This is a genomic window from Prevotella herbatica (assembly GCF_017347605.1).
Taxonomy (GTDB): domain Bacteria; phylum Bacteroidota; class Bacteroidia; order Bacteroidales; family Bacteroidaceae; genus Prevotella; species Prevotella herbatica.
On record NZ_AP024484.1, the window covers coordinates 1120172 to 1202500 of the forward strand.

An 82329-nucleotide genomic window follows, 5' to 3' on the forward strand; every position below is an offset into this window, starting at 1 on the left:
TGTTTTGGACGAGACTTTGTGTGCATTCTCAGTCCAGAACCTCCAGCAAAAATTACAGCAATATTCATAGTCTTATTTATTATTAATCATGAAAAACAATTTCTACTTTATGTCTGTCTCGCTTGTCATGAGGTGGCAGCTCCATATAGTTTCCGTATGCGATGCGACAGAGTTCCTCTGGATCAGCAGGTCCCTCAAAAGTATGTCCCTCAAAGATAATGTCTTTATGCGGTATCATGATGCGCTTTGGATTGCGCTCATAGAACCACGCTCCATAAGAATGCATATACAAATCGGGATTTCCAAAGATGTGACCTATCACCCGGAACAGAGGAAACACTGCATAATGCAGGACATTATATCCAGCTTGTGCCAGACGAGGGTATCTTCCAGCTAAGTCAAAGTTGACTACGCATGAAAGTTTGGCAGCAAAATGCTGGAGCCAAGGTATCATATAACCCTCGTAAGGAAATATATCAATATGCAATCCACGATACTTTTGAATATTATGTGAGCGGCTTTCTCTCTCACTTTGAGCATCACTGCTTAGATGTTCACTTTTAAGGTCACGCAGGCATGCCCATTCTTTATAATGACCAGGATCGGTTTCATTATTCTGCAGCACATACTGCGGATGCGGATGCTCGATGAGATATCTGCACAATCTGTTGTAATCAGAATAGCTCACTACAACATCTATATCATCATCCCAAGGAATAAAGCCGCCATGACGCAATGCTCCAAGCACATTTCCACCATCAATGCGACACGGTATGCCTATGCTTTTGCAGACATCCTGCAAATAGATAAGCATATCAAGCATACGCAGCTGACCACGGCGAAGAACCGAACCATCAGGGTTATATTCCTGACGCAGAGTTTCCTGCGTCTCTCCTGTATTGAATACCTTCATCATTTTTTTATTAATGTTTTCAAGACTGTCGATATATCTTTAGCGCAATTGTCAAGATTATAGACCTTCTCTGCCAATTCTCTTCCACGACGCCCCATATCGGATGCTACGTCTGGATTTTCAGCAATAAAATTCACCGCTCTCTCCCATCCAACCATATCACCTGGAGCTACGGTTATTCCACAATGTTCATGGTCAATATCCATTGGCATCTGCAAATTCTTTGTACAAATAAGAGGAATGCCAAGTGCCAAAGCCTCAACAACAGTAGTAAGACCGACTGTATAATTTGTGGGGAAACAACATATCACCACACATTGTGACTTGTTGACCAGTTTACTCATTTCAGCATGAGCTAAACCTCCGATCAAATGAATATTTATATTATCATGAACCTCCATGTCGGCAAACATGCGTTCATAGTTTGTGCCAAGATATTCTCTGCATGAATATATATCAAGAGGCGCAGACGTGTGATTGAAAGCACCTATCAACGTAGGCATATCGCGCATTTCCTTTCCTGTTGAAATAAATCCGGAACGTGAACTCTTATCAAAGTTTTTTAATAGCGCATCATAGTATTTCAAATCAGCGCCCCATCTTACAACATGCATGCGTTCACGCTTTGCCTTTACAGAATGTAAAGAGTCTTGTATGATTTTATCTGAAAAGAAAAACATCTGATCAATGCCCTTATAAAATAATCGGGCAATCATTTCACGAAAAAAACTTTTTGCTTTTACCACTGGCTGATGATGCCACACGCAAACAGGATGGCGGAAGAGACCAAAAGCCCTAAGAAAAATGATAATCTCAAGTCCACGGAATGTAGTAGCATAGATGGCATCATAATGCTCATGGCAAGTAAGGATTTTAAAAGCTGTATGCAATGAAAGTTTCCAACGCTGTTTAGGTCGTATTGGCTGATGCATGACAACATCTATTCCCTCATTGCGAAGATGGGTAGCACCATAGAGGAAATGCCCAGGGAACGTTCCATTATGCCATTGTTGGTAAACATTACGTATGTCTATTGTATGATAATAGTATACTTTCATTCAGATTTTATTTGCAAAAATAATGTTTTTTCTTTGATTATCCACCTTTTAATACTAAATTTGCATATACAATCTTGATTATATCACGATAAAAGGTTGTTATTCACAATGAAGACATTAAAAGAGAAAACTGCCACAGGTATATTATGGGGAGCGATGAATAATGGTAGCATGCAGGTTCTGGGTGCGCTATTTGGTATTATAACAGCTCGTCTTCTTTCACCAAAAGACTATGCACTAGTTGGCATGCTTGCTATATTTCCAGCCGTAGCTGGAGCAATACAGGAGAGTGGCTTCACCTCGGCACTGGTAAATATGAAAAAGACAGAAGACAATGATTATAATTCTGTGTTCTGGTTTTCATTACTTATGGGAACATTATTATACATCATACTATTCTTTTGTTCTCCGCTTATTTCATTTTACTACAAGCAACCAGAAATTGTGGCACTCTCAAGGGTGTCTTTCATAACGATACCCTTATCAGCAATAGGAATTGTTCCGCAGGCTTATCTATTCAAGAGTCTGAAGGTGAAGGAAGCTACGATGATTCGTATTCAGGCACTGATAGCATCAGGAATTGTAGGAATAACTATGGCTATTAACGGTATGGCTTATTGGAGTATTGTATGGCAGCAGATTATATATGTACTGATAACAAGCCTTGGAAAGTTTATGTATATACCTTGGCGTCCATCAATACATATTGACTTCAAACCAGTAAGAAAGATGTTTGGATTCAGTTGCAAGATAATGTTTACATCTATCATAAACACTGTAAGCAACAACATTCTGATCGTTATATTCGGAAGATTGTTTCCTGTTCAGGCTGTAGGTAATTTCTCACAAGCTAACAGTTGGAACAACAAAGCTTATTCTTTAGTTTCAGGAACGGTGGCACAAGTGGCACAACCTGTATTCTCATCCATAGACGATGACAAGGAAAGACTACGCAACGTGTTTCGCAAAATGGTTAGATTCACAGCATTCCTTTCATTTCCTGTAATGTTCGGGCTTGCCATAATCTCGCAAGAATTCATTATTTTGGCGATAGGAAGTAAATGGGCAGAAAGTGTATTCCTACTTCAGATTCTATGTATCAGCGGAGCTTTTCTACCATTACACGGGACGTTTCAAAACCTGATAATAAGTAAGGGACGCTCTGATTTATATCTTTGGGGAAACATAGGTTTGCTATTGAGCTCAATCGTTTTGATTGTTGCTCTAGCCAAACTAGGCATTGTGATAATGATTGCGGGCTACTCTATTCTTAATATCGGTTGGGTAGTCGTATGGCAATACTATGCACACAAACTTATCGGTCTGAAATATATAGACACGCTGAAGGATATATTTCCATTCTTTATTTCAGCACTAGCAGTAATGTCGATAACATATTTCATTGCGTCATTTGTTGACAGTATGGCATTAAGACTGATCATCAAAATGATATTGTCAGTCTTGATATATTTCACTGTAATGAAACTTGCCAAAGTAAAGATGCTAGATGAATGTATGAACTACATATTTCATCGCAACAAATAGAAAGTTTCGGATTGCTTCTAGAACTTAGGAATCTTGTCAAAAGGTGTAGTGAGATAACTAACCAAGAGACTTGTATTCCACAACAGAAGGTATAGAGTAATGCATGAGCAAACGATGCGTAATATTATTCTATGCCTGTTATCAGAAAGGTGCATCAATGTAGCGAATGCCAGTGGGATGATAAATATCCAATCAGCCGACATTATATAAACTTCGGTAATGCCGAAACCTAATACCAGATGAAGTATGATATCTATCGCAAACCAAGCCATGCACATGCGCAATAACTTGACATTGCGGCCACGCCATAGAGAGAAGGCAAACATGGCTACGATTATCGCCTCAACCGCATAGTTAAACCAATGATTATATTTAACAAACATAGGACGCGTAAAAGACAAATCCTCCAACAAATGCCCCTGATGTAATTGTATTGATTCACCAAATAGATTTTCTACAATTGTCTCTACACGAGGAGTCGTGGCATCAGTCAAATTGAGTAAAGGTGCATCACTCAATGGTCTGCCTGTATGCTCTCGTATCCATTTATCTCTAATAGCATTATGCTTAGCAACCTCATCACCATTTTTCTCTTTATTGCTCTTTTCTATCTTATGTATTACTTGCTTCTGTGGAAGTTCAAACACATTGTATTGAAACCAATACACACCCAATAGTAATACAAGCGGGAGGAATACGGTTAAGGCTATTGATTTAGGACGTAGATATTTCTTGCCGTTAACGAACAAAGCCGCAAGCAATGTCTTTGCACCATTTGTCAATGTAACTCCACTTGTAACAAAAAACAACACAGCTATCTGCCACAGTTTAAAATTTGTTTTATTCTTTATTTTCAGTCCTGCTATATATAAAGTCATTGTAAGCAGAAAAAGAGAAATAACGAAGTGATCAGGTACTATCATTGCAACCATAACATGAGCGATACTCAAAAACATAGCTGTAAACATGAAAGCGTCGAACTTGCGAAGTTCTAACATCTGCCTAAAGATTCTATACATAAACAGTACAGAATATATTGAACAAAAAAGGAGTAATAACGCCATGATATAAACGGCGAAATTAGATCCAAACAGCCACATCATACCATGATTCAACAAATATAGTGGATATAATATTGATAGGAACAGAGGATGGCGGGTAGTTTCAAAATGTATGCGAAGATTTGAAAGCATGATATACGACCAGCAATCATAACCTGACATACGAAAGTTCTTGGAAAATATAGACCAATAACCAAGAGTTCCCCCTTTAGTAAAGATATCAGGATAATTGGATATAAGCATCCAATTTAAACATAATAAAAACAATAATGTAAGTAGTGCTATCCAACGCTCCTCTTTATGTATTTTAAATATATTCATCAATTTAATGTTTATCTATTGCAACAATAGATTATGAAATTGCACTATTGATTATAATCTCAATATACTTTCCTTTCCTAACAAGTAGCAAGTCCTAGTCTTATCTAAAATCCACGCCATAATGAAACTTCCTGATATAGCAATGACTATCGTAACAATTGCCAACAACCAACCAGACGCATCAAAAGCCAACCACGGTTTATAGAATTTGGCTGCCATAGTGAATACAGGATGGAATATATATATTGGGAATGTATTCATTCCTATCAAAATGACATATTTATTGACCTTCTTATCCTTGATGTAACCGTAAAGCCATGAAGAAAAAGAGATGAAGCAATAAACCATTACGATTACAGTGACCAGTCCCCAATCATAAAAGGATTTATCGAATACCAATATGCAGAACGGAATCAATGATAGTGGTGACTTATAAAATACCTTATCAAAATCACAATCGGTCTGTCTAAGCAAAACACCGATGAAATAAAACGAACTTATCTTTAATGATTGCAAAGGAGTGAACAATGATAACAGAAGCAATGATGTTCCAAAAACTATCAAGCGCTCTATCTTATACTCCCTACGTAATGGAATTGCGAAACATACATAATACAGCAGTCCACAAATCAACATCGTATGAAGAAACCAATACGGCCCAATAGATGTTACCAACACCTTATCAAGAATAACGCTTACAGACAATTCATGTATGCCATCACGTACTGGCATATAATAAGAAACAACAGAATAAGCAACAGTCATCACGACATAAGGAACAAGTATGCCAAGATAATAAATTGAGAACTTACGTAAGCTTTTATTGATGTTGACTAGATAACCCGTGATGAGCAGGAAAGTAGGCATCATGAATGAAAGTATGGCAGCTTTTAATTGCGGGTGCAAGGTGGTAAAAGGAACTATATGTACCAATATCACCAACAATATCAATATTGCCCTTGTATAATTTATATCGTCATTTCTTTTCATACACCATTATAGTATTGTGAGGTATTCCACTATTAGCGCCGTATTGTAAATAAGCAAGTATGCAGCAAGACAACATATCATAGAACGAAGTGCCACTAGTTTTTTGCCATCCAGATTCTTTGCAAGGCATGCTATTACAATCGTTATAACAAAAGCCCAATGAGGGCTCATGATATAAATCTCGTTTATGCCAAAGCCAAGCCCTAAATGCAGTAGCATATCAAATGCCATAAAGGATACTGCCAGCCACATAAACTTATTTTTTCTTCCAAAGAACAAGCCTAATGCAAAAAGTAGCACGATGATACCCTCAACAACATAATTAAATATCCACCTATAATGCACGATAACAGGTCGCCCTTTAAGCGTATCACCCAAAAGGTTGTCTTGATGCAACTGTATTGATTCACCAAACAGGTTTTCAACAAAAGTCATTCCACGAGGCGTAGAAATATCTGTCCAGCTAATAAAAGTACCATTACCTATAGGTTTACCTTGATGAGAGACTTCTGGGTTCAAGCTTTGCTTGCGCAAGGTTTCAGCCTCTTGTTTCTTCAATATACGATCTACCCCAGACGCAATCTTAGCTTGATCTTTTTCACTTGTCGTGTCTTTATACATTTCATATACCTTGTGCTTATTTTTTGCTTTCTGTTTTTCAAGAGCAATTTGACGAGCCTTAAAATGTGGAAATTCAAAGATATGATATTCAACACGTACAAATCCCCATATCATAACAGAAGGAAATATAACACCAAGAATTATATTTTTTGGATGCCAAAAGCGTTTACCATTAACAAACCATGTTGCCAAAAATGTTTTCACACCATTATTTAATGACACACCAGCTGTAAAGAAAAACAAAATCAAGCTTTGCAATCTTGTCATTGACAATTGCTTTTTCATTTTCAAACCACTAATATACAATGTTACTATGAGCATAAACATAGATAACAGAAAATGATCAGGTACCATTGTTGCTAACATAACGTAAGCAAACGAAAATGTGAACATCGTAAAAAGTAAAGAATCAATTTTTTTCAGTTCTATCACTTCACGAAATATCCTATAAAGGAATATAAAGGAATAGCATGCAAAAAACACATAAATTGCAGCAATAACAAACTGTACATAATTATGTCCCGTCAACAACATCAATCCATGATTTATCTGATAAGGAATATACATGAAGAAAGCCAAAAATGGATGACGGAATATATTATAGGAAGTTGTCCATTTTGAAACAGCTTCATAAGTAAGCGGATCGAATCCTGATATATTAAATATTTTCAGAAAAAGCCTACGATAATTATCACTTAAAAGAGAAAATTTATCATAGTACTTTATTATAACTAATGCGTTGAGAACAAGAGTATATAGAAGGATTACTAAAGCCAAGCCACGTTCTTCTTTTTTTATTTTGAAGATATTTATCATATAAAATATTTTTTTGCAAATTTAATCAAAATATATGAAATACAAAGCCCTCATCAATTCAAAATGTCTTTTTACTTCTTTTTGTGAGGAAATAACGCACCAAGATAAAATTAACTGGTACGCATACGCAAAACATAGGGATAGGCGCATAAGCTTTAGGAACACCTATATATATAAACAGAAGCAACATTACTGTCTGCAATAGATAGTTTACGACATGACTCAAAGCAAATCCAATTCCACGTTTAGCATTAGCCTTTACCTTAAAAGTATAATGCGTACTAGCAAAGAAATTGAATATAAAACTTATTATATATCCAACAGTATTTGCTATTCCTGGAGACATAAATAAAAGCATAATAAGATACACGCCGTATTGTAACAATGCGGCAATAACACCGACGATTCCAAATCTCAGAATCTCGCCTATCCTTTCACGCTTATCAGTGTCTAAACGGTTTGAAATGTGTTTCATCTGCATAATCAAGCATTTCCTTATCGCCACGGCTATCGCCATAAGCTATTATATAATAATGTGAACGGGGCTCAGTCAATACCTGTTTTATTCGTCTCACTTTTTCAATGCCATAGCAATTGGGGCTAATGAAACGTCCAGTAAGGATTCCATCTATCACCTCAATCTGGGTACCCAACACCTTAGCGAACTTAAAAAATGGCTGTACCCAATTATCGATGCTTGCACTTACTACATATACTTTTATGCCTTGAGTCATAGCAGTTTCCATCTCTTTCACAGCCTCTGGGCGAAGAAGATAACGACAATCTATAGCAAACTTACGACATTGCGAATTGAAAGATTCTAATTTCATCCCTGCGAAAAAATAGCTGAACACATGCTGCTTGACCTTCCAATTTGGATATAGACCAAATTTCATAAATACTAATAAAGGACTATAAAGTAAGAAGCCTAATAGGAACCTGACCTTCCCGCATGAATAAAGTATAAATTCAAGCAACGTATCCTTGGTAGTTAACGTACCGTCGAAATCAAAAAACAAGATTTTTTCTTTCATCGCTTAAATACATATATAATTATCATGAAAGAAACCAACCAAGCAAAGACAACCAATTGAGTAAAATGATCTTTCAATATAATCTTTGTAGGATCACCGCTTTCCTCATCTACTACGGCCAATTGAATATAGCGCAGCAACCCTAGAAGAACAAACACACTTGTAAGATAAAGATAATCTGTATGGAAATTTTCAATAACATCAGGACTTACAGTGTACATAATATAGCATACTAATGTAACCGAAGCCGTTATCGTGATAGCCTGATTGATAAATGTAAGATTGTATCTTATAGTATTGTGACGTGGTGCTTCACCAGTCTCCTCCATTCTCAAAACATCATCACGTCGCTTTGCAAAACTCATAAACAAAGTTATCAGGAATGTCATTAGGACAATCCATTTGCTGAGTACTATGTCTGAAGCAAAGCCGCCAGCAAACAGGCGTAATACGAAACCGAAAGCCACAATACAGACATCAACAATTGCATATCGCTTTAATCTGACACAATAGGCCAGATTCAGTAACCAATAGAAAAGGATAACTCCACCTGTCTCTAAATTATTTTCAGGCAAAAAGACGATACATCCCATAGAAAGCAGAATCATCAAGACCATAAGAATGTATGCCCGTAATATAGACACGGAACCAGAAGCGACAGGACGATGACATTTCGCAGGATGACGTCTGTCATCATCCACATCATGGATATCATTATAACAATATATAGACGACGCAGCAAAACTATAAGCCAGAAAGGCTATAGCACCAGCGATGAGAGACTTTAAATTAAATAGCTCTCCACCAAAAAACAAAGGCACCATCACGAAGAAATTCTTTATCCATTGCTTCGGACGGATTAGTTTCAAATATGCTTTGATGTCCATATATATTTTTCTATAAAATTAGATATATAATTCACTATCTTACTCAGCACCCACGATAATGGCATCGTTATTAGTATACATATAATGAAAGTTGTCCAATAACCATATGTATTTGGAATATAGTCTAGCACGAAGTGTATATGTATAAGATAGCATTCCAAACTTAACGCACCAACAAACTTAAAAATAGAGTTAAACCATTTTGGTGTTCTACGGAACACTCTATTCAGTAGAAGTATTGTACTTATTGTGAGTGGAATATACAACATTCTCTCTACATAAAGAGGAAAACGATTGTGAAGATTCTGCTCCAGGAATATACTTGCAGAAAGAGTCATTACGAATACTATTAATATCATCCAAATACTAGCTCCATCCATTTTATCCTTTCTACGTACAGCGTCTCCCATATTTATTCCGATAAAGAATATAGGAACACGACTCCAGAAAATCTCTATATGCCCCACCGCGTTATGAATAGGGGTAACATACTGCACAAGTATGCACCACGATATCATCACGACAGGAAGCCAGCGATAAACAGGATGACGACGTATAAGCTCCATATATGGTGGTGCAAACAAATATAGCATCATCATTGCCGGAATATACCAGAATGTGAGTTCGTTATGCAACCAGAAATCCCAATTTATTGTAATGTCACCAACAAGGTCAATCCAGGCATGCAGACTACCACCATGGAAATGTGGGATGTAATATAGGCAGGAAATAATAAGCCAAGCAGGATAAATTCGAAGATAGCGACGTTTGAAAAAGCGCTTTAATGATGGATGCTTTATCCATGAGAACCACAAACCGATTCCACTGAGAAAAAGGAACATGTCTACACCGATGTTTCCTATGCGTCGTAAACCAAAAAACATGTTGCTGCGTGGAAGAGCAACATGAAACAGGAAGATGAAAATCATTGCTATTCCCATCAATTCCCCACGATAACGCGAGATGTTAGCGAGTTCAATATTCTTTATCTTCATTTCAATGGTATTCGCTTTATTAACTCATTAAACAGCCAAGCCAAACAAATGCTAGTAATTATATATAGAAGAAATCCTGCATAGTAATCACCATTTTTACTTATAGGAATAAATATCTTGCGAGTTATTGGATGACAGACAAACAATGCAGCACTGATGCTCCCCATCCAAACCAATAATGACTTAATTGAGTTAAAACCTTTGCCATTCAAAAGCTTTACCAAACCTATGCTCGCTGTACAAACGAATGCCGGGACAAATGTCCAACCAAGGAAACTGCAACTAAGTACACAGACAAGTAATGATGACACCACAAACATTGAAGCATATGCATACATAGTCATTTTGTGACCATACCTAGCATAGAGAACACCTAATCCAAAAGGTAACATGCCACCCATGAAATTATATCTGTAACGATTAAGAGCTTCTCCTTCTGCATCAAAGAACAACTGTCCAAATACACATGCTGCCATAAGCACAATAACAAATATGCTATTACGACGACACAACAACAACTTGTAAACAATATACAATTGCAGCATTAATCCGAAAAACCAATATGGACCAGGCCAAATAACATCATCTGGCTTTGGCAGAACATTGTTGAACATGCCAATCATCGCCACTATATCAATGAACTTATAATTATGTGCTCCCGGAGTAATCAGATCGAGCATAGTGAAAGCCACGAAACCAATAATCATCATCTTGAATAGTTTCATATAATGGCGCTTTATGAAACTAAACGTTGATGGAACTTTTGCATCTTTTTTCTCATACTTCATGACAAGTCCATATGCACTGAGAAACAAGAATACTGGCACGCCATAATGTCCTAAGAATGAAAGGATATGCATTGGCAACAGACTATCAGGAGTACAAATAGAAGAAACCATCCCATTTACGTTATCCTGAAAATATTGATATTCGTTCTCCTTGACCACAGGGCTTAACCAATGGCAATAATTGTGCAGGACTATACCTATAATAGCCAATCCGCGCATAGCATTACAATCCGTACGACTTAATAATTGTTCGTTCATTTTTTCTTCTTATTCTTTAAATAAGCATCACGCAATTTGTCATAATCGGTAGTGCCTTTCAGTATTCGCGGGCGCATTTCATCATATTTACTACTAAGAATATTATACTCTTCGTGATAGTTTTTAGATGCAATTCCAGCAAGATACAGAAGCATGTCTGGCAATGCATCTGTCATGAATCTACGCTTTCTTGCCTGAACAATTTCCTTGAATATCTCTGGATGAGTATGGGCATATTTCGGAGAACAATATATCCAGAATGGAATTTCAAACTCATAATGGGCCAATGGCCAATCAATAGAGGCAGAATGATTTCGACAGATAAACCCACGATTATCCTCATAACATTCTTCACCATGATCAGGCATATAGATGACTATCGCATCCTGATTCTCAAAACGTTTACAAATCTGATCTACTATAGAGTCGTTATATTGTACCGCATTATCGTAATAGCTTAATACCTTGCGTTGTTTGGGCGTAAGTTCAGGACGCTTGTCCTCATAACTACTAGCAAAGAATTTAAACTGGCTACGTGGACAACGTGTACGATAATTTACATGCTGACCTATAAGATGAAATATTGTAAGATTATGTCCGTTTGGTTTTATCTTTCCATCCTTCACGAAATTATCATAATCTTTAAGCAAATCCTCGTCAAAAACATGCAGTTTATCATTGCGAATATCAAACTGCGCCTTACTTAATGCAGGATTATTCAAGAAGAAGCCTCCACTGAAATCGTAAACAGCGGCCCTTGCCTGTGGCAAGAATTGATTTGTAAGGAAAGAAACATTGTATCCAGCTTTTCTAAATAATTCAGGAAATAAAGGATAATCACACCATTCGCCCTTCTCGCCAATCACATGCATTGAAAATACATTCTTAAAAACAAAACTTGTCAAGTTCCAAGGTACAACTACATCTGTAAAAGGAACGAGAAGTCCACTTTTCTCACGCTTTATCTGTCGTGGGGTAGTTGGCATAAAATATCCGTACTGTTGCGAATGCCGCTTTCCGTAGCTCTCACCAATTATAAGAACTATATTTGGAGAACGATAAGAACAGCTATCAACTTCTACACTTTTAGCTGAAGCTACAAGTTTATCAACTTGTTTTGAAGCGAGAGAGTTGGCATACATGCTGAATATAAGTCTATATATAGGAATATACAAAACCGCATGATCATTTTCAGTCAACGTATGTTCAATATCACCCACACTAGTTCCTGACATCAATTTCCATGTTGCTATTTTATTTTGAGCAGAACTGAAACCTCCCCACAAAAAAAGTAACACAGATAAAAGTCCTGCATAAGGTGTATATCTGTCATTCCATTTAAGATTTGGCAATTTAAATCTCTTCATCTTTGGCAGATAAGCCACAAAAACATTAACAACTATCAAAAGTAATATCCATCCGACATTACTGAATATCAAATCGGGAGAAACTAAAGTAGAAAGAAATTCTCCAGCCTCACGACCATCAGTTTCTCCAACAAGCATTAATATAGAAGGATTCAGAGTGGAATCAAAATTCACAAAACAATACACATCTACTAATGCCACAACATAAAGCAGCACGTACAAAGTCATTTTGACCCATCTACGTATTTTCACCGGAATAACTAATAGAATTGCGCATAGTAGGAAAAGGTCAAAAAACAATTCCAAATACAAGTTTTCATATATTTCCGCATTCTTTGTGTCTGGCAACGTAGTCCAAGCACATAAACTTCCAAGCAGATACATAAATATAAAAAACAACGCATTGGCTTTTATCGGGCTGAACATCTTACGTAAAATAGTGCCCAATATTCCTAATATCTTCATCAAATACTAATTTTTGTGCAAAGATACTGCAAACGAGTGGAAAAGCAAAATAAAACGTGTTTTAATTTGTCTAACCAAGTGCCGTGTATATATTTACAGCGTGCTAAATGACAAAACGGCAAAAGAGCTAATTGATAATTACCCCATATACACTCCAGCTATTGCTATTTTATTTGGTGATTAAGTAAGTTAACACCAAAAGAAGAAACATACTTGTGATAGATAATTTAATGAAAGAAAAACATAAAAAATATTCGAGAGCCTTCCATTATTGCGGAAAAGCTCCCGAATTTTATTGAATTATAATTATCTTATAATTCATATAGATCATCTTCCTATAATGACAGCTAATTTAGCTAAAAATGAGATATCAAATATAAGAAAACGTATTCATATTTCAATTATACCACACATCAGTAGAAATTATTTGAACTTGTGTGGGTCCTTTATCATTTTCCTCATCACGAGTGTAAACTTTAAGGATCTGCTCTTGTAGCGCCTTGTTAGTTTTCATGATCATTCAATTTAATTAATCAATGCGATATTACATCTTACCGCAAATATAATAATAATTATAGTTGCTGTCAAGAGCTATAATAATAATAAGCTATTTTTTTAGCATTAATTGTATCATTTTCAACATTACATCATTAATTATAAATATTGTATGCAATGATTAACTACTTTTTAAATTCTATCAGATTCATCCTAGACTTTAAGCTATATGTTCGTCATATAAAGTTAAACAGGCCTTCATTTGTGAATATATACGCATCCTAAATTAAACAAAAAAACTAGATTAAAATTTTACTTTACGAGCATAATAAATAAAATAATCAACTAAAGAATGCAAATAATGAAAGCAGTTACTATATACTTAATGGAATATATAATTATTTACACTTATCTATTTTTTACGAACTAGTAATACTTTCAAAACTTAATCACTTAGAAATAACAATCGATATAATAAGTATGCACTACCTCAACTAACAATATTATAATTAATAAACCATATTCTAATATAAGTAGAGACGTATTTAAAATAGAATTAAGATCATCTTATTGTCGGTATTTGAAACTCAGTGGGAAAAGTTTGTTGCTTTCCACTTACGAACACAGATAAATTAAGATTGATAACACCTCGTGATAAACGATGATCAGCTAAAACAAGAGCCGTGTAACGAATACCTGTTCCTGGAAGTATCTTTTCTATGTGTATACTAGGAGATATTTTGATATGATTATTTCCTGTCGTTTCAATAACTTTTGGCTGAACATCAACGAGAGTTTCAGAACTATGATTCATCACTTCAAAAATTATCTTACTAAGTTCACCCCTTTGTATTTTTCCATCCATATTATCGTCTATAAAACGAGCATTACGTATTTCAATAACAGGCTGATATGTTATTCCAGGACTTGGGGTTGAGGTTTCTTTGCTAACAGGAAGCCTAGTACTATTATTTGTAGTATAATCTGAGCTATTAAAATCATAAATCCTGTCATCACCAGAATTACTCTCATCAACAATGTTGTCTTGATATTGCGGTTGCACACTATATGTTTGCTCCAGCGCAACGGGCGCCCCAACATCACGGCAACGTGCATTATCAACTCGCTGATCAGCAGCATTACCAACAACAGCACCAACGACTGCTCCACCAGCCATACCAACAATAGTTCCTATATCTGAACCTCGTGGTCCATTAGCGATACCTCCTATGGCACTTCCAAGTATTGAACCTAGATTAGAACCGATAAAAGCACCATCTCCAGTATAAGTCCCGCAGCTACCAAGTATCAAAGCTATGGCAGCAAACATAATCATTGTCTTTCTCATAATATTGCTTTGATAATAATATGGCGAAGATACGATAAAATAGACTTATAAAAAAGGATTTTTACCTAAATCTATATGGGGAAATCCCTAAAAATAAAAAAAGCGCAATGTAAAAACATTGCGCTTCTCTCGTATGTGAAGTATAATCGTTTAAATTACTCTGCTTTTGGAGCTTCCTCTGTCTCAGCAACAGGAGTCTCAACAGGAGCTTCAGCCTTTGTTGGCTTACGGCTACGGCGAGTCTTCTTAACTGCTGCCTTTGGTGTCTTTGCCATGTTCTCATCGAAATCTACGAGCTCAATGAAAGCAATGTCAGCAGCATCACCCTGACGTGTTCCCAATTTAATTACGCGGGTATAACCACCAGGACGATTAGCCACCTTAGCTGCAACCTCTCCGAAGAGTTCTTTAATAGCGAACTTATTCTGAAGATAACGGAAAACCACACGACGTGAGTTTGTTGTATCTTCTTTTGAGCGTGTGATTAACGGCTCAACATACTTCTTCAAGGCCTTTGCCTTTGCAAGTGTCGTAGTGATTCTTTTGTGCATTATCAAAGATATAGCCATATTTGCTAACATGGCATCACGATGAGATGCAGTACGACCTAGGTGGTTGAATTTTTTATTATGTCTCATTTTTGTTTTTTCTATTAGAGGACAGGTGATTGATTAATCCTTGTCCAGTTTATACTTTGAAATGTCGGTTCCAAATGACAGATTCAGACTTTCCAGCAAATCATCAAGCTCAGAAAGCGATTTCTTACCAAAGTTACGGAACTTAAGAAGGTCAGTTTTATTGAACTGAACCAAGTCACCAAGAGTCTCCACATCAGCAGCTTTCAAACAGTTAAGTGCACGAACACTAAGGTTCATGTCGACCAACTTAGTCTTTAGCAACTGGCGCATGTGTAGAATTTCCTCATCAAACTCCTGATTGCCTTCCTGATCTGGAGATTCCAATGTAATCTTTTCATCAGAGAATAACATGAAGTGATAAATAAGTATCTTGGCAGCTTCCTTAAGAGCATCCTTCGGCTGAATAGAACCGTCCGTAGTAACTTCAATAACCAATTTGTCATAGTCGGTCTTTTGCTCGACACGATATGGCTCAACTGAATATTTTACGTTGCGGATAGGGGTGTAAATAGAATCGATTGGAATAACGTTGACATCAGTGCAGAACTCACGATTTTCATCAGCAGGAATATAACCCCTACCTTTGTTAATAGTAAGATCAATCTGCATCATGGCTTTGGCATCCAAATGACAAATCACCAAATCAGGGTTTAACACTTCAAATCCAGTCAAATACTTACCAATATCACCTGCCTTGAATTCCGTAGAATTCTCAACAGTGATACTAACTTTCTCATTCTCGAATTCTTCTACTACTTGCTTGAATCTTACTTGCTTCAAATTCAAGATAATGTTGGTCACATCTTCCTTTACACCAGGTACTGAAGAAAACTCATGCTCAACACCCGAAATACGGATTGTGTTGATGGCATAACCCTCCAGAGATGAAAGGAGAATGCGGCGCAAAGCGTTACCTACGGTAACACCAAAGCCAGGCTCAAGAGGACGAAATTCGAACTTGCCGAACTTGTCATTAGCCTCCAACATTACAACTTTATCAGGTTTTTGAAATGCTAATATCGCCATTAATTCAATGATTTATTTAGAGTACAACTCAACGATTAATTGTTCCTTTATATTCTCAGGGATGTCTGCACGCTCTGGCTTATGCAAGAACTTTCCACTCTTGGTATTCTCGTCCCACTCCATCCAAGGATACTTGCTATGATTGAAACCAGCTAGAGCAGCTTCAACAACTTCAAGAGACTTAGATTTTTCACGGAGAGCAACGATCATTCCTGGCTTTACTGAGAAAGATGGAATATTCACTACAGTTCCATCTACAGTGATATGCTTGTGACCAACCAACTGACGGGCTGCTGCACGTGTAGGAGCAATACCAAGACGGAAGACAACATTATCAAGACGGCACTCAAGGCTCTGAAGAAGAACCTCACCAGTGATACCGTCAGACTTTGCAGCCTTAGTAAACATATTACGGAACTGACGCTCTAGTACACCATAAGTGTACTTAGCTTTCTGCTTCTCTGCCAACATGACACCGTACTCAGATACTTTTCTGCGACGGTTGTTGCCATGCTGTCCAGGAGGGAAGTTTCTCTTGGACAAAACTTTGTCTGCGCCGAATATTGGTTCACCAAATCGACGTGCAATTTTAGATTTCGGACCTATATATCTTGCCATAATATAAAAATATGTGCGTTAATTTTTAAAAATATTATACCTTACGACGCTTTGGAGGACGGCAACCATTATGTGGTAATGGTGTAACGTCTACAATCTCTGTAACCTGTATTCCTGATGCGTTTACCGCACGGATAGCAGACTCGCGACCGTTACCGGGACCTTTAACGTATGCCTTAACCTTACGAAGACCAAGTTCAAACGCTACCTTAGCACAATCCTCACCTGCCATCTGTGCAGCATAAGGAGTATTCTTCTTAGAACCACGGAAACCCATCTTACCAGCTGAAGACCATGAAATGATCTGACCTTCACTGTTAGCAAGAGATACTATAATATTATTAAAAGAACTATGAACATGAAGCTGACCTATTGCGTCAACCTTTACGTTTCTTTTTTTAGATGTTGCTTTTGTCTTTGCCATAATTAATTTCCTTTAAAATTACTTAGTAGCCTTCTTTTTATTAGCAACAGTCTTCTTCTTACCCTTGCGAGTACGAGCGTTGTTCTTAGTACTCTGACCACGAACAGGAAGACCATTACGATGTCTAACTCCACGATAGCAACCAATATCCATCAGTCGCTTGATATTCATTTGGATTTCTGAACGAAGTTCACCTTCTACTTTGAACCCAGCGCCGATAATTTCACGGATTTTGGCTGCCTGATCGTCAGTCCATTCGCTGACCTTCAGGTCGCGGCTAACGCCGGCCTTATCCAATATCTTTGCTGAACTACTTCGACCTACACCATAGATATAAGTCAATGCGATTTCGCCACGCTTATTCTGGGGCAAATCTACTCCAACAATTCTTATTGCCATTTTAAATTGAATAAAAAAATTTAATAATTTGAATTTAATTCTCGCTAAAGAACGTGCAAAGTTAGAAATAAAATTTCATTTAAATCAACTTTTACGATACTTTAACATTAACCCTGACGCAATTTAAACTTAGGGTTTTTCTTGTTGATAACGAACAGACGACCTTTACGACGAACGATCTTACAGTCTGCTGTACGCTTCTTTAATGATGCTCTTGTTTTCATATCTTTATGTATGATGAATTATTTGTATCTGAAAACGATTCTGCCTTTTGTCAAATCATAAGGACTCATCTCTACCTTCACCTTATCACCAGGAAGGATTTTAATGTAATGCATACGCATTTTACCAGAGATGTGAGCTATAATCTGAACTCCATTTTCAAGTTCTACACGAAACATTGCATTAGAAAGATTCTCCACAATTGTTCCATCCTGCTCTATAGCGGATTGTTTTGCCATATAATTATTCTACTTAATGATTCTCAATTTCTTCAAACGTTGATAAAATCTCAGCCTTACCTTTACGTATTGCTATAGTATGCTCAAAATGAGCTGCTGGTTTACGATCCCTAGTTATTATACTCCATTTATCAGGAAGCATCCATATCTTGCGATCGCCCATAGTAATCATCGGTTCAATAGCTATGCACATCCCTGCCTTTAGCATTACTCCATTTCCCTTTGAACCGTAGTTCGGGACCTGGGGTGCTTCATGCATTTCCTTACCAATGCCATGACCGGTTAATTCTCGGACAACTCCATAACCGCATTCTTCACAATATTCCTGTACAGCCGCACCTATATCACCAACGTGCTTACCTGCCACAGCCTGTTCTATCCCTAGATACAAAGATTTTTTAGTAACTTCCAGAAGTTTACTTACTTCAGATGAGATTTCGCCAACAGCAAACGTATAGCAAGAATCTCCATTGTATCCGTCTAAAAGCGTGCCACAATCTATTGATATAATGTCTCCGTCTTTTAGAACGACCTTATCGCTTGGTATACCATGAACAACAATGTCGTTAACAGAAGTACAGATTGAAGCTGGATAAGGCTCTCCAAATGGATTGGGAAAGTTCTTAAAGGTAGGTGTTGCACCATGATCCCTTATAAACTCATCCGCAATCTTATCCAATTGGAGAGTCGTGACACCAGGCTTAATATTTCTACCCAATTCTGCCAAAGTAGCACCGACAAGTCGGTTTGCTCGACGCATTAGGTCTATTTCATCTTCAGTCTTCAGAAATATTTTCATTTCCAAGAACCTGATTAATATGCTGAAACGCCACCGTTGTTACGTGTGTGTCCGGAATTCAGAAGTCCGTCATAGTGACGCATCATCAAATGACTCTCTATTTGTTGGAGCGTATCAATAACAACACCAACAAGAATCAGAAGGGATGTACCACCAAAGAACTGTGAAAAAGCCTGCTGAACATCAAGAAGACCAGCAAGAGCAGGCATAACAGCGATAAACGCAATAAACAAAGAACCAGGCAAAGTTATACGAGACATTATGGTGTCAATATACTCAGCCGTATCCTTTCCTGGTTTTATACCAGGGATAAATCCATTATTACGTTTCATGTCCTCAGCCATCTGAGTTGGATTCAATGTAATTGCAGTATAAAAATACGTGAACGCTATAATCAATATAACATAAACGGCATTATACAGTGGACTGTGATTATCCATCAATGAACGAACAACCCATGAGGCATTCTCACTCTGATATTTAACTATAGCCAAAGGAATGAACATCAAAGCCTGAGCAAAGATGATAGGCATCACATTAGCAGCAAATAGCTTCAATGGAATGTACTGACGAGCACCACCATACTGCTTGTTTCCAACAAGACGTTTGGCATACTGTACAGGTATCTTGCGAGTTCCCTGCACCAAAAGAATTGATGCACAAACTACTGCATAGAGAATAAGAATCTCAGCAATAAACATCACAAGTCCACCACCAGATATGGCAGTAAATCGTGAGCTTACCTCCTGGACGAATGCTTGAGGCAAACGTGCCATTATACCGATCATAATGATCAATGAGATTCCATTTCCGACACCCTTATCAGTAATGCGCTCACCAAGCCAAAGGATGAACATACTACCTGCTGCCAAGATGATAGTTGCGGGAATAATAAAGATAGTCCAAGAGATGCCGCTAGCCAATGCTTGACTAGCTTGCACCTTTAGGTTCATTAAGTATGCAGGTGCCTGAAAAACCAATATAGCTATTGTGAGCAGACGAGTATACCAATTTATCTTTTTATGACCGCTCTCACCTTCGCGCTGCATCTTTTGGAAATAAGGCACAGCGACAGCAAGGAGCTGCATAACGATAGAAGCTGAGATGTAGGGCATAATTCCAAGTGCGAAGATTGACGCATTAGAAAATGCACCACCAGAGAACATGTCCAACAGCGACATTAGACCGCCCGCAGTTTGCGACTGAAGAGTTGCTAACTTAGCCGGGTTGATACCTGGAAGTACAACGAACGACCCGAAACGATATATTGCCGTGAAGAGAATGGTTATAAGGAGACGCTGACGCAAATCCTCAACCTTCCAACAGTTCTTTAGTGTCTCAAAAAACTTTTTCATTTACTTAGATTATAGTTGCGTTACCACCTACTGCCTTAATAGCTTCTTCGGCAGTCTTAGAGAATGCATTTGCTTCAACTTCTAGTTTAGCTTTCAACTCACCATTACCAAGTACCTTTACAAGGTGCTTGCCGTTAGTAAGACCTGCTTCTTTAAGTTCCGCAATGCCAATCTTTGTGAGGTTCTTTTCCTCTGCGATTTTCTGTAGAACAGAAAGGTTTACTGCGAAATATTCTTTATGGTTGATATTCTTGAAACCAGCCTTAGGAATACGGCGCTGAAGAGGCATCTGACCACCTTCAAAACCAATCTTTCTCTTATAACCAGAACGAGATTTAGCACCCTTATTACCACGTGTAGAGGTACCACCCAGTCCAGAACCCGTACCACGACCAATACGACGACGTGTATGTGTAGAGCCCTCAGCTGGTGTTAAATTATTTAATTTCATAATCGACTCGATATTAAAAGATTAATTATTCAACTACGTTAACCAGGTGATGAACCTTGCGGATCATACCACGGATACTAGGAACGTCCTCAACTTCAACAACCTGAGAGATCTTATGAAGACCCAGGGCAAGAAGTGTGCGCTTCTGATCAACTGGATAACCGATTTTACTCTTTATCTGCTTGATTTTTATTGTTGCCATTGTTTACTTCTCCTATTAACCGTTAAATACTTTATCCATACTAATGCCACGATTGCCTGCTATTGTATAAGCATCACGCATCTGTGACAAAGCGGCGATTGTTGCCTTCACTAGGTTGTGAGGGTTAGATGAACCTTTAGACTTTGCGATAACATCAGTAACACCAACACTCTCAAGAACAGCACGCATGGCACCACCAGCCTTTAGACCAGTACCAGCGGCAGCTGGCTTCAAAAGAACCTGAGCGCCACCAAACGAAACCTCTATTTCATGAGGAACAGTACCCTTGAGTACAGGAACCTTCACAAGATTTTTCTTAGCTGCCTCTACACCCTTAGCTATAGCAGCAGTAACTTCACCAGCCTTACCTAAGCCCCAGCCGATAACTCCCTTACCATCACCTACAACGACGATAGCAGAGAATGTGAATGTACGACCACCTTTTGTAACCTTAGTTACACGGTTGATAGCAACCAAACGATCTTTCAGTTCTGAGTCACTATTTACTTTTACTTTATTCATTGCCATAATCGTTTAGAATTTTAATCCTCCCTCTCTAGCAGCGTCAGCAAGAGCTTGAACGCGGCCATGATAGAGATAGCCATTACGGTCGAAAACTACAGACTCAACACCAGCGGCCTTTGCTTTTTCAGCAACAATCTCACCAACTTTCTTAGCTTGGTCAACCTTAGCCAATTTTTCTAGACCAAGAGATGAAGCTGCAACAAGTGTCTTACCTGTCAAATCATTAATTACCTGAGCGTATATCTGCTTGTTAGAGCGGAAAACACTAAGACGTGGACGCTCAGCTGTTCCGTTTACACTCTTACGAATGCGGAACTTTATCTTAATTCGTCTTTCTACTTTCTTTGTTGTCATAATCGTAAAATCAATTAAAATTACTTAGCTGCAGCTGTCTTACCAGACTTTCTGCGAATAACCTCACCCTGGAACAGGATACCCTTTCCCTTGTAAGGTTCAGGCATACGGAAAGAACGAATTTTTGCACAAATAAGACCCAACAATTGCTTGTCAGTAGACTCAAGTGTAAGAATTGGATTCTGGTTTCTTTCAGACTTAGTCTCAACCTTAACCTCACTAGGAAGTTCCATAAAGATAGGGTGTGTATAACCAAGTGAAAATTCAATGACATTACCCTGATTTGACACACGGTAACCTACACCTACAAGTTCCAAAACTTTCTTATAACCTTCACTTACACCAATAACCATATTGTTAACCAATGAGCGGTAGAGACCATGAAAAGCCTGCTTCTGCTTAACGTTAACTGGACTATTCTCATCAACTGAGAATGTAATAGTACCTTCATTGTTATCTACAATAATTGAAGGGTCTATCTTCTGTGTAAGTTCTCCCTTAGGACCTTTAACTGTAATAACGTCGGTTTTCTTATCAAAACTAACAGTAACACCTGCAGGGATACTAATTGGCAATTTACCTATTCTTGACATATAAAATCCTCCAATTAATAAATATAACAAAGGACCTCACCACCGATCTTAAGATCAGCAGCTTCCTTGTTAGTCATTACACCTTTAGATGTAGATAATATTGCAATACCTAATCCGTTAATTACTCTCGGCATGTCTTTATAACCGGTATACTGACGCAAACCTGGTGTAGACACGCGCTTCAAACTCTTGATTGCGCTCTGCTTTGTTGAAGGGTCGTATTTTAAAGCGACCTTGATTGAACCTTGAGGACCTTCCTCGATGAACTTGTAGTTCAAGATGTAACCTTTTTCAAAAAGGATCTTTGTAATCTCTTTTTTCAAGTTAGATGCAGGAACCTCAACAACACGATGATGAGCCATAATTGCATTTCTGAGCCTTGTCAGATAATCTGCTATTGGATCTGTCATAAAATATAAATGTTTAATTAATCGGGATATCCCGACAATATTAAAAAAAATTCAGATGAATCATGAAAAAGTGCTAGTGAAAAGGCCTATGCCAAAGCATTAATCCTTATCACTAATCACAAGAACATTATCATTACCAACTAGCCTTCTTAACTCCAGGAATTAAACCAGAAGACGCCATTTCACGAAACTGAATACGAGAAAGACCGAACTGGCGGATATATCCTTTAGGACGACCTGTAATCTTGCAACGGTTGTGAAGACGAATTGGATTTGAATTCTTAGGGAGTCCCTGTAACTTACGAGCTGCCTCATAAGCTTCTCCAGGATCCTCAGAAGTAGCGATAATCTTTTTAAGAGCTGCACGCTTTTCAGCGAAACGAGCAACTAGCTTTGCACGCTTAACTTCGCGAGCTTTCATTGATTCTTTTGCCATATTCCTTAATCGTTTTTAACGTTCTTGAATGGAAGACCGAAAGCCTTAAGAAGAGCATAACCTTCTTCATCAGTATTAGCTGATGTTACAAAAGTAATGTTCATACCCTGGATACGGTCAATCTCATCGATATTTATCTCAGGAAAGATAATCTGCTCTGTGATACCTAAAGTGTAGTTACCACGACCATCAAACTTGCTTTCAATACCCTTGAAGTCACGGATACGTGGAAGAGAAACGCGTATGAGCTTCTCTAGGAATTCATACATGCGTTGACCACGAAGAGTAACCATGACACCGATAGGCATTTTCTTACGGAGTTTGAAGTTAGCGATATCCTTCTTAGAATATGTAGCTACAGCCTTCTGACCTGTAATAGCAGTGATCTCATTAACCGCTACATCGACAATTTTCTTGTCCTGTGTAGCGTCACCAAGACCTTGATTGATAACAATCTTCTTCAAAACAGGGATCTGCATTGTTGAAGAATAGTTAAACTGCTTTTGAAGTTCAGGAGCGATAGACTCCTTGTATACGTTCTTTAACTGTGCTGTATCCATTACTTGATTTCCTCCCCTGACTTTTTAGCGATGCGAATCACATTCTTGCCATCATGCTTGATAGCAACACGAGTAGCTTTGCCACTCTTTGGATCGATCAGACTGAGATTTGAAATATTAATTGAAGCCTCTTGCTTAATAATACCTCCTTGAGGATTCTTAGCAGAAGGCTTAGTGCTCTTAGACACGAGGTTTACCCCCTCAACAATAGCACGGTTCTTTTCAACCAACACCTTGAGCACCTTACCAGTCTTGCCCTTGTCACCACCGGCAAGAACAACTACTGTGTCGTCTTTCTTTATATGTAACTTACTCATTACTTACTTGTTTTATGATTAATTAAAGAACCTCAGGTGCCAAAGATACAACTTTCATGTTTACTGCACGAAGTTCGCGAGCTACAGGACCGAAGATACGGCTACCGCGGAGCTCACCTGCATTATTGAGCAATACACATGCGTTATCATCGAAACGGATATAAGAACCATCAGCACGACGAATTTCCTTCTTTGTGCGTACGATCAAAGCCTTTGATACTGCACCTTTTTTCAAATCGCTAGAAGGTATGACGTTTTGTACAGCAACTACTATAACGTCACCAACACTAGCATAACGACGACCGGTACCACCGAGAACACGGATGCATTTAGCCTCACGTGCGCCGCTGTTATCACATACTGTAAGTTTTGATTCTGCCTGTATCATAATTACTTAGCTTTTTCTACAATTTGTACTAATCTCCATCTCTTTGTCTTAGATAGAGGACGAGTTTCCATAATCTGCACTGTATCACCTACATTTGCTTCATTTTTCTCGTCATGAGCATGGTACTTTTTTGTCTTCTGGACAAATTTACCATAAATAGGGTGCTTCTCTTTGAACTTAGAGGCAATAACAATGGTTTTATCCATTTTGTTGCTGACAACAACACCCTGTCTTACTTTTCTTAAATTTCTTGTTTCCATCTGGACCATTATTATTTATTAAGTTCTCTCTGACGAAGTTCTGTTTCTATACGTGCGATGTCGCGACGAGCAACCTTAATCTGTGATGGATTCTCAAGAGGAGCTATTGAATGGTTCAACTTCATTTGATTGAGTTTTGCCTTTGATGTCTCCAACTTTTCTGCCAATCCCTTGACATCAAGTTCTTTTAATTCTTTAATCTTCATAGTTTAAGCGTTTTTATCGAAATCACGTCTAACAACAAACTTTGTCTTGACAGGAAGCTTCTGAGCAGCAAGGCGAAGCGCCTCTTTAGCAATATCAAAAGAAACTCCCTCTACTTCAAAGAGGATACGTCCCGGTGTTACTGGTGCAACCCATCCAGCAGGATCTCCCTTACCTTTACCCATACGGACATCAGCAGGTTTACGAGTGATTGGTTTATCAGGGAAGATTCTTATCCAAACCTGTCCCTGACGATTCATATAGCGGTTTACAGCTACACGAGCTGCCTCTATCTGACGACTATTAATCCACTTTGGCTCAAGAGTCTTGATACCAAACGAACCAAAAGCCAATTGTGTACCTCTGTGCGCGTTACCTTTATTACCGCGACCATCTTGAGGTCTTCTATATTTTACTCTTTTTGGCTGTAACATGATAGCTTCTACTTTTAACGGTTATTGTTTCTCTTACGATTACCGCCACGACCATTACGGCCACCATTAGAACGGCCACCATTTTGCTTCTCCTGAGTAAAGTTAGGTGTTAAGTCACGCTTGCCATAAATTTCTCCACGGCAAATCCAAACCTTAATACCCAGAAGACCAACCTTAGTGAGGGCTTCTGCCTGACAGTAATCGATGTCTGCGCGGAAAGTATGCAATGGGGTACGACCCTCCTTGAACATTTCCTTACGAGCCATTTCAGCTCCGTTCAGACGACCTGTAATTTGAACCTTTATACCTTCTGCTCCTGCACGCATTGTATTTTGAACAGCCATTTTAATTGCACGACGGTAAGAGATTTTACCTTCAACCTGACGTGCTATGCTATTACCAACAATGTTTGCATCTAGCTCTGGTCTCTTAACTTCAAAGATGTTAATTTGGATATCCTTATTATAGAGTTTCTTCAACTCTTCCTTAAGTTTATCAACATCCTGACCACCTTTACCAATGACGATACCCGGACGGGCTGTACAAATAGTGATGGTGACGAGTTTCAGTGTACGCTCAATGACAATGCGAGAAACGCTAGCCTTAGCTAGGCGCTCATTAAGATACTTACGGATTTTACGATCCTCAACGAGGTTATCTCCGAAGTTCTTGCCACCAAACCAATTTGAATCCCAACCACGGATAATACCAAGTCGGTTGCTTATTGGATTAACTTTCTGTCCCATTCTATTTATTATTTTCGTCGTTAGTTTTGGCTTCTACAAACAAGGTGACGTGATTAGAACGCTTACGGATTCTAAAACCACGACCCTGTGGTGCAGGTCTCATACGTTTCATAGTAACACCTCCGTCAACGAAGACCTTACTAATATATAGTTCACCATCTTCAGCCTTACGGTCATTTTTATTCTCCCAGTTAGCAATTGCTGAGCGCAGCAGCTTCTCAACGTCTGCAGCAGCCTGCTTCTTAGAGAACTTAAGTACTCCGAGAGCGCGGTTAACTTCCATACCACGAATCATGTCTACTACGTAGCGCATTTTACGTGGAGAAGAAGGAACGCCTTTGAGCTTAGCGAAGTACAAATTTTTGCGAGCTTCCTTTAATTTTTCAGCTGCGATATGTTTTCTTGCTCCCATTATTTATTCTAATTTGTTAAATGGTTTAAACCCGCTTACTTCCTATTATTACCAGAGTGTCCGCCGAAACGACGTGTAGGAGCAAACTCACCGAGCTTGTGACCTACCATGTTCTCAGTAATGTAAACAGGGATAAATTTGTTTCCGTTATGAACTGCAACAGTGTGTCCCACAAAATCAGGGGAAATCATTGATGCTCTAGCCCATGTTTTAACAACACTCGCCTTACCGCTCTCGTTCATAGCGAGAACTTTCTTTTCAAGTGATACGTTTATGTATGGACCTTTTTTTAATGAACGACTCATAATTTACTCTTTATTTTTTGTTAGCTCTTTCGATAATATACTTGCTAGAAAGCTTCTTAGGTGCACGAGTCTTAAGACCCTTTGCGTAAAGACCCTTACGAGAACGTGGATGACCACCGCTCTGACGACCTTCACCACCACCCATAGGGTGATCAACAGGGTTCATAACAACACCACGGTTATGTGGGCGACGACCTAACCAACGAGAGCGACCAGCCTTACCAGACTGTTCCAATGCGTGGTCAGAATTACCAACACTACCAATAGTAGCTTTACAAGCACTCAAAATCTGGCGTGTTTCACCAGAAGGGAGCTTAATAACACAATAACTGCCCTCACGAGAAGTCAACTGAGCAAAATTACCAGCCGAACGAACTAGCAATGCACCCTGTCCTGGACGTAATTCAATATTATGAATTACTGTACCGACAGGAATGTTAGCAAGAGGAAGAGCATTACCAATCTCTGGAGCAGCATCTGCACCAGACATCAGAGTAGTACCTACCTGCAGTCCATTAGGAGCAATAATGTAACGTTTTTCACCATCTGCATAATAAAGAAGAGCAATACGAGCTGATCTATTTGGATCATACTCTATTGTCTTAACTACAGCTGGAACACCATCTTTCTCACGTTTAAAGTCTACAAGACGAAACTTCTGCTTATGGCCACCACCAACATAGCGAACGGTCATCTTACCAGTGTTGTTTCGACCACCAGTAGAACGTTTGCCGTAAACGAGAGACTTCTCTGGCACGGATGCAGTAATATCCTCGAACGTGCCAATAACTTTGTGTCTTTGTCCCGGTGTAACCGGGTTTAATTTACGTACTGCCATTTTTTATTTAAATATTGCTGTAAAAATCAATTGTATCGCCATCCTTTACAGTGACGATTGCTTTTTTGAACGCATTCTTCTGACCCTTAACGAGTCCTGCCTTTGTAAAGCGGCTAGAACGCTTTCCGGCGTAACGAAGAGTGTTCACATCTACTACTGTAACATTATACAGACCCTCGACCTCTTTCTTAATTTGGAGTTTATTAGCCTCAGGGCGAACGATGAAGCCATAACGGCTAGCGTTCTTCTCCGTGATATTGGTCTGCTTTTCAGTAACCAATGGTTTTATAATAAATGCCATATTCTAATTCTCCTTTTTTACTTTGTTAAGATACCGTCAATAGCCTTTAGAGAGCTTTCTGTTATAACCAAGACATCAGCATTCAAAACTTTATACGAATTGAGCGTTGAAGCAGTCATTACATTAGCACGCTTCAAGTTACGAGCAGACAAATATACGTTTTTATTAACTTCTGGCAAAACAACAAGTGCCTTCTTGTCTTCAACTTTAAGATTTTTAGCAAAATTTACAAAATCTTTAGTTTTCGGAGCCTCAAAGTTGAAGTCTTCGACAACAACAATAGCACTTTCCTGAGCCTTATATGAGAGCGCAGACTTACGAGCAAGAACTTTTACTTTCTTGTTCAATTTAAAGTCATAATTACGTGGCTTAGGGCCGAAAACACGACCACCACCAACTAAAATTGGTGAGTTAATATCACCACGACGAGCACCACCGCCACCTTTCTGGCGACCAAGTTTGCGAGTAGAACCACTTATTTCACTTCTTTCCTTAGATTTTGCAGTACCCTGACGCTGTTGTGCAAGATATTGTTTTACATCAAGATAAAGAACGTGATCGTTAGGTTCAATTCCGAAGATAGCCTCATTAAGAGTTACCTTTCTTCCGGTCTCCTGACCATTTATATTTAAAACGCTAACTTCCATTACTTATTGATTAAAACGGTTGAACCATTACATCCAGCAACAGAACCCTTTACAAGAAGAAGGTTATGCTCTGGAATTATCTTTAACACCTGGAGATTCTGAGTAGTAACACGGTCACCACCCATTTGACCACCCATGCGCATGCCCTTAAACACCTTTGCAGGATAAGAACAAGCACCAATAGATCCCGGTTTACGAGCGCGGTCATCCTGACCGTGAGTACTTTGGCCTACACCAGCAAAACCGTGGCGCTTAACAACACCCTGGAAACCTTTACCTTTAGAGGTTCCAACGATGTCTACAAACTTAGCATCAGCGAAAAGTTCAACAGTAATAGTATCGCCGAGGTTATGTTCCTCGTCAAACTTGAACTCGGCCAAGTGCTTCTTTGGTGTTGTGTCAGCTTTCTTAAAGGTTCCCATCATTGGCTTAGAAGTACGACTCTCCTTAGCTTCTCCGTAACCTAATTGAACAGCTTTGTAACCATCTTTTTCTTCAGATTTGATTTGGGTTACAACACAAGGACCAGCTTCGATAACAGTGCACGGTACATTCTTACCGTCGGCGCTGAAAACGGATGTCATTCCGATTTTTTTTCCAATTAATCCTGGCATTTCAATAAAAATTTAAAAGATTAATACTAAACTTAATAAAATTAGACCTTAATTTCAACTTCTACACCTGATGGCAAGTCTAGTTTCATCAAGGCATCAACAGTTTTTGCTGTAGAACTATAGATATCAATAAGACGCTTGAAATCTGAGAGCTGGAATTGCTCACGAGCTTTCTTATTAACGAAAGTACTACGGTTTACTGTGTAGATACGCTTGTGGGTTGGCAATGGAATAGGACCGCTAACAATAGCGCCCGTAGCCTTTACAGCCTTCACAATCTTTTCAGCTGACTTATCAACCAACATGTGATCATAAGACTTCAGCTTAATTCTAATTTTCTGACTCATTGTTTAATTTAATTATAAATGTATAAATAAAGAAGTAAGGGAATCATCGCTTAAGAGTCATTCGCTAAGCAACTCTCCCCTGACTTTAATATTCTTTACAGTAGTTCTGAGTGTCCATGAACTTCCTCAAGGACAGACTTAGCTATTGTTGTAGATACAGGTGAGTGATGATCGTACTCCATTGAAGAAGTAGCACGACCTGAAGTGATAGTACGCAAAGCTGTTACATAACCGAACATTTCAGCCAATGGAACCATAGCCTTAACGATACGTGCACCACTACGAGCCTCTTCCATACCCTGAACGAGACCACGACGCTTATTCAAGTCACCAATAACATCACCCATGTTCTCTTCAGGAGTAACAACCTCTACCTTCATAATTGGTTCCATTAGAACAGGACCAGCCTTAGGGCAAAGAACTTTGAATGCCTGATGAGCAACTAGTTCGAAAGACAACTGATCAGAGTCAACTGGGTGGAAGCTACCATCAGAAAGAGTAACCTTAAGACCAGTCATTGGGAAACCACCAAGAACACCATTAGACAAACAATCAGCAAATCCTTTCTGTACAGATGGTATGAATTCCTTAGGAACATTACCTCCCTTTACAGCATTAACGAATTGCAAATCGCCTTCCTTATAATCCTCGTCCTTAGGACCAATAGTAACATCGATACAAGCGAACTTACCACGACCACCAGACTGCTTCTTATAAGTTTCACGGCTTTGGGCTGTGCGAGTAATAGCTTCCTTATAATTAACCTGTGGCTTACCCTGATTACATTCAACCTTGAACTCACGCTTAAGACGGTCAATAATGATATCAAGGTGAAGTTCACCCATACCAGAAATGATAGTCTGACCGCTCTGCTCATCAGTACGAACAGTAAATGTTGGGTCCTCTTCTGCAAGTTTAGCAAGACCAGTATCCATCTTAGCAACGTCAGCCTGGCTCTTTGGTTCAACAGCAACAGAGATAACTGTATCAGGGAATGTCATTGACTCAAGAACTATAGGATGATCCTCATCGCAAAGAGTATCACCAGTACGAATATCCTTGAAACCTACACCTGCGCCGATATCACCAGCGTCAATAGACTCCATTGGAATTTCCTGCTTTGAGTTCATCTGGAACAAACGACTGATACGCTCACGCTTACCAGAACGAGGATTGTATACATATGAACCTGCAGCAATTTTACCTGAATATACACGGAAGAAAACTAGACGTCCCATGAATGGATCGGTAGCAATCTTAAACGCAAGAGCTGATGTTGGAGCATCCTCTGTTGGTTTACGACCCTCTTCTTCTTCTGTATCAGGGTTTGTACCGATAATAGCTTCTGTGTCAAGTGGAGAAGGCAAAAATGCACAAATATAATCAAGAAGTGGCTGTACACCCTTGTTCTTATATGAAGAACCAAGAAGCATAGGAGTAAGCTCCATTGAGATGGTGCCCTTACGGATAGCAGCAATCAACTTATCTGCAGGAACTTCTTTACCATCAAGGTAAAGTTCCATAACATCATCATCAAAATTAGCTGCATTCTCTATCATCTTGTCGTGCCATTCGGTAGCCTCGTCAACAAGTTCTGCAGGTATTTCTTCTACATCATACTCTGCACCCATTGTCTCGTCATGCCAAAGAATAGCCTTCATGGTGATAAGATCTACAACACCTTTGAAGTTCTCTTCAGCACCGATAGGAATCTGAATTGGGCAAGGGTTTGCACCAAGAACAGTCTTCATCTGGCGAACTGTTTCATAGAAATCAGCACCAGAACGGTCCATCTTATTAACATAACCGATACGAGGAACGTTGTATTTGTCAGCCTGACGCCAAACAGTCTCTGACTGAGGTTGAACACCATCAGCAGCAGAATATGTAGCAACAGCACCATCAAGTACACGAAGAGAACGTTCTACCTCAGCGGTAAAGTCAACGTGTCCCGGAGTATCAATCAAGTTAATCTTGTATGAGTTATTTTCGTAATTCCAGTTACAAGTGGTAGCCGCAGAAGTAATAGTTATACCACGCTCCTGCTCCTGAGCCATCCAGTCCATTGTAGCCGCACCATCATGAACTTCACCAATTTTATGAGTTTTACCAGTGTAAAACAAGATACGTTCAGACGTTGTTGTCTTACCCGCATCAATGTGAGCCATAATACCGATGTTACGAGTTAAATGTAAATCGCGATTTGCCATTTTCTTTTTACCTTTATATGATTAGAATCTGAAATGAGCGAATGCACGGTTAGCTTCAGCCATACGGTGCATATCTTCCTTACGCTTAAATGCGCCACCCTGATTGTTATAAGCGTCCATAATTTCAGCAGCCAATTTCTCAGCCATTGACTTACCACCACGCTTACGTGCAAACTGGATTAGGTTCTTCATTGAAATACTTTCCTTACGGTCTTGGCGTATTTCTGTTGGTACCTGGAATGTAGCACCACCAATACGGCGGCTTTTTACCTCAACCTGAGGAGTGATGTTATCAAGAGCCTGCTTCCATATTTCAAGAGCTGGCTTCTCTTCTTTTGCCATCTTATCCTTTACTGTATCAAGAGCCTTGTAAAAGATTTCATAAGATGTATTCTTTTTACCATCATACATCAAATGATTAACGAACTTTGAGACCTTTTGGTCATTGTAAACTGGATCCGGAAGGATCACACGTTTCTTTGGTTTTGCTTTTCTCATTTTGTTTGAAAAATAAATTCTGCATGGGGCTGTTTCTTAGTGTTCTTCAATGCTCGCTCCCGAGCATTTACTCAACCTGTTATTAACAATATCTCCAGCAAAACGGATAAAAATTTCTTTAATTTCAGAATTACTTCTTAGCTGCCTTTGGACGCTTAGCACCATACTTAGAACGACGCTGAGTACGATTAGCAACACCTGCAGTATCAAGAGTACCACGAACGATGTGATAACGTACACCAGGAAGGTCCTTTACACGACCACCACGTACAAGAACGATTGAGTGCTCCTGAAGGTTGTGTCCTTCTCCTGGAATGTAAGAGTTTACTTCCTTCTGGTTTGTCAAACGTACACGTGCAACCTTACGCATTGCTGAATTAGGCTTCTTAGGTGTTGTGGTGTAAACACGAACACAAACACCGCGGCGCTGAGGACAGTTGTCCAAAGCCGGTGACTTGCTCTTGTCAACAATCACCTTTCTGCCTTTTCTTACTAACTGTGAAATAGTAGGCATAATTTTACTTTTTTAATTTATATATTTATTTTATTATTGTCATTCAACATAGAACTAGGCATTGAAACATGCCCATTTCGGGCTGCAAAGGTACGAACAAAACTTTGAATTACCTAATTATAAAGAATGCGAAAAGTCTATATCTTGTCAAAATTAGCAAGATATAGACTTTATTAACATTTATTTTAAAAACGATATTAATCTATGACTCTTTTTTAGGTAAATCAAAGGGAGCTATAATACCTGATTGTTGTTCTGGTATAACAATTTTACCAAATTGCTGCTCATACTTATACACATTTTCCTGCAAGGCCTGAAGCAAACGCTTAGCATGCTCCGGAGCCATTATTACACGAGAGTTTATCTCTGGTTTAGGGAGTCCCGGCAATATACTAGCAAAGTCAAGAATAAAGTCTGAGCTTGAATGTGTTATAAGCGCTAAATTAGCATAAACACCCTTTGCTATTTCTGGTTTTAATTCGATTTGTAGTCCTTGATTCTGATTTTTATTATCTTCCATAACTATTACTAATCTAAAGGTTTATTATATATATACAAAGGTACGTAAAAACTTTCGCACACACAAGAAAACAAACAAAATAATTAAATACTTATTGGCAATAGTATAATACTAATTATAGTTTATGGAATGATATTTTTTGCTTGAGTATTTATATTCCTCATCAAATGTGTATACTAAAAATTAACTCTAGTGTCAACTTAAAACGATTAGCTTCTAGTGTAGCAAGTGACAAAATAGATATTGGGAGCCTAGATTTCTCTATAACAATTTAATTTTTGTACAGTTTGGCTGTCTTACCAGCGTTTTTTGTATTGTTTAGCTACGAAGCTACGGCATCTCTCGCAAAGCCTATAAACAGAGGGGTTAACGAGAGATCGCTAGCCCAATTTAGCTGCGATGAGCTACGTTTTAGCTACGTTGTGTATTTCTGTATATAATGTACGCGCGCACATGCGCACACTCAGGAGTTTTAAAACATAAGTGTCGAAGTGACAACATTGTGAATATCAATATATTATCAACCTAATTGACTGATATAAGGTGACGGTGAAATATCAAATTTTGCATGCGTTTCTATATAGAAACGCATTGCGTTTTACGTTATTTCACCTTCCAACACATCGTAAAACGCAATGCAATATAACGCAAAACGCATCGTAAAACATCGTAAAACGCAACGACAAACTTTGTGAAGTTCACGTGCAATGCAAAATAAGGAAAATCTTTGTCTAGATTTCATCGGCGAATAACCAACACTTAATTCGGTTCGAAAAGAAGTCTAACAAATTGATGTTGAACGAATAGAGACTTCGACACTTGTTTTTCAGAAAAGTCCAGAGTGTGCGTGCGCGCGCGTATTAGAGTCTGTGTAGTACCAGTAATTGAAACTTTGGCTAACAGCTCAAACTTGATTTCATTGCATGGATAAAAATCTTGAAGTATCTTTGCCGAGAATTCAGCGGAATTCGGCAGAACATTTAAACAAGCTTGAAAATCCTGCTTTCGTTTACTGAATCTATGTAAATATCCTCAGTTTCTCAGATACAGCTAACGGTTCTTTGACAATTTCACTCATAGAATACATTTCATTCTTAAAAAGGCACAAGTTGACGTAGCTAGAACGTAGCTTAACGTAGTTGAATCCAGCAAGCTACGTTTCGTTACTCCCAATGTTTACAAGCTTTGCGAGACATGCCGTAGCTTCGTAGCTAAACAACACAAAAAACGCTGGTAAGACAGCCAAACTGTACAAAATTCAAATCTATGCACTTGGATATATATTGTTACGAATTGATATAAACCCAATACAGACTCATTGCATGTTTTTTTTGCGGAACAGTAATAACCTTATATAATAAAAAAGAGTAGGCAACAAGAAATGCTGCCTACTCTATTATAATAATGTATATCGTTATTATTCTGTAACAACTCCGTGTTCAGCGAAGTCAAGAACATTTTTACGATTAGCTTGCATACGCTCATACTCTTCTTTTGAACCGACAACAAGTTTATCCCATTGGCGAAGTCCAGTACCTGCTGGTATTAAATGTCCACAAATAACATTTTCTTTCATACCTTCAAGCTTATCCTGCTTACCACGAATTGCAGCCTCATTAAGAACCTTAGTTGTTTCCTGGAAAGAAGCAGCACTCATAAAGCTCTTAGTAGCAAGAGCGGCACGAGTAATACCCTGCAGAATCTGAGTAGATGTTGCAGGAACAGCATCACGCACCTGAACGAGTTTGAGATCGCGGCGTTTCAGAGAAGAGTTCTCGTCACGCAACTTACGTGCAGTAACAATCTGACCTGGTTTCATAATATCAGAATCACCAGCATCTGTGATAACTTTCTTACCCCAAATACGATCATTCTCTTCTGCGAAATCCAATTTATCAACCAATTCCTGCTCCAAGAATGTTGTGTCACCTGGATCATCTATACGAACCTTACGCATCATCTGGCGAACGATAATTTCAAAGTGCTTATCATTAATCTTAACACCTTGTAGACGATAAACGTCCTGAACCTCATTCACGATATATTCCTGCACTGAAGTAGGACCCTTAATTGCAAGGATATCACCAGGAGTGGTAACACCATCAGAAAGAGGTGTGCCAGCACGAACAGCATCATGTTCCTGAACAAGAATCTGCTTAGACAATGATACTAGATATTTCTTTTGATCACCAGTCTTTGAAGTTACGATAATCTCGCGGTTACCTCTCTTAACCTTACCCATTGTTACTTCACCATCAATTTCAGAAACGACAGCTGGGTTAGAAGGATTACGAGCCTCGAACAACTCTGTTACACGAGGCAGACCACCAGTGATATCACCAGCACCACCTACTGCACGTGGAATCTTAACGATAGTCTCACCAGTATTAACTGTTGCACCATCTTCAATAACAACGTGACCACCAACAGGGAAGTTATATGTTCCAACAACATTACCAGCAGCATCAAGAATATCACATGTAGGAACCTTTGAACGGTCCTTAGAATCTGTAATAATCTTTTCTGTCAAACCGGTTGTATCGTCGGTTTCAGCATGGAAGGTTATACCTTCGATGACGTCATTGAATCTCAACGTACCTGCATACTCAGTAACGATGACGGCATTAAATGGATCCCATTTTGCAATTAGATCACCCTTCTTTACCAAGTCACCCTGACCGAAATAAAGTGAAGAACCGTAAGGAACATTAAGAGTACTAAGTACTATATTTGTATTTGGATCGATGAAACGAATTTCAGCAAGACGGCTTACAACCATTTTGCAATCCTTATCGTCCTCGTTCTTGAATGGAACAGTACGAATTTCATCAAATTCTACTTTACAATCATTCTTTGCCACAATACTTGCATTTGCTGCTGCGTTACCAGCAACACCACCAGCGTGGAAAGTACGAAGTGTAAGCTGTGTACCAGGTTCACCGATAGCCTGAGCAGCGATAACGCCGACAGCCTCACCTAACTGAACCATTCTTGCAGTAGCAAGGTTACGTCCGTAACACTTCATACATACACCATGCTTGCTTTCACAAGTAAGAACTGAACGGATTTCAACCATTTCAATTGGAGACTCGTCAATTATTTTAGCTTTAGCCTCATTGATTTCCTCACCAGCATGAACTATAATCTCACCAGTTGTAGGAAGAACAATATCATGAACAGAAACACGTCCAAGAATACGTTCATACAATGTAGAAATTATTTCGTCACCATTCTTTAGGGCACGACATTCAAGACCACGAAGTGTACCACAATCTTCCTCTGTGATAATAACATCATGAGAGACGTCAACAAGACGACGAGTCAGATATCCAGCATCGGCAGTCTTCATAGCGGTATCAGCAAGACCCTTACGAGCACCATGTGAAGAGATGAAGTACTCCAACACAGACATACCTTCCTTGAAGTTAGAAAGAATTGGGTTTTCAATAATCTGCTGTCCTTCAGCACCAGCCTTTTGAGGCTTTGCCATAAGACCACGCATACCTGAAAGCTGCTTAATCTGGTCTTTAGAACCACGGGCTCCAGAATCAAGCATCATGTATACAGCATTGAATCCCTGATCAGCCTCAGTCATCTCTTTCATCAAGACATTACCAAGGTCATTATTTACGTGAGTCCATGCATCAATTACCTGATTATAACGCTCAGTATCAGTGATGAAACCCATTTCATAGTTTGCCTTTATCTGATCGACCTCTTCCTGACCCTTACCTACAATGTCAGCCTTCTCCTCTGGTATGATAATATCATCCAAGTTAAATGAAAGACCAGCAACATAAGACATACGGTAACCCAAGTTCTTGATTCCATCAAGGAAAGAACAAGCACGAGCCATACCAACAGCCTTGATAACATCAGAAATGATGCCACGAAGTGTTTTCTTTGAAATAATATCATTAAAGAAACCTACTTCATCAGGAATAATCTGATTTACGATAACACGTCCAACAGATGTTTCAACCATATGACGAACTGGTTTGCCATCAACGACATCATCAACTATACACTTAACACGTGCATGCAGTTCACAACGTCCCTCGTTATTGGCAATCATAGCCTCTTCTGATCCGTAGAAATTAAGTCCCTCTCCCTTAGCACCTGGACGTATCTTTGTAATGTAATACAAACCAAGCACCATATCCTGTGAAGGTACTGTGATAGGGGCACCATTTGCTGGGTTCAGAATATTATGGCTTTGCAGCATAAGAATCTGTGCCTCCAGTACAGCCTCATTACTTAATGGAAGATGGACAGCCATCTGGTCACCATCAAAGTCAGCGTTGAAAGCAGTACATGCAAGTGGATGAAGCTGGATAGCTTTACCTTCAATAAGTTTTGGCTGGAAAGCCTGAATACCAAGACGGTGAAGTGTCGGCGCACGGTTAAGCATTACAGGGTGTCCCTTCATTACATTTTCAAGGATATCCCAAATAACTGGTTCACGACGATCAACAATCTTCTTTGCACTCTTTACAGTCTTTACTATACCACGCTCAATAAGCTTACGTATAATAAATGGCTTATATAGTTCGGCTGCCATTAATTTTGGAAGACCGCACTCGCCCATTTTCAATTCAGGACCTACAACGATTACAGAACGTGCAGAATAGTCAACACGCTTACCAAGTAAGTTCTGACGGAAACGTCCCTGTTTACCTTTCAGTGAATCAGAAAGTGACTTCAAAGGACGATTGCTTTCACTCTTAACAGCTGAAGACTTACGTGAATTGTCAAACAAAGAATCGACAGCTTCCTGAAGCATACGTTTCTCATTACGCAAGATAACCTCAGGAGCCTTAATTTCCATAAGTCTCTTAAGACGATTGTTACGTATAATGACACGACGATATAAGTCGTTAAGGTCAGATGTAGCAAATCTACCACCATCAAGTGGTACAAGTGGACGCAACTCAGGAGGAGTTACTGGGATAATCTTCATTATCATCCACTCTGGTTTATTGAAATCCCTTGATGCACGGAATGCCTCAACAACCTGTAGACGCTTCAAAGCCTCTGTCTTACGCTGCTGGCTACCATCATTGTTAGCACGGTCACGTAATTCATAGCTCAAACCGTCAAGATCTATATTAACTAGCAAATCATAAATTGCTTCAGCACCCATTTTAGCGATAAACTTATTAGGGTCGCTATCATCAAGATAGTCATTGTTAGGATCTATTTTATTGTCAAGGATATCAAGATATTCATCCTCAGAAAGGAGGTCCATCTTGTGAGAACCGTTAAGTTCCAAACCATCAGCATCCTTCCTTCCCTCCATGGCACCAGCCTTGATAACGATATACTTTTCGTAGTATACCACAGCATCAAGTTTCTTTGTTGGAAGTCCCAACAGATAACCTATTTTGTTAGGTAAAGAACGGAAATACCAGATATGAGCAACTGGGACAACGAGTTCAATATGTCCCGAACGTTCACGACGAACCTTTTTCTCAGTTACCTCTACACCACATCGATCACATACGATACCTTTATAACGAATACGCTTGTACTTACCGCAGGCACATTCATAATCACGGGTAGGACCAAAAATACGCTCACAGAATAGACCGTCACGTTCAGGCTTATATGTGCGATAATTAATGGTTTCAGGTTTTGTAACCTCGCCATACGAATTTTCCAAGATCTCCTCAGGAGAGGCAAGACCTATAGTAATCTTCGTAAAATTATTTTTAACTTTTGTATCTTTCTTAAAAGCCATATTTATCTTTTGATTAGGGTGTTCACATTAATCGAGTTTGATACTTAAACCAAGACCACGGAGTTCGTGCAGCAACACGTTCAGTGACTCTGGAATACCAGGAGTTGGCATAGGATCTCCCTTGACAATTGCCTCATAAGCCTTGCTACGACCAACAGTGTCATCAGACTTAAGAGTAAGGATTTCCTGAAGAACATGGCTAGCACCAAATGCCTCAATAGCCCAAACCTCCATTTCTCCAAAACGCTGACCTCCGAACTGAGCCTTACCACCAAGTGGTTGCTGAGTAATAAGAGAGTAAGGACCGATAGAACGAGCATGCATCTTATCCTCAACCATGTGTCCGAGTTTCAAGAAGTAAGTTACACCTACAGTTGCAGGCTGGTCAAACTTCTCACCGGTTTCACCGTCATAAAGATATGTTGAACATAGATTTGGCAGTCCAGCCTTATCTGTCCATTCCTTCAAGTCGGCAAGTTTAGCACCATCAAAGATAGGGGTAGCAAACTTGCATCCCAACTTTTGTCCAGCAGCACCAAGAATAGCCTCGAATATCTGTCCCAAGTTCATACGAGAAGGCACACCCATTGGGTTTAGTACCAAGTCAACAGGACGTCCGTCAGCCATAAATGGCATATCCTCTGTACGTACAACCTTAGAAACGATACCCTTGTTACCGTGTCGACCGGCAAGTTTATCACCAACCTGAATTTTACGCTTCTTAGCTACATAAACCTTTGCCATCTGAAGAATACCTGAAGGAAGTTCATCACCAATAGAAATAGCGAACTTCTTACGTTTCATCTCTGCATCAAGAAGTTTATACTTACGTATATAGTTCATGATAAGCATTTGAATCAAACCATTAGTATGTTCGTCTTCAGTCCAGTTATTGCTTTGAATTCCATCATACTCAAGGTTTTTAAGTGAAGTCTTAGTGAACTTACTACCCTTTGTAATGATTTCAGCATCAGTATAATCTTTAACACCCTGACAAATCTTACCTTCAGTAAGAGTCATCAATTTGTCTACTAAGATATCTTTCAAGTCATCATTCTTTGCCTCATACTCTTCATCAATCTTTGCAAGGATCATCTTATCCTGCTTCTTTGACTCACGAGTCTTTACAGCGCGAGAGAACAACTTTTTATCAATAACGACACCGCTCAATGAAGGATTAGCTTTCAAAGAAGAATCCTTAACATCACCAGCCTTGTCACCGAAAATAGCACGAAGCAACTTCTCTTCTGGAGAAGGATCACTCTCACCCTTAGGTGAGATCTTACCGATAAGGATATCGCCTGGCTCAACACGAGCACCAACACGAATTACACCATTATCATCAAGATCCTTTGTAGCTTCTTCGCTTACATTTGGAATATCTGAAGTGAATTCCTCAACACCACGCTTTGTCTCACGTACATCAAGAGAATATTCATCTACATGTACAGATGTCAACACGTCATCACGAACCATACGTTCAGAGATAACAACAGCATCCTCATAGTTATATCCCTTCCAAGGAATATAAGCAACAAGTAAGTTGCGACCTAGTGCTAATTCACCATTTTCTGTAGCATAACCTTCTGTAAGAATATCACCAGCCTTAACACGCTGTCCCTTACTACAAATAGGACGAAGGTCGATTGTCATATTTTGGTTAGTACGGCGGAACTTAGGAATACGATATTCCTTAAGAACAGGCTCAAAACTAACAAATTCTTCTTCTTCTGTACGATCGTAAAGAATACGAATCGTTGTTGCGTCTACATATTCAATAACACCATCACCTTCAGCAGTAATCATTGTACGTGAATCTTCGCAAACCTGCTTTTCAAGACCTGTACCAACGATAGGAGCATCATTATGAATAAGTGGAACAGCCTGACGCATCATATTACAACCCATCAGCGCACGGTGTCCGTCATCATGCTCCAAGAATGGAATAAGTGATGCAGAAACAGAAGCTATCTGCTGTGGAGAAACATCCACCAAGTCAATCTGGTCAGGTGAAACAACAGGATAGTCAGCATCCTGACGACACTTAACAGTATCTTTTATAAATGCGCCATCTACAGTTAGAGGAGCATTACCCTGACCAATAATTTTCTCTTCTTCTTCCTCGGCTGTAAGATAAATAACATCTTCGTTCTTCATATCAACCTTAGCATCAGTAACTGTTCTATAAGGAGTGATAATAAATCCTAGATCGTTTATCTTAGCATATATACATAAAGAAGAAATAAGTCCGATGTTAGGTCCTTCAGGACTCTCAATAGGACAAAGACGACCGTAGTGAGTGTAATGCACATCACGAACCTCAAATCCTGCGCGTTCACGAGAAAGACCGCCAGGACCTAAAGCTGACAAACGACGCTTGTGAGTAACCTCAGCAAGTGGGTTAGTCTGGTCCATGAACTGACTTAGAGGGTTAGTTCCAAAGAAAGAATTTATAACGCTTGATATTGTCTTAGCGTTAATCAAGTCAGTAGGAGTGAACACCTCGTTATCGCGTACATTCATACGCTCACGGATTGTGCGGCTCATACGTGCAAGACCAATAGCAAACTGATTAGCCAATTGTTCACCAACTGTGCGTACACGGCGGTTACTCAAGTGGTCAATATCATCAACAGTTGCATTAGAATTAACCAACTGGATAAGATACTTAATAATCTCAATAATATCATCCTTGGTCAAAACACGTGTATCCATGTCTGTAGTAAGACCAAGCTTCTTGTTGATTCGGTAGCGACCAACCTCACCAAGATCATAACGCTTATCAGAGAAGAACAAGTTCTGGAATACTTCACGAGCACTTGCATCATCAGCAGGATCTGCATTACGCAACTGGCGGTAGATATAATTTACAGCCTCTTTTTCTGAGTTACTAGGATCCTTTGCTAATGTATTAAAGATGATAGTATACTTGTTAGCAGCCTCTTCGTCCTTGTGAAGCAAGATAGATGAAGCACCACTCTCAAGAATTTCATCAATATTGTCCTCGGTAAGTTCTGTCTCACGCTCCATGATAACTTCATTGCGCTCAATAGAAACTACCTCACCAGTATCCTCATCAACGAAATCTTCGTTCCAGCTCTTCAATACACGAGCCGCAAGTTTGCGACCAATAGCTGCCTTAATATTTTTCTTGTTAACTTTAACTTCCTCAGCAAGGTCAAATATTTTCAGGATATCCTTATCCTGCTCATAGCCCATTGCACGGAGAAGAGTTGTAACAGGTAATTTCTTCTTACGGTCAATATAAGCATACATGACATTATTAATGTCAGTAGCGAATTCAATCCAAGAACCCTTAAATGGGATAATGCGGGCACTATAAAGAACAGTACCGTTTGCATGCACACCCTGACCAAAGAAAACACCTGGAGAACGATGCAACTGTGAAACTACAACACGTTCAGCACCATTAATTACAAAAGTACCATTCTGTGTCATATATGGGATAGTACCCAAGAATACATCTTGAATAAAAGTCCCAAAATCCTCATGATCAGGATCTGTACAGTACAGTTTCATCTTAGCCTTCAAAGGTACACTATATGTCAGACCACGCTCAAGACATTCATCAATAGAATATCTAGGCGGATCAATAAAGTAATCCAAGAACTCAAGAACGAAATTATTACGCGTGTCGGTTATAGGGAAGTTCTCTGCGAAAACTTTATATAGACCGTCATTCTTGCGTTCCTCAGGCGGAGTGTCCAACTGTAAGAAGTCGCGGAAAGACTTCAACTGCACATCGAGAAAATCCGGATATGGTAGCGGATTATGCACGCTGGCAAAATTTACTCTGTTATCAACAACTTTTGTCATAAAGTAATATTTAATTGGCCCTACCGGGCTATAAGCTTTATCAGCCTAATAAGGCTAATTATGTATAAAAGACACAAAAAGGTTAGGACCAACCTACTTGGAAGATCCTAACCGTATTTCTAATGAAAGATGTAATTCTGAATTACTTCAACTCTACCTTAGCACCAGCCTCTTCGATAACCTTCTTAAGGTTCTCAGCCTCGTCCTTAGCAACGCCTTCCTTAACAGTAGCAGGAGCACCGTCTACGATGTCCTTAGCTTCCTTAAGACCTAGGCCACAAGCTTCTTTAACTGCCTTAACAACCTGAAGCTTTGTAGCGCCAACCTCAACGAGAACTACGTCGAAAGAAGACTTCTCCTCAGCTGCTGCTGCACCACCTGCAGCAGGACCAGCAGCTACAGCAACAGCTGCTGCAGCAGGCTCAATACCATACTCGTCCTTAAGGACTGTTGCCAACTCATTTACTTCTTTAACAGTAAGATTTACTAATTCTTCTGCAATAGCTTTAACGTCTGCCATTTTATTCTAAATTTTAATTGTTCTTGTTAAAAATAATATTTTTGACTCTAATAATTGAATATATCTGTTCAATCAGAATTATTCAGGACGCTCACCTAAAGTCGTAAGTACACCATGGATGGTGTTTGCGCCTGATTGAAGAGCTGAAACAACGTTCTTTGCAGGAGACTGCAACAGAGAGATAATCTCTGCGATAACTTCGTTCTTGCTCTTAAGAGCTGCAAGCTCAGGGAGTTTATCAACACCAACATAGATGCTTTCCTCAACATAAGCAGCCTTGAGTGCAGGAATTTCTTCCTTTTCGTATTCTTTTAGCAACTTAGCAGGAACATTAGCTGTATTTGTGAACATTACAGCTGTAGTACCCTTAAGTGCTACATACAAAGGCTCAAAATCAATATCTGAAGCCTCGAAAGCCTTGTGAAGAAGAGTATTCTTCACAACAACCATCTTAATTTCACTCTTGAAGCACTTGCGACGGAGATTACTTGTAGCCTCAGCATTCAATCCAGTAACATCTACCAAATAGAAGTGAGGGAACTCACCCAACATCTTACCAAGTTCAACAATAATAGTATCTTTTACTTCTTTCTTCATTGTACAAAACTTTTAGAGTGATTCAACTGATTTAGGATCAATTTTGATACCCTTACTCATAGTGCTAGAAATAAAGATACTCTTAATATATGTACCTTTAGCAGCAGCAGGTTTCAATTTGATAACTGTAAGGATAAATTCCTTTGCGTTACCATAAATCTGCTCAGTAGTCATATTAACCTTACCGATAGAAGTATGGATAATACCAGCCTTATCTACCTTAAAGTCTATTTTACCTTGCTTTACTTCTTTTACTGCCTTAGCAACGTCCATTGTTACAGTGCCACTCTTAGGGTTAGGCATCAAGCCACGAGGACCAAGGATACGTCCGATAGGTCCAATCTTACCCATACATGAAGGCATAGTAATGATGACATCAATGTCTGTCCAACCACCTTTGATTTTCTCGACATATTCATCAAGACCAACATAGTCAGCACCAGCTTCCTTAGCGGCAGCTTCCTGATCAGGAGTACAGAGAGCAAGCACACGAGTAGTCTTACCAGTTCCGTTTGGCAGTGAAACAACACCGCGAACCATCTGATTAGCCTTACGTGGGTCTACACCCAGACGTACATCAATATCCAGAGACGCGTCAAACTTTGTTGTGGTAATTTCCTTAACAAGTTCTGAAGCTTCTTTCAATGTGTATGCCTTCCCTGCTTCAACCTTTTCAGCTACTGATTTTTGATTTTTTGTCAGTTTACTCATTTTTTTAATTGAAGTTATAAATTATTCACCAGGGAAGTCCCCTTTTACAGTAATACCCATACTACGAGCAGTACCAGCAATCAGCTTCATAGCAGACTCAACTGTGAAACAATTGAGGTCTGTCATTTTGTCTTCAGCAATACCCTTAATCTGTTCCCAAGTTACAGAAGCAACTTTTTGACGATTAGGCTGAGATGAAGCAGTCTTAATCTTAGCAACCTCTTTCAACTGAACAGCTGCAGGAGGAGTCTTGATTATGAAGCTAAATGACTTGTCTGTATAGTAAGTAATAACAACAGGTAGGATCTTACCTGCCTTATCCTGGGTACGGGCGTTAAACTCCTTGCAGAATCCCATAATATTGATACCCTTAGATCCCAATGCAGGACCTACTGGTGGGGAAGGATTCGCAGCGCCACCCTTAATCTGTAATTTGATTAAACCAGCAACTTCTTTAGCCATTTTTTTGTTAATATTAAAAATTAAATTTGTATAAAGGTCAGTTAACTTCCGTAACGAGGACTAACCTTCCTTTTCAACTTGCATAAAACCGAGTTCTAGCGGAGTTTTACGTCCGAAGATCTTAACCATCACTTTCAGTTTGTGTTTATCAGCATTTACCTCTTCGATAACACCGCTAAAGCCACTGAATGGACCATCTGTAACCTTTACCATTTCGTCAACAGTATAAGGGATATCAATGTTATCCTCTAATTCTGTTACCTCGGCAGTACCGAGCATACGGTTGATTTCAGACTGTGGAACGGGTGACGGTTCATCTAATCCTCCAAGGAAACCTAAACAGTTAGGGATAAAGCGCAAAGTATGCGCAACATCACCAACAAGCTTAGCCTCAACAAAGATATAGCCAGGGAGAGAAATTTTCTCCTTAACCACTCTTTTGCCATTACACAAGGAAGCATGTTTCTCTGTTGGTATTAAAACCTGAGAGACATGCGTGTTGAGCAACTCGTTGTGTTTCATTTCAGCTTCGATGTATTCTTTCAACTTAGCCTCTTTTCCACTAACAGCGCGAAGCACATACCATTTATTTCCTGTTTCAGCCATTTTCCTAAAAAAATTAATTTGGATAGATTGTACTCATCACAAACCTAAACACACTGTCCATTGCGAACACCACAAGAGCAATGACAAGGGAAGCAGATAATACAACCATTGCACTGTGAGTAAGTTCGGCACGTGTCGGCCAAGTAGTTTTATGCGCAAGCTCGTCATAACAAGCCTTGCAATAATTTACTATCTTTTTAAACATATTATCTTCTTATTAGCACGGGAAGCAGGACTTGAACCCACGACCCTCGGTTTTGGAGACCGATGCTCTACCAACTGAGCTATTCCCGTATATGAAGTTCCCGTCGAAACGGGAACGTCATTTTATTTTGAGTTTCGAATTAGTCTTCGAGAATCTCTGTAATCTGACCTGAACCTACAGTACGACCACCTTCACGGATAGCGAAACGAAGTCCTGGGTTGATTGCGACAGCGTAGATAAGCTCTACGTTAATCTCAACGTTATCACCAGGCATTACCATTTCAACACCCTCTGGAAGAGTGATTTCACCAGTACAGTCCATGGTACGAAGATAGAACTGAGGACGATACTTGTTTCCGAATGGAGTATGACGACCACCTTCTTCTTTCTTCAATACATAGATAGAAGCCTTGAACTTCTTGAAAGGTTTGATCTGACCTGGATGGCAAAGAACCATACCACGCTTGATTTCAGCCTTATCAATACCACGAAGAAGCAAACCAACGTTATCACCGGCCATACCTTCGTCAAGAATCTTACGGAACATTTCAACGCCAGTTACAACTGACTTCTTATCTTCACCAAGACCCAATAGTTCAACTTCATCACCTACCTTAATAATACCAGTCTCAATACGACCTGTAGCAACAGTACCACGACCTGTGATTGAGAATACATCCTCAACTGGCATCAAGAATGGTTTATCTGTAGCGCGAGGAGGCTCCTGGATCCACTCATCAACAGTGTTCATGAGTTCCATAACCTTATTTACCCACTTTTCAACACCGTTCAAAGCACCAAGTGCAGAACCGCGAATGATAGGAGTATCCTCTTCAAAATCATATTGTTCAAGGATTTCACGAACTTCCATTTCTACAAGTTCAAGCATTTCCTCATCTTCAACCATATCACACTTGTTCAAGAATACAACAAGACGTGGTACGTTTACCTGACGAGCGAGCAATACGTGCTCACGAGTCTGAGGCATAGGACCATCAGTAGCAGCTACAACCAAAATAGCACCATCCATCTGAGCAGCACCAGTAACCATGTTCTTTACATAGTCGGCGTGTCCCGGACAGTCTACGTGAGCGTAGTGACGCTTAGCTGTCTCATACTCAATGTGCGCTGTATTAATAGTAATACCACGCTCTTTCTCCTCAGGAGCATTATCAATCTGATCGAAAGACTTAATTTCTTCAGAACCAAATCCTGCCTCTGAAAGGACCTTAGAAATGGCAGCTGTCAAAGTAGTCTTACCGTGGTCTACGTGACCAATTGTACCAATGTTAACATGCGGCTTGGTACGCTGGAATGTCTCTTTAGCCATAGCTTATTGTTTTATTTATATAAATGAATATCTTTTATTATATTGTTTTTCTTCAGTTACCAAAAGAAGTAGGACTGAAGTAGAGCTGTAACTGAGAGTTGAACTCAGGACCTCTTCCTTACCAAGGAAGTGCTCTACCACTGAGCTATTACAGCATCGGTTAGAGCGGAAAACGGGGCTCAAACCCGCGACCCCCAGCTTGGAAGGCTAGTGCTCTATCAACTGAGCTATTTCCGCAAAACTTCTACTGAGTGGGTAGTGATGGATTCGAACCACCGTAGGCATAGCCAGCAGATTTACAGTCTGCCCCATTTGGCCACTCTGGTAACTACCCTTGTTTATCGACACATAGCAGGAGTTTAATTTCCTTGGTGAGCCTCTTGTCGGATTCGAACCAACGACCCCGAGATTACAAATCACGTGCTCTGGCCAACTGAGCTAAAGAGGCGAGTATCCCTACAGCCGCTAGGCGGCATCGTTTTGGGGTATGCTGTAAAACGGCTGCAAAGATACGACTTATTTTCTAATCGCCAAAACTTTTTCAAGTTTTTTTTTAACGATTGCGAGTTTTTTCTTTAAATTTAGCCAGCTGTACCTTCATTGAATCAACAGTCTGATCTATACCTTCTTCAAAAGTATCACAAGTCTTCTCAGCATATAGCGAGAGTCCTGGACCAGTTACCGTCAGCGACGTTTCTTTATTCAATGCAGCAGCAGGCTTGACAACTTTTAATTGCACCTCTACTTTCTGTATATCTTCGTAAGTTTTTTCCAACTTGGCAACTTTCTTTTCGATAAGCGCCTGTAATTTCTCGGTAGCGTCGAAATGAATCGACTGAATTTTAATTTCCATAGTTACCTCCGCTTTTAAAGGTTAAGCCCTTGGATGGGCGTTAGAATATTCACGTTTCAACTGCTCAAAAGTTGTATGGGTATAGATTTCTGTCGTTGACAGACTTTCATGCCCTAGCAGTTTTTTCACACTTTCTAATCCGGCATCGTGATTAAGCATTGCTGTTGCAAACGTATGTCTCAATACGTGCGGCGTGCGTTTTTTAAGCGTGCATACTTTAGTGAGGTTTCGCCTTACCTCGTTTCTCACTTGATTTTGGTTCATTCTCAAACCGTCTTCTGCAAGAAACAGAGCCTGCGTTTTTTTATGTATACGCTCATCGCGTAGTTTCATATAGTCATGCAGAGTGGAGTCCAATTCGTCACCAAACGGTATTATCCGCTGTTTATTTCTCTTTCCCGTAACTTTCAACTGTTGATTTATAAAATCAACCGCCACATCATCTAGTCCAACCAATTCCGATAATCGGATTCCCGTCTCATAAAATGTCATTATAATAGTACGTGCGCACACGTCTTTATAGCTATCATTCCAGAAATCAGGTTCAAGCAGCCTATTCATCTCTGATTCTTTAAGAAACTGAGGCAGAGGCTTACTCTTCTTAGGTCCAACTATCCCATGAGCTGGGTCTTCTGTTACGAGATGTCGCGAAAGAGCAAAACGATAAAAGGAACGCAAAGCGCTCAACCTTCGATTGATTGATGCCGCATTGTTTCCCTTATCCATCATACTCTCCATCCAGTCACGGATGACATCTGAGTCTATCGACTCCCAAGAGAGATGATCATTAAATTTTTCGAAAAACTTTTCAAAGGCCTTAAGGTCTTCTCCATAGTTTTTTACCGTCATGTCTGAACGATTACGCTCAAACTTCAAGTAGTTCAAAAAAATTTCTATCATCACAAACGCTGCTTTATCATTTATCTTTACGGCAACGAATTTACGAAATAAAATTCAAACCACCAAATTTTTTAACGAGTTTTTAGTCCTCGTTATTATGCAACTGCTGTACGTAGATGGCATGTTCCATCTTGAGTCTCTTCAAAACAGAAGGCTTGTTGTACTGCTGACGAGCGCGAAGCTCCTTTACAACACCTGTCTTTTCGAATTTTCTCTTGAACTTCTTGAGAGATCTCTCAATGTTCTCACCATCTTTTACTGGTACAATAATCATGTTTTTTGTTTTTAATTTATTTATAATTATATTACCACTATGGACTACTCCACAATGAGCGGGTGCAAAATTACATCTTATTTGCGAATTAAGCAAGCTTTTAATTGATTTTTTAACCAAAACCCATCAAAATAGCCTTAAATTTCCTCCGTAGCGTCAATCAGCCATCGTTTTTCGCTATCATCAAGATAAGGTAACAGTTTGTCACACACCATTTTATGATACATATTCAACCAATTCTTTTCCTCTTCAGATAGCATTGATTTCACGACCGGAAGTGTGTCAATCGGGCATAAAGTAAGTGGTTCCATTTGCAGGAATTGTCCAAACTCGGTATCTAGATATTTTCTTATGAGAAGAGTGTTCTCTATCCTCACACCAAATTTACCTGTCAGATATAGCCCAGGTTCGTCCGTAACCGTCATTCCTTCATGCAGAGGAGTACTCATATATTCCATTCGTATCTGATGAGGTCCCTCATGTACACAGAGATAGCTTCCTACTCCATGCCCTGTACCATGCAGAAAGTTCATACCTTCACGCCACATAGCTTCTCTTGCTAACGAATCAAGTTGTGTACCGCATGCTCCATCTGGAAATTTTGCTAATTCCAACTGTATATGTCCCTTTAGAACAAGTGTATAAACTTTCTTCTGCTCTTCCGTCAAGGGACCGAGTGCTATTGTACGTGTTATATCTGTTGTTCCATCCTGATACTGAGCTCCACTATCTATAAGAACTAATCCTGAAGGTTGTATAGGTATATCCGTTTCTTCAGTAGCTTCATAATGCACAATAGCGCCATGTTGTTCGTACCCAACGATTGTATCAAAAGAGATATCCTTAAACAGTTTCTGTTCGGCACGTAACCCAGTCAATTTTCGATCCAAGGATATTTCTGTTTCACCACCAGCCTCAACAGCAGGCTTCAGCCATTTAAGAAATTTCACCATTGCAACACCATCTCGAAGCATAGCGTTATGAAATCCATTAATTTCAGCACTACTCTTCACGGCTTTCATCTTTGGCACCGGAGATGTAGCAAAAACCACATTTGTTTTGTCCTTATCTACCTGAGTAACAAGATAACTGTTTGTCTCATCAGGATCAAGAAGAATGTTATAGGCAAAATATTTTCGTTTCAGATATGTAGACACATTATCATACTCTTGCACAGATATTTCCTGATTTGCAAGATATTCCTTCACCTCACCGGTTATCTTTTCTTTATTTATAAATAAGGTAGTATTTGATTCCTCAATAAGTAAATAAGAAACAAACACAGGATTACAATGTACATCAGTGCCACGCAAGTTTAATATCCACGCAATATCATCAAGTGCTGATACCAGCATACCATCACAATGTATCTTGCGCAATTCTGTTTTAATCCTTGTTATTTTACTTTCGGTATCTTCACCTGTATATTCCAAAGGTTGTATAGCCACTTTGTTATTAGGTATTGACGGACGGTCTTTCCAAATAGACTTCAATGGATCGAAATTTAGCCTTACGGTAATACCTCCATGATGCCTAAGATCAGAAATTAGATTTTCAACAAAAGAATAGGAGTTGACGGTACCATCTACGCCAACTTCGCCATTTCCGTCAAGCTGACGGGCAATCCATTCAGCCACAGTTGGAGTACCAGGCATCTTCAATTTCATAAGTTGGAATTCTGTACCGCCAAGTTGTTTTTCGGCAGCAAGGAAATACCTTGAGTCGGTCCAGAGAGCAGCTCCCTGCATTGTTACCACGGCAACACCAGCAGAACCGTCAAATCCAGAAATCCATTCGCGACCTTTCCAATGGTCAGCTACATACTCACTATTATGAGCATCAGTACTAGGGAATACAAAAGCACCCAAATTTTCTCTTTTCATCACCTCTCTTAAAGCGGCAACACGTTCGTTTATTATCATAAATATATTATTTTGCTAAATAGACATTACAAAGATAAAGTTTTTAAGAATTAACAACAAATTTAATGCTAAATAAATAACCGAAATTTGTTATTTTTTAGTAACTTTGCGGTCGCATGAAAGGAAAGAGATTTCTAAAACATTAAAATAAATTGTAGTTATGGAATTTTTAACTAATGACAAACTTTTGATCGTCGGCGCAGCCGGAATGATCGGTTCTAACATGGTTCAGACAGCTCTTATGCTGGGTCTTACACCAAACATCACTCTTTATGATGTATTTTCAGCAGAAGGTGTTGCTGAGGAAATGCGTCAGTGCGGTTTTGACGATGCAAACATCGTTTCAACAACAGATCCTAAAGAGGCTTTTACAGGTGCTAAATACATTATTTCTTCAGGTGGCGCTCCACGTAAAGAGGGCATGACACGTGAGGATTTGCTCGCTGGTAACTCTCAGGCTGCTCAGGAACTTGGTGAGAATATCAAGAAGTTCTGTCCTAATGCTAATTTCTGTGTTGTTATCTTCAACCCAGCAGACATTACAGGTCTTGTAACACTTGTACATTCAGGTTTGAAGCCAAATCAGGTTGCAACACTTGCTGCTCTTGACTCTACACGTCTTAAGGGCGCTCTTGCTAAGCACTTCGGTGTTAGCCAGGCTGTTGTTAAGAACGCTTACACATATGGTGGTCACGGTGAGAAGATGGCTGTATTTGCTACTCCTACAACTATTGACGGTGTTAAGTTGGTTGACGTTATCGCTGGTAAGGCAAAGGTTAACGGTAAGGGTATTACTTCAGAGGAATGGGCACAGATGCAGAAGGAAGTTACACAGGGTGGTGCAAAGATCATCGAACTTCGTCGTCGCAGTTCTTTCCAGAGCCCAGCTTACCTTGCAGTTAAGATGATTGAGGCTGCTATGGGTGGTGAGGAATTCAACTATCCTGCTGGTACATACGCAGACACAGCTCGTTACAACCACGTTATGATGGCTATGCCTACACGTGTAACTAGCGATGGTGTTTACACTAAGCCAGTTATTGGTTCTGCTGATGAGATTGCAACTCTTGATGCGAGCTACGATCACCTTCAGAAGATGCGCGATCAGGTTATCGGTATGGGTGCTCTTCCAGCAGTTGCTGAGTGGAACAAGCTTAACTCAAACTTGTAAAAAAGCATTTTCACTTAACTCTTATATATTTATAAGATTACAAAGTGAACATAATACAAAACAGACTGACAATAATGATTTGTCAGTCTGTTTTTTTATTCTTGCAAAAAGCCCAAAAGATTTATGTTTAATAGATCAGGCATAAAAATCACTAAAATCAAAGACCATTTACCGCCCCCCCTAAATAAATGAAAAATCAAAAAAAACATAAAACAAACCTACATTATATACATTTCTGACTTAAATAACTACTAATCAATATGTTAACCCATGTATATTAGTGCCTTTTCCTACATCTTTCCTACATGATTCCTACATTATAAGCACGTATTTGTACTTAAAACGATGGATTTTGCCCCAATCGCAATACGAAAGTCGCTTTTTAGGTTGGACCATTAGGTCATATTTTCATCAGTAAAGCAAATCACCATGATGTCTTTCTTGGAAATTATGAATATAGAAATCTCATTTCTCTTTGTAGATGAAATTTGGAAACGAAACTGGTTTATAAAACATTTTGATATGTCAATCTTTTCCGTAAGGGATTTCAAAAACGTTAATGATAATCCGTATCAGCTTAAAAAAATGTATTGTGATTCAGTAAATACAACTATGAATGTTTATGATCAATTCTCATTATAGTCAAAATGTATGAAGCACAGCAAATATAAAATCACCTTTTTCGGTGCGCCTTTGAGTAATAAGGGCCTTATCACTCTGCAAAGCATGTAGGATAACAGAGTGATTAGGGCCTAATCACTCCCTAAAATGTATAACAACGGACTCTCCTACATAAGCTAACATATTGTATAACAATACGTTTCGCAAAAACATGTAGGAAACGGCATTAAAAAATCAATAAACAAAAAATATTTTTGATAGTCATAATTCAATTGGTTTCATAATTTGACTGATGGAAAGAACTATATTGGAGAGGATCATGTGATGAATTTTGATAGAGTTATATAGAATTTCTGATTTGCACATATATAGCAAAAGTGCCACTTGTTAAGTTAAACCTACTATTCTCAACGAACATTTCTTCAAAACCATAAATTGATGATAAGATAGAATTTGTGGCCAAACATAATTTAAGTAAAATAGAATTTATCTATTTGTAGTATAAAACTTTATTAATAAAACTAAAGCTCAATGGGTTCAGGGCTACATCTAGAGAAGTGGCTGATGCAAGCTTCTTCCTCTTTTGGTTGCTAAAAATTATGCGTGGAATTATTAAATCCCCAAGTTTATGAACTGAGCCATAGTTTGTTCACTTAGTTTCTATACTTATTTTCATTCTTCAAATTCATTTCCTCATGTTTTATATATATGCATGGAGTAGATTTTAAATTATTCATGCTATGCAAGAACTTGATCTTTATACTCGATAAAATTCCATAAGGACAAATATATTTATGGAAATAGCATAAGTGCGAAAAAAACGCTAAAAGCAGGTGTGATTTGGAGTTTAATGTCACTTTTCCCCCGATAATGTCACTTAATGTCACTCGTTAAACCCTTATAAACAAAGGGTTTGTGACATTATGACATTAGTGGCATTAAAAAAACTTTTTCTGGTAGAATTGAGGTCTCCATCACTAAATTGAGTAAGAAGCACAAAAGGAAAGACAAATATGTTATGATGATTAAAATACATAACAAAAAGAAAAAGGCGAACCTATACGACCCACCTTCCTACTAATTTAAACAATTAACTAAAAATTAAAGTTCAGTTTATTTAATTGATAGTCTCGTCTATTTATCTTCTTCATTTTTAGCAATCTTTGGATGTCGCAGGTTCTCACCCATATTGGTGTATATTGAAGCCTCAGCTATATTTGTAGCATGATCGGCAATACGCTCAATGTTAGATATAATTCCATTAAGATTTATAAAAGTAAAGAGCAAATGGCGAGTTTCTTCTGGATAATGACTATTCTTGATCGTATCCTTTATAAGTTTATGATTAATATCATCTACCACATCATCGTTTTTGATAGTCCAGACAGCCGCATCATTGTCATCATTAACAAAAGCTGAGACAGATCTCTTTACCATCAATATACTTGAAGCCATCATATTTGATAGCACCGGTAGCATATGTTCAAAAACCGTTTTGTCTTCAATACGAGACAAGAATTTGTCTATATTCTTAACCTGATCACCAATACGTTCCAGATTTGAAATCATCTGGTAAGCAGACATTATTTTACGAATATCAGATGCTACAGGATTCTGCAATGCAATGATATCTATGATTTCATTGCTAAGACTTATATCATAACCATCTATACGATTTTCATTCTGTTCAATTTCTTGTTGAATTTCAGTCGGAATATTAGTGGTACCGTCAACTAGCAACTTATTCACTATTTCCAACTGGCGCATTACCAATTCCACCATTTCGTTGAAATGGCTCAATAAAGAATGTAATGCATTGTCTTTTGTTATTGCCATAATTTCATTTTTAATGCACGAAGCAATTTATAATAAATTAAACTTATCCGAACTTACCTGTAAGATATGCCTCAGTACGTGGATCTGTTGGTGTTGTAAACATTTTCTTTGTATTGTCATATTCCACCAATTCGCCAAGATACATAAACATTGACTTGTCTGAAATGCGCGCAGCTTGAGACATATTATGAGTAACCATTATAATGGTATAATCCTTTTTCAATTCAACGAGCAAGTCCTCTATCTTTGAAGTTGATATAGGATCTAAAGCTGAAGTAGGCTCGTCTAGTAATATCACTTGGGGACGAAAGGCGATGGTACGAGCGAGACATAGTCTCTGTTGCTGACCGCCTGACAAGAAGTTACCTTTGCTATGCAATGTGTCTTTCACCTCATCCCACAAGGCAACGTCACGCAACGATTTTTCTACAATTTCGTCACGTTCTTGTTTTTTCATGCGGATACCATTAAGACGGTAGCCTGCAATTACATTATCGTATATACTCAATGTAGGGAATGGATTAGGACGCTGGAACACCATACCTATTTTACGTCGCAAATTCATTGTTGGCATTTCATAGATATTATCTCCGCCAAGTAATATTTTGCCTTCTGTACTAATATTTGGATAAAGCTCGTGCATGCGGTTAATTGCTCTCAATAGAGTTGTTTTACCACATCCAGATGGTCCCATAATAGCTGTGATAGAATGTGCTTCTATCTCTGCTGAGACATGTTTCACAGCATACTTATCGTCACCATAGCTAATAGAAATATCTTCTATTGACATCACCGGTGTTGTTGTATTTTCTTTTGTATTTATCATTTTCTTTTTATTTTCTTTTTGCTCCAATCCATTTTGATATCAAATTGAGTATCAACACAAATCCCATGAGGAAGATTGTAGAGCTCCATATCAGATTTACCATGTTTGGATCATTATAAAACTGCCAAATCAACAATGGTACGGCCGAACCAGGCTTAGCAATATTCCAGTTTACATCTGGATTACCTAATGTTGTAAGCATCAATGGAGCTGTCTCACCTAAAACACGCGACACAGCAAGCAGTATACCACTAATCAATCCTGAGAAAGATGTAGGAATAAGCACTCGCCATATCACTTTATAATAAGGTGTTCCAAGGGCAATAGCCGCCTCTTTCAGAGTATCTGGAACCATTTTGAGCGACTCCTCAGTAGAGCGCACAATAAGTGGTAACATCATAATAGCTAAAGCTACACCACCGGCTAATACAGAGTATCCTTTTGTTAAAGGAACCACAACCCAGATATAAGCAATAATACCAATAACTATCGATGGTACTCCTTGCATAATATCTGCAATATCACGTATCACACAGGCATATTTTTTCTTACTGTTTTCTGAAAGATATACACCTATTACTATTCCCATAGGTATTGCTATTACAGATGCGATAAGAACCAAATAAATTGAACCAAGTATACCGTTTGCTATTCCTCCCGGAATAATCTCTCCATTGGCTGTAGCCATCATTGCTGTGAAGGTGTCTGGAGCTACTTGGGTAAAGAAAGCCAAATTGATTTGTTTGTAACCTTTTACCAACAATGTACCGATAATCAGGAAAACCATAGAGATTGTAAGGAAAGAAAATACCATCACAAGTATCTTAAAGATATTGTTTTTAGCTTTTCTATAACCAATTGAGGATAACAGTCCTGCAGTTTTCCCTATATTAATAATATTATCCATTATCCAATCTTTTTAATTATGTATTTTCCTATCGCATTGATAATAGTTGTTATCACAAAGAGTAGTAGAGCAAGCTCTATCAACGCACTCAACTGTAATCCGCTAGCCTCTCCAAACTGGTTTGCAATAACACTAGCCATTGTATTACCTGTTGAGAAGAGTCCATGTGGTATCGCATTTTCGTTGCCAATAAGCATTGTCACAGCCAAAGTTTCACCTATTGCTCTACCAAAAGCTAGTATGTAACTTGCTGTCATTCCAGAACGAGCATTTGGCAATATAACCGTACGTATCACTTCCAATCGAGTGGCACCTAAAGCATAAGCGGCTTCTTTAAGATCATTTGGCACCATCGCTATAGTTGTATTACTCAAAGATGTGGCATAAGGCACAATCATGATGGCAAGTATCAAGGCGGATGTGAATACTCCGAATCCCTGCGGACTTAAACCAGCCTCAACTACCAACGGACATAGGATATAGAAACCCCATAGACCATATATAATAGACGGAATACCAGCCAACAGATCTACTAATGTGCCAACAATAGATGCAAGCTTTGTACCGCGAAAATATTCTGCAACAAACAGAGATGTGCAGAACGCCAAGGGGATTGCGATAACCAGAGCCAGAACTGAGGTGAGTATAGTACCGACTATAAATAATAACGCGCCATAGTTCTCGCTCCCCTGGGTTGGATCCCACTGATCAGAGATCAGAAACCGCCATCCAAATTTGGATATTGACGGTAACGACCCCTCGAACAGTGAAAACACCATCGCCGCGGCTATCAAGACGATAACCAGTGAGGAGAAGAACAATACGCGTTTCAGAATTTTATCACTATTCATTTACTTCAGAATTCTTTTTCCTTTGTAAGTCACTGTGCGTAATATAGCTTTTGCTCTTGCTGCTACACCTGCTGGAAGTGGAGCATAATTGGTTTTAACAGCCAATGCTTGTGCATTGCGACTTACCATCCAGTCTATCAATTTCAATGTTGCCTGAGCCTGAGCAAAGCTGCGGTTGTTGTAAGCCTGATCTTTATAGATTATTAGCCATGTAAAACCAGCTATAGGGTAAGCTGTTGGGGCAGAAGAGTTGGTAAGCATAACACGTGTATCTGCAGGAATTTTACCTTTTCCAGCTGCACTTGTAGAAGCTACTGTAGCTTTGATGAACTTTCCAGCTTTATTTTGGATAAGTGCTGACGGTTCACGTTGTGCGAAAGCGTATTCAGAACCTATATATCCTATAGACCCTTGTGTCTGATGAATAGCACCTGCGACACCAGGATTTCCTTTTGCACCTACACCTACAGGCCAGTTTACAGTCTTACCAGCACCAACCTTAGAATGCCATACTTTATTTACCTTAGTAAGATAATCTGTAAACATATTAGTTGTACCACTACCATCAGAACGATGAACTACTGTAATTTCCTTATTTGGGAATCTTACACCTGGGTTCAATTTTCTCAAAGCAGGATGATTCCAATTTCTAATTTGTCCCAAGAAAATAGAAGCTAAAACAGTAGGAGTCAGTTTAATCTGCTTTACACCTGGTAGATTATAAGCTACAACTACCGCACCACTACATGTAGGAATATGAACGATAGGAGCCGGCATCTCTCGAAGTTCTTGATTTGTAAGGAATGCATCTGACGCACCAAAATCTACAATTTTATCTTTCAGACTGCGGATACCACCACCTGAACCAATGCCGCCATAAGTTACTTTAGCATGTGCTGCTCTTTCATAAGACGCAAATGCTGCATTATAGAATGGTTCTGGGAATGTTGCTCCTGCACCTGATATTGACTGCGCACTAACCTTGTTGCCTAGAGTCATCAGACTCAACAATGCAACTAAAACAATACTCTTTTTCATATAATTTTATATTTAAAAAATAATTTATCTTTTGTTTTTAACAGACTATAGTAATATAACTATCTTCTTATTTATGTTTATAAGCTATACTTGAAACTTACAAGATAGCTTGTTGATGTTTTAGAACCTGACTTAGAAGGATCACTTATCTGCACGTTAGGTGATATTGCAACACCTTTTGCAGGTAATATTTCAAGACCAGCTGTATAAAGGTTTCCGTCAGTAGCATTCCAACCATTGCTTGCACCATTGAGTTTCTTTGATGTTAAGTTATCATAGCGTCCAAATACAGCAAATGTCTTACATGGATTGTATGTACCCCAGAATGATAATCCATTAAAATTATGATCTTTTACCTTGTTATGGCCAGTCTGTAAGTTGTATTCGCCACCTACTGTAAACTTATCGTCTTTATAAGCTATCATGGCATTGAATGTAGTCTGAGCTTCCAATTTTTTCTGGTAATCTCCATAAACACGAAGATATAGTTTTTTTATTGGCTGATATGTCAATCCGGCAGAAACTTTAACAGCGCTATCAGACTGTAATGATTTGTAACCTTCGCCGTTTACAACCTGAGCATCAATACTCAACTCAGGAACTATTTGATATTTGATACCCAATCCAAGGTCTGCACTTGATGCATATCCATTAAGATCTTGGAATGATTTCAAAAGATAACGCTTACCCCATAAAGCCTCCTGTAAATTAAAAGTATTGGTACCTATCAAACCAAAGTCAATCGTAAGGCCGTTTCTTGAATATTCGCCGTAAGCATTCTTTATATAAGCGGTGTAAGCAGAACCCTGATAACCGTTATTTTTATCTGTAACATCCATCACTGCCTTTGCAGAGAAATAAGGTGAGAAGTTGTAGGCGTAACCTAAGTAGGCTCTTGAAATCTCGAAGGCAGTGTTTGTCTTACCATCTGTAGATTGTACCCTGAAATCAGTGAACACTGTGGCTATCGGTCTTCCACTTGGTTTAAATGTACTAGTGGTCTCCTGTGCCATACCTGCTGCTGCAAGCATAATGCTCATCACTGAAATAAAAATTCTTCTCATCTTCTTAGCATTGTAATTAATATGACTTTATCATTTCTAAATCATGCTGCAAAGGTACCGTCAGAATATTTCGTCTTCATTGCATTAAGATTATAAAGCCTTTACATATTTTTTTCATTCATGTTACAAGTAATACAGGCTAACTTTTAAAAAGTATAAACCCGAATAAAATCAGAAATTACACTTTTGACTTTATCCGGGGGATGAGTATCTTATAATAATAAGGTTAGCAACTTTACTGATAGAAATTATATTGATGAATATGCTGTTCACTATGACGGGACAGATTTCTATGATTTGTAATATAACCGTCTCCTTGTTACGCCTTGAAGCCCGATTAACGTCATCGTCATCTGTTTACTGTCAGCAAGTATATCCTTTCCTATATATATTATCTAATATTACTTGCTATACTTGAGTTTCGTCTATTTCTCTTGAATTTGCACATCTTTCTGTCTGTCGATGCAAAGGTAAGATGGTTATATTTCATAATCATTATCACAGAGTTATGATTATAGTACAAAATTGTTACGATAATATCGAGTATATCATTATAACGCTATAAAGACGTAACCAGGACATAGCTTAGCATAGCTAGATTTTCTATTTTTCGCTACCATTCCTTTTATTATAAGGAATTCGAACTCAAACGTAACCCCGTAGCTAAAAAAAAGAATTTTTATAGAGGGACATCCACGAAAATTATCCGTAATTTGTATACAGCAAGTTTGGTATAATGTTTGTATCTTTGTACCGTGAGTTTTAAATAAAAGAAAAAATAGGTATTAAACAAAAGTATGAAACTAATAAAGAATAAGGAATTTGGTGGAGAGCGCCCTCTCTTCGGAGAAAAAGATACACGACTTGAGGATATAACCATTGTTGATGGTGAATCAGGAATAAAATGTTGCGAGAATCTGGAATGTGATAATTCCAAGTTCTATGGCAAATATCCTTGGTGGCATGTTGACAAGAGTATTATAACAAACTGCTATTTCGCTCCAGAAAGCCGTTCTGCCATTTGGTACAGCAACGATATGAAAATGCAGGACTCTGTGATTGACGGTCCTAAATTTTTCAGAGAGATGAACAATCTAGAACTGGAAAATGTGAAAATCAACGATGCTGACGAAACTTTTTGGAAAGTAAACGGATTGAAGCTCAAGAATGTAGAACTTCACGAAGGCACCTATCCATTCATGTTTTCAAGCAATATACATGTAGACGGTCTTGTGAGCGATTCAAAATATGTGTTTCAATATTGTCATAACGTAGAGATACACAACGCTAAAATCACAACTAAAGACAGTTTTTGGGAATGTGACAACGTGACAGTATATGACTCAGAGCTAAATGGCGAGTATCTTGCATGGCACAGCAAAAATATAAAGTTAGTGAGATGCCACATAAGTGGCGAGCAACCACTATGCTATATTGACGGAATAATTCTTGAAGATTGCACATTCGATGCTGAATGTGACCGTACATTTGAAGACAGCACTAATATAAACGCAAACATAACTGGAACAATAACAGAAATTAAAAATCCGATAAGCGGAAAAATCACAGCCGATAAAATTGGCAAAATCACATACGATGAATACGCCAAGGGGAAAGACTGCATTATTGAAACAAGATAAATATGAAATACGATTTCGACAAACAGATTGAGCGACGCGGCACAAACTCATACAAGTGGGATTTACCAGAAGAAGGAGTGATCCCAATGTGGGTAGCCGACATGGACTTTGAGACAGCACCTTGCATTATAGAGGCACTGAAAAAGCGTGTAGAGCATGGCGTATTTGGCTACACACTAGTACCAGACAGTTATTATGAGGCGATAACTAATTGGTTCAAACGCCGTCACAACTGGGAGATAGACCGTTCTTGGATTTTATATACATCAGGCGTAGTTCCTGCATTGACAGCTTCATTGCAGGCTTTGACCATGCAAGGTGAAAAGGTGCTTATACAGACTCCGGCATACAACTGCTTCTTCACAAGCATAAAGAACTGCGGTTGCGAGGTTACTGAAACAGCTCTAAAAAGAGAAGGCAACAGCTTTGTTATGGATTTCGACGACTTTGAACGTAAATGTGCAGATCCAAAAGTTACAGTATTTGTGCTATGCAATCCTCATAATCCTTCAGGACGTGTATGGAAGAAAGAAGAATTGCTACGCATAAACAGCATCTGCGAAAGAAATGGAGTTAAGATAATTTCAGACGAGATACATTGCGAACTTATTATGCCAGAATATACATTCACACCGTTCGCCAGCGTGAGCGATGAATGTCGTGACAACAGCATCATTCTCAATTCTCCGTCAAAATCATTCAATATTGCGGGTCTACAAATTGCTAATATTATATGCAGCAATCAACCCCTGCGTAGACGCATAGACAGAGCTTTAAACATCAATGAAGTATGCGACGTTAATCCTTTTGGTGTAATTGCATTACAGGAAGCATATAACAATGGTGAGGATTGGCTTAACGAGCTTAACCAATACCTATACGACAACTATAAAGCTCTTAAGGATTTCTTTACGGAATATCTTCCAAAACTTGAGGTTATACGTCTTGAAGGAACATACCTTGTATGGATAGATATTTCAAGAATAGAACTCACTGCCGACGAAGCTGCGAAAAAGTTGCTTGATAATGCAAAAGTGAAGATCAACAGCGGAACCATGTACGGTAGAAAAGAAGGATTCTGTTATCTTCGTATAAACATAGCCTGCACAAGAGCCAACCTTATGGAAGGACTCAAAAGAATGGGCAGGGAACTTTGTGTATACATGGAAGATGACGACGAACATGGATGCCCCATGTAAAGAATATATCTCTATAGGACAAGATTAATAAAAAACAAGAAAGGCGGATATCCTGCAAAAAGGAATCTGCCTTTCTTTATTTACGTTAATCAAGAAGATAAATAAGACAAAAAACGAAAAAAACGTAACTATAACATATATTATACCGACAAAAAGTAATATTTTTGCATTGTCAAAAAGTTTACGGCACTTAATAACAAAACGAAAAATGCCATAACAACAGGATAGTAATTAAAGATAATAAACAAGAACCACATGAGAAAATTATTGGCTTTTCTAATACCTTTTGCGTTCTTTGCCACAGCAAACGCACAGGTGAATCCACTTAAAGTAACTGAAAAGAAACTTAGTAACGGATTGACTGTTTGGATAAATGAAGACCATTCACAACCAAAAGTGTATGGAGCTGTTATTGTGAAAGCAGGAGCTAAGGACTGTCCAAACACCGGAATGGCGCATTATTTTGAACACATCATGTTTAAAGGAACTGACAAAATAGGCACCATAGATTATACTAATGAAAAACCTTGGTTGGATTCTATATCCGCCAAATATGATATTCTTGCAGAAACAAAAGATGCTAAACAAAGGAGTATCATTCAAAAAGACATAAATCGCCTTAGCATAAAAGCTGGAGAATATGCAATACCAAACGAATTTAGTTCACTCATCACAACATTTGGTGGTACTGGACTCAACGCTTTCACATCTTTTGACGAAACGGTATTCCACAATAGTTTTTCACCACAATACATTCACCAATGGTGCGAGCTAAATAGCGAAAGACTTATGTATCCAGTATTCAGACTATTTCAGGGCGAACTTGAAACAGTATATGAAGAAAAGAACATGTATTCAGACAATATGCTAATGCCACCTGCAGAGTACGCAGAATCAAAAATATTTGCTGGCACACCATACGCCTACCCTATTATTGGAAGTACTGAGAATCTGAAAAATCCAAGACTTGGGGAAATGAAGAAATTCTACAACAAATATTATGTTGCGAACAATATGACGCTAATTCTTACAGGAGATGTAAATGCAGATTCTATAAGTAACATTCTAGAAAATACATTCGGACGTATACGCTCTGGAAATGTCGAGAATAAGCAGCCTTTCAAACTACAGCCACTCAAAGATTTAGGAACCATGAAGCTAAAGCTGCCAATACCTATTGTAAAGGCAGGGGGAATAATTTATCGTGCCCCAATAGACCGGGATTCAGACTACAATGCTTTCACGGTTGCATTAGGACTTCTTAGCAATAGCTCTAAAACTGGTCTTCTTGATTCACTGAGAAATGACAATAAGGTAATGTACGCCATTGCTATGATGTCACCATTCAAAGAGACAAACGTAGTTGGAGTTGGCTTTGTGCCAAACATACCGTTCGGTAGTAGAAAAAAAGCGGAAAAGATGTGTGTCGAGCAGATCGAGAAACTTAAGAAAGGCGATTTTTCAGATGAATTTTTAAATTCAACTAAACTGATGCTTGAAAAAAGCGCACAAGAGAGCCTTGAAAATATAGACAACCGAGCAAATATAATGACAACTGCTGCATCTCACGGTTTATCTTGGGATAGAGTCCTTGACAAAGGAAAAGATATTGCTGCCGTGAGTCGTAAGGACATCATGCGAGTAGCTCAAAAATATTTCAGCGATGACTGTGTTAGAGCTATTAAAACATTCGGCCATTATCAGAAGGACAAAGTGAGCCAACCAGGATACTCTCCTATTAAGCCAAAACATGCTGGCGAAGAGTCTGAATATGCAAAAGAAATAAAGGCAATACCAACTCAGGACATAAAGCCAAAATTAGTTGATTTCACTAAAGATGCCAACACGATAACATTAGCACCTAAAGCAAGACTTTATACTGTTAAGAATCCGTCAAACGATTTATTTAAGTTGGAACTAATATATCATAGAGGAACTGACAACGATAATCGCATTGGTGACGTTGCCGAATACATAGGAAATGTTGGAACTGAAAAAAACACCAAAAATGAATTTGCTAAAGCAATGCAGAAAATTGGAAGTTCATATAGTATTGATGCCAATAGAAACAAATTTATAATAACATTAAGTGGTTTCGACAATAACTTATCAGCTTCTCTGAAATTGCTGCGCGAACTTCTTGACAGTCCGAAGGCTGACAAAAAGAAATTCAACGAAATTATAAAAGACAAGAAACTTGAAGAAAAGACTGCTTTCAAAGACAATGCTAACATTGCCGATATTATGAGTCAGAAAATAATGTATGGCAACAATTCTATTTATATTAAGAGAAGCTGTGCGAAAGACTATAAGAAAATCAAACCAGAGGATTTGATAAATCTGTTTAAAGATATACAGAACTATGATCTAAGTATTGTGTATAGCGGAAAACTAAAGGATTCTGAAGTGGAGAATATGATAAAGCAGGAAATACCTGTAGACAGAAGTAAACTTGATTATGAACCAGTCAACTACAAGTTAGAAAGATATATAACGCCTACTATTTATATATATAACAATCCGAAAGCACGCCAGACAGTGATAGGTTCATACGTGAACATGCCACAAATGCCAACTGAAGAAGATCGTGAACGATTAGAATTATGGGGAAATTACTTCGGATCAGGGATGTCATCAGTGTTGTTCCAGGAAATAAGAGAGTTCCGTGCCTATGCATACTATTCTCACGGATATACGCAGATGCCACCATTACCTCACTGCGCAAATTATCCTACTGGATTCATATCAAAAATGGGAGTACAATCAGACAAAAGTATGGCAGCATTTGAAGTTCTTGACAGCTTATATAAGAATATGCCATTAAGAGAAAAAAATATAATGGCTGCAAAACAATCAGAAATAAATAGCATTAATAACCATTACCCTGACTTTCGCAGTATGGGTAGCACCATCGATTCATATATTATGAAGGGGTATACTGCTGATCCAAATACAGCGGCAACATCTATAATTCCACAACTGGGCTTTGGTGACTGCAAAAAATTTTACGACGATTATGTGAAAAACAAACCTATAATATATTATATTGTAGGAAATATGAAGAACATAAATCGTGATAGTCTTGCAAAATACGGCAAAGTGGTAGAAATGAAGAAGGATGATATATTTCACAAATGATAGAGAAAAATCAAATTAAATGAGTAAATTTGCTACATCACATTAAATAAACACGATTATGGACAACGAAGTTTTAAAAGCAATTAGAGAACGTCGAAGCATTAGACGTTTCAAGCCCGAACAGATTCACGATGAAGAACTAAAAACGATTCTAGAAGCAGGAACATGGGCTGCAACGGGAAAGGGAAAGCAAGACTCGTGGATAGTAGCGGTTCAAAACAAGGAAACATGTGATAAGCTGAGAAGAATGAACGCTAAGGTTATGGAAACAGAAGCCGATCCTTACTACGGAGCACCAACAATCATAATTGTGTTTGGCTCTGCAGATTGGAGAAATAACATAAAAGACGGAAGTCTGGTTATCGGCAATATGATGCTTGCCGCTCACTCAATAGGACTAGCAAGCTGTTGGATTAATCGTGAAGACACAATGTTTGAAACAGAAGAAGGTAAACAGTTGCTTAAAGATTGGGAACTGCCTGACGATATTGTTGGAATCGGAGCAATATCACTTGGCTATGCTTCAGCCCACCCTCACATTGTGAAACCAAGAAAAGAAAACTATTACAGAATTATAAAATAAAAAAATAGCGGTTCCTTTGTAGAACCGCTATTTCTTTATTTATCTAAAGATATATACGATATAACCTTCTTTGATGCTCCAGAAAGGCTCATAACGAACTTACCAGCCGACTTACCGGAGTTCTCTAAGAATTCATCTCCATTTTCAAACTTCGACATGAATTCATAGAAACTATCATAATCTGTAATCTCGAATCCTCCGTTAGCCTTCATTAGCCCCTGAGCTTCTTGAAAATGCTTATTGTTTGGACCAAAGATAACAGGAATATCCCATACTGCTGCTTCTAATACATTATGGATTCCAACGCCGAAACCTCCGCCGACATAAGATACCGTACCATAATTATAAATAGAAGACAACAAACCGAAACAGTCGATAATCAATATCTCAGCATCAGCAACATTGTCTACAGTAGCTTGAGTATAGCGTACCACCTTGCGACCTTCGACATGGTTAAGAATCTGTTTTATATGATCCTCACCAATCACATGAGGCGCAATGATAAGTTTCCAATCACTCCTATTATTAAAATACTTAAGGAAAATATCCTCATCAGGCTGCCATGATGAACCAGCAACAAACACCTTCTTGGCGTTTTTGGTAAAACTCTCCACAATAGGCAGATGTTTGCTGGCTTCCTTTATTTGGAGTACGCGGTCGAAACGCGTATCACCAACAACATCAACTTCTGTTATACCAAATTTGCCAAGCAATTCCTTGCTCTCATTATTCTGTACAAAGAAATGAGTAAAACATTTCAATACTGTGCGATACTGACGACCATACCACTTAAAGAAGATCTGATCTGGACGAAAAATACTGCTTACACTGTATACAGGTATATTGCGATGCTTTAGTATGTGCAAGTAATTATACCAGAATTCATACTTTATAAAGAATGCCATCACCGGTCTAACAGCACGAAGGAAACGACGCGCATTGCGTATTGTATCCAAAGGCAGGTAACAAATGATGTCTGCACCCTCATAATTTTTTCTCACTTCATAACCCGAAGGAGAAAAGAAAGTAAGAAGTATCTTGTATTCAGGATAATCTTTACGTATACTTTCTATTAACGGTCGCCCCTGTTCAAACTCTCCAAGTGAAGCTGCATGAAACCAGATGTATTTGGCATCCGGATCAACATTCTCTTTCAAGACATCTATGGCCTTGCGTTCGCCAGCCCACATCTTCTTAACTTTCTTACTAAAGAGGCTTGCGATTGCCACCCCTAAAAGATAAAGGTATATTATTATATTATACACTATCTCTGATGGTTATTTCTTCTTGTTGTTTAGTTACTTCAATACTTCGATTGCTTTACGCAAACGCACTAGAGTCTCTTCCTTTCCAAGGAAGGCGGAAATATCAAACATCCCCGGTCCCTTTCCTATGCCAACAAGAGTTAATCGGAACGCATTCATAACGTCACCCAACTTATATTCTTTTTCTTCGACCCACTTCATAACAACAGACTCCTGATTTTCTACTGAGAAATCCTCAATACTCTCAAGAACATCTGCCAATTCTGTCATCTGCTGTGCAGAATATTCCTTCCAACGTTTCTTCACCGTCTTTTCATCATACTCAGACGGCTGAACAAAGAAGAAAGAACACAATGGCCACAATTCGTTTACGAAATTCACACGATCCTTCATCATGTGAACAACCTCAGTAATTCTTTCAATTGATTCGTTAACCCCATTATTCGCAACAATAGGTGCAAACAATGCAGCTATCTCATCATCGCTCTTACGAAGAATATACTCATGATTAAACCAAATGCCTTTCTGGAAATCAAACTTGGCGCCTGCCTTTGAACATCTGCTGATATCAAACGCTTTAACCAATTCATCAAGTGAAAACAGTTCCTGTTCTGTACCAGGATTCCAACCAAGAAGAGCAAGGAAGTTAACAACAGCCTCTGGGAAGTAACCGTTTTCGCGATAACCTGATGAAACTTCACCAGTCTTTGGGTCATGCCATTCCAATGGGAATACAGGGAAACCAAGACGGTCACCATCACGCTTACTGAGTTTGCCTTTGCCTTCTGGCTTCAACAACAATGGAAGATGTGCAAAACGTGGCATTGTATCTTCCCAACCGAAAGCTCTATAGAGCAATACGTGCAATGGCGCACTAGGCAACCATTCCTCACCACGGATAACATGTGTGATTTCCATCAAGTGGTCATCAACGATATTAGCCAAATGATAAGTAGGAAGTTCGTCAGCACTCTTATAAAGCACCTTATCATCAAGAATATCACTCTTAATAACAACGTCACCACGAATCATGTCATTGACGTGAACATCAATTCCAGGCTCAATCTTGAAACGAACTGTATATTGAACTCCATCCTCAATCAACTTATCAACTTCCTCTTTTGAGAGAGTAAGCGAATTACGCATCAGAAGACGAGTATGTGCATCATATTGAAAGTTATGTATTTCAGTGTGTTTTGCCTCCAATTCCTCAGGAGTGTCAAAAGCTACATAAGCATTACCGCTGTCAAGCAACTGCTTAACATACTGCTTATAAATATCACGGCGCTCACTCTGACGATAAGGTCCATGTTTGCCACCGAAGCTGACACCTTCATCAAATTTTATACCAAGCCAACGGAATGACTCAAGGATATATTCCTCGGCACCTTCAACAAAACGATGGGAGTCAGTATCTTCTATTCTGAATACAAGTTCACCTCCATGCTGACGCGCAAAGAGGTAATTATAAAGGGCTGTGCGCACACCGCCGATATGCAAAGCACCAGTCGGACTAGGTGCAAAACGCACCCTTACTTTTCTATCTGACATATCTAAAGATAATAATTTTGTGCAAAATTAATATATTTTTTCCAGTATTGCGTATTTTTTTAGTATTTTCGCATTGTAAAACAGATAATACAAGTAATAATGAATATAATAATGAAATACGAGAGTAAATATTGGCGCAATATATTTACGCGAATTGCTCTGATCGCCATTTCGGTTTTGGTAATTGTTTGGTTTATGCCACGCAATGAAGCACAAAGAATGAAATATGACATAGGTAAGCCATGGATGTATGGTTCATTCATTGCTAAATTTGATTTTCCTATTTACAAAACCGACGAAAACATTAAGTCTGAACAAGACTCTATGCTGAAACATTTCGAACCGTACTATAACTATAATATGAATCTTGCACGAAACGAAATTGCAAAATTCAAAAACGATTTCAAATTTGGAATAGAAGGAATGCCTATTGAATACATAAATATTATCGCTAATAAACTACAAAAAATTTATCAAACAGGAATTATAAAAACCCCGGAATACAGTAGTATGGCAAGGGATACCTCTAACTTGATTAGAGTTGTTGTGGGAAAACAAGCAAGAAGTGTACAGATAAATAAGGTATACTCTACCATGACTGCATACGAAGAACTACTTAAAGATAAAGAACTTGCTAAATACAGAATGGAGTTACAAAAGTGTAACCTTACTGATTATATTGCTGCAAACCTAACATACGACAAAAGCAGATGTGATGCTGAAAGGAACGATCTATTAGGGAGCATTCCTCTTGCAAGTGGAATGGTTATGAGCGGTCAGAAGATTATTGATCGAGGTGAAATTATTGATGAATATACATACCGGGTTTTGAGTTCTTTTGAACGTGAAATGCAGAGACGCAATGCCACGGTAACCGAAATTACAACTACCCTTATAGGACAGATAATGTATGTAACCATATTGATTACGCTATTAACGATATATCTGGCACTGTTCCGGCAAGATTATTTTTCTAAGCCTCGAAGCATTATGATGCTCTATTCCATCATAACTATATTTCCGGTTTTGGTATCAATAATGATGGTGCATAACATATTTAGTGTGTATATAATACCGTTTGCCATGGTTCCTATTTTTGTACGTGTGTTCATGGATTCGCGAACGGCGTTTATTGCCCATGCCACAATGGTTCTGATATGTGCAGCAGCAGTGAAATATCAATATGAATTTATCATCATCCAACTAGTTGCGGGACTAATTGCAATATACTCACTTAGAGAAATGTCAAAAAGGGCGCAGGTTTTCAAAACGGCGTTATTAGTGAATATAGGCAGTATCGTGGTGTATTTTGCTTTGCAGATGATACAAAACAACGATGTATTGAAAATGGATCATGACATGTATTTACATTTTGTATTCAATGGGATATTCCTTTTGCTTGCATATCCATTGATGTACTTGATAGAAAGAACCTTCGGATTTGTATCAGACGTTTCACTATTCGAACTTTCAAATACCAACAGGGGTATTCTTAGAGATTTGAGCGAAATAGCTCCAGGTACATTCCAGCATTCAATAACTGTGGGAAATCTGGCTGCGGAAATAGCAAACAAAATTGGTGCAGAAAGTCTACTCGTACGTACGGGTGCATTATATCATGATATCGGAAAGATTTTAAATCCTGTATTCTTTACTGAGAATCAAGCTGGTGTGAATCCTCACAACAACATGCGATGTGAAGAAAGTGCAAGGATTATTATTAGTCACGTTAACGACGGAGTGAAACTTGCCGAAAAATATGGCTTGCCAAACATTATAAAGGATTTCATACTAACACATCATGGCAAGAGTATGGCAAAGTATTTCTATATTAAATATAAGAACGAGCATCCCGATGAAGTGGTTGACGAAAAATTATTTGAATATCCTGGTCCAAATCCATTCACTCGTGAACAGGCTATATTGATGATGGCTGATACCACAGAAGCAGCTTCGAGATCTTTGGAAGAATATACCGAAGAAAGCATAAGCAACATGGTAAACAAACTAATTGACGAGAAAGTGTCAGCAGGATATTTCACAGAATGCCCTATCACTTTCCGTGATATAAGTGTTGCAAAACACATTCTGATAGAACGTCTGAAAGCTATTTATCATACAAGAATACAATATCCTGAACTTAAGAAAAATACCAGACCTGATACTTTCTCTGTATAGTTGTTGCACATTATTTTTTAATATGTGCAACATTCTTGCACAAAATTACCTATATGAGCATAAATTTCGTTCGCATTTGTTAACTGGTTTTAAATAAACAGCATATATTGTTGCATTTAGAACAATTCAGGTAACTTTGCGACGAATTTTTTTATAGGTTTTTAAAATGAATAAATTAAAATTTGCTTTTATAGCACTTGCAGTTTCTGCTTCACAATCAACTTTGGCTGGCGGACTGCTCACAAACACAAACAACAACATTGCATTCAATCGCAATTTTGCACGTGACGGTGCAATTGGCATTGACGGTGTTTATTCGAACCCTGCCGGTGTAGCTTTTCTAAGCAAGGGATTACACCTATCTTTCAACGTTCAGAGTGCATACCAAACACGTACCATAGTAAGTGGAATGACTATACCAGCATTCCAGGGAACACCATATTACCAGCCATTAAAGATGAACGGTGGTGATGAGAATGGCAACAAAAAGTTCAAAGGAGAGGCATCTGTGCCATTTATTCCTTCAATACAAGTAGCCAAGAACTACGATAAATGGGGATTTCAAATGGGATTCTCTCTGATTGGTGGTGGTGGCAAATGTACGTTCAATGATGGATTAGGTTCTTTTGAACGCCAGGTTGCTCTTATTCCTGCAATGCTCCAAACTATGAAACTGTCGACGACAACTCCAGGTTATAGCGTAGACAGCTATATTAAAGGTCAGCAATATGTATTCGGTCTTCAACTGGGAACAACTTATAAGTTTAATGAACACATTGCTGCTTATGGTGGTTTAAGATTCAACTATATATATAATAAATATCAAGGGAGTATCACAAACATCCACGCAAATATAGATGGGAACGACCAAAAACTATATGATTATATCGGAGACGTAGCAAAGAACTACCAAACAAAGTCTGACACATATTCTGCACAAGCAGCAGCGACTACCGATCCAACAATAAAAGCACAGCTTGAAACTGCAGCTGCTGCATATCAAGAAGCATCTACCAAGTTTGCTAAAGCACAACCAAATTTTGCTGATCGTTACCTTGACTGCACACAGACAGGATGGGGTATAACTCCAATCATAGGTCTTGATGTTAAATACGGCAAATTCAATTTAGGTACACGCCTTGAATTCACTAATCACCTGAATATTGAAAACGACACTAAGGTTGACGGTACTGGATTATTCGGAGACGGAGTTAACACTCCAAACGATCTTCCTGGACTGTTTACTATTGGAGGTCAATACGAAATATTACCCTCTGTACGTGTAATGGCTTCATACCATTACTTCTTCGACAAAAACGCAAAGATGGCTAATGACAAACAGAAATATCTTTCAGGTAATACACAGGAGTATCTTGCTGGTGCAGAATGGGACATCACAAAGGGTATTACAATCAGCGGTGGTATGCAACGCACTAAATACGGACTTGGTGACGGAACTTATCTTAACGATATGAGTTTCGTAACAAGCAGTTATTCTTACGGTTTTGGAGCAAAGATTAAAGTTGCTAAGAACGCAAGTCTTAACATTGCTTATTTCTGGACCAACTACAGCCACTTTAAGAAAGAATACACACAGACTATCGCTGTAGGAGGAAATTCTATCAGCGCACAATCCAGTGATGATTTCACTCGTACAAATAAAGTACTTGGAGTAGGTCTTGACATTGACTTGTAAACCTACAACGGGTCTACATCATAATATATATGCAGGGCAGCGTAATGTTTGTCCTGCATTATTTGTTTTTGTACATAATGCAACACATCTCTTACTTGCTTTTGATTGATACCATTCTCTAGTTTGATTACTATCTTTCGTATATTCATAGCCTTTACACGAGCAACAGCCGGTTTATCAGGTCCAAGTATTCTATCACCTAAATACTGTTTCAATCTGCCTCCCATTTCCAATCCTGCAGATTCTACTACTTCATTCTTTGAATGTTTAAGAAATACATACACAAGATGATAAAATGGCGGATAATGAAATACAGCACGTTCATCAAGTAAATCTTTCTGAAAGTTCTTGAAATCATGATTAACCACCTGACTGATTACAGGCAAGTCAACACTCTTTGTCTGTAACATAACAAGTCCCCGTTCTCCTTTACGTCCAGCTCGTCCACTTACCTGACTCATCATCATGAAAGCATGTTCATAAGCCCTGAAATCTGGATAATTCAACATTGAGTCAGCATTAAGTATTCCTACTACACTGACGTTATCAAAGTCTAGTCCTTTACTTATCATCTGTGTTCCGATAAGAATATTAGTCTTACCTGCAGAGAAATCTGTAATAATTCTCTCATAAGCATTACGTGTACGGGTTGTATCAAGATCCATTCTGGCAACTCGCGCGTCAGGGAAGATATCACAGATACGTTCTTCTATCTTTTCTGTACCATAACCTCGCCCGTTGATTTTTTCACTACCGCAGTTCGGACACACTTTTGGAACAGTATATGTAAAACCGCAATAATGACAAGTCAGCTGATTAAGATTTTTATGGTATGTAAGTGATACATCACAATTTGAACATTTTGGAACCCAACCACACTCTCGACATTCTATCATAGGCGCAAATCCACGTCTATTTTGAAACAGTATGACTTGCTTATCATTCTGCAAAGCATCGTTAATTGCAGCCAACATCTGTGGCGAGAAAGGTCCTTGCATCATCTTTCTATGCTGCAAATCCTTAACATCAATAACTCTTATTTCTGGTAGTTCTATTCCTGCAAAACGTTTTTTCAATTCAACCAATCCATACTTTCCCTGTTGAGCATTATAATAGCTTTCAATGGATGGGGTGGCAGTTCCTAGTAGCGTTTTTGCGCCATATATTCCTGCCAATACTATAGCAGCACTTCTTGCATGGTAACGTGGTGCAGGATCTTGCTGTTTAAAACTAGTCTCATGTTCTTCATCAATAATGACCAATCCTAAGTTAGTAAACGGCAAAAATACAGCACTTCTCGCACCAAGTATAACATCATAATGAGAGTCTGAAAGTTGTTTATTCCATATTTCGACCCTTTCTGCATCACTATATTTGGAATGATAAATACCTAGACGATCTCCGAAGACTCTTTTAAGTCGTTCCATGATCTGCACCGTTAACGCTATTTCAGGTAATAGATATAACACTTGCTTATGCTCTTCTAAAGCTTTTTTAATAAGATGTATGTATATCTCTGTTTTGCCGCTTGAAGTAACACCATGTAGAAGAACTACTTTTTTTTCTTCAAACTGCGAATTTATCTCATCAAACGCTTTTGCCTGAAACTTATTAAGTTGCTTTATATTCTCGAAGTGAGATTCTCCGCCATTATTCAGTCTTCCCACTTCTTTCTCGTATGCATATAAAATCTTTCTTTCAATAAGATTCTTTATTGATGGAGCATTACAATGACTGAAGTTCATAAGTTCTTCTTTTGTTATCTCTGCAATATCTTCAGTATTAGTTGTACCACTCAAACTATCCCAATGCGACATCGCCAGAAAATCAATAAAAGCTTTTTGCTGTTTAGTTGCACGAGAAAGAGTATTTATAGCTATATGTAAAGCTTGCTCATTACGATATGGTTCAGTTAGCCCAACATATTGTTCTGTTTTAGGTTTATAACTATCTTGTGTCTTTAATCCTGAAGGCAATGCTGCTTTCAAAATATCACCAAGTGGAGACAAATAATAATTAGAAATCCATTGCCACAATTTAAGTTGATTTGGAAGTATTACTGGTTTATCATCCAAAACAGCGACAATCTCTTTTACATCAAAATCAGGCTTTACGTCAGTCATGCTTACAGCTACGCCAATATAGCGTTTACTCTTTCCCAATGGAACTAGTAAGCGAGCACCAGGTTTAACCTTTGACGATAACTCGTCGCCAACAGCATATGTAAACGTCCCTTCAAGAGGCAGCGGTAAAATGACTTCAACATACTTCATAGGCACACAAAGATAAACAAAAAAAGCAGATATTCGTATCAGAATATCTGCTTTTTTACATTTATATATAAAATATATCTTTTCGCTGACCAAGTTTAGAAATAATAAGCAGCGCTAATCTGCCATGAGTTATAACGACTACGAGTAGTACTTGTTATGGCATTTTTTGATGCATCCCACACATTTATTTCACCAGTCTTTCCGCATACGATATTGTATGCTGCACCGATTTCAAGATGCTTCAGCAAAGTAATTCCTGCTCCAAGATTAACACTAAAGTTGGACTTTTTCATCTGGAATGTATTCTTATACGAATTAGCATTAGTCCAGATATAACTATCGTCTCCTACATTAAAACCAAACTGAGGACCTGCTGCGAAATAAATCCCTGCCAAGCTACCAAGGCCTATATTATAACGAAGATTTACAGGAATGTTGATAGACTGCTGCTTGACAGTTGTTTCGTCAACTTTACCATCACGCTGGTCGTAAAGGGCAGCAGCATCTACACCAAGTCCTATTATCGGAAGTGTAAACTTAACAGTTGGACCAACAAAGAAACCCGTACGGTTTGATGTATTGAACGCATCTTGGCTAAATGACATATTTGTCAAATTAAGTCCGCCTTTAACACCGAACTTGATCTGTGCATTGGCAGTTGAAACAAACATAATTGCCATAGCCAACACTAGTAAATTAATAGTCTTTTTCATTGTTCAAAAAAATTAATTATTATTCTAAGTTTTATCTCTTTTAATGTCTCTGTCTTCTTACAGTAACACGAGCGTTATCAGTTGAAGAAGATGATTGTTTCTGTCTGCGTGTCTTAACAGTCGTACTACGACCTGAAGCTCTTCGGTTTATGGGATGCGATGCTTTTAATGTTTTTTTATTGGAGCTAGTGATTTTATCTAAAGAATCCTTTTTAGCCTGATCGCCCCAGATATTTTTTTCGAACGAAATAATTTCATTCTCTATTCTTGACTGTTCTTTATTCAATGCAGTGTCATTTTTGCAATATTGCGCAAGGTTTCTTCCCTGCATATTTGCCGTCTTATATATTTTCCCCTTATATCTGTTCATCGTAAAATAATCATCCAGCGACATCACTGCTGCGTTATTAATGTTGCTGACCATTATTGTACGCTTTGCAAGCAATGGCGCCAAATCATCATATTTAACCCAGAACAATGGATACTTTGTTGTTCCATCACCGAAATCATCAGCTCTCTCCATTATTGGACATAAAGCTATAATTTTAGTATGGAATGTTGCAGATATCTGGTCATAGTAAGAACATTCCTTTATATAATATCCTTTTACTTCAGATGAAGGTATATCACTATCATCAATATGAACACCACGATCAGTTCGCTCATAAAAAATATGATGATCATCCAAAAACGTCAATGGTTTTACAAGTGCATCATCCGTGAAACGTTCATTGCCATCAAGACGATACTGATATACACTTATTCCACCATGTGATGGTCCCACCATCATAAGTTTAAAGATATATGTAAAAAGATTCATCTGACTTCCAGATGATTCTGCGGGATAGTAAAGTCCTGCATTAGCATCATCATTGAGATTTAGCTCACGATAAACATCTCTGCGCCACACAACATCCTCGTTCATTCCAGCTGATGTCGGGAATGAAATCTGCGAGCGCAATGTGACATTATCAGCATTCGTCTTCTGTGCTTTTGCAGCTTGCTCTGCACGACGCAAAGCCGATTGCGCCGAAACATTCATTGCAAGGACTGCCATAAATAGCATAAAATATAACTTTCTCATCTTATCTTACTATTATTTCTAATGCGCCGTTAAGGATTCGTGTTATTCCATCTGGACCAACAGCCTTAACATGAGTTATATAAAATCTTCGATTACGAGACAAACTACGGAACGTATCACGCTGCCTGTCAGAGAAATTTGAACCCAACGAAGCTATTGGAATCGCATTTCCCATATTATCAAAGAATACCGTTTCGAAACTTACTACTTTGAACTGTATGTCAAGCAGTCCGTCGTCTATTGCTGCATTGATACCATGTGCTCCCATAAGTGAAGCCTTTGGCATCGCCCCCCCCTTAAACCTTGTTGTTCCTAAAGCTACATAAGCTATTGGATCAGGAAGTTTTCTCACATGGAAAATAAACGGAGGCAAAGAACGTGCCTGTCCCTTATCACGTGCTGTTACATGTATTGTTACATCTTTACCAACTGTCGAAGGAACTGCTATAAAATGTCCGTTACCTTTTGAAATCATACTTCCACCAGTCATTGATATCGACACTGCATTTGCAGGAACACCAGGAACACTCACACTCATAGGATTATGATATCCAGCATAAAGGACATTCATCATATCAGCTGCGACAGTTGCACTATTTGGTGCAGGGATAACACTGTATTTCTGCAAGAAGTTTCTCTTTAACACATCACCGTTACGATTTTGCATCAATATATATCCATCAAAAGTATGTTCTCCCACTCCGCCCGCAATAAATGAATACTGTCCGTTTCGTGTAGCAATTCGCTGTCCATTTACGTATATCTGCGGTTGCTGAGTAGTATCAACTGCTGCCATTACGATATTGGCGCTGAAACGTTCTCCTGGGTAGAGAGTTGTCTTATCGGGTATTACGAAAGCAGAAAGTTTGTTTACCCTAATATCTTTCATATCTATATTAGAGACTAAAGTATGCAATACTTCACCTTCTGCATAACGCACATCACTCTGCAATTTAGATAACAGTGTTATGGATGCAGCCACCGGCATATTCTCGAACATATATTCTTGCCAATTCTTCCCTAATAATCTTGACTGTCTTGGAACCTTCGTTGAAAGGTTGCTATCAATAATCTTCTTTTGTTGCGGATCAGCAACCATACCAACAATGCGATTTCGGTATGAATTGATTGCATTAAACAATTTTCCACCCTTACCACCTATTGGTGAAAGCATTACTTCCCCAGCAGCTTCAAGATTATCCTTATTTTCTATATTATAAACGTTTCCGTTCTTGCCATCAGCCTTCCTTACAATAGCTACTTTCAGTTCCTGCGCAAAATTATAGAGTGAGTCACTCATCTGTTTAACAGCTTTTGCTTTAGCAAACCACGCTTCCACCTTCTCCGGATTCTTTTTCATAAGACTTGCGAAATCGGTATACATAGACTCATTCTCTTTTGATGAATTATCTGTCGTACGATTAAGGCTTTCTTCAACTATCGAAAAGCCATTAAGTACCTCGGTTGATATATTCAGCGCAAGCATTGCCATCAAGACAATATACATGAGGTTTATCATCTTTTGACGTGGAGATACAAGTCTTTTCTTTATTGCCATTACAACTGTGTATTTTGTGTTGGAGCTGCGGCACGCATGTTTATGGTCATTGCCTCTATCATACGCGTATATATGCCGTTAAGCTGTTCTATATGCTGTGCAAGCAACTTGCTCTGCTCGTTTATCTGATCTATTGTCCCAATTTGCTGACTGGCGCTCTTCAACTGCATTTCGTAAACCCTACTTATACCAGTAAGAGTTCTATTAAGGTTTTCCATTTCCTCACTATCACGGGCTAGACGTGAACTTTGATCACCAACCTTTCCCAAAACTTCTGTAAGTTTTTTAAGTTCGGCAACATAGTTATTTTGAGCGTCCTCCATTTCTGGATTGGCAGAAGGCATAACTATTGTCGATACTCCCTGCATCACAGGATCTGTGTCTGCAAACGATACTTGTGATTGCACCATTTGTGATTTTATCGGCTGAGGATTTATAGGTTGTTTCTGTTTAGCTTGTTCAGTTCTGCCCTCCAGATACTCTTCGGTTAGATGTGTTGGGAGATCCATTCCATCTGTCGTTTTATCAAAAGGTCTATCAAAAGCTGAAATAAAAAACACCAAAACTTCAGTACCCATACCTAAGAACAACATTATATTGGCACCAGGTAGATGGGTCAACTTAAACAAGGCACCAAGCACGACGATTGATGCGCCCCAACTATATGCATAGTTAAGGAAAGTTTGTCCAGGGACACTATCCATCCACTTTTGTAGACGATAGACTATATTGTATTTACTATATTCTGTCATTATCTGTTATTTCTTTTTAGTACTAGTCGTATTTGCAAGACTTCTTACACATCTAAATCCGATAAATGATCGTGGCTGGTTTTGATATTCCCAAGAACGCCACGCTGAACGTATAAAGCTCTCAGGATCTTTCCATGAACCACCTCTCACACTTTTCTTCTTTAATCTATAAGGATCTTCTTTTGCTGCATTATATTTCAATTCTGGATTTAGGTCATTCATTGCAGCTACACCAGATGCGGTATATACCGTACTAGTCCATTCTGCTACATTTCCAGCCATGTCATACAGTCCGTTTGAATTAGAACCGTATATCCCAACCTTACTTGTAATAAGATTTCCGTCTTTAGTATAATTTCCTCTATCCGGCTTAAAATTAGCATAATAACAACCGTTACCATTCTTCATATCAGCATTATCCCAAGGAAACTCATTGCCGTTTTTACCACGTGCAGCATATTCCCATTCTGCCTCTGTGGGCAAGCGATAACGCTGCACATACTTAGCCTCTGTCCCTAGTCCCTTTAACAAATAATCCGTACGCCATGCACAATAGGCATTTGCCTGTTCCCACGTCACACCGACAACAGGATAGTCATTATAAGCAGGATTGCTATAGTAGTTGCGTAAATACATTTCATTATCAGAATTTGTAAAATCATTTACCCAACATGTTGTATCAGGATATATATTAACAATGTATGTATTAAGGAAATCCCAAGGACCACTACGCTGGCGATCTATAGTCTTACTAACAATATTTCCTCCGTCGTCAACATAAGCCGTATCCTTTGATATCATTACAACATCATTAGAAACAACACGATCGGTATTGAAAGAGCGTTCAGCAGGATTTAATCGATTACGTCGAAGTGCTGCGGTTGCATAATCGTATATCTCATAACGATAGTTCATCTGCCTCCAGTCTAGTAACTTGTCTCCAGTTACAGGGTTTGTGACATACAAACTTTCTATAGCACGTTGTTCGTCTTCATTAGGCTTACGTGGTAAAGGCTTATTCCAATTCAAGTGTGGAGTAATGGCATTACCATTCTTGTCTTCAGAAATCATATAGCTCTCGTCTCCAGCATATGCCGGGTCAGCAAGTCGTGTACGTAAGATACTGTCACGCACCCACATCACAAATTGCTTATATTTAGAATTAGTAACTTCAGTTTCATCCATCCAGAAACCATCAACAGAAATATCCTTAGTTGGAATCTGGGCTCCAAAGAGAGAATCTTGCTTGTCTAATCCCATGTGCAAAAATCCTCTATCAATCTTTACCATACCGAAAGGCCTTGGTTCTATGAAACTCTTGCCTCCGACACCAACTACTTCACCGCCACGACCAGCCATAGACATCGCTTTACTTCCAAAGCAACTTGTTAAGGCAAATGTCACCATGACGACACTTATGAATATCAATGTTTTATTCTTCATATATCTATAATATACGCACATTTTTATGTTTGTTTTTCCCTTTCTTCGCCATATTTATATCCATCTGATAACCGACAAATAGTTCATGGCTTCCGTTTCCAGGGTTAATTGCAGATGTATAAACTTCATAACTATATCCCAGTACCAATCCATGAAAAGTTCCTCCTATCAAAAATGTCACAGAATTGGTTGGACTATATGAAAGTCCGGCATACATCATTTTGTTCTCATAACTATAGACTAACCTACTGGTAATATCTGCTCTATAAGCAGTTCCGTCAGTTCTAACAATACAAGATGGCTTTATTGTTACAAACGGATTATTAAACTTAATATTGTATCCCCCTGTCAAATAATAGGTTGGATCTATTTGGAGTTCATTACTGCCCCCCAACTTTATCAAAGGCGAGTTTATATGCTGTGCAGAAACACCAGCATACCATTGTCCTCTAACATAATACATGCCAAGAACCAAGTCAATTCCATTGCCATTTAGTTGAGTTGTTGAGAATGCAGGATCTGAACTTTCATTTAAATCCACTTTGGTTCCATCAAAGTCCTCACTAATAACTCCAACCTGAGCAGCCACGCTTATTAAACCCTTAAAAAATTTATGTTTGTAAGCATATTGTAATGCCAACTTTTTATGAGTAAACAGTCCTATCTTATCATTCATAAACTGCACGCCAGCTCCATTATATGAACTCATAAAATAAAATGGAATATCAGCAGCAGCATACATAGTCTGAGGATTATGTTCAAATCCAGCCATATCCATTGCGTAAGCAGCATTAATGTTCAACTTATCATATTTACCAACAGCTGCAGGATTGAAAGATGGCTCCATATCAAAATAATGACTGAACGACACATCATATTGCGCTTTCATCCCAAGGAAGACGAAAGTGAAACAAATAGTAAATATAAATCTTGTAAAACTGCGCACGATAATATAACGTAGTATCAAGGAAATTATTGTAAATATAATAAAACACAAAAAGGTCACTCATAATAGAGTGACCTTCCTGTTTTATCAGAGTTTATTTAATACTCATCATCATTCCATAAGAAATCATCCTTTGAAGGATAATCTGGCCAGATGTCCTCTATACTTTCGTAGACATCACCCTCATCTTCTATTTCCTGCAAATTCTCTAACACTTCAAGTGGCGCACCCGAACGGACAGCATAATCTATCAGTTCGTCTTTTGTTGCAG

The 82329-nt window shown here is 38.6% G+C and carries 84 protein-coding genes and 5 tRNA genes (2 of these 89 only partly in view); 8 read left to right on the forward strand and 81 right to left on the reverse strand.

Annotation, left to right across the window (positions count from 1 at the left end; translation table 11 throughout):
- The 3 genes in view from prwr041_RS04105 to prwr041_RS04115 are tightly spaced (at most 14 nt apart) and all read right to left on the reverse strand, a layout consistent with a single transcriptional unit that may run on beyond the window.
- Positions 1-68, reverse strand: partial view of an IspD/TarI family cytidylyltransferase gene (locus tag prwr041_RS04105; RefSeq protein WP_207155102.1) — the 5' end (the start) only. The gene continues 652 nt to the left of window position 1, outside the view; the window shows 68 of its 720 coding nt (coding positions 1-68); it begins with the start codon at positions 66-68; the stop codon falls past the left edge of the window.
- 14 nt (positions 69-82) lie between these two features.
- The gene (locus prwr041_RS04110; RefSeq protein ID WP_207155103.1) at positions 83-916 is read right to left on the reverse strand and encodes a LicD family protein; all 834 of its coding nucleotides are present in this window, start codon (positions 914-916) and stop codon (positions 83-85) included.
- Positions 913-1971, reverse strand: coding sequence for a glycosyltransferase (locus tag prwr041_RS04115; protein WP_207155104.1), 1059 nt, complete (start codon positions 1969-1971; stop codon positions 913-915). Before prwr041_RS04115 ends, prwr041_RS04110 begins: the two co-directional genes overlap by 4 nt.
- Positions 1972-2079: 108 nt before the next feature.
- Between prwr041_RS04115 and prwr041_RS04120 the strand changes: the two genes are divergently transcribed.
- The gene (locus tag prwr041_RS04120) at positions 2080-3516 is read left to right on the forward strand and encodes a lipopolysaccharide biosynthesis protein (protein ID WP_207155105.1); all 1437 of its coding nucleotides are present in this window, start codon (positions 2080-2082) and stop codon (positions 3514-3516) included.
- Positions 3517-3533: 17 nt separating this feature from the next.
- Here the strand turns inward: prwr041_RS04120 and prwr041_RS04125 are convergent, their stop codons facing one another.
- The 62 genes from prwr041_RS04125 to prwr041_RS04430 form a co-directional block, all read right to left on the reverse strand.
- Positions 3534-4898: a DUF6080 domain-containing protein gene (locus prwr041_RS04125; RefSeq protein ID WP_207155106.1), complete on the reverse strand. Its 1365-nt coding sequence runs from the start codon at positions 4896-4898 to the stop codon at positions 3534-3536.
- Positions 4899-4949: 51 nt separating this feature from the next.
- Positions 4950-5888, reverse strand: coding sequence for an acyltransferase family protein (locus prwr041_RS04130; protein WP_207155107.1), 939 nt, complete (start codon positions 5886-5888; stop codon positions 4950-4952).
- A gap of 6 nt (positions 5889-5894) precedes the next feature.
- A complete protein-coding gene (locus prwr041_RS04135) occupies positions 5895-7325 on the reverse strand; it encodes a DUF6080 domain-containing protein (RefSeq protein ID WP_207155108.1) in 1431 nt (476 codons plus the stop codon).
- A 58-nt stretch (positions 7326-7383) separates the two neighbouring features.
- Positions 7384-7800 (reverse strand): GtrA family protein, encoded by a 417-nt coding sequence (locus prwr041_RS04140; RefSeq protein ID WP_207155109.1) that lies wholly within the window; start codon positions 7798-7800, stop codon positions 7384-7386.
- Complete coding sequence (locus prwr041_RS04145) at positions 7769-8359, reverse strand: HAD family hydrolase (RefSeq protein ID WP_207155110.1); 591 nt, start codon at positions 8357-8359, stop codon at positions 7769-7771. The genes prwr041_RS04140 and prwr041_RS04145 overlap by 32 nt, the downstream gene beginning before the upstream one ends.
- The gene (locus prwr041_RS04150; protein WP_207155111.1) at positions 8356-9246 is read right to left on the reverse strand and encodes a decaprenyl-phosphate phosphoribosyltransferase; all 891 of its coding nucleotides are present in this window, start codon (positions 9244-9246) and stop codon (positions 8356-8358) included. Before prwr041_RS04150 ends, prwr041_RS04145 begins: the two co-directional genes overlap by 4 nt.
- Positions 9225-10241: an acyltransferase family protein gene (locus prwr041_RS04155; protein ID WP_207155112.1), complete on the reverse strand. Its 1017-nt coding sequence runs from the start codon at positions 10239-10241 to the stop codon at positions 9225-9227. The genes prwr041_RS04150 and prwr041_RS04155 overlap by 22 nt, the downstream gene beginning before the upstream one ends.
- A complete protein-coding gene (locus prwr041_RS04160; RefSeq protein ID WP_207155113.1) occupies positions 10238-11287 on the reverse strand; it encodes an acyltransferase family protein in 1050 nt (349 codons plus the stop codon). Before prwr041_RS04160 ends, prwr041_RS04155 begins: the two co-directional genes overlap by 4 nt.
- On the reverse strand, positions 11284-13119 hold the full coding sequence (locus prwr041_RS04165; protein WP_207155114.1) for a phosphoethanolamine transferase: 1836 nt from the start codon (positions 13117-13119) through the stop codon (positions 11284-11286). The genes prwr041_RS04160 and prwr041_RS04165 overlap by 4 nt, the downstream gene beginning before the upstream one ends.
- 1057 nt (positions 13120-14176) lie before the next feature.
- The gene (locus prwr041_RS04170; protein ID WP_207155115.1) at positions 14177-14962 is read right to left on the reverse strand and encodes a glycine zipper domain-containing protein; all 786 of its coding nucleotides are present in this window, start codon (positions 14960-14962) and stop codon (positions 14177-14179) included.
- Positions 14963-15117: 155 nt separating this feature from the next.
- On the reverse strand, positions 15118-15600 hold the full coding sequence (rplQ, locus tag prwr041_RS04175; protein ID WP_207155116.1) for a 50S ribosomal protein L17: 483 nt from the start codon (positions 15598-15600) through the stop codon (positions 15118-15120).
- A gap of 33 nt (positions 15601-15633) precedes the next feature.
- Positions 15634-16626: a DNA-directed RNA polymerase subunit alpha gene (locus prwr041_RS04180; protein WP_207155117.1), complete on the reverse strand. Its 993-nt coding sequence runs from the start codon at positions 16624-16626 to the stop codon at positions 15634-15636.
- A 12-nt stretch (positions 16627-16638) separates the two neighbouring features.
- Positions 16639-17244: a 30S ribosomal protein S4 gene (gene rpsD, locus prwr041_RS04185; protein ID WP_207155118.1), complete on the reverse strand. Its 606-nt coding sequence runs from the start codon at positions 17242-17244 to the stop codon at positions 16639-16641.
- Positions 17245-17278: 34 nt separating this feature from the next.
- Positions 17279-17668: a 30S ribosomal protein S11 gene (rpsK, locus tag prwr041_RS04190; protein WP_207155119.1), complete on the reverse strand. Its 390-nt coding sequence runs from the start codon at positions 17666-17668 to the stop codon at positions 17279-17281.
- 18 nt (positions 17669-17686) lie between these two features.
- Entirely contained in the window at positions 17687-18067 is a 381-nt protein-coding gene (gene rpsM / locus prwr041_RS04195) for a 30S ribosomal protein S13 (protein ID WP_207155120.1), read from the reverse strand.
- A gap of 107 nt (positions 18068-18174) precedes the next feature.
- Positions 18175-18291, reverse strand: coding sequence for a 50S ribosomal protein L36 (gene rpmJ / locus prwr041_RS04200; RefSeq protein ID WP_004335771.1), 117 nt, complete (start codon positions 18289-18291; stop codon positions 18175-18177).
- 18 nt (positions 18292-18309) lie between these two features.
- A complete protein-coding gene (infA, locus tag prwr041_RS04205) occupies positions 18310-18528 on the reverse strand; it encodes a translation initiation factor IF-1 (RefSeq protein ID WP_018462939.1) in 219 nt (72 codons plus the stop codon).
- Positions 18529-18541: 13 nt separating this feature from the next.
- Complete coding sequence (gene map, locus prwr041_RS04210; protein ID WP_207155121.1) at positions 18542-19327, reverse strand: type I methionyl aminopeptidase; 786 nt, start codon at positions 19325-19327, stop codon at positions 18542-18544.
- A gap of 14 nt (positions 19328-19341) precedes the next feature.
- Positions 19342-20682, reverse strand: a complete 1341-nt coding sequence (secY, locus tag prwr041_RS04215; protein ID WP_207155122.1) for a preprotein translocase subunit SecY — start codon at positions 20680-20682, stop codon at positions 19342-19344.
- 4 nt (positions 20683-20686) lie between these two features.
- On the reverse strand, positions 20687-21133 hold the full coding sequence (gene rplO, locus prwr041_RS04220; RefSeq protein WP_018462936.1) for a 50S ribosomal protein L15: 447 nt from the start codon (positions 21131-21133) through the stop codon (positions 20687-20689).
- A gap of 25 nt (positions 21134-21158) precedes the next feature.
- A complete protein-coding gene (gene rpmD, locus prwr041_RS04225) occupies positions 21159-21335 on the reverse strand; it encodes a 50S ribosomal protein L30 (protein WP_018462935.1) in 177 nt (58 codons plus the stop codon).
- 15 nt (positions 21336-21350) lie between these two features.
- Positions 21351-21863, reverse strand: coding sequence for a 30S ribosomal protein S5 (gene rpsE / locus prwr041_RS04230; protein WP_207155123.1), 513 nt, complete (start codon positions 21861-21863; stop codon positions 21351-21353).
- Between the two features lie 6 nt (positions 21864-21869).
- The gene (gene rplR, locus prwr041_RS04235) at positions 21870-22214 is read right to left on the reverse strand and encodes a 50S ribosomal protein L18 (protein WP_207155124.1); all 345 of its coding nucleotides are present in this window, start codon (positions 22212-22214) and stop codon (positions 21870-21872) included.
- Positions 22215-22234: 20 nt separating this feature from the next.
- On the reverse strand, positions 22235-22807 hold the full coding sequence (gene rplF / locus prwr041_RS04240; protein ID WP_207155125.1) for a 50S ribosomal protein L6: 573 nt from the start codon (positions 22805-22807) through the stop codon (positions 22235-22237).
- Positions 22808-22821: 14 nt separating this feature from the next.
- A complete protein-coding gene (gene rpsH, locus prwr041_RS04245) occupies positions 22822-23217 on the reverse strand; it encodes a 30S ribosomal protein S8 (RefSeq protein ID WP_018462931.1) in 396 nt (131 codons plus the stop codon).
- Positions 23218-23350: 133 nt separating this feature from the next.
- Positions 23351-23653: a 30S ribosomal protein S14 gene (gene rpsN, locus prwr041_RS04250; RefSeq protein ID WP_207155126.1), complete on the reverse strand. Its 303-nt coding sequence runs from the start codon at positions 23651-23653 to the stop codon at positions 23351-23353.
- A 5-nt stretch (positions 23654-23658) separates the two neighbouring features.
- Complete coding sequence (rplE, locus tag prwr041_RS04255; protein ID WP_207155127.1) at positions 23659-24213, reverse strand: 50S ribosomal protein L5; 555 nt, start codon at positions 24211-24213, stop codon at positions 23659-23661.
- Positions 24213-24530, reverse strand: a complete 318-nt coding sequence (gene rplX, locus prwr041_RS04260) for a 50S ribosomal protein L24 (RefSeq protein WP_207155128.1) — start codon at positions 24528-24530, stop codon at positions 24213-24215. The genes rplE and rplX overlap by 1 nt, the downstream gene beginning before the upstream one ends.
- A gap of 22 nt (positions 24531-24552) precedes the next feature.
- Positions 24553-24918, reverse strand: a complete 366-nt coding sequence (gene rplN / locus prwr041_RS04265) for a 50S ribosomal protein L14 (protein ID WP_018462927.1) — start codon at positions 24916-24918, stop codon at positions 24553-24555.
- Between the two features lie 2 nt (positions 24919-24920).
- Positions 24921-25187, reverse strand: coding sequence for a 30S ribosomal protein S17 (rpsQ, locus tag prwr041_RS04270; RefSeq protein WP_007134552.1), 267 nt, complete (start codon positions 25185-25187; stop codon positions 24921-24923).
- Between the two features lie 2 nt (positions 25188-25189).
- Entirely contained in the window at positions 25190-25384 is a 195-nt protein-coding gene (gene rpmC / locus prwr041_RS04275) for a 50S ribosomal protein L29 (RefSeq protein WP_207155129.1), read from the reverse strand.
- Positions 25385-25387: 3 nt separating this feature from the next.
- A complete protein-coding gene (rplP, locus tag prwr041_RS04280; RefSeq protein ID WP_004371782.1) occupies positions 25388-25816 on the reverse strand; it encodes a 50S ribosomal protein L16 in 429 nt (142 codons plus the stop codon).
- Positions 25817-25830: 14 nt separating this feature from the next.
- Positions 25831-26562 (reverse strand): 30S ribosomal protein S3, encoded by a 732-nt coding sequence (gene rpsC / locus prwr041_RS04285; protein ID WP_207155130.1) that lies wholly within the window; start codon positions 26560-26562, stop codon positions 25831-25833.
- Between the two features lies 1 nt (position 26563).
- Positions 26564-26974 (reverse strand): 50S ribosomal protein L22, encoded by a 411-nt coding sequence (rplV, locus tag prwr041_RS04290; RefSeq protein WP_207155131.1) that lies wholly within the window; start codon positions 26972-26974, stop codon positions 26564-26566.
- Positions 26975-27009: 35 nt separating this feature from the next.
- The gene (gene rpsS, locus prwr041_RS04295; RefSeq protein WP_018462921.1) at positions 27010-27279 is read right to left on the reverse strand and encodes a 30S ribosomal protein S19; all 270 of its coding nucleotides are present in this window, start codon (positions 27277-27279) and stop codon (positions 27010-27012) included.
- Between the two features lie 10 nt (positions 27280-27289).
- Positions 27290-28117, reverse strand: a complete 828-nt coding sequence (gene rplB, locus prwr041_RS04300; RefSeq protein WP_207155132.1) for a 50S ribosomal protein L2 — start codon at positions 28115-28117, stop codon at positions 27290-27292.
- 7 nt (positions 28118-28124) lie between these two features.
- Positions 28125-28418 (reverse strand): 50S ribosomal protein L23, encoded by a 294-nt coding sequence (rplW, locus tag prwr041_RS04305; protein WP_018462919.1) that lies wholly within the window; start codon positions 28416-28418, stop codon positions 28125-28127.
- A gap of 17 nt (positions 28419-28435) precedes the next feature.
- Positions 28436-29065, reverse strand: coding sequence for a 50S ribosomal protein L4 (gene rplD / locus prwr041_RS04310; protein ID WP_207155133.1), 630 nt, complete (start codon positions 29063-29065; stop codon positions 28436-28438).
- Positions 29065-29679 (reverse strand): 50S ribosomal protein L3, encoded by a 615-nt coding sequence (gene rplC / locus prwr041_RS04315; protein WP_207155134.1) that lies wholly within the window; start codon positions 29677-29679, stop codon positions 29065-29067. Before rplC ends, rplD begins: the two co-directional genes overlap by 1 nt.
- Before the next feature lie 41 nt (positions 29680-29720).
- Positions 29721-30026 (reverse strand): 30S ribosomal protein S10, encoded by a 306-nt coding sequence (gene rpsJ, locus prwr041_RS04320; protein ID WP_018462916.1) that lies wholly within the window; start codon positions 30024-30026, stop codon positions 29721-29723.
- Between the two features lie 95 nt (positions 30027-30121).
- A complete protein-coding gene (gene fusA, locus prwr041_RS04325) occupies positions 30122-32236 on the reverse strand; it encodes an elongation factor G (protein ID WP_207155135.1) in 2115 nt (704 codons plus the stop codon).
- A 21-nt stretch (positions 32237-32257) separates the two neighbouring features.
- Positions 32258-32734, reverse strand: a complete 477-nt coding sequence (rpsG, locus tag prwr041_RS04330) for a 30S ribosomal protein S7 (protein WP_207155136.1) — start codon at positions 32732-32734, stop codon at positions 32258-32260.
- Positions 32735-32864: 130 nt separating this feature from the next.
- Positions 32865-33248, reverse strand: a complete 384-nt coding sequence (gene rpsL, locus prwr041_RS04335; RefSeq protein WP_018462913.1) for a 30S ribosomal protein S12 — start codon at positions 33246-33248, stop codon at positions 32865-32867.
- Between the two features lie 202 nt (positions 33249-33450).
- Positions 33451-33768, reverse strand: coding sequence for a DUF3467 domain-containing protein (locus prwr041_RS04340; protein WP_207155137.1), 318 nt, complete (start codon positions 33766-33768; stop codon positions 33451-33453).
- A 1417-nt stretch (positions 33769-35185) separates the two neighbouring features.
- Complete coding sequence (rpoC, locus tag prwr041_RS04345) at positions 35186-39508, reverse strand: DNA-directed RNA polymerase subunit beta' (RefSeq protein WP_207155138.1); 4323 nt, start codon at positions 39506-39508, stop codon at positions 35186-35188.
- A 27-nt stretch (positions 39509-39535) separates the two neighbouring features.
- Complete coding sequence (rpoB, locus tag prwr041_RS04350) at positions 39536-43345, reverse strand: DNA-directed RNA polymerase subunit beta (RefSeq protein WP_207155139.1); 3810 nt, start codon at positions 43343-43345, stop codon at positions 39536-39538.
- Between the two features lie 142 nt (positions 43346-43487).
- Complete coding sequence (rplL, locus tag prwr041_RS04355) at positions 43488-43865, reverse strand: 50S ribosomal protein L7/L12 (RefSeq protein WP_207155140.1); 378 nt, start codon at positions 43863-43865, stop codon at positions 43488-43490.
- A gap of 78 nt (positions 43866-43943) precedes the next feature.
- Complete coding sequence (rplJ, locus tag prwr041_RS04360) at positions 43944-44462, reverse strand: 50S ribosomal protein L10 (RefSeq protein ID WP_207155141.1); 519 nt, start codon at positions 44460-44462, stop codon at positions 43944-43946.
- Positions 44463-44474: 12 nt separating this feature from the next.
- Positions 44475-45173, reverse strand: a complete 699-nt coding sequence (gene rplA, locus prwr041_RS04365) for a 50S ribosomal protein L1 (RefSeq protein WP_018462907.1) — start codon at positions 45171-45173, stop codon at positions 44475-44477.
- Positions 45174-45194: 21 nt separating this feature from the next.
- Complete coding sequence (gene rplK, locus prwr041_RS04370; protein WP_018462906.1) at positions 45195-45635, reverse strand: 50S ribosomal protein L11; 441 nt, start codon at positions 45633-45635, stop codon at positions 45195-45197.
- Between the two features lie 60 nt (positions 45636-45695).
- The gene (gene nusG / locus prwr041_RS04375) at positions 45696-46241 is read right to left on the reverse strand and encodes a transcription termination/antitermination protein NusG (RefSeq protein ID WP_207155142.1); all 546 of its coding nucleotides are present in this window, start codon (positions 46239-46241) and stop codon (positions 45696-45698) included.
- Positions 46242-46254: 13 nt separating this feature from the next.
- On the reverse strand, positions 46255-46446 hold the full coding sequence (secE, locus tag prwr041_RS04380) for a preprotein translocase subunit SecE (protein WP_018462904.1): 192 nt from the start codon (positions 46444-46446) through the stop codon (positions 46255-46257).
- 16 nt (positions 46447-46462) lie between these two features.
- Positions 46463-46535: transfer RNA gene (locus prwr041_RS04385), tRNA-Trp, on the reverse strand.
- 50 nt (positions 46536-46585) lie between these two features.
- Positions 46586-47776 carry an elongation factor Tu gene (tuf, locus tag prwr041_RS04390; protein ID WP_018462903.1) on the reverse strand — a complete coding sequence of 397 codons (1191 nt, stop codon included), beginning with the start codon at positions 47774-47776 and terminating at the stop codon, positions 46586-46588.
- Positions 47777-47859: 83 nt separating this feature from the next.
- Positions 47860-47931, reverse strand: a tRNA-Thr gene (locus prwr041_RS04395).
- 9 nt (positions 47932-47940) lie between these two features.
- Positions 47941-48013 (reverse strand) — tRNA-Gly (locus prwr041_RS04400).
- Positions 48014-48028: 15 nt separating this feature from the next.
- Positions 48029-48110, reverse strand: a tRNA-Tyr gene (locus prwr041_RS04405).
- 40 nt (positions 48111-48150) lie between these two features.
- Positions 48151-48224: transfer RNA gene (locus prwr041_RS04410), tRNA-Thr, on the reverse strand.
- Positions 48225-48329: 105 nt separating this feature from the next.
- The gene (gene hpf, locus prwr041_RS04415; protein WP_018462902.1) at positions 48330-48629 is read right to left on the reverse strand and encodes a ribosome hibernation-promoting factor, HPF/YfiA family; all 300 of its coding nucleotides are present in this window, start codon (positions 48627-48629) and stop codon (positions 48330-48332) included.
- A gap of 21 nt (positions 48630-48650) precedes the next feature.
- Entirely contained in the window at positions 48651-49532 is an 882-nt protein-coding gene (locus tag prwr041_RS04420; protein WP_207155143.1) for a tyrosine-type recombinase/integrase, read from the reverse strand.
- 79 nt (positions 49533-49611) lie between these two features.
- Positions 49612-49803 carry a 30S ribosomal protein S21 gene (gene rpsU / locus prwr041_RS04425; RefSeq protein WP_018462900.1) on the reverse strand — a complete coding sequence of 64 codons (192 nt, stop codon included), beginning with the start codon at positions 49801-49803 and terminating at the stop codon, positions 49612-49614.
- Between the two features lie 137 nt (positions 49804-49940).
- The gene (locus prwr041_RS04430) at positions 49941-51725 is read right to left on the reverse strand and encodes an aminopeptidase P family protein (protein ID WP_207155144.1); all 1785 of its coding nucleotides are present in this window, start codon (positions 51723-51725) and stop codon (positions 49941-49943) included.
- A gap of 160 nt (positions 51726-51885) precedes the next feature.
- Here prwr041_RS04430 and prwr041_RS04435 point away from each other — a divergent pair, with 160 nt between their 5' ends.
- Positions 51886-52896 (forward strand): malate dehydrogenase, encoded by a 1011-nt coding sequence (locus tag prwr041_RS04435; RefSeq protein ID WP_207155145.1) that lies wholly within the window; start codon positions 51886-51888, stop codon positions 52894-52896.
- 1755 nt (positions 52897-54651) lie between these two features.
- Here the strand turns inward: prwr041_RS04435 and phoU are convergent.
- The 6 genes from phoU to prwr041_RS04465 form a co-directional block, all read right to left on the reverse strand.
- Positions 54652-55353 carry a phosphate signaling complex protein PhoU gene (gene phoU / locus prwr041_RS04440; RefSeq protein ID WP_207155146.1) on the reverse strand — a complete coding sequence of 234 codons (702 nt, stop codon included), beginning with the start codon at positions 55351-55353 and terminating at the stop codon, positions 54652-54654.
- A 43-nt stretch (positions 55354-55396) separates the two neighbouring features.
- A complete protein-coding gene (gene pstB / locus prwr041_RS04445; RefSeq protein ID WP_207155147.1) occupies positions 55397-56179 on the reverse strand; it encodes a phosphate ABC transporter ATP-binding protein PstB in 783 nt (260 codons plus the stop codon).
- A gap of 7 nt (positions 56180-56186) precedes the next feature.
- Entirely contained in the window at positions 56187-57086 is a 900-nt protein-coding gene (pstA, locus tag prwr041_RS04450) for a phosphate ABC transporter permease PstA (protein ID WP_207155148.1), read from the reverse strand.
- Entirely contained in the window at positions 57086-57937 is an 852-nt protein-coding gene (pstC, locus tag prwr041_RS04455; RefSeq protein WP_207155149.1) for a phosphate ABC transporter permease subunit PstC, read from the reverse strand. Before pstC ends, pstA begins: the two co-directional genes overlap by 1 nt.
- Complete coding sequence (gene pstS, locus prwr041_RS04460) at positions 57938-58975, reverse strand: phosphate ABC transporter substrate-binding protein PstS (RefSeq protein ID WP_207155150.1); 1038 nt, start codon at positions 58973-58975, stop codon at positions 57938-57940.
- Between the two features lie 77 nt (positions 58976-59052).
- Positions 59053-60039, reverse strand: coding sequence for a hypothetical protein (locus prwr041_RS04465; protein WP_207155151.1), 987 nt, complete (start codon positions 60037-60039; stop codon positions 59053-59055).
- A 797-nt stretch (positions 60040-60836) separates the two neighbouring features.
- Between prwr041_RS04465 and prwr041_RS04470 the strand changes: the two genes are divergently transcribed.
- From prwr041_RS04470 to prwr041_RS04485, 4 genes are all read left to right on the forward strand, one after another.
- Complete coding sequence (locus prwr041_RS04470; RefSeq protein ID WP_207155152.1) at positions 60837-61679, forward strand: DUF3737 family protein; 843 nt, start codon at positions 60837-60839, stop codon at positions 61677-61679.
- Positions 61680-61681: 2 nt separating this feature from the next.
- Entirely contained in the window at positions 61682-62878 is a 1197-nt protein-coding gene (locus prwr041_RS04475) for a MalY/PatB family protein (RefSeq protein ID WP_207155153.1), read from the forward strand.
- Between the two features lie 255 nt (positions 62879-63133).
- Positions 63134-66016 carry a M16 family metallopeptidase gene (locus tag prwr041_RS04480; RefSeq protein WP_207155154.1) on the forward strand — a complete coding sequence of 961 codons (2883 nt, stop codon included), beginning with the start codon at positions 63134-63136 and terminating at the stop codon, positions 66014-66016.
- 58 nt (positions 66017-66074) lie between these two features.
- On the forward strand, positions 66075-66599 hold the full coding sequence (locus tag prwr041_RS04485; protein ID WP_207155155.1) for a nitroreductase: 525 nt from the start codon (positions 66075-66077) through the stop codon (positions 66597-66599).
- A 35-nt stretch (positions 66600-66634) separates the two neighbouring features.
- On the opposite strand, the gene prwr041_RS04490 is transcribed toward prwr041_RS04485, so the two are convergent.
- Both prwr041_RS04490 and gltX read right to left on the reverse strand, forming a co-directional pair.
- Positions 66635-67864, reverse strand: coding sequence for a 3-deoxy-D-manno-octulosonic acid transferase (locus prwr041_RS04490; RefSeq protein ID WP_207155156.1), 1230 nt, complete (start codon positions 67862-67864; stop codon positions 66635-66637).
- Between the two features lie 33 nt (positions 67865-67897).
- Positions 67898-69415, reverse strand: a complete 1518-nt coding sequence (gene gltX, locus prwr041_RS04495) for a glutamate--tRNA ligase (RefSeq protein ID WP_207155157.1) — start codon at positions 69413-69415, stop codon at positions 67898-67900.
- 99 nt (positions 69416-69514) lie between these two features.
- Between gltX and prwr041_RS04500 the strand changes: the two genes are divergently transcribed.
- Entirely contained in the window at positions 69515-71593 is a 2079-nt protein-coding gene (locus tag prwr041_RS04500) for an HD family phosphohydrolase (protein WP_207155158.1), read from the forward strand.
- A gap of 166 nt (positions 71594-71759) precedes the next feature.
- A complete protein-coding gene (locus prwr041_RS04505) occupies positions 71760-73289 on the forward strand; it encodes a hypothetical protein (RefSeq protein ID WP_207155159.1) in 1530 nt (509 codons plus the stop codon).
- Positions 73290-73291: 2 nt separating this feature from the next.
- Here the strand turns inward: prwr041_RS04505 and priA are convergent, their stop codons facing one another.
- From priA to prwr041_RS04545, 8 genes are all read right to left on the reverse strand, one after another.
- The gene (priA, locus tag prwr041_RS04510; protein ID WP_207155160.1) at positions 73292-75562 is read right to left on the reverse strand and encodes a replication restart helicase PriA; all 2271 of its coding nucleotides are present in this window, start codon (positions 75560-75562) and stop codon (positions 73292-73294) included.
- Between the two features lie 95 nt (positions 75563-75657).
- Positions 75658-76275 (reverse strand): porin family protein, encoded by a 618-nt coding sequence (locus prwr041_RS04515; protein ID WP_207155161.1) that lies wholly within the window; start codon positions 76273-76275, stop codon positions 75658-75660.
- 40 nt (positions 76276-76315) lie between these two features.
- Positions 76316-77359: a type IX secretion system ring subunit PorN/GldN gene (porN, locus tag prwr041_RS04520; protein WP_207155162.1), complete on the reverse strand. Its 1044-nt coding sequence runs from the start codon at positions 77357-77359 to the stop codon at positions 76316-76318.
- Position 77360: 1 nt separating this feature from the next.
- On the reverse strand, positions 77361-78917 hold the full coding sequence (gene porM, locus prwr041_RS04525; protein WP_207155163.1) for a type IX secretion system motor protein PorM/GldM: 1557 nt from the start codon (positions 78915-78917) through the stop codon (positions 77361-77363).
- Positions 78917-79669: a type IX secretion system motor protein PorL/GldL gene (porL, locus tag prwr041_RS04530; protein ID WP_207155164.1), complete on the reverse strand. Its 753-nt coding sequence runs from the start codon at positions 79667-79669 to the stop codon at positions 78917-78919. The genes porM and porL overlap by 1 nt, the downstream gene beginning before the upstream one ends.
- Before the next feature lie 6 nt (positions 79670-79675).
- Positions 79676-81112: a T9SS ring complex lipoprotein PorK/GldK gene (gene porK / locus prwr041_RS04535; protein ID WP_207155165.1), complete on the reverse strand. Its 1437-nt coding sequence runs from the start codon at positions 81110-81112 to the stop codon at positions 79676-79678.
- Between the two features lie 4 nt (positions 81113-81116).
- On the reverse strand, positions 81117-82001 hold the full coding sequence (locus prwr041_RS04540) for a PorP/SprF family type IX secretion system membrane protein (protein WP_207155166.1): 885 nt from the start codon (positions 81999-82001) through the stop codon (positions 81117-81119).
- A gap of 155 nt (positions 82002-82156) precedes the next feature.
- On the reverse strand, positions 82157-82329 hold the 3' portion of the coding sequence (locus prwr041_RS04545; RefSeq protein WP_004373526.1) for a DUF2795 domain-containing protein. The gene runs 49 nt beyond the window's last position; 173 of the gene's 222 nt are visible here — the last part of the coding sequence; its start codon lies off the right edge, out of view; its stop codon occupies positions 82157-82159.

Bases quoted from the DNA above. Each gene is read 5' to 3' on its own strand.
- rpmJ (WP_004335771.1), bottom strand. From the start codon at position 18,291: ATGAAAACAAGAGCATCATTAAAGAAGCGTACAGCAGACTGTAAGATC.
- prwr041_RS04515 (WP_207155161.1), bottom strand. From the start codon at position 76,275: ATGAAAAAGACTATTAATTTACTAGTGTTGGCTATGGCAATTATGTTT.
- rplC (WP_207155134.1), bottom strand. From the start codon at position 29,679: ATGCCAGGATTAATTGGAAAAAAAATCGGAATGACATCCGTTTTCAGC.
- prwr041_RS04340 (WP_207155137.1), bottom strand. From the start codon at position 33,768: ATGGAAGATAATAAAAATCAGAATCAAGGACTACAAATCGAATTAAAA.
- prwr041_RS04130 (WP_207155107.1), bottom strand. From the start codon at position 5,888: ATGAAAAGAAATGACGATATAAATTATACAAGGGCAATATTGATATTG.
- pstC (WP_207155149.1), bottom strand. From the start codon at position 57,937: ATGAATAGTGATAAAATTCTGAAACGCGTATTGTTCTTCTCCTCACTG.
- prwr041_RS04170 (WP_207155115.1), bottom strand. From the start codon at position 14,962: ATGAGAAAGACAATGATTATGTTTGCTGCCATAGCTTTGATACTTGGT.
- prwr041_RS04160 (WP_207155113.1), bottom strand. From the start codon at position 11,287: ATGAACGAACAATTATTAAGTCGTACGGATTGTAATGCTATGCGCGGA.
- prwr041_RS04125 (WP_207155106.1), bottom strand. From the start codon at position 4,898: ATGAATATATTTAAAATACATAAAGAGGAGCGTTGGATAGCACTACTT.
- prwr041_RS04180 (WP_207155117.1), bottom strand. From the start codon at position 16,626: ATGGCGATATTAGCATTTCAAAAACCTGATAAAGTTGTAATGTTGGAG.
- rpsQ (WP_007134552.1), bottom strand. From the start codon at position 25,187: ATGGTCCAGATGGAAACAAGAAATTTAAGAAAAGTAAGACAGGGTGTT.
- prwr041_RS04430 (WP_207155144.1), bottom strand. From the start codon at position 51,725: ATGATAATAAACGAACGTGTTGCCGCTTTAAGAGAGGTGATGAAAAGA.
- rplK (WP_018462906.1), bottom strand. From the start codon at position 45,635: ATGGCTAAAGAAGTTGCTGGTTTAATCAAATTACAGATTAAGGGTGGC.
- map (WP_207155121.1), bottom strand. From the start codon at position 19,327: ATGAAAATATTTCTGAAGACTGAAGATGAAATAGACCTAATGCGTCGA.
- rpsN (WP_207155126.1), bottom strand. From the start codon at position 23,653: ATGGCAAAAGAATCAATGAAAGCTCGCGAAGTTAAGCGTGCAAAGCTA.
- rpsJ (WP_018462916.1), bottom strand. From the start codon at position 30,026: ATGAGTCAGAAAATTAGAATTAAGCTGAAGTCTTATGATCACATGTTG.
- porL (WP_207155164.1), bottom strand. From the start codon at position 79,669: ATGACAGAATATAGTAAATACAATATAGTCTATCGTCTACAAAAGTGG.
- rplD (WP_207155133.1), bottom strand. From the start codon at position 29,065: ATGGAAGTTAGCGTTTTAAATATAAATGGTCAGGAGACCGGAAGAAAG.
- nusG (WP_207155142.1), bottom strand. From the start codon at position 46,241: ATGGCTGAAACAGGAAATAAATGGTATGTGCTTCGCGCTGTTAGTGGA.
- rplA (WP_018462907.1), bottom strand. From the start codon at position 45,173: ATGAGTAAACTGACAAAAAATCAAAAATCAGTAGCTGAAAAGGTTGAA.
- prwr041_RS04435 (WP_207155145.1), top strand. From the start codon at position 51,886: ATGGAATTTTTAACTAATGACAAACTTTTGATCGTCGGCGCAGCCGGA.
- rpoC (WP_207155138.1), bottom strand. From the start codon at position 39,508: ATGGCTTTTAAGAAAGATACAAAAGTTAAAAATAATTTTACGAAGATT.
- prwr041_RS04115 (WP_207155104.1), bottom strand. From the start codon at position 1,971: ATGAAAGTATACTATTATCATACAATAGACATACGTAATGTTTACCAA.
- porK (WP_207155165.1), bottom strand. From the start codon at position 81,112: ATGAAGAATAAAACATTGATATTCATAAGTGTCGTCATGGTGACATTT.
- rplP (WP_004371782.1), bottom strand. From the start codon at position 25,816: ATGTTACAGCCAAAAAGAGTAAAATATAGAAGACCTCAAGATGGTCGC.
- tuf (WP_018462903.1), bottom strand. From the start codon at position 47,776: ATGGCTAAAGAGACATTCCAGCGTACCAAGCCGCATGTTAACATTGGT.
- prwr041_RS04135 (WP_207155108.1), bottom strand. From the start codon at position 7,325: ATGATAAATATCTTCAAAATAAAAAAAGAAGAACGTGGCTTGGCTTTA.
- rpsU (WP_018462900.1), bottom strand. From the start codon at position 49,803: ATGATTATTGTACCAGTAAAAGATGGTGAGAACATTGAGAGATCTCTC.
- prwr041_RS04165 (WP_207155114.1), bottom strand. From the start codon at position 13,119: ATGAAGATATTAGGAATATTGGGCACTATTTTACGTAAGATGTTCAGC.
- rplX (WP_207155128.1), bottom strand. From the start codon at position 24,530: ATGAGTAAGTTACATATAAAGAAAGACGACACAGTAGTTGTTCTTGCC.
- hpf (WP_018462902.1), bottom strand. From the start codon at position 48,629: ATGGAAATTAAAATTCAGTCGATTCATTTCGACGCTACCGAGAAATTA.
- fusA (WP_207155135.1), bottom strand. From the start codon at position 32,236: ATGGCAAATCGCGATTTACATTTAACTCGTAACATCGGTATTATGGCT.
- prwr041_RS04480 (WP_207155154.1), top strand. From the start codon at position 63,134: ATGAGAAAATTATTGGCTTTTCTAATACCTTTTGCGTTCTTTGCCACA.
- rpsG (WP_207155136.1), bottom strand. From the start codon at position 32,734: ATGAGAAAAGCAAAACCAAAGAAACGTGTGATCCTTCCGGATCCAGTT.
- rplL (WP_207155140.1), bottom strand. From the start codon at position 43,865: ATGGCAGACGTTAAAGCTATTGCAGAAGAATTAGTAAATCTTACTGTT.
- infA (WP_018462939.1), bottom strand. From the start codon at position 18,528: ATGGCAAAACAATCCGCTATAGAGCAGGATGGAACAATTGTGGAGAAT.
- rplO (WP_018462936.1), bottom strand. From the start codon at position 21,133: ATGAAATTAAATAATTTAACACCAGCTGAGGGCTCTACACATACACGT.
- prwr041_RS04150 (WP_207155111.1), bottom strand. From the start codon at position 9,246: ATGGACATCAAAGCATATTTGAAACTAATCCGTCCGAAGCAATGGATA.
- prwr041_RS04485 (WP_207155155.1), top strand. From the start codon at position 66,075: ATGGACAACGAAGTTTTAAAAGCAATTAGAGAACGTCGAAGCATTAGA.
- rplN (WP_018462927.1), bottom strand. From the start codon at position 24,918: ATGATACAGGCAGAATCAAAACTTACAGTATGTGATAACAGCGGCGCA.
- rplV (WP_207155131.1), bottom strand. From the start codon at position 26,974: ATGGGAGCAAGAAAACATATCGCAGCTGAAAAATTAAAGGAAGCTCGC.
- prwr041_RS04145 (WP_207155110.1), bottom strand. From the start codon at position 8,359: ATGAAAGAAAAAATCTTGTTTTTTGATTTCGACGGTACGTTAACTACC.
- prwr041_RS04475 (WP_207155153.1), top strand. From the start codon at position 61,682: ATGAAATACGATTTCGACAAACAGATTGAGCGACGCGGCACAAACTCA.
- rplR (WP_207155124.1), bottom strand. From the start codon at position 22,214: ATGACAACAAAGAAAGTAGAAAGACGAATTAAGATAAAGTTCCGCATT.
- rplE (WP_207155127.1), bottom strand. From the start codon at position 24,213: ATGGATACAGCACAGTTAAAGAACGTATACAAGGAGTCTATCGCTCCT.
- rplB (WP_207155132.1), bottom strand. From the start codon at position 28,117: ATGGCAGTACGTAAATTAAACCCGGTTACACCGGGACAAAGACACAAA.
- rpsH (WP_018462931.1), bottom strand. From the start codon at position 23,217: ATGACAGATCCAATAGCAGATTATCTGACAAGGCTCAGAAATGCAATT.
- prwr041_RS04155 (WP_207155112.1), bottom strand. From the start codon at position 10,241: ATGAAGATAAAGAATATTGAACTCGCTAACATCTCGCGTTATCGTGGG.
- gltX (WP_207155157.1), bottom strand. From the start codon at position 69,415: ATGTCAGATAGAAAAGTAAGGGTGCGTTTTGCACCTAGTCCGACTGGT.
- porM (WP_207155163.1), bottom strand. From the start codon at position 78,917: ATGGCAATAAAGAAAAGACTTGTATCTCCACGTCAAAAGATGATAAAC.
- prwr041_RS04540 (WP_207155166.1), bottom strand. From the start codon at position 82,001: ATGAAAGCGCAATATGATGTGTCGTTCAGTCATTATTTTGATATGGAG.
- rpsK (WP_207155119.1), bottom strand. From the start codon at position 17,668: ATGGCAAAGACAAAAGCAACATCTAAAAAAAGAAACGTAAAGGTTGAC.
- pstS (WP_207155150.1), bottom strand. From the start codon at position 58,975: ATGAAAAAGAGTATTGTTTTAGTTGCATTGTTGAGTCTGATGACTCTA.
- phoU (WP_207155146.1), bottom strand. From the start codon at position 55,353: ATGGCAATAACAAAAGACAATGCATTACATTCTTTATTGAGCCATTTC.
- pstB (WP_207155147.1), bottom strand. From the start codon at position 56,179: ATGATAAATACAAAAGAAAATACAACAACACCGGTGATGTCAATAGAA.
- rplQ (WP_207155116.1), bottom strand. From the start codon at position 15,600: ATGAGACATAATAAAAAATTCAACCACCTAGGTCGTACTGCATCTCAT.
- prwr041_RS04470 (WP_207155152.1), top strand. From the start codon at position 60,837: ATGAAACTAATAAAGAATAAGGAATTTGGTGGAGAGCGCCCTCTCTTC.
- priA (WP_207155160.1), bottom strand. From the start codon at position 75,562: ATGAAGTATGTTGAAGTCATTTTACCGCTGCCTCTTGAAGGGACGTTT.
- prwr041_RS04465 (WP_207155151.1), bottom strand. From the start codon at position 60,039: ATGAGAAGAATTTTTATTTCAGTGATGAGCATTATGCTTGCAGCAGCA.
- rpsL (WP_018462913.1), bottom strand. From the start codon at position 33,248: ATGCCTACTATTTCACAGTTAGTAAGAAAAGGCAGAAAGGTGATTGTT.
- secE (WP_018462904.1), bottom strand. From the start codon at position 46,446: ATGTTTAAAAAGATAGTAAATTATTGCAAGGCTTGTTATGACGAGCTT.
- rplF (WP_207155125.1), bottom strand. From the start codon at position 22,807: ATGTCAAGAATAGGTAAATTGCCAATTAGTATCCCTGCAGGTGTTACT.
- prwr041_RS04500 (WP_207155158.1), top strand. From the start codon at position 69,515: ATGAATATAATAATGAAATACGAGAGTAAATATTGGCGCAATATATTT.
- secY (WP_207155122.1), bottom strand. From the start codon at position 20,682: ATGAAAAAGTTTTTTGAGACACTAAAGAACTGTTGGAAGGTTGAGGAT.
- prwr041_RS04140 (WP_207155109.1), bottom strand. From the start codon at position 7,800: ATGAAACACATTTCAAACCGTTTAGACACTGATAAGCGTGAAAGGATA.
- prwr041_RS04110 (WP_207155103.1), bottom strand. From the start codon at position 916: ATGATGAAGGTATTCAATACAGGAGAGACGCAGGAAACTCTGCGTCAG.
- rplW (WP_018462919.1), bottom strand. From the start codon at position 28,418: ATGGCATTTATTATAAAACCATTGGTTACTGAAAAGCAGACCAATATC.
- rplJ (WP_207155141.1), bottom strand. From the start codon at position 44,462: ATGAAGAAAGAAGTAAAAGATACTATTATTGTTGAACTTGGTAAGATG.
- rpsS (WP_018462921.1), bottom strand. From the start codon at position 27,279: ATGAGTCGTTCATTAAAAAAAGGTCCATACATAAACGTATCACTTGAA.
- rpsM (WP_207155120.1), bottom strand. From the start codon at position 18,067: ATGGCAATAAGAATTGTTGGAGTAGATTTGCCCCAGAATAAGCGTGGC.
- rpoB (WP_207155139.1), bottom strand. From the start codon at position 43,345: ATGACAAAAGTTGTTGATAACAGAGTAAATTTTGCCAGCGTGCATAAT.
- rpmC (WP_207155129.1), bottom strand. From the start codon at position 25,384: ATGAAGATTAAAGAATTAAAAGAACTTGATGTCAAGGGATTGGCAGAA.
- rpsD (WP_207155118.1), bottom strand. From the start codon at position 17,244: ATGGCAAGATATATAGGTCCGAAATCTAAAATTGCACGTCGATTTGGT.
- prwr041_RS04120 (WP_207155105.1), top strand. From the start codon at position 2,080: ATGAAGACATTAAAAGAGAAAACTGCCACAGGTATATTATGGGGAGCG.
- rpmD (WP_018462935.1), bottom strand. From the start codon at position 21,335: ATGGCAACAATAAAAATCAAGCAGATAAAGAGTAAAATCGGTTATCCA.
- porN (WP_207155162.1), bottom strand. From the start codon at position 77,359: ATGAGAAAGTTATATTTTATGCTATTTATGGCAGTCCTTGCAATGAAT.
- rpsC (WP_207155130.1), bottom strand. From the start codon at position 26,562: ATGGGACAGAAAGTTAATCCAATAAGCAACCGACTTGGTATTATCCGT.
- rpsE (WP_207155123.1), bottom strand. From the start codon at position 21,863: ATGGCAATGAATAAAGTAAAAGTAAATAGTGACTCAGAACTGAAAGAT.
- prwr041_RS04505 (WP_207155159.1), top strand. From the start codon at position 71,760: ATGAATAAATTAAAATTTGCTTTTATAGCACTTGCAGTTTCTGCTTCA.
- pstA (WP_207155148.1), bottom strand. From the start codon at position 57,086: ATGGATAATATTATTAATATAGGGAAAACTGCAGGACTGTTATCCTCA.